Origin of the sequence: Microbacterium sp. WCS2018Hpa-9, from assembly GCF_031843745.1 — a bacterium.
GTDB lineage: Bacteria > Actinomycetota > Actinomycetes > Actinomycetales > Microbacteriaceae > Microbacterium.
On sequence record NZ_JAVTIY010000008.1, the window covers coordinates 1 to 106,644 of the forward strand.

General features: G+C 64.7%; 136 protein-coding genes (1 of these 136 only partly in view). 100 read left to right on the forward strand and 36 right to left on the reverse strand.

Features of this window, described 5'->3' with window-relative positions:
• Positions 1-641: 641 nt before the first annotated feature.
• The 3 genes from RQG82_RS15940 to RQG82_RS15950 all read right to left on the reverse strand — a co-directional run bounded on the left by RQG82_RS15940 (position 642) and on the right by RQG82_RS15950 (position 6,121).
• Complete coding sequence (locus tag RQG82_RS15940) at positions 642-3,755, reverse strand: putative Ig domain-containing protein (RefSeq protein ID WP_311245455.1); 3,114 nt, start codon at positions 3,753-3,755, stop codon at positions 642-644.
• A 113-nt stretch (positions 3,756-3,868) separates the two neighbouring features.
• On the reverse strand, positions 3,869-4,411 hold the full coding sequence (locus tag RQG82_RS15945) for a hypothetical protein (protein ID WP_311245454.1): 543 nt from the start codon (positions 4,409-4,411) through the stop codon (positions 3,869-3,871).
• Positions 4,412-4,438: 27 nt separating this feature from the next.
• Positions 4,439-6,121, reverse strand: a complete 1,683-nt coding sequence (locus RQG82_RS15950) for a phage/plasmid primase, P4 family (protein WP_311245453.1) — start codon at positions 6,119-6,121, stop codon at positions 4,439-4,441.
• Positions 6,122-7,080: 959 nt separating this feature from the next.
• Between RQG82_RS15950 and RQG82_RS15955 the strand changes: the two genes are divergently transcribed.
• Together RQG82_RS15955 and RQG82_RS15960 are read left to right on the forward strand one after the other, a co-directional pair.
• Positions 7,081-7,575, forward strand: coding sequence for a hypothetical protein (locus RQG82_RS15955; protein ID WP_311245452.1), 495 nt, complete (start codon positions 7,081-7,083; stop codon positions 7,573-7,575).
• 191 nt (positions 7,576-7,766) lie between these two features.
• Entirely contained in the window at positions 7,767-9,710 is a 1,944-nt protein-coding gene (locus tag RQG82_RS15960) for a hypothetical protein (protein WP_311259979.1), read from the forward strand.
• A 17-nt stretch (positions 9,711-9,727) separates the two neighbouring features.
• Here RQG82_RS15960 and RQG82_RS15965 read toward each other — a convergent pair whose 3' ends face one another.
• Together RQG82_RS15965 and RQG82_RS15970 are read right to left on the reverse strand one after the other, a co-directional pair.
• A complete protein-coding gene (locus tag RQG82_RS15965; protein ID WP_311245450.1) occupies positions 9,728-10,063 on the reverse strand; it encodes a hypothetical protein in 336 nt (111 codons plus the stop codon).
• Positions 10,064-10,248: 185 nt separating this feature from the next.
• Positions 10,249-11,169: a ParA family protein gene (locus RQG82_RS15970; RefSeq protein ID WP_311245449.1), complete on the reverse strand. Its 921-nt coding sequence runs from the start codon at positions 11,167-11,169 to the stop codon at positions 10,249-10,251.
• 503 nt (positions 11,170-11,672) lie between these two features.
• On the opposite strand from RQG82_RS15970, the gene RQG82_RS15975 reads away from it, so the two are divergent.
• Positions 11,673-12,536 (forward strand): replication protein RepA, encoded by an 864-nt coding sequence (locus tag RQG82_RS15975; RefSeq protein ID WP_311245448.1) that lies wholly within the window; start codon positions 11,673-11,675, stop codon positions 12,534-12,536.
• Positions 12,537-13,142: 606 nt separating this feature from the next.
• On the opposite strand, the gene RQG82_RS15980 is transcribed toward RQG82_RS15975, so the two are convergent.
• The 3 genes from RQG82_RS15980 to RQG82_RS15990 are packed head-to-tail and all read right to left on the reverse strand — an operon-like array spanning position 13,143 to position 14,810.
• Entirely contained in the window at positions 13,143-13,400 is a 258-nt protein-coding gene (locus RQG82_RS15980) for a hypothetical protein (RefSeq protein WP_311245447.1), read from the reverse strand.
• Complete coding sequence (locus RQG82_RS15985) at positions 13,397-14,374, reverse strand: hypothetical protein (protein ID WP_311245446.1); 978 nt, start codon at positions 14,372-14,374, stop codon at positions 13,397-13,399. The genes RQG82_RS15980 and RQG82_RS15985 overlap by 4 nt, the downstream gene beginning before the upstream one ends.
• Positions 14,375-14,432: 58 nt before the next feature.
• Entirely contained in the window at positions 14,433-14,810 is a 378-nt protein-coding gene (locus tag RQG82_RS15990; protein WP_311245445.1) for a hypothetical protein, read from the reverse strand.
• A 218-nt stretch (positions 14,811-15,028) separates the two neighbouring features.
• On the opposite strand from RQG82_RS15990, the gene RQG82_RS15995 reads away from it, so the two are divergent.
• From RQG82_RS15995 to RQG82_RS16020, 6 genes are read left to right on the forward strand one after another with little or no spacing between them, the layout of a single operon-like run.
• The gene (locus RQG82_RS15995; protein WP_311245444.1) at positions 15,029-16,066 is read left to right on the forward strand and encodes an ATP-grasp domain-containing protein; all 1,038 of its coding nucleotides are present in this window, start codon (positions 15,029-15,031) and stop codon (positions 16,064-16,066) included.
• Positions 16,067-16,089: 23 nt separating this feature from the next.
• On the forward strand, positions 16,090-16,260 hold the full coding sequence (locus RQG82_RS16000) for a hypothetical protein (RefSeq protein WP_311245443.1): 171 nt from the start codon (positions 16,090-16,092) through the stop codon (positions 16,258-16,260).
• A 31-nt stretch (positions 16,261-16,291) separates the two neighbouring features.
• Positions 16,292-16,714: a hypothetical protein gene (locus RQG82_RS16005; RefSeq protein ID WP_311245442.1), complete on the forward strand. Its 423-nt coding sequence runs from the start codon at positions 16,292-16,294 to the stop codon at positions 16,712-16,714.
• On the forward strand, positions 16,711-17,169 hold the full coding sequence (locus tag RQG82_RS16010) for a hypothetical protein (RefSeq protein ID WP_311245441.1): 459 nt from the start codon (positions 16,711-16,713) through the stop codon (positions 17,167-17,169). Before RQG82_RS16005 ends, RQG82_RS16010 begins: the two co-directional genes overlap by 4 nt.
• On the forward strand, positions 17,166-17,615 hold the full coding sequence (locus tag RQG82_RS16015) for a hypothetical protein (RefSeq protein ID WP_311245440.1): 450 nt from the start codon (positions 17,166-17,168) through the stop codon (positions 17,613-17,615). Before RQG82_RS16010 ends, RQG82_RS16015 begins: the two co-directional genes overlap by 4 nt.
• Positions 17,612-18,172: an SLOG family protein gene (locus RQG82_RS16020; RefSeq protein WP_311245439.1), complete on the forward strand. Its 561-nt coding sequence runs from the start codon at positions 17,612-17,614 to the stop codon at positions 18,170-18,172. The genes RQG82_RS16015 and RQG82_RS16020 overlap by 4 nt, the downstream gene beginning before the upstream one ends.
• A gap of 62 nt (positions 18,173-18,234) precedes the next feature.
• On the opposite strand, the gene RQG82_RS16025 is transcribed toward RQG82_RS16020, so the two are convergent.
• Together RQG82_RS16025 and RQG82_RS16030 are read right to left on the reverse strand one after the other, a co-directional pair.
• Positions 18,235-18,693, reverse strand: coding sequence for a hypothetical protein (locus RQG82_RS16025; protein ID WP_311245438.1), 459 nt, complete (start codon positions 18,691-18,693; stop codon positions 18,235-18,237).
• 14 nt (positions 18,694-18,707) lie between these two features.
• Positions 18,708-19,013 (reverse strand): hypothetical protein, encoded by a 306-nt coding sequence (locus RQG82_RS16030; RefSeq protein WP_311259980.1) that lies wholly within the window; start codon positions 19,011-19,013, stop codon positions 18,708-18,710.
• Between the two features lie 145 nt (positions 19,014-19,158).
• Between RQG82_RS16030 and RQG82_RS16035 the strand changes: the two genes are divergently transcribed.
• Positions 19,159-19,656: a hypothetical protein gene (locus tag RQG82_RS16035; protein WP_311245436.1), complete on the forward strand. Its 498-nt coding sequence runs from the start codon at positions 19,159-19,161 to the stop codon at positions 19,654-19,656.
• A 3-nt stretch (positions 19,657-19,659) separates the two neighbouring features.
• Here the strand turns inward: RQG82_RS16035 and RQG82_RS16040 are convergent, their stop codons facing one another.
• Positions 19,660-20,427, reverse strand: coding sequence for a DUF4238 domain-containing protein (locus RQG82_RS16040; RefSeq protein ID WP_311245435.1), 768 nt, complete (start codon positions 20,425-20,427; stop codon positions 19,660-19,662).
• Between the two features lie 208 nt (positions 20,428-20,635).
• Entirely contained in the window at positions 20,636-21,208 is a 573-nt protein-coding gene (locus RQG82_RS16045; protein WP_311245434.1) for a hypothetical protein, read from the reverse strand.
• A gap of 154 nt (positions 21,209-21,362) precedes the next feature.
• Between RQG82_RS16045 and RQG82_RS16050 the strand changes: the two genes are divergently transcribed.
• From RQG82_RS16050 to RQG82_RS16070, 5 genes are read left to right on the forward strand one after another with little or no spacing between them, the layout of a single operon-like run.
• Positions 21,363-22,067, forward strand: a complete 705-nt coding sequence (locus tag RQG82_RS16050) for a hypothetical protein (protein ID WP_311245433.1) — start codon at positions 21,363-21,365, stop codon at positions 22,065-22,067.
• The gene (locus RQG82_RS16055; protein WP_311245432.1) at positions 22,055-22,396 is read left to right on the forward strand and encodes a type II toxin-antitoxin system antitoxin SocA domain-containing protein; all 342 of its coding nucleotides are present in this window, start codon (positions 22,055-22,057) and stop codon (positions 22,394-22,396) included. The genes RQG82_RS16050 and RQG82_RS16055 overlap by 13 nt, the downstream gene beginning before the upstream one ends.
• Before the next feature lie 16 nt (positions 22,397-22,412).
• Positions 22,413-23,027, forward strand: coding sequence for an oligoribonuclease (gene orn, locus RQG82_RS16060; RefSeq protein ID WP_311245431.1), 615 nt, complete (start codon positions 22,413-22,415; stop codon positions 23,025-23,027).
• Positions 23,024-23,671, forward strand: coding sequence for a thermonuclease family protein (locus RQG82_RS16065; RefSeq protein WP_311245430.1), 648 nt, complete (start codon positions 23,024-23,026; stop codon positions 23,669-23,671). Before orn ends, RQG82_RS16065 begins: the two co-directional genes overlap by 4 nt.
• Positions 23,668-24,231: a hypothetical protein gene (locus RQG82_RS16070; RefSeq protein WP_311245429.1), complete on the forward strand. Its 564-nt coding sequence runs from the start codon at positions 23,668-23,670 to the stop codon at positions 24,229-24,231. Before RQG82_RS16065 ends, RQG82_RS16070 begins: the two co-directional genes overlap by 4 nt.
• A gap of 104 nt (positions 24,232-24,335) precedes the next feature.
• Here RQG82_RS16070 and RQG82_RS16075 read toward each other — a convergent pair whose 3' ends face one another.
• The 9 genes from RQG82_RS16075 to RQG82_RS16115 all read right to left on the reverse strand — a co-directional run bounded on the left by RQG82_RS16075 (position 24,336) and on the right by RQG82_RS16115 (position 36,397).
• On the reverse strand, positions 24,336-24,938 hold the full coding sequence (locus RQG82_RS16075; RefSeq protein WP_311245428.1) for a hypothetical protein: 603 nt from the start codon (positions 24,936-24,938) through the stop codon (positions 24,336-24,338).
• Positions 24,935-28,699 (reverse strand): hypothetical protein, encoded by a 3,765-nt coding sequence (locus RQG82_RS16080; RefSeq protein ID WP_311245427.1) that lies wholly within the window; start codon positions 28,697-28,699, stop codon positions 24,935-24,937. Before RQG82_RS16080 ends, RQG82_RS16075 begins: the two co-directional genes overlap by 4 nt.
• Positions 28,700-28,794: 95 nt before the next feature.
• The gene (locus RQG82_RS16085) at positions 28,795-30,351 is read right to left on the reverse strand and encodes a hypothetical protein (protein WP_311245426.1); all 1,557 of its coding nucleotides are present in this window, start codon (positions 30,349-30,351) and stop codon (positions 28,795-28,797) included.
• The gene (locus RQG82_RS16090) at positions 30,348-31,091 is read right to left on the reverse strand and encodes a hypothetical protein (protein WP_311245425.1); all 744 of its coding nucleotides are present in this window, start codon (positions 31,089-31,091) and stop codon (positions 30,348-30,350) included. The genes RQG82_RS16085 and RQG82_RS16090 overlap by 4 nt, the downstream gene beginning before the upstream one ends.
• Before the next feature lie 166 nt (positions 31,092-31,257).
• Positions 31,258-31,764, reverse strand: a complete 507-nt coding sequence (locus RQG82_RS16095; RefSeq protein ID WP_311245424.1) for a hypothetical protein — start codon at positions 31,762-31,764, stop codon at positions 31,258-31,260.
• A 174-nt stretch (positions 31,765-31,938) separates the two neighbouring features.
• Positions 31,939-32,439 (reverse strand): prepilin peptidase, encoded by a 501-nt coding sequence (locus RQG82_RS16100; protein WP_311245423.1) that lies wholly within the window; start codon positions 32,437-32,439, stop codon positions 31,939-31,941.
• On the reverse strand, positions 32,439-33,869 hold the full coding sequence (locus tag RQG82_RS16105) for a type II secretion system F family protein (protein WP_311245422.1): 1,431 nt from the start codon (positions 33,867-33,869) through the stop codon (positions 32,439-32,441). The genes RQG82_RS16100 and RQG82_RS16105 overlap by 1 nt, the downstream gene beginning before the upstream one ends.
• 43 nt (positions 33,870-33,912) lie before the next feature.
• Positions 33,913-35,034 (reverse strand): ATPase, T2SS/T4P/T4SS family, encoded by a 1,122-nt coding sequence (locus RQG82_RS16110; RefSeq protein ID WP_311245421.1) that lies wholly within the window; start codon positions 35,032-35,034, stop codon positions 33,913-33,915.
• Complete coding sequence (locus tag RQG82_RS16115; protein ID WP_311245420.1) at positions 35,027-36,397, reverse strand: ATPase, T2SS/T4P/T4SS family; 1,371 nt, start codon at positions 36,395-36,397, stop codon at positions 35,027-35,029. The genes RQG82_RS16110 and RQG82_RS16115 overlap by 8 nt, the downstream gene beginning before the upstream one ends.
• A 177-nt stretch (positions 36,398-36,574) precedes the next feature.
• Between RQG82_RS16115 and RQG82_RS16120 the strand changes: the two genes are divergently transcribed.
• Complete coding sequence (locus tag RQG82_RS16120) at positions 36,575-37,387, forward strand: hypothetical protein (protein WP_311245419.1); 813 nt, start codon at positions 36,575-36,577, stop codon at positions 37,385-37,387.
• A 9-nt stretch (positions 37,388-37,396) separates the two neighbouring features.
• Here the strand turns inward: RQG82_RS16120 and RQG82_RS16125 are convergent, their stop codons facing one another.
• Entirely contained in the window at positions 37,397-37,756 is a 360-nt protein-coding gene (locus RQG82_RS16125) for a hypothetical protein (RefSeq protein WP_311245418.1), read from the reverse strand.
• A 279-nt stretch (positions 37,757-38,035) separates the two neighbouring features.
• Between RQG82_RS16125 and RQG82_RS16130 the strand changes: the two genes are divergently transcribed.
• Both RQG82_RS16130 and RQG82_RS16135 read left to right on the forward strand, forming a co-directional pair.
• Entirely contained in the window at positions 38,036-38,425 is a 390-nt protein-coding gene (locus RQG82_RS16130) for a hypothetical protein (RefSeq protein WP_311245417.1), read from the forward strand.
• The gene (locus tag RQG82_RS16135) at positions 38,422-38,835 is read left to right on the forward strand and encodes a hypothetical protein (RefSeq protein WP_311245416.1); all 414 of its coding nucleotides are present in this window, start codon (positions 38,422-38,424) and stop codon (positions 38,833-38,835) included. The genes RQG82_RS16130 and RQG82_RS16135 overlap by 4 nt, the downstream gene beginning before the upstream one ends.
• 78 nt (positions 38,836-38,913) lie before the next feature.
• On the opposite strand, the gene RQG82_RS16140 is transcribed toward RQG82_RS16135, so the two are convergent.
• On the reverse strand, positions 38,914-39,417 hold the full coding sequence (locus tag RQG82_RS16140; protein WP_311245415.1) for a single-stranded DNA-binding protein: 504 nt from the start codon (positions 39,415-39,417) through the stop codon (positions 38,914-38,916).
• 115 nt (positions 39,418-39,532) lie between these two features.
• Here RQG82_RS16140 and RQG82_RS16145 point away from each other — a divergent pair, with 115 nt between their 5' ends.
• The 22 genes from RQG82_RS16145 (at position 39,533) to RQG82_RS16250 (ending at position 53,291) form a co-directional block, all read left to right on the forward strand.
• Positions 39,533-40,195 carry a helix-turn-helix domain-containing protein gene (locus RQG82_RS16145; protein ID WP_311259981.1) on the forward strand — a complete coding sequence of 221 codons (663 nt, stop codon included), beginning with the start codon at positions 39,533-39,535 and terminating at the stop codon, positions 40,193-40,195.
• On the forward strand, positions 40,192-40,920 hold the full coding sequence (locus tag RQG82_RS16150; protein ID WP_311245413.1) for a hypothetical protein: 729 nt from the start codon (positions 40,192-40,194) through the stop codon (positions 40,918-40,920). Before RQG82_RS16145 ends, RQG82_RS16150 begins: the two co-directional genes overlap by 4 nt.
• A gap of 53 nt (positions 40,921-40,973) precedes the next feature.
• Positions 40,974-41,774, forward strand: a complete 801-nt coding sequence (locus tag RQG82_RS16155; protein ID WP_311245412.1) for a DNA polymerase beta superfamily protein — start codon at positions 40,974-40,976, stop codon at positions 41,772-41,774.
• A gap of 102 nt (positions 41,775-41,876) precedes the next feature.
• Positions 41,877-42,563, forward strand: coding sequence for a hypothetical protein (locus tag RQG82_RS16160; protein WP_311245411.1), 687 nt, complete (start codon positions 41,877-41,879; stop codon positions 42,561-42,563).
• A 564-nt stretch (positions 42,564-43,127) separates the two neighbouring features.
• Positions 43,128-43,676: a hypothetical protein gene (locus RQG82_RS16165; RefSeq protein WP_311245410.1), complete on the forward strand. Its 549-nt coding sequence runs from the start codon at positions 43,128-43,130 to the stop codon at positions 43,674-43,676.
• A complete protein-coding gene (locus RQG82_RS16170) occupies positions 43,673-44,017 on the forward strand; it encodes a hypothetical protein (protein ID WP_311245409.1) in 345 nt (114 codons plus the stop codon). The genes RQG82_RS16165 and RQG82_RS16170 overlap by 4 nt, the downstream gene beginning before the upstream one ends.
• 75 nt (positions 44,018-44,092) lie before the next feature.
• Complete coding sequence (locus RQG82_RS16175) at positions 44,093-44,671, forward strand: hypothetical protein (protein ID WP_311245408.1); 579 nt, start codon at positions 44,093-44,095, stop codon at positions 44,669-44,671.
• A gap of 28 nt (positions 44,672-44,699) precedes the next feature.
• Positions 44,700-45,041, forward strand: a complete 342-nt coding sequence (locus RQG82_RS16180; RefSeq protein WP_311245407.1) for a hypothetical protein — start codon at positions 44,700-44,702, stop codon at positions 45,039-45,041.
• Between the two features lie 700 nt (positions 45,042-45,741).
• A complete protein-coding gene (locus RQG82_RS16185; protein WP_311245406.1) occupies positions 45,742-46,263 on the forward strand; it encodes a hypothetical protein in 522 nt (173 codons plus the stop codon).
• Between the two features lie 368 nt (positions 46,264-46,631).
• Positions 46,632-46,868, forward strand: a complete 237-nt coding sequence (locus RQG82_RS16190; RefSeq protein ID WP_311245405.1) for a hypothetical protein — start codon at positions 46,632-46,634, stop codon at positions 46,866-46,868.
• A gap of 65 nt (positions 46,869-46,933) precedes the next feature.
• On the forward strand, positions 46,934-47,452 hold the full coding sequence (locus RQG82_RS16195; RefSeq protein ID WP_311245404.1) for a hypothetical protein: 519 nt from the start codon (positions 46,934-46,936) through the stop codon (positions 47,450-47,452).
• A gap of 96 nt (positions 47,453-47,548) precedes the next feature.
• Entirely contained in the window at positions 47,549-48,028 is a 480-nt protein-coding gene (locus RQG82_RS16200) for a hypothetical protein (protein ID WP_311245403.1), read from the forward strand.
• A gap of 116 nt (positions 48,029-48,144) precedes the next feature.
• Complete coding sequence (locus tag RQG82_RS16205) at positions 48,145-48,498, forward strand: hypothetical protein (RefSeq protein ID WP_311245402.1); 354 nt, start codon at positions 48,145-48,147, stop codon at positions 48,496-48,498.
• Positions 48,495-48,860: a hypothetical protein gene (locus tag RQG82_RS16210; protein ID WP_311245401.1), complete on the forward strand. Its 366-nt coding sequence runs from the start codon at positions 48,495-48,497 to the stop codon at positions 48,858-48,860. The genes RQG82_RS16205 and RQG82_RS16210 overlap by 4 nt, the downstream gene beginning before the upstream one ends.
• A 94-nt stretch (positions 48,861-48,954) precedes the next feature.
• Complete coding sequence (locus RQG82_RS16215) at positions 48,955-49,353, forward strand: hypothetical protein (RefSeq protein ID WP_311245400.1); 399 nt, start codon at positions 48,955-48,957, stop codon at positions 49,351-49,353.
• Entirely contained in the window at positions 49,350-49,685 is a 336-nt protein-coding gene (locus tag RQG82_RS16220) for a hypothetical protein (RefSeq protein ID WP_311245399.1), read from the forward strand. The genes RQG82_RS16215 and RQG82_RS16220 overlap by 4 nt, the downstream gene beginning before the upstream one ends.
• 159 nt (positions 49,686-49,844) lie before the next feature.
• Positions 49,845-50,279, forward strand: a complete 435-nt coding sequence (locus tag RQG82_RS16225; RefSeq protein ID WP_311245398.1) for a hypothetical protein — start codon at positions 49,845-49,847, stop codon at positions 50,277-50,279.
• Between the two features lie 31 nt (positions 50,280-50,310).
• A complete protein-coding gene (locus tag RQG82_RS16230) occupies positions 50,311-51,003 on the forward strand; it encodes a hypothetical protein (protein ID WP_311245397.1) in 693 nt (230 codons plus the stop codon).
• A 9-nt stretch (positions 51,004-51,012) separates the two neighbouring features.
• A complete protein-coding gene (locus tag RQG82_RS16235) occupies positions 51,013-51,525 on the forward strand; it encodes a hypothetical protein (protein ID WP_311245396.1) in 513 nt (170 codons plus the stop codon).
• A gap of 24 nt (positions 51,526-51,549) precedes the next feature.
• Positions 51,550-51,978 carry a hypothetical protein gene (locus tag RQG82_RS16240; RefSeq protein ID WP_311245395.1) on the forward strand — a complete coding sequence of 143 codons (429 nt, stop codon included), beginning with the start codon at positions 51,550-51,552 and terminating at the stop codon, positions 51,976-51,978.
• A 343-nt stretch (positions 51,979-52,321) separates the two neighbouring features.
• Positions 52,322-52,924, forward strand: coding sequence for a hypothetical protein (locus RQG82_RS16245; RefSeq protein WP_311245394.1), 603 nt, complete (start codon positions 52,322-52,324; stop codon positions 52,922-52,924).
• Between the two features lie 16 nt (positions 52,925-52,940).
• Entirely contained in the window at positions 52,941-53,291 is a 351-nt protein-coding gene (locus tag RQG82_RS16250) for a hypothetical protein (protein WP_311245393.1), read from the forward strand.
• A 253-nt stretch (positions 53,292-53,544) separates the two neighbouring features.
• Here the strand turns inward: RQG82_RS16250 and RQG82_RS16255 are convergent, their stop codons facing one another.
• Positions 53,545-53,985 carry a hypothetical protein gene (locus RQG82_RS16255; protein WP_311245392.1) on the reverse strand — a complete coding sequence of 147 codons (441 nt, stop codon included), beginning with the start codon at positions 53,983-53,985 and terminating at the stop codon, positions 53,545-53,547.
• A gap of 158 nt (positions 53,986-54,143) precedes the next feature.
• On the opposite strand from RQG82_RS16255, the gene RQG82_RS16260 reads away from it, so the two are divergent.
• Entirely contained in the window at positions 54,144-54,500 is a 357-nt protein-coding gene (locus RQG82_RS16260) for an Lsr2 family protein (RefSeq protein ID WP_311259982.1), read from the forward strand.
• Between the two features lie 62 nt (positions 54,501-54,562).
• On the opposite strand, the gene RQG82_RS16265 is transcribed toward RQG82_RS16260, so the two are convergent.
• From RQG82_RS16265 to RQG82_RS16290, 6 genes are read right to left on the reverse strand one after another with little or no spacing between them, the layout of a single operon-like run.
• Positions 54,563-55,036, reverse strand: a complete 474-nt coding sequence (locus RQG82_RS16265) for a hypothetical protein (RefSeq protein ID WP_311259983.1) — start codon at positions 55,034-55,036, stop codon at positions 54,563-54,565.
• Between the two features lie 44 nt (positions 55,037-55,080).
• On the reverse strand, positions 55,081-55,929 hold the full coding sequence (locus tag RQG82_RS16270) for a class F sortase (RefSeq protein WP_311245389.1): 849 nt from the start codon (positions 55,927-55,929) through the stop codon (positions 55,081-55,083).
• Positions 55,930-55,975: 46 nt separating this feature from the next.
• On the reverse strand, positions 55,976-56,452 hold the full coding sequence (locus tag RQG82_RS16275) for a hypothetical protein (protein WP_311245388.1): 477 nt from the start codon (positions 56,450-56,452) through the stop codon (positions 55,976-55,978).
• A complete protein-coding gene (locus RQG82_RS16280) occupies positions 56,449-57,276 on the reverse strand; it encodes a hypothetical protein (RefSeq protein WP_311245387.1) in 828 nt (275 codons plus the stop codon). Before RQG82_RS16280 ends, RQG82_RS16275 begins: the two co-directional genes overlap by 4 nt.
• Positions 57,277-57,324: 48 nt before the next feature.
• Complete coding sequence (locus tag RQG82_RS16285; RefSeq protein WP_311245386.1) at positions 57,325-58,584, reverse strand: ParM/StbA family protein; 1,260 nt, start codon at positions 58,582-58,584, stop codon at positions 57,325-57,327.
• Between the two features lie 49 nt (positions 58,585-58,633).
• On the reverse strand, positions 58,634-59,065 hold the full coding sequence (locus tag RQG82_RS16290; protein WP_311245385.1) for a hypothetical protein: 432 nt from the start codon (positions 59,063-59,065) through the stop codon (positions 58,634-58,636).
• Between the two features lie 283 nt (positions 59,066-59,348).
• On the opposite strand from RQG82_RS16290, the gene RQG82_RS16295 reads away from it, so the two are divergent.
• The 3 genes from RQG82_RS16295 to RQG82_RS16305 all read left to right on the forward strand — a co-directional run bounded on the left by RQG82_RS16295 (position 59,349) and on the right by RQG82_RS16305 (position 60,859).
• Positions 59,349-59,963, forward strand: a complete 615-nt coding sequence (locus tag RQG82_RS16295; protein WP_311245384.1) for a hypothetical protein — start codon at positions 59,349-59,351, stop codon at positions 59,961-59,963.
• Positions 59,964-60,092: 129 nt separating this feature from the next.
• Entirely contained in the window at positions 60,093-60,344 is a 252-nt protein-coding gene (locus RQG82_RS16300) for a hypothetical protein (RefSeq protein WP_311245383.1), read from the forward strand.
• A gap of 29 nt (positions 60,345-60,373) precedes the next feature.
• Positions 60,374-60,859, forward strand: a complete 486-nt coding sequence (locus RQG82_RS16305) for an NADAR family protein (RefSeq protein WP_311259984.1) — start codon at positions 60,374-60,376, stop codon at positions 60,857-60,859.
• A 1-nt stretch (position 60,860) separates the two neighbouring features.
• Here RQG82_RS16305 and RQG82_RS16310 read toward each other — a convergent pair whose 3' ends face one another.
• Positions 60,861-61,400 carry a hypothetical protein gene (locus RQG82_RS16310; RefSeq protein ID WP_311245381.1) on the reverse strand — a complete coding sequence of 180 codons (540 nt, stop codon included), beginning with the start codon at positions 61,398-61,400 and terminating at the stop codon, positions 60,861-60,863.
• 35 nt (positions 61,401-61,435) lie between these two features.
• On the opposite strand from RQG82_RS16310, the gene RQG82_RS16315 reads away from it, so the two are divergent.
• The 6 genes from RQG82_RS16315 to RQG82_RS16340 all read left to right on the forward strand — a co-directional run bounded on the left by RQG82_RS16315 (position 61,436) and on the right by RQG82_RS16340 (position 66,703).
• Positions 61,436-61,744: a DUF3039 domain-containing protein gene (locus RQG82_RS16315; RefSeq protein ID WP_396653418.1), complete on the forward strand. Its 309-nt coding sequence runs from the start codon at positions 61,436-61,438 to the stop codon at positions 61,742-61,744.
• Positions 61,745-61,773: 29 nt separating this feature from the next.
• Entirely contained in the window at positions 61,774-62,400 is a 627-nt protein-coding gene (locus RQG82_RS16320; protein WP_311245380.1) for a hypothetical protein, read from the forward strand.
• 169 nt (positions 62,401-62,569) lie between these two features.
• The gene (locus RQG82_RS16325; protein WP_311245379.1) at positions 62,570-64,804 is read left to right on the forward strand and encodes a hypothetical protein; all 2,235 of its coding nucleotides are present in this window, start codon (positions 62,570-62,572) and stop codon (positions 64,802-64,804) included.
• A 143-nt stretch (positions 64,805-64,947) separates the two neighbouring features.
• Entirely contained in the window at positions 64,948-65,283 is a 336-nt protein-coding gene (locus RQG82_RS16330; RefSeq protein WP_311245378.1) for a hypothetical protein, read from the forward strand.
• Positions 65,284-65,381: 98 nt separating this feature from the next.
• Positions 65,382-66,038 carry a hypothetical protein gene (locus tag RQG82_RS16335; RefSeq protein WP_311245377.1) on the forward strand — a complete coding sequence of 219 codons (657 nt, stop codon included), beginning with the start codon at positions 65,382-65,384 and terminating at the stop codon, positions 66,036-66,038.
• Between the two features lie 89 nt (positions 66,039-66,127).
• On the forward strand, positions 66,128-66,703 hold the full coding sequence (locus RQG82_RS16340; RefSeq protein ID WP_311245376.1) for an RES family NAD+ phosphorylase: 576 nt from the start codon (positions 66,128-66,130) through the stop codon (positions 66,701-66,703).
• Positions 66,704-66,776: 73 nt separating this feature from the next.
• Here RQG82_RS16340 and RQG82_RS16345 read toward each other — a convergent pair whose 3' ends face one another.
• Positions 66,777-73,112, reverse strand: a complete 6,336-nt coding sequence (locus RQG82_RS16345) for an LPXTG cell wall anchor domain-containing protein (protein ID WP_311245375.1) — start codon at positions 73,110-73,112, stop codon at positions 66,777-66,779.
• A 385-nt stretch (positions 73,113-73,497) separates the two neighbouring features.
• Here RQG82_RS16345 and RQG82_RS16350 point away from each other — a divergent pair, with 385 nt between their 5' ends.
• From RQG82_RS16350 to RQG82_RS16435, 18 genes are all read left to right on the forward strand, one after another.
• The gene (locus RQG82_RS16350) at positions 73,498-73,746 is read left to right on the forward strand and encodes a DUF732 domain-containing protein (protein ID WP_311259985.1); all 249 of its coding nucleotides are present in this window, start codon (positions 73,498-73,500) and stop codon (positions 73,744-73,746) included.
• Positions 73,747-73,931: 185 nt separating this feature from the next.
• Complete coding sequence (locus RQG82_RS16355) at positions 73,932-74,144, forward strand: hypothetical protein (protein WP_311245373.1); 213 nt, start codon at positions 73,932-73,934, stop codon at positions 74,142-74,144.
• Entirely contained in the window at positions 74,141-74,386 is a 246-nt protein-coding gene (locus RQG82_RS16360; protein ID WP_311245372.1) for a hypothetical protein, read from the forward strand. Before RQG82_RS16355 ends, RQG82_RS16360 begins: the two co-directional genes overlap by 4 nt.
• Before the next feature lie 31 nt (positions 74,387-74,417).
• Positions 74,418-74,843, forward strand: coding sequence for a hypothetical protein (locus RQG82_RS16365; RefSeq protein ID WP_311245371.1), 426 nt, complete (start codon positions 74,418-74,420; stop codon positions 74,841-74,843).
• A 12-nt stretch (positions 74,844-74,855) separates the two neighbouring features.
• Positions 74,856-75,341, forward strand: a complete 486-nt coding sequence (locus RQG82_RS16370) for a hypothetical protein (protein WP_311245370.1) — start codon at positions 74,856-74,858, stop codon at positions 75,339-75,341.
• Between the two features lie 92 nt (positions 75,342-75,433).
• Positions 75,434-75,640, forward strand: a complete 207-nt coding sequence (locus RQG82_RS16375) for a hypothetical protein (RefSeq protein WP_311245369.1) — start codon at positions 75,434-75,436, stop codon at positions 75,638-75,640.
• A gap of 161 nt (positions 75,641-75,801) precedes the next feature.
• On the forward strand, positions 75,802-76,074 hold the full coding sequence (locus RQG82_RS16380) for a hypothetical protein (RefSeq protein WP_311245368.1): 273 nt from the start codon (positions 75,802-75,804) through the stop codon (positions 76,072-76,074).
• A gap of 174 nt (positions 76,075-76,248) precedes the next feature.
• Entirely contained in the window at positions 76,249-76,530 is a 282-nt protein-coding gene (locus RQG82_RS16385; protein WP_311245367.1) for a hypothetical protein, read from the forward strand.
• Complete coding sequence (locus RQG82_RS16390) at positions 76,527-76,793, forward strand: hypothetical protein (RefSeq protein WP_311245366.1); 267 nt, start codon at positions 76,527-76,529, stop codon at positions 76,791-76,793. Before RQG82_RS16385 ends, RQG82_RS16390 begins: the two co-directional genes overlap by 4 nt.
• 11 nt (positions 76,794-76,804) lie before the next feature.
• Complete coding sequence (locus RQG82_RS16395) at positions 76,805-77,233, forward strand: hypothetical protein (RefSeq protein WP_311245365.1); 429 nt, start codon at positions 76,805-76,807, stop codon at positions 77,231-77,233.
• The gene (locus RQG82_RS16400; protein WP_311245364.1) at positions 77,230-77,565 is read left to right on the forward strand and encodes a hypothetical protein; all 336 of its coding nucleotides are present in this window, start codon (positions 77,230-77,232) and stop codon (positions 77,563-77,565) included. The genes RQG82_RS16395 and RQG82_RS16400 overlap by 4 nt, the downstream gene beginning before the upstream one ends.
• Positions 77,562-77,897 (forward strand): hypothetical protein, encoded by a 336-nt coding sequence (locus tag RQG82_RS16405; protein ID WP_311245363.1) that lies wholly within the window; start codon positions 77,562-77,564, stop codon positions 77,895-77,897. Before RQG82_RS16400 ends, RQG82_RS16405 begins: the two co-directional genes overlap by 4 nt.
• Positions 77,898-78,065: 168 nt before the next feature.
• The gene (locus RQG82_RS16410; RefSeq protein WP_311245362.1) at positions 78,066-78,560 is read left to right on the forward strand and encodes a hypothetical protein; all 495 of its coding nucleotides are present in this window, start codon (positions 78,066-78,068) and stop codon (positions 78,558-78,560) included.
• Positions 78,557-79,114, forward strand: coding sequence for a hypothetical protein (locus RQG82_RS16415; RefSeq protein WP_311245361.1), 558 nt, complete (start codon positions 78,557-78,559; stop codon positions 79,112-79,114). Before RQG82_RS16410 ends, RQG82_RS16415 begins: the two co-directional genes overlap by 4 nt.
• 22 nt (positions 79,115-79,136) lie before the next feature.
• Positions 79,137-79,901, forward strand: a complete 765-nt coding sequence (locus RQG82_RS16420) for a radical SAM protein (RefSeq protein WP_311245360.1) — start codon at positions 79,137-79,139, stop codon at positions 79,899-79,901.
• A 130-nt stretch (positions 79,902-80,031) separates the two neighbouring features.
• Positions 80,032-80,271: a hypothetical protein gene (locus tag RQG82_RS16425; protein WP_311245359.1), complete on the forward strand. Its 240-nt coding sequence runs from the start codon at positions 80,032-80,034 to the stop codon at positions 80,269-80,271.
• A 167-nt stretch (positions 80,272-80,438) separates the two neighbouring features.
• A complete protein-coding gene (locus RQG82_RS16430; protein WP_311245358.1) occupies positions 80,439-80,891 on the forward strand; it encodes a S24 family peptidase in 453 nt (150 codons plus the stop codon).
• Between the two features lie 11 nt (positions 80,892-80,902).
• Positions 80,903-82,171 carry a DUF4113 domain-containing protein gene (locus RQG82_RS16435; protein WP_311245357.1) on the forward strand — a complete coding sequence of 423 codons (1,269 nt, stop codon included), beginning with the start codon at positions 80,903-80,905 and terminating at the stop codon, positions 82,169-82,171.
• A 9-nt stretch (positions 82,172-82,180) separates the two neighbouring features.
• On the opposite strand, the gene RQG82_RS16440 is transcribed toward RQG82_RS16435, so the two are convergent.
• Positions 82,181-82,774, reverse strand: coding sequence for a hypothetical protein (locus tag RQG82_RS16440; RefSeq protein WP_311245356.1), 594 nt, complete (start codon positions 82,772-82,774; stop codon positions 82,181-82,183).
• 98 nt (positions 82,775-82,872) lie between these two features.
• On the opposite strand from RQG82_RS16440, the gene RQG82_RS16445 reads away from it, so the two are divergent.
• From RQG82_RS16445 to RQG82_RS16460, 4 genes are all read left to right on the forward strand, one after another.
• Positions 82,873-83,277, forward strand: a complete 405-nt coding sequence (locus tag RQG82_RS16445; protein WP_311245355.1) for a hypothetical protein — start codon at positions 82,873-82,875, stop codon at positions 83,275-83,277.
• 14 nt (positions 83,278-83,291) lie between these two features.
• Positions 83,292-83,639, forward strand: coding sequence for a hypothetical protein (locus RQG82_RS16450; protein ID WP_311245354.1), 348 nt, complete (start codon positions 83,292-83,294; stop codon positions 83,637-83,639).
• Between the two features lie 240 nt (positions 83,640-83,879).
• Positions 83,880-84,656: a hypothetical protein gene (locus RQG82_RS16455; protein WP_311245353.1), complete on the forward strand. Its 777-nt coding sequence runs from the start codon at positions 83,880-83,882 to the stop codon at positions 84,654-84,656.
• 78 nt (positions 84,657-84,734) lie between these two features.
• The gene (locus tag RQG82_RS16460) at positions 84,735-85,394 is read left to right on the forward strand and encodes a hypothetical protein (protein ID WP_311245352.1); all 660 of its coding nucleotides are present in this window, start codon (positions 84,735-84,737) and stop codon (positions 85,392-85,394) included.
• Between the two features lie 239 nt (positions 85,395-85,633).
• Here RQG82_RS16460 and RQG82_RS16465 read toward each other — a convergent pair whose 3' ends face one another.
• Positions 85,634-85,837 (reverse strand): hypothetical protein, encoded by a 204-nt coding sequence (locus RQG82_RS16465; RefSeq protein WP_311245351.1) that lies wholly within the window; start codon positions 85,835-85,837, stop codon positions 85,634-85,636.
• A 593-nt stretch (positions 85,838-86,430) separates the two neighbouring features.
• Here RQG82_RS16465 and RQG82_RS16470 point away from each other — a divergent pair.
• From RQG82_RS16470 to RQG82_RS16480, 3 genes are all read left to right on the forward strand, one after another.
• The gene (locus RQG82_RS16470; protein WP_311245350.1) at positions 86,431-87,105 is read left to right on the forward strand and encodes a hypothetical protein; all 675 of its coding nucleotides are present in this window, start codon (positions 86,431-86,433) and stop codon (positions 87,103-87,105) included.
• A gap of 152 nt (positions 87,106-87,257) precedes the next feature.
• Positions 87,258-87,518 carry a hypothetical protein gene (locus RQG82_RS16475; protein WP_311245349.1) on the forward strand — a complete coding sequence of 87 codons (261 nt, stop codon included), beginning with the start codon at positions 87,258-87,260 and terminating at the stop codon, positions 87,516-87,518.
• Between the two features lie 126 nt (positions 87,519-87,644).
• Entirely contained in the window at positions 87,645-88,310 is a 666-nt protein-coding gene (locus RQG82_RS16480) for a GNAT family N-acetyltransferase (protein ID WP_311245348.1), read from the forward strand.
• Between the two features lie 86 nt (positions 88,311-88,396).
• On the opposite strand, the gene RQG82_RS16485 is transcribed toward RQG82_RS16480, so the two are convergent.
• Positions 88,397-89,182: a hypothetical protein gene (locus RQG82_RS16485; protein ID WP_311245347.1), complete on the reverse strand. Its 786-nt coding sequence runs from the start codon at positions 89,180-89,182 to the stop codon at positions 88,397-88,399.
• A 2,346-nt stretch (positions 89,183-91,528) separates the two neighbouring features.
• Between RQG82_RS16485 and RQG82_RS16490 the strand changes: the two genes are divergently transcribed.
• The 16 genes from RQG82_RS16490 to RQG82_RS16565 all read left to right on the forward strand — a co-directional run bounded on the left by RQG82_RS16490 (position 91,529) and on the right by RQG82_RS16565 (position 98,634).
• Complete coding sequence (locus tag RQG82_RS16490) at positions 91,529-91,927, forward strand: hypothetical protein (protein ID WP_311259986.1); 399 nt, start codon at positions 91,529-91,531, stop codon at positions 91,925-91,927.
• A 2-nt stretch (positions 91,928-91,929) separates the two neighbouring features.
• The gene (locus RQG82_RS16495) at positions 91,930-92,223 is read left to right on the forward strand and encodes a hypothetical protein (protein WP_311245345.1); all 294 of its coding nucleotides are present in this window, start codon (positions 91,930-91,932) and stop codon (positions 92,221-92,223) included.
• On the forward strand, positions 92,223-92,405 hold the full coding sequence (locus RQG82_RS16500; RefSeq protein ID WP_311245344.1) for a hypothetical protein: 183 nt from the start codon (positions 92,223-92,225) through the stop codon (positions 92,403-92,405). The genes RQG82_RS16495 and RQG82_RS16500 overlap by 1 nt, the downstream gene beginning before the upstream one ends.
• A gap of 18 nt (positions 92,406-92,423) precedes the next feature.
• A complete protein-coding gene (locus RQG82_RS16505; RefSeq protein ID WP_311245343.1) occupies positions 92,424-92,903 on the forward strand; it encodes a hypothetical protein in 480 nt (159 codons plus the stop codon).
• A 2-nt stretch (positions 92,904-92,905) separates the two neighbouring features.
• Positions 92,906-93,484 (forward strand): DUF3846 domain-containing protein, encoded by a 579-nt coding sequence (locus RQG82_RS16510; RefSeq protein WP_311245342.1) that lies wholly within the window; start codon positions 92,906-92,908, stop codon positions 93,482-93,484.
• 22 nt (positions 93,485-93,506) lie between these two features.
• Positions 93,507-93,923 (forward strand): DUF6283 family protein, encoded by a 417-nt coding sequence (locus RQG82_RS16515; protein WP_311245341.1) that lies wholly within the window; start codon positions 93,507-93,509, stop codon positions 93,921-93,923.
• Positions 93,924-94,021: 98 nt separating this feature from the next.
• On the forward strand, positions 94,022-94,993 hold the full coding sequence (locus RQG82_RS16520; protein WP_311245340.1) for a DNA-processing protein DprA: 972 nt from the start codon (positions 94,022-94,024) through the stop codon (positions 94,991-94,993).
• A 70-nt stretch (positions 94,994-95,063) separates the two neighbouring features.
• Positions 95,064-95,225 carry a hypothetical protein gene (locus tag RQG82_RS16525; RefSeq protein WP_311245339.1) on the forward strand — a complete coding sequence of 54 codons (162 nt, stop codon included), beginning with the start codon at positions 95,064-95,066 and terminating at the stop codon, positions 95,223-95,225.
• A 73-nt stretch (positions 95,226-95,298) separates the two neighbouring features.
• Positions 95,299-95,775 carry a hypothetical protein gene (locus RQG82_RS16530; RefSeq protein WP_311245338.1) on the forward strand — a complete coding sequence of 159 codons (477 nt, stop codon included), beginning with the start codon at positions 95,299-95,301 and terminating at the stop codon, positions 95,773-95,775.
• Complete coding sequence (locus RQG82_RS16535) at positions 95,772-96,215, forward strand: hypothetical protein (protein WP_311245337.1); 444 nt, start codon at positions 95,772-95,774, stop codon at positions 96,213-96,215. The genes RQG82_RS16530 and RQG82_RS16535 overlap by 4 nt, the downstream gene beginning before the upstream one ends.
• 40 nt (positions 96,216-96,255) lie before the next feature.
• Positions 96,256-96,426 (forward strand): hypothetical protein, encoded by a 171-nt coding sequence (locus tag RQG82_RS16540; protein ID WP_311245336.1) that lies wholly within the window; start codon positions 96,256-96,258, stop codon positions 96,424-96,426.
• Positions 96,423-96,695 carry a hypothetical protein gene (locus RQG82_RS16545; protein WP_311245335.1) on the forward strand — a complete coding sequence of 91 codons (273 nt, stop codon included), beginning with the start codon at positions 96,423-96,425 and terminating at the stop codon, positions 96,693-96,695. Before RQG82_RS16540 ends, RQG82_RS16545 begins: the two co-directional genes overlap by 4 nt.
• Positions 96,696-96,722: 27 nt before the next feature.
• Positions 96,723-97,145: a hypothetical protein gene (locus RQG82_RS16550; RefSeq protein ID WP_311245334.1), complete on the forward strand. Its 423-nt coding sequence runs from the start codon at positions 96,723-96,725 to the stop codon at positions 97,143-97,145.
• A gap of 37 nt (positions 97,146-97,182) precedes the next feature.
• Positions 97,183-97,500 (forward strand): hypothetical protein, encoded by a 318-nt coding sequence (locus RQG82_RS16555; RefSeq protein ID WP_311245333.1) that lies wholly within the window; start codon positions 97,183-97,185, stop codon positions 97,498-97,500.
• A 41-nt stretch (positions 97,501-97,541) separates the two neighbouring features.
• Positions 97,542-97,979, forward strand: coding sequence for a hypothetical protein (locus tag RQG82_RS16560; RefSeq protein WP_311245332.1), 438 nt, complete (start codon positions 97,542-97,544; stop codon positions 97,977-97,979).
• 19 nt (positions 97,980-97,998) lie between these two features.
• A complete protein-coding gene (locus RQG82_RS16565; RefSeq protein WP_311245331.1) occupies positions 97,999-98,634 on the forward strand; it encodes a hypothetical protein in 636 nt (211 codons plus the stop codon).
• Here RQG82_RS16565 and RQG82_RS20175 read toward each other — a convergent pair.
• Positions 98,631-99,329, reverse strand: a complete 699-nt coding sequence (locus tag RQG82_RS20175; protein WP_396653632.1) for a nuclease-related domain-containing protein — start codon at positions 99,327-99,329, stop codon at positions 98,631-98,633. The genes RQG82_RS16565 and RQG82_RS20175 overlap by 4 nt on opposite strands.
• Before the next feature lie 54 nt (positions 99,330-99,383).
• On the opposite strand from RQG82_RS20175, the gene RQG82_RS16575 reads away from it, so the two are divergent.
• The 9 genes from RQG82_RS16575 to RQG82_RS16615 form a co-directional block, all read left to right on the forward strand.
• A complete protein-coding gene (locus RQG82_RS16575; protein ID WP_311245329.1) occupies positions 99,384-100,667 on the forward strand; it encodes a replication-associated recombination protein A in 1,284 nt (427 codons plus the stop codon).
• Between the two features lie 2 nt (positions 100,668-100,669).
• Complete coding sequence (locus RQG82_RS16580) at positions 100,670-101,098, forward strand: hypothetical protein (RefSeq protein WP_311245328.1); 429 nt, start codon at positions 100,670-100,672, stop codon at positions 101,096-101,098.
• A complete protein-coding gene (locus RQG82_RS16585) occupies positions 101,095-101,799 on the forward strand; it encodes a hypothetical protein (RefSeq protein WP_311245327.1) in 705 nt (234 codons plus the stop codon). Before RQG82_RS16580 ends, RQG82_RS16585 begins: the two co-directional genes overlap by 4 nt.
• A 97-nt stretch (positions 101,800-101,896) precedes the next feature.
• A complete protein-coding gene (locus RQG82_RS16590) occupies positions 101,897-103,840 on the forward strand; it encodes a DHH family phosphoesterase (protein ID WP_311245326.1) in 1,944 nt (647 codons plus the stop codon).
• Between the two features lie 7 nt (positions 103,841-103,847).
• Entirely contained in the window at positions 103,848-104,651 is an 804-nt protein-coding gene (locus RQG82_RS16595) for a type II CAAX endopeptidase family protein (RefSeq protein ID WP_311245325.1), read from the forward strand.
• A 262-nt stretch (positions 104,652-104,913) separates the two neighbouring features.
• A complete protein-coding gene (locus tag RQG82_RS16600) occupies positions 104,914-105,276 on the forward strand; it encodes a hypothetical protein (protein ID WP_311245324.1) in 363 nt (120 codons plus the stop codon).
• 140 nt (positions 105,277-105,416) lie between these two features.
• Positions 105,417-105,884 (forward strand): hypothetical protein, encoded by a 468-nt coding sequence (locus RQG82_RS16605; protein ID WP_311245323.1) that lies wholly within the window; start codon positions 105,417-105,419, stop codon positions 105,882-105,884.
• A 78-nt stretch (positions 105,885-105,962) separates the two neighbouring features.
• A complete protein-coding gene (locus RQG82_RS16610; protein WP_311245322.1) occupies positions 105,963-106,517 on the forward strand; it encodes a hypothetical protein in 555 nt (184 codons plus the stop codon).
• A gap of 52 nt (positions 106,518-106,569) precedes the next feature.
• Positions 106,570-106,644 carry the beginning of a hypothetical protein gene (locus RQG82_RS16615; protein WP_311245321.1) on the forward strand. It continues 855 nt past the right edge of the window, so 75 of the gene's 930 nt are visible here — the first part of the coding sequence; it begins with the start codon at positions 106,570-106,572; its stop codon lies beyond the right edge, outside the window.

Sequence of the window (106,644 nt, forward strand, 5' to 3'; positions counted from 1 at the left end):
GTGTGGGAGCAGGCGTCGGTGTGGGAGCAGGCGTCGGTGTGGGAGCAGGCGTCGGAACAGGTTCTGGGCCAGGTGTTGGCTCGACCGAAGGTGCAGGATCCGGTGTGGGGGTCACCGGGGTCGTGGGGGTGACGGCAGCCTCATCCTCAGCCGGCGACTGGGTCAGCGGCGAAGAGGGAGACGGGCGCAGCGTCGCACCTGGCCACATGGGCTCCACCACAAACGCCTCGTCGTCCGTAACGGCGTCCAGCAGCGAGTGCGGTGCGGGCGCCTTTGATGAGTCAAGAGTCGTCTCCTCGAGGCCGCCGGGACGAATATGCGCCTCGTCTCCCTGGTCCACCTGGTCGGATGCCGTGATAGGCGCAACGTCGTCGGCTCCCTGCGTAGCCGCCACGATCCCCACAGAGCTTGCAACCAGGACTGGCACGCCGATGAAGGCCAGAGCGAGGAGTCGGCGTTTGCGCTTCTTCTGATCGTCGTCGACAGTCTCGGACATGCATCATCTCCCTATCGATGGGGCGCGCCATCGGGTATGACACATCATGACTTTATCAGTCGAAAGTGCCGTTTTCGCGCGTATATGAGTGAAAACGGACACGGCCCCGGATGGAGATCCGGGGCCGTGTCCTATACCGCCTCGATCAGTTCTCCGCGGAGGTGAACTTGAAGACGCTCGTCGAGCCGGAGCCAGAGGTCACGAAGACAGTCCGACCGTCAGCCGAGATGACTACTCGCGACGAGCTTCCCGAGGCCATCGGGATCCGGACGAGTTCCTCGCCTTCCTGCGTGTCGAACACGATGAGTTCCGTGTTCCCCGATACGTACAGCCAGCGGCCGTCGGGCGAGACCGTCATTGAGTACGCCTGCACCTTGCTGAGGGTGTGAGACTCAATCACCTCGCCGGTTGCAATGTCGATGCGACGGACAGTCGAACCGTTCACCGTCCAAACCGTGTTGTCAGGTCCGATAGCCAGCGACGTCACAGTCGTCCCTTCGTGAAAGACCTTCGCAAGACCGGATTCAGGGTCAACCTCGAAGCTCTGGTTCGTTCCTACGCTCGATGCGAGCACGCGCCCATCAGCGAGGACAGTCAGCTTCCAGTAGTTCGCCGTCTTGCCGAAGGTCACTGCTCCAAGGCTGGTGCCAGTCGAGACGTCGTACGTGATCATCTCGACGGAGGCGGCCGTCTTCGTGCGGACGAGATGGATCTTCGTCCCGTCTGGCGACCACACCGCGTCCTTGATTGAACTGACCTTGATCTCGGACACCTTGGCCAGACTCTCCGTGTCGAAGATCTGTACCACCGCGTCGGACTGGACCAGGTATCGCGTGCCATCAGGGCTGAGCTGTCCCCCACGCGGAGTCACGCTGAGCGCCGTCTGCCTGACCACTGTGTTCGTGGCGGCGTCGACGACAGAGAGCCTGCCGACACTCACGACGAAGAGGTGCGTGCCGTCGGGCGAGATTGACCCGCCGACTGGCCCACTGGTCGTGTCGAACGATCCTGCAGGTGTGATGGCCGGGTTCGCCTTGACGGTGAACGTGACCTCATCACGCGCGGTCAGACCCTCCTTGTCCTTCACCTCGATCGTGACCTTATAGGACCCTGTCGAGGGCGCCGCTCCGCTCAGGGAGCCGGTGCTGTCCAGCTTCACGCCGGCGGGGAGCGCTCCGTCGACGATTCGGTACTGGTAGCCGCCCCAACCGCCCGTCGCGTTGAAGCTGTCGTCGAACCGGACGTACTGCGTGAGTGCGAACGGCCCTGCGGAGAACTCGATCGGACGAGGTGAGACCTCTACGTTCACCGTGAACGTGTTCCGACTGATCTTCGGCGCGTTGGCGTCCTCGACCATGAACTGGATCCGGTACGACCCTGCGACGGGGTACCTCGCGGTGAGCGTCGCGCCGTCGAGCGTGACGGTGCCCCCATCCGCGTTGACCAGCGTGTAGATCATGTTCGCGTTGCTGGCACCATTGGATGCCAGCAGTTCGATCGACTGGGTCTCGTCGGCGTCGAGTTCCAGAGTCTCGGTGGACATCTCCAGCAGGTTCGGGTTCACGTAGATCGCGGAGCTCTTGGTCGACGTGTTCTTCTCGTTGCTCGCTGTCAGCTGGATGGTGAAGCTGCCCGAGATGGTCGGCACGGTCCCGCGCAGGTGTCCGTCGACGAATGTCAGCCAGCTGGGGAGTCCGTTCGCGGTGTACGAAATCGCGAGCCCCGTCGACGACGTTGCTGCGAGGTCGACGTCGATCTCAGTGCCCACCTGGAAGTCCAGGGAGGTCGGAACGGTGAACTCGAGCTTGTCGATCTTGATGCCGCCCTCACCAGGATTGATCGTGGGATCCTCAGGCTCGACCTCGGTGCCGTCGCCCGGCTGCGGGTCGGTCGGGTCGGTCGGGTCCACGGGCTCGACGGGTTCGGTCCCCTCCCCTGGCTCGCCAGTACCGGGATCTGTGGGGTCCGTGCCCTCACCAGGCTCCACAGGATCAACGGGGTCAGTCCCTTCGCCAGGGTCAGTCGGGTTCGTGGGGTCCACCGGCTCTGTAGGCGTCTCGGGGTCTCCCGGCTCGACGGGATCCGTACCTTCACCAGGAGTCCCACCCTCATCGCCGTCGTCGCCCGGGTTCGGGTTGGGGATGACGGTGCCCCCGTCCTCCCCTCCGGTTCCAGGGTTCGTACCCGGCTCATCCGGGTCGCCAGGCTCGCCCGGCGTCTCCGGAGCGATCTCCTTGAACACCATGAGTGTGAACCAGCCGCGCAGGACGCTCTTGCCGTTGTCAACCTCGAGCTGGAAGAGATAGCTGCCCGTGGCCGAAGTCGGCGTCCCCGCGATCGTGCCCGTGACGGGATCGATGTCGATGCCCGTGGGGAACTCTCCCTGGGTCAGCCGCCAAGTGGCGCCTTCCATGTCGAACTCGCCCGTCACATGCATGAGCGCCTTGTACGCCTCGAGGCGGACTGCCACGGCCAGGAGCTGCGACTTCTCGCTGTTCTCGCCACCGGTCGTCGGCTTCTCGCCATCCTCCGGCGTGGGCGTCGGCGTGACTTCGGGGACACCCGGTGTGGGCTCGGGGGTCGGCTCAGGCTCCCCCGGGGTGGGATCCGGGCTGGGCTCCGGAGTCGGGCCACCGGTACCGGGCGTCGGGTCAGGTGTGGGCGCCGGCGTGGGATCAGTGGATGGCTCCGGCTTCGGAGTGGGCGTGGGATCCGGAGTCGGGTCCGGGGACGGCAGCGGGTCGGGAGTCGGTTGGGGAGTGGGATCCGGAGTCGGGTGGGGCGTGGGCTTCGGGTCCGGAGTGGGGTCCGTCGGGTCGGGGTTGGTGCTCGGAGCGCTCGGGTCGCCAGGGACGGTGGGCGCTACCGGGTCAGTTCCCCCGCCATCGGGCGTGGCGGTCGGTTTCTCGTCCACGATCGCACTGGGCCATGTCGGCGCCACGGGCAACGCCACATCCTCCGACGGGGGCTGCTCGCTCGTGATGAGGTCGATGAGGCTCTTGTTCGACGGGTCGGCAGTGCCCAGTTCCGCGGGATCCTCGAGAGCGCCGGGACGAATCTGAGGCTCGCGCTCGGAGTTGATCTCCGCCTCGACAGACGTTGCGGGCGCGGTGTCAGTCGCACCCTGCGTGACAGCCACGAAGCCGATGGAGCTCGCGAGAACGACCGGGGCACCGATGAAGGCGAACAGCAGCAGCCTTCGCTTTCGCTTCTGCTCGTCGTCGTTCTCGGGGACCTCTGGTTCGGGGGTCTCGGACATGGGGGTCTCCGTCTCGCAGTTGAGGGGGCGACCGGCGGGCACCCGGCGCCCCCTCAATCTATCAGCCGAAACGATCGTTTCCGCGCGTATATCAAGGAAAACGAGTGTCAAATTCAGCTCCGTCGGAGCGCAATCCCCATGCGCGTTCGATACGCGAACATCACCTTGAACAGAGTGGCGAGAGCATCGGGGTGCGCTGTCCCTTCCTCGAGCTCACGGATCCTGATCGGTCGCACGCCGGCCACCTCGGCCACCTGCTTGAGAGTCGCGTGGCCGCGGAGCTTGATCAGGAGCGTTGCGAGGTCCTCTGGAGACTGCAGCATCCGGAACTGCTCGGAGTCCAGCTTGATCCGGCTGTGACCGATATGCAGGGAGCCGCAGTGGTTGGAGCACCAGTAGTGGTCGACGGATGCGTCATCCCGGATGCGCTCGGGGATCTCCCCCACGCTGCGGTAGCGACGCTTGAACTCCCACCGCCCGTTGCGTTCGGTCTTGCACTCGCGTGGCGCCTGCGACGGGTCCTTCTGCGGCTCGGCTATGCCCGCACATCGAGGGGTGTCGAAGAGGCCCAGGTAGACCGGCGCCCCGTTGGCGCCCAGACCCTTCCCGCACTTCTTGCAACGCTGACGCTCGGGGAACAGCTTCTCAGTGGCCACAGGCCCTCCTTCTGGGTTCGGTGTCGATCAGGCGCGAACGACGCCGAGGTAGTTGGTCTTCAGGGGGAAGGGCACGCAGAGCCGGTCGACGTCTCGGCCGGAGTAGCTCTGGTTGGTCCAGTCCGTGAGATTCCACTCCGCGATGAGCGGTTCGGGCGTCGACAGCTTCTGGCCTGGCCGATGCTTCTTCTGCGGGTCGGTGTAGATCCAGCGATCGCTCTGGGCGAGGATCTCCACGAGCTGGGAGGCAAAGTCATTTCGGTTGCTGGGAACGCCAGATGGGTGAGTCTTCCGATGCCAAGTCACAAAGAGCTCGTACAGGAACGCCGTGGGGAGCAGCTGCCAGACGAACTCGTCCTCGAACTCCAGCCAGAAATCGCGCACCGGAGAGTTCTCGCGCTGGAACTGCGCGAGCAGCTCCTGGCACGCCGGCGGGTTCGAGAACTCGGTGTGTGTCATCGACAGGGCGCGTCGAAGCACGTACTGGAGCACGTCGGTGCGCTTGAGGTAGTCCTGCTTGATGTACTGCCGCTCCACCCCGGTGAAGGATTTCCGGAACGGGATGAACGCCTGCCTCCGTGAGTATGACGCGCTCTTGTCACGGCTCTTCGGGAAGTCGTTCACGCACTGAATGACCATCCCTGAGAAGCTCACGCTCACCGGATCTTTGTACTTTCGGTCCAGCACGAAGTTATCGCCGGTGACGATACTTTTGAAGTCGCCGAGGTCCTTCGCGAACGCTCCGACGCTGTTCTCGTCCGTGATGATCGCTCGCGCGTGGACGAGCTCGGCGAGGGCGAAGGGCTTGCCGAAGTTCGCGATCGGGATGGAAGCGTGTCCGCCCGGGCCCACGAGGTTGCGCATGAGCTCACAGAGGGTCCCCTTGCCGTTGTTCCCTCGAGTCGAGTGGAAGAACGCGGCCTTGTTCCAACGCACGCCCGGGCGGAGTACGGCGCTGATGATCTCCCAGAGCAGCTCCGGCACACCTTCATCGTCCGAGAGCTCCTCGATCCAGCTCTCCACATCCCACTGATCACCATGGGGGGTGTCGATGACCGGGTTCGGCGCCGAAGGGTCGAAAGCGATCGGGCTCTTCTTGAGAAAGACCCAATCGGCTGAGAACGGGAGCAGTTCCTGCTTCGCGTGATCGAAGACACCGTTGGCGACGGGGATCAGGTGCGCATCCGTCGTCTTCGTCACGACCTCGGCGTGCATGCGGAGTCTCTTGAGCAGCGACTCGATCGCGCTGGCGGTGAACGAGGGGCGCACCTGGCTGGCCAGTTGGGCGATCGGGGAGTCGGAGAGCGCGTACAAACCCTCGTCAGGGCCGACCTCCTGGTAGAGGCCGAGCACGCAGTCATCTGGAGATCGAGATCCCGACAGGCTGATCGCCACGATGCGATACCGGGCGAGGAGAACGCGCACAACGGTCATCTCGTCCAGGGCCTGGATCTTGGTTAGGGGAGGCGAGCTGGAGAACGCGTTCTTGCGCTGCTTGTTCTCGAGCCCAAGCCCGGCGTTGATGCGCTGAAGAAGCTCGTCGCGGATATCACCCAGGCTGACGGAGCGATCGTCGCGAATGGACATGAGGTACTTGGTCACCGTGCGCTCGATGAGCGTCTCGGCCGACGTCGGCTGGAACCCCGACAGCAGGGAGCTGGTGCCGGCTGCTGTTACTGACTGGTCTGAATCGTCGCGTACTGATCCCATGGCGGGTCCCTTCGGTGGCTTTGCTCGCTACCCGAGGCGCACGACCTAAGTCGAGTGGTATCACCTCGTGAAGCTCACCAACCGTAGCACGCGGAAACGACGTTTTCCCTCATGTATGAGCAGAAAAGAGTGCACAGGCGGTTGTAACTGCCTTGTTCCTGCCGATTCGCTACCTGCAGTGACAGCTCCAGGTACACCGACCTTCGTTGGTTTTCCGGGGCTTCGAGCCACATCGGAGGGGTCTGTACCTGCTGTACCTGATTGATCAATAGAAAGAGATAGACACGACCCTCTTCACCCTCGCCTCCCCTCTGTGCACCAGCGGCCAGTCGCGTACCACTCCCCCATATAAGGTTTCGCGCTGAGCGCAGGTCCACCAGGTACACGCGGAAATAGTCCAGATGAGAGGGTATAAGCCTGGGATCGCGCCTGATCCACTGACGCATCGTTGTTCTGTCCGTCTCAACTGGCCTTTCTCTGAATCCCGGCCGTACCTGCTCGGGCTCCAGGTGCGGCCAGGTACAGAGTGCGGTCCGGCCCCTCGTTGCCTCTTCGCCCTCTGGGGAGATGCCCGCGGCCGCTCGATCTGGTGCATGTCCCACGCGCATGAGAGGGTCTAACGGGTGCAGGCGCGCAGTGTCCGCTCCCTGACCGCTGGGTGACCGCGTCATGCCCACCTGGCGCCCACGCCCTCATCTCGAGGCGCATACGCAACAGATTTCTCGGTTTCTGACCGTGAAACGGTCACGCGCTGGCCACTTCACGCCCACCACAGGGGCAACACGCGCAACACGCATTCACTCGTAAACGTGCGAATACGACGAACTGCTGGTAGCGTCACGCGAGTGCCCGATGAAACCGCTGCTGCCGCAGGAGCGCCTTTTCCCATTTCCGGAAAATACGCACCGGCAGTGTGTCGCAACCGGCTCCAGGCCGTTAACGACCCTAGTTTCAGAGTCATGACCACCGCGATCGCGCACTCCCAGAACCCTGGTGCCGACGACAGCGCACCCCACACGACCAAGGCCGGACGCGGACGCCCCAGCAAGGGCGAGCGAACCGCCATCGTCTGCAAGGTCGATCCCGAGATGACTTCCGACATCGTTCTCTTCGCACGAGTCGCCCATCTCACGCCTGGGGAATACATGGTCAAGCTCGCCGCTGAGCAGCTGGGGATGATCTGGTACACACCCGAGCCCACCATGCGCCTGGACGGCGACAAGCCTTTCGAGTTCACCTCGCCGAAGATCTGGGACGACGGATTCTGCCGGATCAAGGCGCTGCCGCTGAGCGAGTTCGGCGACGTCATCAAGGGCCGCGCCCGCCAGGAGGGCCTGGGATTCGGCGAGTACATGGTCTACCTGGCCGCGAGGGCACTTGAGATGCCCGCCAACGGCCCTCAGATCCCTGAGCAGCTCGAAATCGTGAAGGAGGCCGTCCAGACAGCCGCCTAAAAGACTGAGGCCCCCATACTCCGAAGAGCTGGGGGCCATCAAATCTAAGTGTTCACGTTCTGCCACGTCGGCAAACAAGTCAGATCGTGAAGTTGATTCGGGAACCGGTTGGCGCCGGATCCTTAGTCGTACCACCAGGTGAACCGGGAGGTATCGCCATCGTAACCCATCAGCGCGCCCTTTTCACCTCATTGCTCGAGTTCGACACGCCGTCGAAGACCGATGCGATCGAGGCAGCATGGTCGATCACGCGCGCCATGGTGAAGCGACGTTACGTCAACAAGATGCGTGCTGACGCCGACGGCACACTCACTTCCCACCGCTATCCGGACTTTCACAGCGCCATCGGCCCTGTGGCCCCGTCGACGCCGTGGACCATCAACCTCACCGACGACATCGACCGGCTGTTCTGGTACGCCTGCTTCGACCTCGACGCAAAGACGCCCGAGGCCTACCAGGATGCGACCGAGGACCTCGGAGTCCTCGTCAGGCTCCTGCAGCGCGCGGGCCTCCCCCACGTCGTATGCCGTTCCAGCCGCAACGGTGGCTTCCACGTCTGGCTCCCCCTCGCCGGCATTCCGGTGGAGATCATGCGGGAGCTCGCTGACGCCGCCGGCGCCGTGCTCTCCTCACTCGACAAGGCGATGCTCGTCAACAATGTGACCGGAGCGGTGCGGCCCCCGGGATCACCCCACCGCGACGGCAGCTTCTCCACCGTCATGGAGGGCGAAGACACCTACCCCGTGGACGTCCTTTTCACACCCAGCGTCGTCGAGAGCGACATGCGGCGCGTCATCGACTCCTTCCGTGAGCTACGACCGGCTATCGACTCCGAGAAGGACGTCGTGGCCGGGCCCACCGATAGCCGTCACCAGACTCACCGACCTCTTCCCCCGCACGCGGTCAAGCTCATGCAGGCTGTTGGAGGCGGGTATGACCCCTCCAACAACGGATACAGATGCCTTCTCGCGGCCGCCCTTGCGGGCTGGAGCTTCGCCGACGTCGAGGAAGCCGCCAAGACAGCCCCAGGCATGGAGCACTACCGCACCGAGAACTCAGCAGAGGGCGGCCGCCGCGTACCTCGCCGCCCCAAGGAGGCTCGCGCTCGACTCGAGCGCCAGTGGGCAGCGGCACTGCGGTGGGCCGGGACTCGAGTGAAGTACACCGAGAAGCGCGCACCACGTGACCTCACCGAACTGACTGGAATCGTCGACAGCGCTGAGGCGATGCTGAATGCCTTCCGGGTCTCTCCTGGCCGCTGGGCCCGTGCGGAGTCCGATCTCCACGACAGCAGCGTCCTGGCGGCCCTGGTGTGGATGGCTGTGCGGTCGGGGCAGCGCAACGTCACCGCATCGATCCGCACGATCGCCATTGTCACCGGCATCCCTTCGACCACCGTCGATCGCTCTCTGCGTCGCCTCAGCGCGGGCGAATGGATCTCGAGAGTTCGCTACGCAGAGGGTGCTGAAGCTGCGGTCTGGAGGGTCGCAGAGAAGTTCTCCACAGCACACCTACATGTCGGGCCACATCACACTTCGAACGCCCGCCCCCCAGAGCAGCTCTTCGACGTCAGAGCCGCTGTTCTGCGTTCACTTGAGGATCTCCTCAATGCAGGCAGGAGCGACGTCTTCACCCGAGCAGGTCTCGGACCCACCGCACGGCGCGCATATGAGGCGCTTCAGACGGCGGCCGCGCATCCAGACAGCATCGCAGAACGCTCGGGTCTCCCCCGCGGCCGTCTCCTCGCTGCACTCACGCGACTCAAGAGACACTCGCTCGTGGTGAGTACTGCAGAGGGATGGCGCCGCCGTCTCAAGGACTTCCGACACCGAGTGGCTATGAAGCTCGGAGTGAGCGGCATCCTCGCTCAGCGCGAGCAGAACTACGCTGACGAACGCACCCTGTGGGCATGGTGGCTCGCCGAAACGACCTTCCGTGCTGGTCGGTCACCGAAGCAGCGTCGTAGACCAGACACCGGTCAGGTCAGGTTCCGACTCAGCGATGAGCGAGGTGATACCGATGCGTGGCCGGCCTACCCTCGAAACGCCGACGATCGAGCTGACCATCAGATGGCGATGCGCTACGTGAAGGCCGGCGCACTGCAGCTGCTACGCGACGAAGAGCTCGCCGCGTAGTCCCACATCGGGTTCGATCAGATTGATCGACCAGGACGAAGCGGCGACGCGCTCCCCTGGTACGGATGCCCGCCGTTGTGGAGCTGCTCCCGTCGAGCAATTTCACGCAGGATTGCAATGTCGACGAAATGCCCGAAGGACTCGTCGCCCTCCTGATAGTTCGTCACGCGGTATGCCTCACGTGCGCGATTACGGGTCCCTGTCCGGATTCTCACCGTGACCGGGATAATCACCTCGTCGGCGGCCTGTTGAGCCTCCTCGAGCGTCTGCGTGGTCGGCTGAGTACGAGGTGGCGCGTCGAACGAAGGTCGAGACGGCTGCGCGGCCGCCGTGGTAACCGGCGCGGCCGGCATTGCTGCAGACTCCACCTGCGGACTGACGTCTTCGGGCTCGGGGATCACAGAAGGGGGCATGCTTGGCCGCCGCCCAAGAGTGAGTGTCCTATCCCCTGACTCGGCGGATTCAGCGTCCTCCGGCGCAGGAGACATCGCGGGTCGATTCTTCTTCTGGAGGAAGGCTAGGTTCGCACGTGGTTCGGTCATGCGCCCACCAGTTCCGCTTCCTTCTCTGCGAGACGTTCGATCATCTCTTTGCCAACTGCGTGAAGATCCGCAGCCAGCTTGTCAACCGATGCAGGCATAGCCGCCGTGGCATCGGCCTCGCCGCGTCTGATCTGCCACCAAGATGGTCCGGTCTTTGCCTGCGCCTCGAGCTCGAACGCGAGCTTCCCCTCTTGACGCGCTCTCACCGCCGATGGCGTCGAATGACGAATGATGTTCTCGAAGATCGCACTTCCGTCGCCGCCGAAGGCCTTCATAACGTCTTCGCGTGCGTCGCGACGAACCTTGGTCGCCTGCTTCTCGATATCGACGATGACGCATCCCAGCAGGTCGATATCGGGGTTGATGTCCATGACAGACTCGAACCGATCCGTGATGTCGTAGAGGCCCTTCTGACTCGACTTGTCCGGCTTGTACGGCACGAGGACGTACCGGGCTGCTGCGACTGCGTTCGTCTGCAAGACGTGCTCCCCCGGCGGGCAATCGATCAGGATCATGTCGTAGTCGTTCGCGACCTTCTCTAGCACTCGTGCCAACGACAGCCGCCAGTCACGCCCCTTCGGCTGCTGGACGTGTGACGCGAGACCTGATGCCGCCATGTGCAGCTGCCGTCCCCCCTGGAGAACGTCGAGGTTCTCTCGCACACCACGAAGTAGCTTCGGATCCGCATCGAACATCAACGACTGAGCGAGGCTCAGGCCTGCGTCCTGTTCAGGGTTCGTGTCGTAGCCCAGGTCATCAGCACAGTTGCCCTGCGGGTCCATGTCCACGACCAGGACTCTGTACCCGCTGGCCGCCAGCATCCCGGCGACGTTGCAGGTGAGCGTGGTCTTCAACACCCCGCCCTTCCCGTTCATGACGGCGATCACTCGATTGAGGACAGATCGGTCAACAGCCATTGGAAATCCTTCGGTGCGATGTGCAGGTATCCCCCAGTGTCACAGCCGAACCAGCTTCAACGTCGCGGCCACGCTGAGTATGAAGCAATCATTGCTTCGTAAGCAATGTACGTGTTCAACGCTTCGAGTGCTTCGAAAGCATCGATTGCAACGTACGCATACATCGTAAACATAGTACACAGCAGTGAAACAGGCGAAGTTGGGCGCCCGAATCACGATGTAAGCAATGTATGCACACGATGTGTACATATGAACCGTTGTAATCAATCGTGTCTGAGCCCGGACACGCCGCCTTTGGAGCGACTTGGTGGCTCGAGCACGCGAGAGAATGAACTACAGCAGGGGAGACGGGGACTGACGAGATGGCTACATCATCAAACGGCTCAACGCCATCGAATGGACGGCCACGCGCGCGCTCCAGCGCCGCCTCGAACGATGCTGGCCACCCTGCGGAGGTCGCGAAGCCCGCTGACGCCCCGAAGACGAGCCTGATCCTGCCTGGGATGACCGGTGGAAGCGTCGGTTACTCGACTCGCCTGTTCGCTCAGGTATCTCTTCCGCAGCGGAACCCAGGGGACAAGCCCTTCATCGAGCGCACCGATGGGAACATCACTCTCACGATGCGGCCTGGTCTCTTCCAGTTGCCCGGTCAGCCCGAGAAGGTGGAGCGATACCCGTACGGCGTCTACCCGCGTCTCGCGCTCACGTATGTCTCGACGGAGGCGTTCCTCTCCAGGAGCCCCGTCATCGATCTCGGCAACAGCATGCGCTCGTTCCTTTCGAAGCTCGGCGTCGAGTACAGCGGGCGAACGAACCGTGTCGTCAAGGAGCAGCTCGCTGCGCTCTTCAGTGCCCATCTCTCGGTCCACATGAGAGACAAGACGGGTTCGGGGGAGGGGACGGCCGCCGAGTTCCACACCGTGGCAGACGGCTACACGCTCTGGTGGGCGAACGACGAATCTGAAGGTGACGATGGCCTCTGGGGCTCTGTAGTCCGCCTGTCGCCTGGCTTCTACGACTCGATCATGAAAGAGCCTGTCCCGGTCGACCTGAAGGCGCTGCGCACCCTCGGCGGCAGCCCGCTCCGAATCGATGTCTACCTCTGGGCGGCATACAAGATGCACAGTCTCGAGGCGCCTACGAAGCTCACTTGGGACGATCTCTACTCGCAGTTCGGCTCCCAGTACGGTCGCGCTCGTGCCTTCAAGGCACCATTCACCAAGGCGTTGAAGGAGGTGGCTGCGGTCTACCCGCAGCTCGACGTCGACTTCGTCGATGACGGAATCATCATGCGTCCCGCACTCAAGCATGTGCAGTCTGGGCGGCCGGCGAAGGCGATCGCCCCGAAGCCAGACGCTGCCGCGTAGCTCAGAGCCTCAATTTCCGCGGAATTCCGTGGGGTCATCTGGTGGCACCCCTCGCGTCGAGACACCGCGAAAGTGGGATCATCTGGTGGCGCTTCCCCCGGGTTCCACGGGAAATCGCGGGGTCATCTGGTGGCGGGTGTCTCATCGGTCACCGATAATCCGTGGGGTCATCTGGTGGCGCGGGCGGCAATGAGGCTCGATGACGCCCTGGGGTCATCTGGTGGCGCTTGCCAGGACGAACCTCGGAATCACGCGGATACTCACGCCTGGTCAGGGTCAAGCACCCGCGGAATCGCGGGGCTGAGCGCCGGTCGTTTACGACTGATGGCCGCTATCGGGCGGGTGGGGTCATCTGGTGGCGCGGTCTCGGATTCTGCAGTGTTGGGCGCTGTGGGGTCATCTGGTGGCGCTGGGGTCATCTGGTGGCGCTTCAGCCTTGGTGCGACCGGGCGAGGGGAAACAGGCGGTCACGCTGTCAAGGGTTTCCGGTAGACTGGGCACACCCTTTCGTGACTGGCTTTGCGAGAAGGATCCGCTCGTTTTCGAACGGAAATGAAAACCCCCCGGTTGGTATCCGGGGGGTTTTCGCTGTGGTGGGGGAGCGGGCTACACGTCACCGTTCTCGAGCGCACTCTCGAAGGCCTCGGCCGCATCGAGATCGCGGCGCGCATCTTCCAGCCGCTGCTCCTGCTCGACCGTTCGCACGCCGCGTGAGCGATCCTCCGCGAGGTGCCTAGCCTCGATGAGGATGTTGGCACTGACGAGCTCCGCAGCCTCTGTTGCGCGGAGGACATCCGCCAGTGGGGCACCAGGCGCTCCGGGTGCCGCCCCGGTGATCTGCTTGTCGATCTGCTGAGTGGTCATGCCCTGCTCCGTTCGTTGCGTTCCTGCTCGATCTTGCGCTGCGAGGCGCTCTGCTCGCGGATACGGCTCCGCGTTGAGAGCACCTTCTTCTGGGTCACGTTGACGTTCGTCTCGTCGATGTCCGGCGTCGTCAGATGAGCCACGCGGTCAGCGATGAGGTACGACATCGAGAAGTCGAGGACGTCGACGGTCTTGCCCGTCTCCGCTGCCCGTTTGAGGGACTGGTGGGTCGCGTGAGCGAGCTGGTCGATGTGCTGGAGCACCTGATCGACCTTCTCCTCGACTGCTGAGACTCTCTGGTCCGTCGACCGGAACGCCTCCATCGCTGCCTGCGTGTTCTCATCCAACTCGAAGTCCATGCCGGCCTTCGCGGCGATGAACGCCGTCATGAGGGCCGGAGCGGAGATCTGAGCCGCGAAGTCGCCGCCGGTAACGTCAGCGAGAAGCATGCGAAGGCGATCGACGGTAGCGGCGGGGATGCGCTTCACGGTCGTGAGCTTGGCGTCCTTCCCGTAGAAGGCGCCTCCAGGTAGCTTCTTGAACTCCAGCGGCGACGAGCCCGTCACCTCGTGGAGCTGCAGCGGAGTGGACCGGACAGGTTCGGGCTCTTCCACGAATTCTTCATCGGCATCGATTGCGTCATCGTCTGCTGCAGCCGCCTCCGGCTCCTCCTCTGGCAGCGAGGCTTTCTGTTCCTGCCTGCGTGCGACCTGCTCGGAAGTGGAATCGGTGTGCTCGCCCTCGTCGGGCTCGTCACGCTGAGGCTGAGGTTCGCTGTTTGCGCCGGCGGGGGAGTCGGAGTGAGTGTCGCTGCCGGCGGGCGAGCCTTCCGCAGCGCCGCCATGCTGGCCTCCGTCACGCTGCTGCGCGGCACTCTCGGCCGCCGAGGGCTCTCGGCGCGGGGGCAGAGTGATCGCCACGTCCTCGACGGAGGGAACGTGATGCCTCTCCATAGCCAGGTCCATGAAGCTCATTGGTCGATCATCCGTTCATAGAGGTTCGGGTGGTGTGAATGGTGGGGGAGAGGTGGGCCTAGCCGCCGGCTACCTGGGATGCGGTGTCCGCGAAGCTCAGCTCACCGTCCTCGGCGTCGGTGAGGTAGCTGTCGCCGCGGGTCAGACCAAGTAGCGAGTCGAAGCCACTGACGACAACGCGCTCCAGATTGGCGTTGCTCGTCGCGAAGGCAAGCAGCGCGTCGAGGATCTGATTCTGTCGCTGCACGAGAAGGTCGGGGACATCGAAGTCGCCGTTCTCCCTGGCGATCTTCTCTTCGACGGCGAGCTCGAGGTACTCCTGCTCGGTCATCTCGCGCTTGTTGCGCCAGTACTCGACGTTCTTCACGGTGTCGGCGTGAAGGCGCATCCACTTGCGGATGCGTTCCGGAGCCTTCGTCGTTGCTGCAACAGCCATGTAGTCGGTTCCCGTCAAAAATTCGATATTCCCTCAGATATGAGGATAATCGTACCAGTGGAACCACGGTTGTGCCATGTGTGTGCGGCTGAACTCCCGCTCCACCAGTGGGGAGAACAGGGTCTTCGTACTCTGCACGGCACAGCCGTGTCGGGGGAGAGGGTGAGGCTCGCGCGATCCGCGCGGGAGACACGACGACTTCACGCAGGAGCAGACTCATGAACGCAGTGACCGCGCGCAACATCCAGCTCTTCTCCGGACGCCTGCGACCGAACCCCGGCATCCCGGAAGACTGGTCAGAGCTGAAGAAGGCTCGAGCTCGGGAGATCCACGCCGACGTCGAATCCGCATTCCCCGGCTTGCTCGGCGATGCTGACCCGTCTTCTGACGTGGAGGACCACTATGAGGACGCGAGTCGCATCTCGGCCGCCTATCGCGCGACTGGCGGCGACCTCGAGCTGAAGGAGCCTGGCACCGACAGCGCGCCGTGGACTGCGGCTGAGATGGCTCGGCGCCTCGGCAGCGTCACCATTCAGGAGCAGGGTGGACACCACGCCAGTGACCCCCTCGCCGGACACCCACTCGTGGTGGAGCACGGCGGTCGCGGAATCAAGGTCGGTGGTCTCAACGTCGCCTCGATCGAGGATGACGTGATCCACTGGCTCGCCAGCCGTCACCGTCACCACGGCGTCAAGACCGGGATCGTCAAGGCGATGGGGCACAAGAACGGTATCTGGGCGATCGAGCTCGACCGCGACCCGAACGTCATTCGCGAGCGGCTTCTGGAGACGATGGACTGGACGTTCATCCGCCTCGAGGGTGTGCAGGATGCCGTCATGGCGCAGGACGTCATTCCCATGGAGTTCGAGTACCGCCTCTTCATCGTCGACGGACAGGTCGTCTCCGGCGCCGGCTGCGTCGAGGAGTTCACGCCTCTCGATCGAGTGGAAGGACAGCCTTTCGACACTCGTGTCCGTCGTGTCCGAGGTCACCTGGGACAGTACGGACCCGGGGAGGTGGAAGACCGCCCCGACGTCGTCTCTCGTCTGCTCGACTTCGGCCGGACCGTCGCGAAGCAGTACGGAGGCACCGTCGTCATCGATGTCGCCATGAACGCGGCCACCGATTCTCCGGTGATCGTCGAAATGAACTCGATCCCCAACTCCGGGCTGTACGCGTCTGACCCGTGGCTCGTCACATCCGCCCTCGTCTGGGCTATGGATCGCGGGTACGTGGACCTTTGCCCCGCAGCCTGACCTCGAACCGAAGGAGTACGACCATGGCCCATTCCGATCGCGACCAGCGTGGTCGCCCCCGTTCCGGGAAGCACCCGAAGAACTGCGGCGCCCACGGTGGCTGCCCGAGCTGCGGGCAGGGCGAGTACAAGCCCATGCATCGACGCCTGGTGAGACACCAGCAGCGTGCCCGCATCGCAGAGCAGCTCGCATGAGCGTCACCGTCACCATCCAGGAGCGTGCATCATGACCACCGATAAGACTCCGGCGAAACTCTTCGTCGTCCAGGAGAACTTCGATCACGAGGGATGCCAGAACGTGGTGGCTTCGTTCGACGAGAGCGTCGCTGACAGCATCGCGAAGACGCTGAACGCCTTCGGAGCTCCCGGCGCCTACGCCGTCGAGACCGTCCCGATCGCTGCCGACCTCGACTCGATCAGGCGCACGCGTCTGTCGATCACTCAGCAGATCGGTCGAGATGGAGTACTCGGCGACCACTCCGAGCGTCGAGAGACGGTCTGGACGTTCGCACCGGACGTCCGCATCGTCGACGCGGAGGACAACTCCACGGACCACGCGGTGATCGTGTGGGGAATGGACCACGAGAAGGTCATGGACCTGTACCGAACCAAGCTCGCTGCCCGCCTGGAGCATGTGAGCACCCGATGACCGACAGCACCACGAAGGAGACCACCGTGCCCGACACCCTCACGTTCGCGGACGATCCCGAAACACTGCGGATCACCGATGTCGTCCAGCATGCTGCCGACGTCGCGTACCGCGCTCGCGCAGGAGCCGCTGAGCAGCGGTTCTACGAGCACTTCAGCATCGAACAGCTGTGGAAGAAGCGCGAGGCGGCAGGCTTCACCGCCCAGCGATGGGGCGAGCTGCTTCTGTCCACCCGCAACGCGGCCTCGCCCGAAGAGTTCCAGCGATTCGCCGACGTCCTGAACGTCTCACCTCGCTGGCTGGCGGTCGGCAGCGGCGGGATCTTCGAGGCGCCGGAAGGGTGGTCCCACTTCGGGAGCCACATCGACACCCCAGGGCGGCTCGTGTTCTCGAAGCTCCGCGACGACGGAGGCATGCCCGTATGGGAACGACTGAAGGAACAGGAGGCCGCGTGAGCGACGCAGAGCAGCTGAAGAGCTACAACCTCCTGGCCGACCCCGATGCGCTGCGACAGGCCGTCTCAGCGATCCAGGTGAACCTCCGAGAAGCCGGCGACGACGTGTCGCTGCATTGGGCATCGATCATCGAGCACACGCTCGCGCAGCCCGCCACGGACATCTCTCTGAAGAAGTGGATGCGGTCTCATCACGATGAGCCGATCGACACGATGAGGGCGCTCCTCGCCATTCACCGTTCCGACACCACCATCAGCGTGGAGCTGCGCGAGATCAGCGGCATGGGTCGACGCGTGGATGCCGAGCGGAAGAAGCGCTCGGTCTTCCTCGGAGAGACACGTCTCTGGTACGCCGGCTTCACGCCCGTCGTCACGACCGAGTATGAAGCGATCTGTGTCGCGCCGTATGGCGACGACCTCCTGAGCGTCTGGGTGTTCGATCGATGAGCGCCGTCACGATCCTGATGACAGGAAGCCGTGACTGGTCCGATGCTCAGGCATCCACGGATGCACTGAACGCTGGACTCGCCCTGATCGGCAACGGGCCGGCTCGACTTCGGCACGGAGCGGCTCGAGGTGCAGATACCCTCGTGGCGGCCGCGGCTGCGGAACTCGGATTCGACATCGAAGCAGTCCCCGCTCAGTGGAACGTCCACACCGAGAAGTGCCCTGAGTGGGATCGCCGGAACGCCACCTGCAAGCTCGCCGGTCATCGTCGGAACTCCGCCATGATCGCGGCGGGCGCTGATCTGTGTCTGGCCTTCCCCACGCACGGCATCCAGCTGGCGCCGGGGGAGGACCCGAAGAACACCTCTCGCGGCACCTGGGACTGTGCGACGAAGGCCAAGGAGGCAGGCATCCCGACACTCGTCGTGTGGGGTCGTCAGTTCTTCCCCTTCGGAGATCGAGGTGCTGAGCTACTGCAGCGCGACGCTGCACAGAAGCGGATCACTCTCGGTCCTGCAGGATCGATGATGATGACGGACGCGTGGCTGCCATTCTGAGGTCAGCATCCGCAACGAAGAAGAGACCCCCACTGCCTCGCGGCGGTGGGGGTCTCTTCTTCTCAGTGCCTGAGGGAGTCTGCTGCGGCGCGGAGGGCGGCAGCAGAGACGGAAGGCTGAAGCGCGCTCGGCTTCCATCCGGTCGCCTCCTGCAGGAACCCGCCCTTGGTCGTCTCCGTTTCACGCCACACGCCATCGGCAACCGGAAGGGTCAGCCAGTTGATCGGCTCGCCTGTGTCCGCGTCGACTGGGTCAGACCACTCGTCGAGGAACGTGTGGTCACGCATAAGCGGGTGATTCTGGAACGGTGCCGGCTCACCAGCCTCGGCGACCTGCCAGAAGATGGGCAGGAGAGCATCGGCCTGGCCGTACTTGCGCATCCACTCGTCGAACAGTTCATGAGCCGTGCGATCGAATGCGTCGTACTGGTCGCTCATCGAGACCCCGTCGAGATACCAGGCGAGAGTCAGCGAAGTCGTCCTGGTGACGCCGTACGGGCTCGTGTAGGTCCAGTTCTGCATCGTCTTCTCCTGTCTCAGAGGTTCGAGTCGAACATCACGCCGCGGCGCATGTTGTCGAGTGGGATGTTCCACTCCGGTCGCACGGGGACGGGTCCGCCCAACGCGAAGCCGATCCGAGGTCGAGGACCACCGTTGGTCTGGTAGGTCTCATCGGTTGCGTAGGCGTCGAGTACAGGCCACGCCATCAGCGGCTGTCCCGCGTAGACAGCGACCAGATGGTCCATTCGCTGCCCGGTTGCGAGGGTGATCGGCCATGCTCGATGAGCCACGGTGGCGAGCTGATCAGCCGTCATGCCGTCCTCGTCATAGGACTGGTTCACGGACACGAAGATAACGCTCATCATCATTCCATTCCGTCCGCCTAGATGCGGACGCGTCGTGGGTTCTCGCCTAGTGCGTGAGCCCGATGGGTTGAGAGTACACCATCTGGTGTTTCCGTCCAGCAACCCCCGCTAGAGTCTGGCCATGGGGTATGAAACTGGGGACGTGGGCGGGAGCCTACGCCGATGGGCCGAAAGCGGCGGTGACCACCAGGTCGCGGCCGCCGTCGAGCTCGTGATCCGATACAGACTTGCCGATCCGGTGTACCCGTGGATTCACCGCGGCGTTCCTGGATCGCGTTGGGTAGACGACTCTGTCGACTTCCGCACGCTGGCGACCGTTGCACGGCAGACGCCGGGGGAGGACGGGCTGGTGATGCGCCTCGCTGCTGACCTGGGACTGGGCGTCGAGATCCCGCCGGCGGCTCTGGGGCAGGTCGACGACGACAGGCGCGCCTACCTGCTCGCGGCGATCGCCCAGCTCCCTGCGGGGGAGTGGCCGCCCGAACGGCAGGCGCCCCCGGCGATACCGAGCGACGTCATCCTCGAGGTCATCGCGCGCGAGCGACGGGGTCTGGACCGGCTGCTGCGTGACATCGATCTCGATCGACTCCAAGACACGGAGACCGACGGCCAAACCTGACCCTCATTTCGCTCTGGGGGAGCGCTGCGGCTTGAGCTTCTTCATCGCTTCGATGGGGAGCGTTCCTCGCTGACCAACGATCCAGCGACGACAGTTGTTGACGATCGAGCGATTCACGTCGACGTCCACCGGGATGCCTTCGCCGATCACGAGGATCTCCGTCGGGGACAGTGGGAACGTGATCGTGGATAGATCGTGGTCAGCATCCGGGCGCCACAACAACACCGCCCCGTCGCCCGTGTAGAGGCCGCTGGTCGAGAAGACCTGCCACGTCCACGTCTCGAGCCCGAGATCGGTCAGCCGCAGCGTATCGGTGTGGTCGTGGGCGAGGGAGAGGAGGTCGCCGTAGTTCAACTCCTTGTCCTGGACGGTGCCGTCATCCATCAGAAGCCTCGCTGGTTGGCGGGCGCCGACGCGATCGGCATATCGACCGCGATGAAGGTGCATGTCGAGGAACTCGATCATCGATTGCGTCTCGTCCCGCGTCAGACCGTGTCCTGTGCGGAGCCTCGTGATGGCAGAGACCCCTCTGGTTTCGAGGTCCGCGAATTGACCCTCGAGATCGTGGGTCATGACCAACGGGTCATAGACGTAGCTCACGACCGTGGCGTTCTCGATCGACGACGGATACCCGCGCCCCTCATGTACGTCGAGGACGTCCACGACGTTCCGATCGTCGGCCCACGCGGCCATGTAGCCCCTGGTGACCATGTGGCCGCGACGTGTACCCGATGCGGATGCGCGTCTGAAGCTGGCGCCCGGGGAGCTCATGACAGCAACCTAGCGCGTGATCGCGAAACGCTTGCGACAGCCGAAAACTTCGCCACGATGGGGGATTACCTAAAGCCCAGATCAGGTGGCAAAAAGCGCTGAAACTGTCATAATCGTTGTTATCAGCTAAAACCCCAGGTCAGAGTGGCTTTCCTAGAGTGTTGATGGGAGCACTCTACAGAGTCACTGTGAACCGGGCAAGAGCGAGTCAGAGGCAGGTCGTGACGTCGACCTGGACCGCGTCGCTGAACTCGGTCACCAGTGACTGCTTCGCGTCGAGATCCGTCAGCCCGGCCGGGTCGTTCATCATCGCGGCGTAGTCCTGAAAGATCTTCTGGTTCGGGCTGTCCACAGCAGCCAGGTCGTTCAGGGCCGCGAGCAGCTCGGGGGTCGTCTCGAGGATGGCATCGTCATCCGAGCCGGCCGCCATGTACGCGTCGATTGCCGTGCAGAGTTCTCCACTGACGATGTGGCCCGGGATCGCCCCGCCGCCTTCCGCGATCGCCGCCTCAGCTGCAGCGACTTCTTCGGGGCTGAGGCTGAGCTCCGGTGCCGGCGTCTGAGCGTTCGATCCGCCGGACAGTGAGTTGATGATGACGATGCCCGCGATCACCAGGATCGGCAAACCAAGCGCGACAGCGGCGATCGTACGGATTCGAAGTCCCGAACCCACCCGCCGGCTCGTTGCGTCGGCAGAGGTGTCGGTCCGCTCTTTCAGGTCAGTGGACCCGCTCTCTCGCTTCGGCAAGCCACCGAAGATCGACGTCTCTTCCTGATCCATCGTGCAGTCTCCTGATCTGTGCGGTACCTGTCCAGGCTACCTGAAACTCCTCGCCGACGAGGTATGATTTCCCTCATAAATGAGGAGAAAATGAGGCAGCCGGAGGCCGCCCGGGGGAACGTTGAGACACCATTCCCCACCTGAAGGGCACACCATGAGCAACGACACCGATCGATCCTCCGCTGCTGTCACCGCATCGACGGGGCCAGACCGCTCCGTACCCCAGTTCCTCATCGACATCGCGCTTCGCGCACTGCGTCGCGGATCCGAGAAGGTCTTCCTGGGCCACGAGAGCATGGGCTACGACTCTGGGTTCAGGGCTCCCATCGGCTGGATCATGTGGGTGCGGACGCCCGGCGCCAGCGATGGCCACTCCGAACTGATCACCCACCAGGTCGACTGCGCCTTCTCTGAGGATGAACTCCCCGAGTGGTTGCGCTCCGGCGCCGAGTCGGATGCGGCTGAGCCGGCCCTGGTCGCATCTCTCCTCGAGCTGTTCGAGGTATCCGTGAAGAACGGATGGGATGTCCGTTACGAGCGGTTCCCCGACGAGCACCAGATCTTCCTCGACTTCCTCGGCGACCGCCCCGACACCCTCGGAATGCGTCACACCCTCGACGCCAGTGCGTCGAACTGGGGCTACGACCAGGCAGCCAGCGACCGAGGCGAAAGGGTCTCCGACAACGTGCACGTCTCCCTTCGGGAGATCGACCGTACCAGCGCCAACGTCTTCTCTGACGACGGCGGCACCCACCGACAGGTCGACCTCGCTCACGCCGAAGCGCTGCTGCGCGCACAGGCGCCGTATTTCCAGAGGGTCGGCTACTTCGATGAGGAGACCGACACGTGGGTGCGGTGACGGAGCCCGCAACGTCAGCGGTCGCAGATACCGTCGATGCGGCGCCGTCAGGATCCATTTACGACTGCGCGGCGTACATCCTGCAGCGCTTCGAGACCCCGGTCTCGACGATGAAGCTGCAGAAGCTGCTCTACCTCGCCCAGGGGTGGAGTCTCGCCATCACCGGTCGGCCACTCTTCGACGCGGAGTTCGAAGCGTGGCCGTCCGGTCCCGTCAACCGAGAGATCTTCGAGCTCCTGAAGGGCGAGTACACCGTTGACCCGGAGAGTTTCGCCGCCAAGCTGCAGCTCCTGGCTGCATCACAATCCACCATGGCGCCCAACGCCTGACAGAGAGAACATCACCATGGAAAAGATCCCCACCGGTATTGATCTGGAGATGACCGGCCTTGATCCGAAAGTCGATTGCATCCTGGAGTTCGCCCAGGTGCTCCTCACGCGCGACCTCGAACCGATCGATGACTTCGGCAGCCGCGTCCTGCACGCCTCCGAAGAGCAGTTGGCCGTGATGAGCGACTACGTCAGAGAGATGCACACCCAGACGGGGCTGCTCGACGAGGTCCGCGCGTCCACTCTCACCGTCGAGGCGCTCGAGGATGAGGTAATCGAGTTCCTGGCCGGCCACGGACATGTCCAACATGACGACCCGCGCGATCGCACGGTAATCACGCTCGGTGCGAGCCTGCGCGCAGACATGGCCTTCATCGACGAGTACATGCCTCGCCTGGCCAAGGTGGTGCACTACCGAATCGTCGACGTCTCGGGCTTCCGGGAAACCCTCGAGATGATCCTCCCTGGATTCAAGGCGCCGCAGCCGTTTCAGGTCGCGGCGGAAGACGGCTACGCCGTGCATAGGGCCGCCAGCGACATCCGGTGGTCCATCGCTGAACTCCGCGAGATCCGCGACGTCCTCCGTCCGCTCTGGGACCAGTCCCTGCACAACGAGGGAGCCGCAGCGTGAGTATCGCCCGATCCATCCGCCGCCGCCTCATCCGCGGCGCGATCGCCCTCGTCGGGGCCGCCGCGGGTGGCCTTCTCCTGTTCACCATGGTCACGACGGGCTTTGACAATCTCCTCGGCTCGATCAGGGAGACCTTCGAGGAGAATCACCCCTCCACCGCTGAGCCGATGGCGGAAGTACCAGCGCAGCTCATTCGAGTCGTCGACGGCGACACCATCGCCGTCGTCCCGAATGACCAGCTGCCGGCCACCAACGACGCCGGGACAGAGCACGTCGTCCGGCTCCTCGGCATCGACGCCCCAGAGATGAACAAGATGAGCGCGGATCCCGCCGAGTGCGGGGCGCAGGAGGCCACCGATCATCTGGTTGCGATCCTCGGTGACGGCGCACAGCTGTCACTGACCTTCGACGGCGTAAGCGATCACTCCGACCGCTATGGTCGATCCCTCGCCTACGTGGAGACCCTCGGGGGTGCACAGGTGGTGGATGCGGGTGCCGCGATGATCCGCGACGGTTTCGCTGAGGCGTGGTATCCGAAGTCGGAACCGGCGCCGGAGCGGTTCGATGCGTATGCCGCGCTGCAGATCGAGGCGGCATCAGCCGGCGTCGGCTCGCACGCGACCTGTGCCACGATCGGACGGTGAGCATGACAACACTGTCAACCGACGACCTAAAGGTCATCAGCTGGACGATGGAGTCGGAGGGGCCGCGGGTAGAGGTACACCCAGGCGTATCCGTACCCACCCGCGTCCGCGCATCTGGCCCGTGTGGGAACATTCCCATCCTCCGCTCAGCGAAAGCAGAAGGTATCGATGACGTCGACCTCTCGATCACAGCCGTGTTCGACCCAACGCTCGCGCAATACCGGCTCGCCTCTCTCGCCGTCGAGGCGATCGACGGGCGGGAGGTGAATGGCCAGATCCTCCGCGGTATCCCTCCCTACGGGATCATGCGGTGGCTGTTGCCAAGAGCTTTCCACGTTGAACCCGGTAGCTACACGGAGGCGATACGTCGATACGCGCTCGGCTTCGAGGGCCTCACTCCCATACTGGCGCCCGATCTGAGTGACGTGGCGACGGTGTACAGACTCGCCTCCGTTGTCCGAGACCCGCCCTCGAAGGCCGTGGCCCAAATGTTCGGGTTTCAGCCCCGCACCGCAACCAACTGGATCAAGAGGGCGAGAGAGTCTGGATACGCCCTTTGAGTCGACCATGAGCGGATCCCAAGACATGGCCGGCTGATGGTCACCAACGAAAGAACCCCCGCGCTCTTCGGAGCTGCGGGGGTTCTGTCTTTCGAACCTGGACGTCAGTCAGGGAGTACTGCCGTGGCCAGAAGCTGCGCCTCGCCGTCGGTGGTGCGCACGGCGGCGAAGGCGACCTTTGTGCTCGTCGCTTCCGCGATGATCGCGCGCATCCCGTCGGGCGCTGTGTCCTCGAGCGAGCCGTAAACGAGCACCTTGCTGTCCGACCCTGCAGGACCTGCGAGCACAGCCGTGGGGCGATCGCAGATGTCGATCACCTGGTACGCACCGGATGCCGCGAGCTCGGCGATGTTCGCCTTCGCCCACTCGGTCAGACACTCGTCATCGGTGGCGACTTCGAGCATGGTGGCGGAGTCGTCCTGCACCCTGCTGCGCGCGTCGATCACGTCACCACCGAAGCCGCTGACCAGGTCGTCGGAGATGACTTCGACCGCCGTCAGGTCCGCATCCTCCGGAGCTGCGACCACTGGCTCGTTCGCTGCGACCTGTTGCGGCTGGGGAGTGATCTCCACGGACTGTGGATCCACCCGCTCAGGACCGAGCACGTTCGCGAGGACGATCCCGCCGACCAGGGCGGCCGTCGCGATGACGGCCGCCCCGATCAGAATCGGACGCCGGCGGGAGGTCGTTCCCTCTCCCCCGCTCACGGCTGACGCACCTGGACGATGACGTTGTTGCCCGGATCGCTCTGCGGGCTGGTGCGCCACGGAGTCGAGCAGCTGTACTTCGCGTTGTGGTAGGTCACGTTGCGAACCAGCGGCGGGGTCAGGTGCCAGTTGTCCTGCCACCCGAACGCGTGGTTGTAAGTCATCGGGTTCCAGTCAGTCGAGCTGAAGTTCGACCACCCGACGACGGACCCAGCCGAGCAGTACGTCTTGTAGTCGATCGTCATGGACGGGCAACCACCGGCGAAGCACGTGCTGTACGTCCAGTTCGTACCGCGCACCCAGTCACGGTAGTTGTACGCGTCCCAGACGGGCTTGGCGGGCTTCACCATCGGCATCACGAAGGTCGGGGACTGCACCTTCTGCGTGGTGCTCTCGAAACCGGTGACATCCGACAGGCACTTCGAGTCCACGCCCATGGCGTAGGCGTACCCGTTCAGAGCGTAGGAGGCCTTCCAGGCGTAGCTGGTCGGTTCCGTCGCCCACGCGGAGCTCGCCCGAACCGTGTTCGAGAACGTGCCATTCGACTGACCCGTGCGGTTCTCGTGCTGCTGTCCCTTCAGGGTTGTACCTGCGGGGCAGCTCCAGTCGTAGCTCCACTTCAAGGTCCCAGTGTTGCCGGTGCCCTGAGTCCACGCGATGCTCTGCGCCTTCGGCACGCGCGGCCAGTCGGCCACGTACGTCTTCTTGTCGCTGGTTGCGGTCTTCCCGTTCACGGTCGCAGTAATGCTGTACGTGTGGGTGTTGCCGTAACTCGTTCCCGGTGTGTACGACAGGATCCGCGTCAGGGTGCTCAGAGCGGTTGTGTTCTCGTTCTCTCGTCCGGACTGAGCGGACTTGTTCGTGTCGAAGGACGTGGGCAGGCTGCTCACCGCCGTCCAGTCCAGCTGGTGGCGGTCGGCGGTGAAGGACATCCCCACCTCGAGGACAGGCTTCGGAACCGGCTGGTTGTAGCTGTTCGCCGAGGCGGCAGTACCGGAGACTCCGGCCTCACATGTCGCGACCGTGCGGAACGTTCCGGAGGCACCGTTGGCGATCCCCGCGATGTTGAACGAGCCGCCCGAAGCGGGAACGGTCGCGGCCGGGGTCGTGGCCGTTCGCGAAGGCTGGTTCGTCGGGCTCGTGCCGGTCCACGTGGTCGTCACAATGCTCGGTCCGCCGTTCCAGCACCGTGCACCGGTGTACGACACGAGCGCGCCTTCGCGAGCTCCCGAGTACGCGGTTCCGGACACCGTCGAGCGCGCCACTGTCACCTTGGGGGTTTCGGGCATGTAGAACGCGACCTGCGGGGAAGCCGGCGAGTTCGCCGAGACGGCGCCGCTCTCGTTGGCCACGCAGCGAGCGATCACGGTGTAGACCGTACGTCCGTATCCAGGCGTCGTCACCGTCGCCTTACGAGACGTCGACCACTCGCTCCAAGCCGACCAGCTCACGGTGGTAACCGTGCCCGTCTGCTGGTAGTGGCGCTCAGAGTACTCCGCAGTCGTGTACGCGGGGCACGTGACCGCAGTCCAGGTTGCGCCTCCCGTCGTGGGGGTGACGGTCGGAGTTCCCGGCGCCGCAAGAGGCGTCGTGATGTTGGTGCTTCCCGGCTGGGAACGAACCGAGTTCACGATCGCCACGACGTCGTACGTCGTCTTCTGACCGATGCCCAGCCCCTTGGTGTTGTACGTCAGGGTGAGCTTGTCGGTCGTGCCGGCGAGGTTGGCTGCGGTCTGAGCGACCTTGGTGACGGATCCGAAGTCGCGGTAGACCTCGAACGTCGTCGGAAGGCTCGACACCTTCGTCCACGACACCACGTGCGCTCCGACGGTGGCGTGGAGAGTCGCGCTGACGGTCGGGGCGGGCACAGGCTGCTTGTACTGCACAGCCGAGCTGATCGATCCGGACACTCCTGCGGTGCAGGTGACGGTCGTCGTGACATTACCCGTCGCGCCGTTTGCGATGCCAGCCATGTTGAGCTGTCCACCAGAGGCCGGAACTGGCGCGGCCGCCGCCGATGCCGTGACATCCGCCTGGTTGCTGGGAGACGTGCCGCTCCAGCTGGTCGAGACCTTGCTCGAGGTGCCGTTCCAGCAACGTGCGCCGGTGTACGAGACGAGAGCGCCCTCGCGGGCTCCCGAGAACGCGGTCCCGGAGGTAGTCGACCGCGTCACCGTCACCTTGGGGGTCTCGGGCATGTAGAACGACCGAACCGCCGATGCAGGCGAGTTCGGCGAGATCGCGCCGCTGGCGGTCGCCGCGCAACGGGCGACCACGCTGTAGACGGTGCGTCCGTACTCCGGCGTCTTCAGCGTCACCTTCGTCGACGTCGACCAGGCCGTGTAAGCCGACCAGGTCACGGTCGTGTCCGTACCGGTCTGCTGGTAGTGGCGCTCGGCATACTGAGCCGTCGTGTACGCAGGGCACTCGACAGCAGTCCACGTCGCACCCGCCTGGGAGGTGGTCACGACAGGTGCTGAGGGTGCCTCAAGAGGCGTCGTGATGGTGGTGCTACCAGGCTCCGAACGAACCGTGTCGACGGTCGCGACGACGACGTAGGTCGTCTCTCGACCGATGCCGAGGCCCTTGGTGTCCGAGAGGTAGACGAGCTTGTCCGTGGTCGTGGCCAGCTTGTCCGCGCTCTGGGGCAGCTCGCTGAGCTTTCCGTAGTCGCGGAAGACCTCGAACGAGGTCGGAAGGCTGGAGACCTTCGTCCACGAGACATCGTGAGCGCCGTACGTCGAGGCGTTCAGCTTCGCCGTGACCTGGGGTGCGGGGACCGCCTGCGTGTACACGAGGGCGTCCTTGACGACCGCCCCGTCCTTGACGCAAGACGCTGCGACCTCGACGGCGCCGGTGGAGCCGTTCGGAACAGATCCGAGGTGCACCGTCGTTGCGGCCTCCGTGAGCTCCGCAGCGTAAATCGTGTTCACACGGGGTGCGGAGCCCGGGCTCTGACGCTCGTACGAGACATCGACCGTGGTCGGACCGGACTCGCAGACACCGCCGGTGAACGTCACAGCCGCACCCTCACGTGCGCCGGAGTAGACCGTTCCCGTGGTGGTCGATCGCTCGATGCTCGCGATGATGATCGGCCCCGGGACGTTGTCGTCGGGGTTCGGGACGTAGCGAACCTCGTCGGGGGTCGGTGTGAGGTTCAGCACGTTCGTGTACCCGGTGGCCACGGCCTCCTTGGTAGCCGCCGAGTTGTCCTTGTCGAGAGCCTTCAGCGTCAGCGTGACCTTGTACGGGCGCACATCGTCGAAGTCGCTCTGCTTCACGTCAGCGGGCTTGGCAGCCGTCGCGAGGGTCGGGGCAGCCGATGCGTTGAAGGTGATCGTGCGACCCCCGCGGTTCGTGTACTCGAACAGCGGCGCAGCGATGTCGGACAGCAGCGTCATGCCAGCAGTGGTCGACCCCGCCGCAGGCAGCGGAGTCGTGACCGAGCACTCCCCCGCGACCGTCGTGCGGTCAACAACGAGGGTCTTCTTGCCGTCGCTGGTTCCCGACTGCCACGCCTCGATCTCGCACTTGTCACCGGCGACGTTGCGGAGGAGACCGACGCGATCGGTCTCGAGCCCCACGACGATGTCCGACGAGTGCACCGCCTTCTCGAAAGCAACGTTGGCGTTCTGGTATCCGGCTGATGCGTCGGCGGTGGCCGTGGTCACCGCGAGGAACGCGACTCCTGCTGCGACCACTCCGCCGACGATGGTGATGATCACCGCTTTCAGCCCGATGCCCGCGAGTGCTTCGGGCATGCTGGCGCTGATGCCGCTCTTGTCTCGCAGGACCCCGCGAAGGTTACGTCTTTCCAGGCGCATTTTGGCCCCCTCTCTTCCTTCGATCATAGTCGTTATTTCCACGTATACGAGGAAAAACCGTCAGGTAGCGGCATGCGCGTGGGGGTGTTCGCTGACCCCTTCGCCGTCGACGGCCAGAGGCCGACAGTCGTGTTGCCGAACCCGTAAAGATGCTTCATGGCATCCAGCAGAGCCACCGCGGTGGAGCTGGAATCTGCAGCGATGGCGTGGAAGCTGTTCGACGCGAGCAGGGGTGCCAGCGTGTTGACGACCGGGAGCGCGTCACCGGTCACGCCGGCCGCGGCCGCGTTGCCCGAGTACCAGAGCTTGCCGTTCGCATCGAGTGCGATCAGGCTCGACTTGCCCATCACGACCGACACGAACTTCTTCGTGGGCACAGGCGAGGTCGGAACGAACTGCGTGAGCGTCGTCTTCTGCGCGAGCTCGCCCGCGGGCCCCTTGCCCCAGGTGTAGAGCTTCCCGTCGGAGGTCAGACCCGCTGCGGCCGTCGGACCGACCGAAACCGAGACGAACACCTCAGGCTGCGTGGGTGCCTGCAGCGTGTAGGAGACCCCGTACATGGCGACGGTTCCTGCCGAGCTGACGAGCGCGACGGCGCCGCTCGAAGCGCTGGCAGAGACAGCCTTGTACTTGGTGCCCTTGTTGACGATGCCGTCGGCATTCGGGGTCGGCAGTCCCGCGATCGCGGCACCCTGGACCCACAGCTCGCCCGTGCTCGTGATGGCCAAGGTCGTTGCCTTGGCGGTGGTGATCGAAACCACTCGGACGGGGAGCTTCGTCGGCTCCATGATCACGGAGCCTCCCGCGCCGAGCTGCTTCTGGTCGTTCTTCCCCCACACCCATGCGAACCCGTCCGAGTCGATGGCGAACCCGCGGTCGGCGACGGTCGTCACCGAGCGGAACTTCGTCTTTCCGACTTCGATACGGGTGGGCGCGACGGGGTCTGCAGACGCCTTTCCGACGCCGGCCTGACCGGTCTTGTTCGGGCCCCAGACCCAGAGGCCGCCCGCGCTGTCGACGCCGGCGCGGTCTGCGATCGCCGCCCAACTGAGGGTCTCCTGGTTGAGCTCCTCGGCGGTCAGCACCGATGGCTCGCCGGACGCGACGCCCCAGGTGCGGTATCGCAGACCCTCTTCAGGTGCGATTCCCCAGATGTTGTTCCCGTCGGCGTCGATACCGGTGACGTGGCTGACTTCGACGGAGTCGAGAACGACGTCCTTCGTCACGCTCTCGCCGAGCGGCGCCAGCGTGTCACCCTGGATGCGCAGGGTCATCGTCTTGCCTTCGCCGCCGGGCGTCACCTGGAGGATCTGCGTGCACACCTCTGTGGCCGTCGAGCATTCGCGTGCGAGAGACGGCACCTCCGGGTTGACCAGGTCGCTGTTCATCGCGGAGGCGTACACCTCTGCCCTGTTCGTGATCTCCTGCGAGACGGTGGTGACCAGCTCGGCCTTCTTCGAGTGGATCGCGTAGTTCCCGACGAGCACGCCGACGGTCACGATCAGCCCGAGGCCGAGCGTGAGGGCGCCGAGTGCGTCTACGACTCCGCCCTTCTTCTCTGCGAGGATCTTGCGGATGGCCAGGATCATGACGTGCTCCCTGCGCGGTAGATGAAGACGGTCTTGACGATCGCCGAGCCCTGAGAGACCGTGACGAGGATCGGATCTTCCGACGGGGCGACGAACGTGCCGAAGTAGTTGCTGGCCGTGGCTACGAGGGGGAACACGGACAGCGTCTTGGGGCCCTGCGTAATGCGGATCTCCCCAACGGATCCGGTCATGTGTGCATCGATCAGGTATCGCCACACGACATCCTGCGGACCGGTCGCCTGCGCGAAGGTGGTGCCCTGCGGGATCGGAGTCTCCGTGCTGACGCGCTCATCGACCGTCCCGACCGGAGCCTGCGCGGTGCTCGGGTCCTTGCGGATGAGCGGCTCGGGCTGCAGCGACTCGAGATCGTCGGCGTGTGTACGCGTCGCGTAGAGGCATCCCTTCTTGGCAATGTCCATGGGGCTGGAGCACTCGACCGCGTCAGTTGCCGAGCTGATGGGCGACACCGCGGTGAGGGTGGTACTCGTGGGGGTGTCTTCACGCCACGTGGTCACCTCGACCTCATGGCCATTCGGCAGAGTCTTCGTCTCCGTGTGAGGACTCTCAGGTGTCCCCCATGTCGCCATTGCTGGCTGGTCTCCGACGAGGGAGACGATGTACGCGTGGCGCTCGGCCTTCGTCGCCACCCCGGCGATCGCCGACGTGTTCGTCACCATCGCCGCAGAGAGGGAAGCTACGGCGATGAGTGCCAACGCCACGCCGGCCAGGGAATCGGCCATGTTCCCCTTCTTGTCCTGGAGGACGTCGAGAACTGCGCGTCCCTTCGAAAGTCCGTGAAGCACCGTGACCCCTTAGTGATCGATCCGTGTCGTCTGCAGATACTGAAAGACGCGCCAGGGCCGCCTGATGAGAGATCTCAAAAGGCGGCCCTGTCGCGTCACGGTCCTACTTCTGCGGCGCAGGGCACAGCACGCCGCCGTCGGAGGGCGGGGTGTCCGGGATGACCTTGCCGCTCTTTGCGGTCATCCAGTAGGACGGTGCGAACATCGACGCCGAGGTCGAGACCGCACAGTAGTTCGTCAGGTCGTCGGACAGGACGATGGCGACCTTGTCGGGCAGGGTCGTCAGGGCTGCAGCCGAGGTGTCGGTCGCCGTGGTCAGCTGCTCGAGCGTGCCGAACGAGCCGTGCGTCGACTGGTAGAGGACCTGAGCCGACTTGATCGACTCGAGTTCGGTCTGGGCCGACGAGTTCTGTCCGAACGTGATGGCGGCTCCAACGCCGACCGTGGCGAGGGCGAGGACGGCGACGCTGATGCCGACGGCACCAAGCACCTCCGAAAGGCTCGCGGACAGGCCCCGCTTGTTGGAGACGGCGGCTCGGGTGCGGCTGAGGAAGCCGACCGGAGCCTCGGAGAAGTCCTCGATCATCAGATCCGTGGGTGCGGTGCTCATTCCACTCCTTCTAGGTGAGTGCTCGGTGCGTGGAGTGACTCGGGGCCCCGAGTCGGAGGTCTCTCTCGCTGAGCGGGTCGTGGGGGCAGGTTGCTGAAGCATTAGTTCGTGCGTGAGTCTATACCTAAAAAGACTCGTAAACCAGTAAAAATGACTCTGAGCATTGATATCCGCTCAGATTGGGAAAATCGACACGGCGATGACCATTCCTGCAGTCATTGCCGGGACGTGGGGCATCACGACGGTTACATTCCGGGTGTCGCCGGCAGTGCGGCGAACGCTCAATCGCGCGGCTGTGAAGAAGAGCTGCTGGATGAGCAGAGAGACGCCGACCCACCAGGCGCCGAGCACGGGATTGATGGTGGCGAGCACGAAGGCGGGAACGGCCGCCAGCTTCACGTCCCCGCCGCCCATCACTCCCCGGATGCCGAGCGCGAGGTACACAGTGAAGGCCAGCGCTGCAGAGATGAGTCCAGCGACCCACTGCTGTGCGGAGATCCCCTCGAGCGTGACACCCGCAGCGGCAACACCGGCGAGGATGATCGTTGCGTATCCCTCGACTTCATGGCGCCAGATGTCGAGTCCTGCCAGGACGAACATCCCCACGATCACCACTAGAGCGGTGATCGTGGGGATGGTGACGACTCCCGAAGGCGTGGCCAGGGCTTCCAGCATCAGCTCACGGTCTCGATGAGGGTCGGAATGAACGTGAGGATCGGGGTGACGATGAGGAGAACCACGGCGACGATCGTGATGACGACCACACCTTCGGTGATCGGGCCGATCCGCTCTGCGAAGCGGTTCAGACGGTCCTGCGCCTTGGTGTGGAATGTGCCAGCGAGCTCACGAAGGATCTCGATCCGGCGCACCATCGACGTGGTCGTCTCAATGCGGTTGCGGAAGTTCCAGGGCAGAAGATCGGTCTTGGACACGTCGCCGAACGCGACGACACCGTGTGCCTGACGTGCGCGGTGCTCATCGACCCACTGCTGAAGTGCCTTGTTGCCGCTGGCGCGCCCTGCGACTTCGAGCGCCTCGAGTTCGGACATGCTCACCGAGAGGCACGCGCTCAGCACGTCGCAGAACCGTGCGGCGACCGACATGCGCATGATGTCGCCGAACAGCGGCGCCTTGAGTGCAATCTCATCAGACTTGAGCGCGATCTTCGGGTTGCGCTTGAGGATGACCTGCCACAGCAGCGCCACGATCAGACCGATGAGGATGATGGCCCCGAAGATCCACTTCAGCGCCTCGCCGACAGCGATGATGATGACGGTGGTCGGCGGCGCCTCCGCACCGATCCCCGTGAACATCTGCGTGGTCATCGGGAGCAGGAACTGCACCGCGGCGATGATGAAGATCATCAGGAACACCATCATGGAGCCGGGCTTGAAGAGCGCACTCTTCACCTGCGTCTTGATGCTGTCGGCTTCGATGATGATGATCGAGGCCTGGCGGAGGTTCCGATGCAGGTCCTTTGCCATGTTCGCTGCGGCGATCAGCTCACGGACGACCGGCGGGAAGGCGTCGGTCTGATCGGCCATTGCCTTCTCGAGCGTGACGCCGCGGTCCAGGAGGCGGACCACCCGCCCGTAGGCCTCACCGATGTCGTACGCCGAGTACTGCTGAGCCAGGGCGTCCACCGCCGCTCGCTCGGACTCGCCGTTCTCCAGCATCGATGCGAGGTCAGAGAGGGTCTCCGCGACCTCATCCGGACGTGCACGCTTCCCGCTGAACAGGGTGAGCCACGGCTTCTTCGGGATCTCTCCCTCACCGTCGATACCGTTCAGTCGGATCGCCGCAAGATCGGCTTCCTTCTCGCGAGCTGCGTCGAGCTTGGCAGCCTTCCGCTGCGCCTTCTTGGACAGCTTCTTCCCCTCGCCTTCGACGGGGAGGGGCTTGTACGGCAGCGGCTCAATCGCCGAGCCTCGCTTGCCCTTCCGGGCGCGCGGTTCCTTCGAGGCCTTCACCGCGGACTTCTTCGCCTTGGGCTTCGCGGTGGCGCTGGGCGCTCCGAACGCCTTCACGCCCTGCTCCGGCGCCCAGGGGGCGGGCTCTGCGGGAGTGTTGGCCTGCTCGTCTTCCACTGCGACGGTGTTGCTCATGATGATCTCCTCTGCACGATGAGGTGCGGCATGGGGCTGAAAGTCAGGCCGCGCGGGATGCGGCCTGGACGTCGAACTGCGTCAGCTTCTCTTCGAGGGCCTTGTGATCGCGCGCGTTGTAGCGAGCGACCTCGAGGGAGACGCTTCCGGACTTCACGAGGCGGGCCAGAGACTGTTCCATCGCCACCATTCCGTCCTTCGTCCCCGCGCCGAGGAGGAGCTGCTGGATGAACTTGGTGTCGTTGGTTCGGTCGCCGCTCCCCCGCAGCAGCTCCGCCATCGACGGGGTGTTCAGCGCGATCTCCATCGCGAGAGCGAGACCACCGCGCACCTTCGGGATCAGCTTCTGGGCGACGATCGCCAACAGAGACTGCGCGAGCTGCGTCCGCACGAGACCCTGCTCCTCAGGCGTGAACATGGAGGTGAACGAGTCGACAGCCTCTGCGGCGGTACCGGCGTGCATCGTGCTGATCACCAGGTGGCCAGATGCCGCAGCCAGGAGCGCGGAGCGCGCGGTGGCGACGTTCAGGATCTCGCCGACGACGATGATGCGCGGGTGAGATCGCTTGGCATCCTCGATGCCCTCGGCGAAGGTGTTCACGTGCGTGCCGACCTCGCGCTGGATCACGAGGCTCTTCCCGAGGGGGTAGAGGTACTCGATGGGCGACTCGAGCGTGTAGATACCGGTCGACTGCGTCTGCGCCACTTCGTTCACCTGAGCGGCGATCGTCGTGGACTTACCCGAGCCCGTCTGTCCCACGTAGAGGACGAGGCCGGAGGGGCGGGTGATCAGCGAGGTGACGGTCTGGGGCAGCTCGAGCGTGCTGATGCTGGGAATGTCGCGCGAGATGATGCGGATGGTGCAGGAGAGCCCACCCTCTTCGCGGCGGAACGCGACTCGTCCTCGGTACTCACCTCCGGTGTCAAACGACGCGCTGGCTTGACCCTTGGTCTTCATCAGCGTTTCCGCGTCGTCGAGAAGCCCTCCCATGAGGCCGCGGAGAGTGCGATCGTCTGATGAGAACTGGTTGCTCGGGATCGGGCGCGTCTGCTTGTCCTTCACGTAGAAGGCGCCACGGTTCGACGTCAGGTGCAGGTCGGATGCCTCCTGTCGACCGAGGGCGTCGATCAGCTGTGAGACGGTGGCAAGGGTCTGGTCAGTCAAGGGAGACCACCTTCTGCGCCTCGGCGCGAGTCGTGACGCCGGCGGCGATGAGCTCGCGGACGTTCTCCGCGAACGACGTCGATGTGTGGGCGGCCACCGCGGCGATCTCCCGGCGTGAGACGTTGCGGATGAGGGTGTCGGTCAGGTCGGAGGTGTTGTGGGTGACCTCGTGGATCGGATACCGGCCAGAGAGGCGGTCCGTACCGGGAACCAGGCGCCGAACGAGACGCTGGGAGATGACGCCGTTCAGCGACTCCAGAACCGACAGCGGCGGGGCATCTGCCATCTCCATAAGGCGGAGCATCGCGCTGATGTTGTTCGTGGCGTGGATCGTTGCAAGCACGCGTATACCGGACTTCGCGATCTCGACCGCAGCGGTCGCCGTCTTGACATCACGGATCTCGCCGATGAAGAGCACGTTCGGGTCGGCGCGGACGATGTACTTCATCATGTCGCCGAACCCGGCGCCCTGGATCTCCTCTTTGACCTCGATCTGAGCGATCCCGGGGATCACTCGCTCTACGGGATCCTCGAGGCTGATGAAGACGCCGCTCTCCTTCTCGCGCAGGTACTTCAGGGAACTGAGCGCCGTGGTGCTCTTCCCCTCACCTGTCGGGCCGGCGACGAGGGTCATGCCGCCGGGGAGGTTCAGGAGATCCTTCGTGAACTCCATGTTGCGAGGGGTGAATCCCAGCTGGTCGAGCGGTCGCAGCTCTCCGATCTGCGGCAGTCGGAAGACGATACGCTCCCCGCCATCGAACAGCGGCAGCACCACGGCACGAGCGCGGTAGGGGTATCCGTCGATCGGCAGCTTGTAACTTCCGTCCTCCGGGACCAGGTTGACACCCGAGGACATCTCGGAATCCGTCTTGATCAGGGTGTGGATCGTCTGGCCCAGAACCCCCTCGTAGACGTGCACCTCCTGTGGGGTGCCGTCGACGCGAGCCTCGACTGTGAACGTGTTGCCGAGCTTCGACCGGGTCATGTGGACATCGGAGACGCCCTGGCGGACGAGGTCGATGAACAGCTCCCGGAAATCCGCAGCCGAGCGCCGCGGCAACTCGCTGAGCGGCTTGGTCAGCTCCTCGTACATGGCAGCGACCGGTACGAGGCTGTTCGCCTCGGTAGATGCGACGCGAGGAGTCGCATGCGTCCGCGCGGTCGGCGGCGCCGGGTCAAGAGACACGGTCCGCGTGGGCGGAACGGCCTCGCGCACGGGCGCAGGAGCCGGTCGCGTCTCGACGAATGCAGGCGCAACGGGTGCGACTGCCGCAGCGGGTTCGCGAGGCGTCTCCTTCAGACGCACGGGTGGCGCACCGAGGGTGAGGGTCCTCTTCGGCTGTCGGGCTTCGGTGTGACTCATGGGCACCATTCGGTCTGAGGGTGGGTCGTGGGGCATTCCATCGTATCCGTTTTTACTCGTAAATGGTTGAATTCGTCGTTTCCGCTCGTAGGCGTTGATGGTCGTCAGCTATGCTCCAAAGTCAGTGGATGTGCACTCCGGCAGGAACGTCGGGACTTGGCATCGAGGGGGGCGGCTGTGAAAGCTCGAAACGGATTCTGGGGCGCGGCGGGGGCTGTTGTGCTTGTGCTGACGCTGACGCTGACCGGGTGCGCCGGCCCAGACACGGCGGCTGAAGCAACGCCGACGCCGTCCGAATCCAACTCGAGCAGGTCGACCGCCACCCCGAGACCGAGCGCAACGCCGACCGCCACGCCAAAACCGCCAACCCTCAAGACGGTCACGATTGAGTGCCGCTGGCAAGAGCCCTCGTCCACTATCGGTGAGCCTGCCGAGTACAAGATGGCGACGTACACCGATGTTCATGACGCGTGGGCGAGGGGTATCGCCTTCTCTGGGTGCGATGCGGCCATGAGCTCTTCCGGCGTGTACTCGACCGACGAGATAGCTGCAGTCACAGTTGCATACCCCGAAGAACCGCTCCCGGAGAAGGTGAAGACACTCTGGGGTATCTGCGCTGAGACCTCGAACTTCTACCAGACGAATGGGCCCATCAACCAGAACCAGAGCATCGAGGCCGCGGGCGCACTCATGCTCTGCCCCGACCACCCATCTGCCGCCATCATGGCAAACGGATCGCAGGAGCAGCAGGAACGGAACAACGGCCTGCGTTTCGGATCAGGTGTCTTCGAGGTGAACACGAAGATCCAGCCCGGGACCTACCGCGCCTCCGGCGACATCCAGAATTGCTACTGGGAACGCCTGGACTCCGCCGGCGAGATCATCGCCAACAACTTCGTCTCTGCAGCGACACAAGTCGAAGTCACTGTTCAGGCCTCAGACTTCTCCGTGCACTTCACCGGATGCGGCGAGTTCGTGAAGGTCGGCTGACCCGAGACTCTACTCCGGCGCAGTCTCCACCTGCCTGTCGTCGTCTGATGATGCGCGTTCAAGAATGCGTTCCGTCCATGAATCCAGAAAATCACCGATGGCGCCATCATGTCCGGGCTGAAAACGGAAGTCGCCTCTTGGGAAGCCGACGAACTTGAAGGTCACCCCGTATTCGCTGCTTTGATATTCAGCGACAACCCACGTGGAACTCACGCTCACCCCTGCCGCCACGTGGCCTGTGAGGGTAGGACGCCCACCAGACCGCGTCGCATGGCGATCGTCGACGAAGTAGGGCAGACGATGCTCCGTCGATATCCTCTCCAGCTCGAGCACGATGTGATCGATGAACGCGAGCTTCTTCGTGGCCATACCTGAACGGTACTAGGCGTCGACTGCTCGCCCTAGGAGCCACGGAGTGACGTTCATCCGCTGCGCGCATGAACGTGTGTGCGCCGGCACCTGTCGGTGCGGCAACTGCGACAGGACTGGCTGCGACCAAGTCGCAGCCGGGAAGAACAGTGAGGAGCAGATCTCCTCACCCCACGCCCTCCGAGACACAGGACTTCGAGACCCCCTCTGCAGTTGCAGCGGGGGTCTTCGTCTCGTGACGGGCGTCACATGCACTGACCGATCCAGGAGGAACGCATCGTGTTCAAGAACTACTTCGAAGCGCCCGAAGTCGAGGTCGCACGACTGGCCACGGCCCCCGTCGGGTCCAAGGCTCACACGCTGTCGACTCTCCCGGTGAACATCCGCGGTCCGGTAGAGGATCTGATGATCGAGCTGCCGTTCGCCGCGCAGAGCGGATACACCGTGGTCGTCGTGCCGTTCGACTCCTACGAGCTGACTGCAGAGGAGAAGGCCGAGAAGCCTCCGATCCGTCGTTACCGCACCTGGTGGCGCTGTCTCGTGATCGCGTCCAACCATCCGAGCTACCCCGTCGGCGGGAATCGTCTCGCCATCGGTGAGGACGAGATCGTCCGCGGCACGCTCCGAACGCTCGAGGTCCCCGCTGCGCCCGCGAACGCTGACGCATGAGTGCCACCGCAAAGCCGACGCGTCGCAAGCGCAAGGTCGACCTCTCCCCCGCCGTACCGGCTGAGGCTGACATCAGTCAGTTCCACGTTGGCTGGCCGAACACGAAGCGCGTCGCCAAGCTGATCGGGTACATCGTTCTCCGCATCCCCGTCTGGTGGCGGAGACCCGGTTTCCACACGGAGCCGTTCCGTGCGACCCCTCCGAAGTGGCACCTTCTGCGCGCCCGAATCCACAGCGGTCAGAAAGGCGACTGGGGTGTCCTGTGGGTCGCACAGTGCGGCTACGAGTACAGCAACGACGAGATTCTCGGATGGTTCCTCGACTTCCGGAAGACGGCGCCGAAGAAGGCGGAGCGCTGCATCAAGTGCGAAGACGCTTTCGCTGAGGTCAAGCGCAACGCCGGCGCCTGAGCGTGCCAGTCCCGACCGAACGCAGAAGACCCCGCCCACGAGCATGTGCTCACGGCGGGGTCTTCTGTACGAGATGGGTCAGAACGGGGTGTCGTCACCCATGGGCGTCCACGCATCCGCTCCGCCGGGAACCGCAGTCTCCCAGCCTGCTCCCGCCTCTGCGCTGGGACCCGAAGGTGCGCCGCCGGCGAACGAGCCCGCACTGGCTCCGCCACTCGACGCGGCACGCGTGACCTGGGCGGTCGCATAGCGGAGCGACGGGCCGATCTCGTCGACCTCGAGCTCGATCGCAGTGCGCTGGTTGCCCTCGCGGTCCTGATACGAGCGCTGACGCAGGCGGCCCTGCGCCATGACGCGCATGCCCTTGGTCAGCGAACCGGCGACGTGCTCGGCGAACTCGCGCCAGACCGATGCCCGGAGGAACAGGGCCTCGCCGTCCTTCCACTCGTTCGCTGCGCGATCGAAGTTGCGCGGAGTGGACGCGATCGTGAAGTTCGCGACCGGGAGCCCGTTCTGGGTGTACCTCAGCTCGGGATCCGCCGTGAGATTCCCTACGACTGTGATGACCGTTTCGCCTGCCATGTCTGCCTACTTTCCTCGGTGAGAGCCTGTGTCAGCGCCCGCACCTCGTGCCGGCACCCTTCATTTTCAAGCGTATACCAGCCAAAACGTAGAAAGTAACGGAGTACCAATGTTTATGAACAGCGTGGGCCTCGCTGAGGCGGCTGGTGCATACCTAAGGCGTTGTCGCCGCGAGAACGGTCTCACGCTCGAGGCGATCGCCAGAACCGCTCGCAAGCACGGAGCCAGCTGGAGTCTGTCCAGCGTCCGTGCCTTCGAGAACGGCAACGCGGCTCCTACGCTGCCCACACTGCTGATCGTTGCCCTGACGGTGAGCGAACTGACCGGCAACGACGTCCGACTTGCCGATCTCTTCAGCGACAGCGACACCTTCGACTTCCCGAAACACACGTCCCGCGCCTCGATCAGTCGCGATTGGCTCGAAGCCGTTCTGGCAGGTGGCCCCGTCCGTCCAGGCCCTGGGACACCCGGTGGACCCTTGACCGCGCAGAGCAACATAGACGACCTCCCCGCGCTCGCGCTGAAACGTGCTGCCGAAAAGCTCGAGATCTCGACCGAGGCACTCGAACACTGGGCGGTCGCGCTCTGGGGAGTCGGATTTCAGGACGAAATGCGCCGGCGAGCAGACCTCCGAAGTAGTCCACAGGCCCGCGGACATATCACTCGGTCTCTTGTCACAGAGATCCGCGAGGCGATGGCATCCGAGTCATCCCCTGCATCTGCCCTGCCCGCGCCCGAGAGCGCGCCGAACCATCGACCAAGGAGCTTCACCTCATGAGCACACCCACCACCCGACTCGTCACCAAGGCCGAGGTCACCGATCTGATCACCTTCCTCGGCGCCAACGTCGATGTCGCCGTCGCTGACGGACGACCCGACAAGGCGGACAAGTATCGCCAGTTCCAGGGCACGGTCAGCGGCCTCGTCGACCTCGTCGGTGAGCTTCCGGCCGCGCTGCCGTCGCCGACCGCACCCTCGGCGACCGACCGCCGCGATGTCCCTGTCGCTTCAGATGACGCCGACGTCCACATCTACTTCGACATCTCGGGTAGCGCCAACATCGATGCGATCTTCGCTGCGATCGCGTCTGAGGTCGATCGAGTCAAGCATTCATCGGCCATCGCTCGGCGCCCGATCATGGTGTCGTTCACGCCGTTCACACACGAGGTGCTCCCCGGCGATCACACGATGAAGGTCTGGCCGGCGTTCCCCGACAGCCGCGAGCTCAAGGAGCACCTTTCGGAGATCCCACTCCGCAGCGGCGGAACTGATTTCCACCGGGTGTGGCACGAGATCAACGGAAGCCAGATGCGCAGCGAGCGTCGCAACGTGATCGTCTCCGACCTCGAATGGCTCACGACCCCCGACGTCCTCGCCCGAGAGCAGCCGATCAACATCGTGTACGCCGTGACTCGCGGAGCCAAAGGCGTCACCGTGAACCGCTTCGTCGAGATGTTGCGCGCAGCAGGCCGACACGAATCCACACCCATCCGGTTCTACTGAGCCGACGGGCGCCCCGCACCCGAATGGAGGGCCGCCCGCACCGAAGGAGCAGCATGTCATCACACACGACCATCGACGGCGCCGTGCGCTCCACCGGGCTGAACGTTGCCATGCTCGTCGAGTACGGCTCGCGGGCATACGGCACCGCCGGCGATGCTTCCGACCGCGACCTTCTCGGTGTCTACGTCGAGCATGACCACGAGGTCTATGGCCTGCTGTCGGCTGAGACCCAGATCTTCCGCTTCGGCGCCGGCGGCACGATGACGCAGATGGTCTCAGAGAAAGACCCCCGCAGCAGTGAGGGCGACGTAGAGATGATCTTCCATCCTCTGCGAAAGTTCGTCTCACTTGCGGCGGCCGGGAACCCATCGGTCCTTGGAACGCTCTGGAGCGGGCCCGAGCACTACCTGATGCGGTCCGCTGCGGCACGGCTTCTCGCCGACCACCGCCACCTGTTCCTGTCAAAGCACGCATGCTTTCGGCACGCCGGCTACGCGCGCGCCCAGCGTGACGCGCTGCTCGGTCGCACGAACCGCCGCACCAACCGTCCAGAGCTGATCCTCGAGCACGGGTACGACTCGAAGTATGCAGGCCACCTGATCCGACTTCTCCTTGCTGGACTGACTCTGGTTCGAGAGCGGACGTTCCATCTGCCGATGAAGCCGGAGCACGTCGAACAGCTACTCGAGATCCGCCGCGGTGAGGTCAACTTCGACGATGTCATCGCGTGGTCCGAGAAGCTCGAGCAGGAGCTGTCAGATGAGACCGAAGACTCGGATCTACCCGACAAGGTCGACTACGACGCGATCAACGACCTCCTTCGCGATATCCGTCGCGCTCATCTCCTCCGCTGATCTCAACCACCACCGATGGCACAGCGCGGACGAAGTCCGTGCCCGGCAGCCAGCAAGCGCAGCGCGCAGTACCACTCGACATCGATCATCCGAAGGAACGCCATGATGAAGACCCTCCAACGACGCAAGCTCGAAGCGCGAGCTCACCGTGACTCCGAACTGAAACGCCAGGCCGAGGAGGCCCGCAAGGCTGCAGAAGCCGCGGCACTGAAGAAGAGCGCCCGACGGTCTCTGATTCGTTCGATTCTCGGATGGTCGACTGCAGTGGCTGTTGTCGCTGGGATGGTCGTCCTCACGAACTGGGCGAATGATCTCGGCGAGCGGAATCGCCAGGCCTATCGCGAGGAGATCGCGAACACGGAGTTCTCGCTGGTCACCGATTCGACCGACTCTCTCCTTCGGCGCGTCGATGGCTCGTACTACTCAGTGTCCACCGATGACATCGGGGTCGTTTCGTACGCGTACTCGACCGTCGATGAGCGTGGCGGCGTCGTCGAGCGATCGGTGTCATCCCGAGAGATCACCGGTGAACGATTCCTGTGGATCAAGGAAATGCAGCCTGTAGACGTGACGGTGAAGGTCATCGACCCTGAGGCTGTCTCGCAAGAGCCCCGAGTCGTCGGCGAAATCTGCACGGCCGAACCGATCGACTCGTCCAAGCCGAGCTACACAGATGACCCGCGCTCTGCATTCGGCCCCGACGGACACCCCGCAGATGATCTCTACGGGCCACGGCTGTGCGTCAACCGCGTCACCCTCTGGGTGCCCGACGGCGCCATTCAGCCCTGACCGCACCTCCTGAGCCGCGGCGCATTCCAGAACGACACCAACCTGAGAGAGGCCGTCATGGCTACCGCCGAATTGCACGAGGGGCCAGCATGCGACTGCGAGTACAACTCGCGACATCTGCTGATCGTCCCCGAGGGTGCCCCGGAACTGACGCGGCTGATAGCCGCTCCGATGGCGCCACGGCCCGGTGACACCATCATCAGACCGTTGACCCGTCGCGGAGTTCTGAGAGCTGAGTACAGCTCAAAGATCGAGGGGCATCCGCCCCGCTTCGCGAGGACTCCGCTGGGGTATCGAGCGAACCCGGACTACTTCGAATGGGCATCGCGGGCCGATGCGTGGGCCGACTGTCAGCCCGCACGAGAGCCGAGCGAGCGCCGGTAGGGCCCGCGTTCTCACCCCTCATCCATCCTCCACTTCATTCCCGGCTCTGCATCCCGATCAGGCTCCTCGCCCCCACACCCATCCATCTCCCTCATCGATGGCACAGCGCGGACGCAGTCCGTGCCCGGCAGCCCCGCAAGCGCAGCGCGCAGCCCCATCCCGTTCCCGGAAGGACGCACCATGATCGACCACACCACAGAGAAAGACAGCGCCGAGCTCGCCAGCGAGCAGGGCTTCACGGGTACGTTCGCCGGCTTCATCTCCTGGCTCGAGGACGCACTCGTCTACGGCGCCATCCAAGTGGAGGAGCCGTCGCAAGACGACCTCGGGCGCACCGTCACCCGCGTGCGCACGGCGACGGGAGGGTTCTCGTCCGATGAGCGGCTCCTGGGCCGGATCCGTCGCAACTATCGGCTGACCATGTTCTGGGTGAGCAGTCACCGGGGCGGAGGCACCGTATGGGAGTTCCCGGAGCGCGTGACGACCAGTGACGAGCGGCGAGTCTGGCTGGAGCCCGACGACGGCGTCTTCGAACGCCTCATGCGTGCACGCCGCGTCCGTGTCTATTCCACGGACGGCAGCTACCTCGAGCACGCCTACGAGCACGGAGTCGAGTTCGCGTTCGAAGAACCCGACCGAGACATCATGGAGCCCGACGGCATCGTGATGGTCAGGCCCGCCCCTTCACTGGACGAGCTGTACGGGCCAGCGACCGGAGAGGCGGAATGAGTAACTCGATCCCGGGCGCCGCCCGCGTTCGCGCATGGCTCACGTCTCGGTTGAGCAAGCTCCTCGTCCCGGCCCAGCTCCGGGAGGACATCTTTCATCTTGTCGCCGCGGCCGAATCCACACCCGTCGTGCCGCCCCTGGTGAAGCGCCCCGGTGTCGGAGCGACCGTCACACTGGCCCGCTTCGATCCGTACATGCACCGCGCTCACGCGGCAGTGCCCGGATCCATCGGAGTCGTCACGCGTCACTCTCGATGCACGTCGGATGACGACGGCGTGCTCGTCGACTGGGGCACCGGCGGGGAAGTCCGCTGCGACCTGAGCGAGCTCACCTACCCCTGAGCCTCACACCGAGAGCAACCGCCTGGTCGCACGCACCCCGCGCCGCTTCTCAGAACCATCCAGAAGGAGAGCACCATGCTCATCACCATCGCCAAGAACGTCACGGTGTCGTTCAACCGTCGCTCGTACACGGGTGACCTCCAGTTCGACTCCGAAGCCCACCTGCTGAACATGCTCTATCCCACCGGCGACGAGGACGTCCTCACGCACTCCGCCGATCGCTACGGCCTCGAGACCGCCGCCGACACCGTCTGGATTCAGGACTGGAGTCACCACCAGGGCGTCGCAGGCTCGCTGGTGCGCGCCGGCGTTACGGACGTCGTCCGCTCAGTCCAGATCGCCCTCAACCAGCACCTCATCGAACTGCGGGTGCGGGCGGCCGCCGTTCCCCTGGGATCCACGCTCGATCGGGTCACGACGTCATCGGGATCGGTCTACGAGTTCTCCTGGGATGCCCCCGGATGGCCGGAGAGAGGACCCCGTTCCGGCCACGCCCGCAAGGCCGGAGGCGAATGGCGGCACATCCGCATGGTCAGCGTCGGCTTCGAGTACGGCACGCGCATGTACTTCCACTACGACGACGACTCGAGCGTCACCACCACCCGCATCGTCTCGGCCGAGACGATCACCGTCGACGCGGCACGAGCCGCATGACCCATCAGCCACGAGGAGCACACCACCCATGACCACCACCACGACGACGTCGCGAGTACTCGACCCGCACCTGGAGATCGAACTCGCAGACGGCACGATCCACGTCGGACGGCTGGAATACTTCCCCGACGGGAAGAGCCTGACGCTGTTCGACGACGAGGTCACCGATCCGGTGCTGCTCACCGTCCCGGTCACAGAAGCCCCCATCGAGACCGCAGCGCTCCCTGACGACCATGTGTTGCTGCGCAACTGGACCGAACACCGAGGCGTCCCCGAGCAGCTCGCGAGCAACGGTCTCATCGGTCTCACCGATGAGCAGGTCGCTGTCGGGATGTTCCGCCTGCAGGGCCTCGTCGCCAAGGTCCTGTAGTCGGGTCTCCGGCGCCGCGACGCCGGAAGCACGCACACGAAGAGCAGGTCTCACCAGAGGTTGAGACCGGGAACCGCGTGAGAGCGAAGCCCTCCGCGAGTGAAGGGGGTATCTGCCCACCTGCTGTCACCCAGGCCAGACCTGGGCTGGCGAGATCCGACCGGCAGACCGACCTTCCGCACAAACAGCACGAGCGGGCCAGGACAACAAGTCGTGGCCCGCTCTGCGCTGCAGCAACACCACCAATCCGTGCGCACAGCGCCCGTTCCGCGATCAGCACAAGCGAGTCCCGCGGAGCGACCAGACCGACATAGGCCCCATCACGATAAGGCGGGCGGCTCGCCCTGCAGGACGCTAGTCGGTCACTTCAAGACCACCGCAGCAGTAGCTGCGAGAAACCTCAGATCCCAAGACGAGCAGAGCTGTCTACGGGGGAAGAGATGACGGAGAGTCAGGGCCGGCGACCAAGCCGCCTCATGTGCGCGAGGACGCTTTCGCACGGTGTGAAGCAGTCGCTGACCGCTCCCGACCACAACTGAACAGACTTCCGCAACCTCGGTTGCGATCACGCAGGAACCCCAGGACGGCACAGCCGTCTACGGGGGAACAGGTGACGGAGGAACAGGTCCTCTGCACCAGGAAATCAGACACCGATCACGGCACGGAGCCGTGGTCACATCCCTCGATCAAGGAGATCATCATGGCGAACCCCACCAACAACGGAAGCATCACCGGCCGCGTCGCACAGGACATCCAGTCCTTCACGAACCGTGATGGCAGCAAGAGCCTGCTCATCACCATCGCCGCACGCGACAACTTCCTCTCGGGCACCGGCGAGGACCGCAAGGCCGCGTCGCAGTTCATCGACCTGCGCGCCTTCGTGCCGAGCAACGTCGAGGGCAACGGCTCCTGGGATCGCGTCGGCAACGGCGACCTGATCTCCGTGAACTACAGCCTCTCGCGTCGTCCGTACACGGACAAGGATGGCGAGACCGTGTTCCCGCCCGTCACGGTCGAGGTCGACGGCTACCCCGTCTTCCTCGAGTCGAGCAAGGTCACCCAGGAGCGCGCCGCGCGCAAGGCTGTCGCCGCCGAGGCGCCGGCTCCGGAGTCGACCCTCAGCGAGACCGACGCTCAGGAGCTCGCGCGTCTGCGCGCGCAGCAGGAGCAGCTCGCCGCCGAGGCCACCACGCCCTTCGCAGGTGTGCCGGCCGCAGCCTGAGCGACCTCACAGGCCGACCGTGATGGTGTCCCCCGGCCGGGATGCCATCACGGTCAACCAACCGGATCCCCTCCGCGAGCAACCCCGAGACCCTGCAATCCACTGACTCGACCGACATAGGGCCGACGCGAAGCACCAGGAACTCGCTCAGATGAGCAACGCCGCACTACAGGCTGATCCAACTTCCCCACAGGAAGCGCACAACCCACAACTTCACACCGAGAACCCCACCCCATCAGCGGGTGGGGTTCTTCTTTTCTCCCGGCAGGTAGGAGACCCCTGGTGAAAGAGCAACACGGCAGAGCCGTGTCGGAAGAACACATGACAGAGAAGAGATCCCTGTCCACGTTCCGAGGCAGGAGTTCGCCATGCACATGACCACCTACCAGAGCTGGCAGACGCTGCTCGTCTTCCTCGTCATCGCGATCGCGATCGTCGCGCTCGTCATCCAGCTGGAGCGGCGACGCCGCTGGCGAGCCGAGCAGGTCGCCGCCGGCGAAACCGCTGACACCACCGGCGATGGACAGAAGCCCGTACGCCACCTCCACCTCGTTCCCAAGCCCGCTCCCCAGCCGATCTACGACTGGGAGAAGCAGGGGATCTGACGCCCTTACCAAGCGCCCCTGCCACCACCGACGACATCGCAAAGCCATCACCCGGAGAAGAAGACATGACCATCACGCTCGACCGCACTGAATCCCGTACCGCGTACGTCCGCCCGCTGCTCCCCCGCACCGGACAGTACGTCGTGTCGACGCTGACCCTCGGCGCCTACGTCGCCAACCAGATCGTTCGCGAACAGATGGACCACTCCGTCATGCAGACGGTCGAGTGGACCCTCGCCATGCACAACGTGGTGCCTGTGGCAGGCGGCTCGCTCCCGCGACCGCTCGCCGATATCGCCGGTGAGATCGACGACCTGATCGAAGACCGCGTCGGAGACGAGGACATCGAGCTCCACGACGCCCAGGACATCGTGACGAAGGCCCTCACCTCCGTCTACGGGCGCCAGGCGAAGATCAGCGGCTGGATGCCCGGACATCGCGTCGCCGAAGGTCGCACGGTGCTCGAGCTCAGTGGTGACACGTGCCCGAGCTGCGTCCAGAACCCGACGGGCTTCCGCGTCGGGGACTACACCAACACCGCTCGCTGCCTGAACAGCGAGGACTGCGGATGGACCAACGCCTAAGGCGGGTCCGCTGCAGCTGAGGGGTCGCGCAGAGCGCATCGTCGCGCGACCCCTCACAGACCACCACCGACATCACACCGCGACCAAGGAGAAGCCGTGACGGCATCCACCAGCATCCACATCGAGATCACCCACCCCACCCACGTGCCGGTTCGCCGCCACGTCACGATCCCGAGGTCTGACCAGCTCACGCAGGACTGGTTCGACAGCCAGACCGACCAGTCCGCATCGGTGCGACTGCTCATCCGCGACGAGATCCTCGAGCACGGCATGGGCGACCGCGTCACGCGAGAGAAGTTCGGATCCACCTCCGCTCAGCTCGCGGCTCGCTCAGGCGGCTCCGCCTTCACCGCACCTACCCCCGCCACGCCAACTTCGGCCGCATCCTCGACTGCACCCACTCCGTGGAGTGTCCCGCTGCTCGATCCGCGGGACGAGGAGATCGCCCGGCTGAAGGAACAGCTCGAGCAGAAAGGCGCAGAGCTCACGAGCCTCCGCAACCTCGTCGGCCCGTACATCGAGTTCGCATCGGAGCTCGAGCGCATCGGACTCACCAAGGACGGGCTCCTCATCTGAGCGCCTACCACCGCCGGCGGCCCACACTTCGGGCCGCCGGCAGTCCCCGCCATCAAGCACCCGTGCGGATCGATCCGCGCTACGTCTGACCCGCTGGGTCGAGAAGGAGACCCACCGTGTCCACCGCCGTCCTCGAATCCCCTGTTCGTCAGCTCGTCGTCGGCGACAAGGTGACGATCCTCCGCAACCTCGACAACCCCGCATGGTGCCAGCCGATATACGGCACACCCCGCGACGTTAACACCCAGTGGGTGCGTCAGGAAGGCTGGGCGGCCGAGATCGGCGTCGGCGAGGTCACCGACGTTCGCGATCGCACCCAGTACACCGTCGTCGACGGCGAGCTGGCCAAGATCGTCCGTCGTGAGATCCGCATCTCCCACCAGACCTGGTACGACGCCGAGACCCTCCAGCAGGTCGGACCTCGAGCGACGTACATCACCCCCATCAGCTTCGACCAGGAGACCCTGTGAGCTCGCAGACCACCACGACCAACATCAGCATTCGAGTGACCCAACGCACGAGCGAGGAGTCCGTGCGGAGGCGGGTGTCTATACCGCCCTCGGACTCCGTTGTTCTGGACTGGTGGGACACCCAGGTAGATCCCGGGCTGTCAGTGCGCCTTCTCATCCACGAGGAGGTTCAGGCTCACGGGCTGGTGGACCGTATGAACCGGATCGGAGCTTCTGCCGCTCCGCAGACAGCGCCCGCCGCGACGGCGGCTGCGGGCACCACCATCCCTGATCACGTCGCCGCCGCGATTGCGCAGATCCGTAGCCTCAACGACCACTGGGGTCCGCTGTTCGACGATCTCGTTCGCGAAGCGCGCGCCTGAGTTCCCGAGCGAACCGGCGAGCCGATGGGGCCAACTCTCCTGTCGGATCGCCGGTTTCGGCTACCGCCACGACCACAAGCACGGAGGTGCCATCATGCGTTACTCCCTGACCGACCTCTACAACGCCGACCTTCGGGTGAAGGACGCAACCGCGCGCCGGCTGGCCGCCGGCGGACTCATCCCGCACCCACTGATCAACGTCCAGTACGCCGACGCGATCAGCACCTGCACCCACGCGAAGCGGCACCGCCCTGGACAGTTCTGCCCGGGACGGGTGAGGTTGCCCGACGGCACGTTCGCGCCCCGGCGGCAGGAGATCACTGCGGACGATCCGCTCCCCTCTGGCGCAGACATCGAGCGCCGCGTCATGGACCGCGTCTACCGCCGCAGCAGCACTCCCACAGGCAGGTACGCGCAGAACCTCGGGGCTGTCCGCGTGCGCACCGTCCTTCAGAACCTTCGAACCCAGACCACAGAGGAGGTTGCTCGATGAGCGACACCAGCTACGCCCCCGTGACCGTCATCGGGGCCTCCGAGCCCTTCGTCACCCCCGTCGAGCTGTCTGCGGAGGCCGTGAACGCTGCGCGCCACACGCCCGAGGCGATTCAGGCATCGATCGATGAAGTCGACGCGATCCTCGTCGAGTCCCTGCACGCCGCCTGGCTCAGCGCACATGTGGCTCGCATGGAGTCCGGGAATCGCGCCATGCGCTCGATCCCGGCCTACCAGCGCGCGAACGCGGCCAAGCACCAGCTCGAGGCCGTCTGGATCACGCTCGGCCTCCCCGGGAAGATCCACGACGTACCGCAGCGCATCGCCAGCTGACACGTCGTGCACGAGCAGCGGGGTCCCGGGTGACGACACCTCGGGGCCCCGCTCGCCAACGATCGCCACTCGGCTGCGGATGCGGGACGATGGACACCACTCTCCCGCTTGCAACGGGATTCGGATATCCTGGTAAATGAGAAGAAACGAAGGTGCGCCATGCCTGCCGAGAAGATCTACTACGAGGACCAGACCAACTGGGACACCTCTGACTTCCGCGCGCTGTGGCGGTACTTCGATCACCTCTTCGGTTTCGTTGGCCCGACGGCACCGCTGCGTGAAGCTCTTGCTCAGTTCGACTCACTCTCCGAGCTGGATCAGCGACGCGTGACTCGCGCGGCCGCGCACCAGGATCGTCGCACCGGCAAGAAGGACGACGAGCTCTCTGCCCTCGACCTCGCGCGCATGAGCCCCGAGACCCGCTACCTGATGAAGCACATGCTCATCCACAAGCAGCTCTTCGACACCGCCCTCGAGCGGTTCCCCAACCTGCGCGGCCTCGCCGACGTCGGAGACCTCGGTCGCACCCTCGTCCTCGAGGAGAAGCCCAGTGGCTCCTTCCCGTACTACGCCTCCGTGGGCATCCAGCTCTGACCCACGCCCCCCTCAGAGAGAGCAGCGCACCATGAGCGATTCAGGCAACCGGAAGACGGCCGCCGAGCTGGACGACGCGCTGCGCCTACTCGATCACGAGCTCAACGGACTTCACCTCGAGCAGCCCATGCAGATCAGAGCGATCGGTGGCTACGCGCTCCTCAAGCACGGCGTGCGCAAGGGTGACATGGCCTACACCGTCGACATCGACACGGTCACCAAGGACTACAGTGCCGAGGTCATCGCGGCCATCGAAACAGTGGCCGAGCGACTGGGTCTCGACTCCGACTTCATCAACAACTACAACCTGATGGACGAGCCGGAGCACGTCGAGCAGATGCTCGACGCCGAGTGGCTCCCCCAGCCGATGGGTCTGCGCAACATCGCCGTGTCTATCGCCTCGATCGAGACGCTCACCCGAGCGAAGATCATCGCGGCCGACACCGCCTCCCTGTCGGGACGGGACCGCGACACCATCGACCTCCAGGCGCTGCTCGATCACCAGGGCATCACGACGATGCGACAGTTCAATGCGTCGTACCCCGACCCGTATGGCGAGTACCCCGAAGCGCAGGAGATCGTTGCTGCGCACTTCCCAGGAGGAGCGCGCTCCGTGCCCTCGCTTGCTGGCATGTTCCCCGAGCTCCAAGATGTCGAACTCGACCCGTATGGTCTTGGTGAAGACGTAGACGACTACGTAGACGACACCAGCTTCTACAGATAGGACTGAGCCATGGATCTGCAATCCATCCTGATGGTCGTGGTTCTGGCGATCGCCACGGTGACCGTTCTCACCTGGATCATCAACGTCTGGCGCCGTCGCAACAGGCGCATCGGAGACTCGCTCACTCCGGAAGAGATCGACCGGGTAATCGAACTTCGCGATCGTCGTTACCAGTCGATGCAGGACGACAAGGATCGCCTCGTGATTCGCGCCGTCGCGATCGTCCTTGTGATGGCCGGCGCTCTCGGTATCGCGTGGGTCAGCTCGCAGATCCCCGCACTCCTTGGAGGCGCCCCTCGATCGACCGATGTTGCCCAGGCCGCCATCTGGTGGGTCGGTGCCACCATCCTCGCCGGGTGCGTCATCGCCTTCCTCGTCCTCCTCCTTCGACCGCTCTACCTGCTAATACTGATCACGGGTGCTGACCAGAAGGTCACCGAAGAGATGCGCACTGCTGCATCCAAGCGGCGTCTCGCACAGGCACCTCGGTCTCGCGGTCGACGACTGCGTCGAGCACGCTGAGCCCCTCCCCTCCGAAAGAACTCCATGAACGACAGCTCATCCACCGCACTCACCGCGACGGTGCTGTTCGCTGCCATCCCCCTCACGATCGTCATCGTCTCGATGATCCAGGTCGCGATCATCCACCGCCGAACCGCTGTGCGCACGACGCCGCTCGAGCGCCCCGCCCTCGTCGCGATCGCGCAGGGGCGTGCCCGGTACGAGGCGCTCTACGCGGGATACCTCGGAGCGACGCGTCTGAAGTACGGAATCCTCATCGTCGCCATACTGCTCATCGCAGTCGGTCTTGCGCTCACATCTCTCGACGAGGAGGTCGGCGTCGCCGTCATCAGCGTGAGCTTCCCCCTGCTCGCCGTGCTCGGCCTCTACCCGGTGTGGCTGAAGCTCCGCCTCGAGTCCTACGCCGGACGCCTCACACCTGCTGAGCGCGAGATCTCTCGCCATTCGCTCTGAAAGCACCGAGCGCATAGAACCGCTTGCGCGGTTCGGGTGTCCGTGGCAGAGCCACGCACGGGGTGATCCGTGACGCAGTAGTTCAACCGTTCGGTCCCAGGTGCGGGTGGTGCAGCCCCCTGGAGAGACCCACGGCCCGCCGATCGTTTCCTGTCAACGACGATCCGCTGAGAAGAACCCCGGCCCCTAACCGGCGATGGAGTGCAAGGCTCCCACGCGTCCCTCTTCCCGTCGGCCTCTGATTCCTACACTCGTTGGCCGGCGGGAAGCACCACCACTCAGACCCCGCAGTCCTCACCGACTGCGGGGTTTCTTCGTACCACGATCACAGCTGAGGAGCACCATGAACATGTCCGAGATCACCATTCCGATCGTCCTCGAAACCGAGCTCGAGGAGCTGCTCAAGCTCGCCGAGGCCGCCCGTGACGAGCAGGGCAACGAGGACTCGATGGCTGCCCGACGCCGCTTCGACCGGAAGATCACCCCGGCGATCGTCATCGACCTGATCGCACAGTTGAAGCGCGCGGAAGAGGAGCGCCGTGAGAGCCGGTCGGTCGAGGCCGACTACGCCAGCATCCTCGCGCGCGGCAGCGAGCTGCTCACCGGCGTGGCGAACGCCCTGAAGGGGGAACCGCTCTCAGGTCGCACCTGGTCTCACCACGACCTTCCCGAGCTCGTCACGGCTCTCGTAGAGGCGTCACGTCAACGCTCCGTCGCCCTGCCCGAACTGTTCAGCCCGCACACATCGAAGCTGTCTCCGGCGTCCATGCTGCGAGAGATCCTCGCCGAGGATGGCCCTCTCACGCACCGGAAGGCTCTGATCCTGCTTCGCAGGCGCCTGAACCAGCTCGACGCGGTCGAAGAGATCCCGACTGAGATCCAGGGTGATCTTGAGTTCCTGCTCGCTCAGGCGATCGACCTCCCCCTCCCCGCCATCGGCCGCTGAAAGGAAGGAGCGCACCATGACGCGACTGAGCGCACACGAGATCGACGAGGAGCTCAGCAATCACGACCCCGAGGACATGTTCATCAATGGGTCCGTCGATCTACTCAGTGGACAGCTCGAGCACATCTACGAGTCTGAGCGCTGCGTCTTCTGCGACACCAACGTCTACGACGTCGGGCTGCCCGGAGTTCCGGCGCACTGCTCTCGCGAGCCGATCACCTACTCGACCGACACCGGAGGGGCGCACCCTGGAATGTCGACATGCGCCGCCTGCAACGGCGCCGGACATCGCGCCGATCAGATGTGCACGCACTGCTCGGGTCGTGGCGAGGTCCCAATCCGTGAGACCTGGGACGAAGACTGGTGACCCGCTTTCTCCCCCTGCCAGCTCCGCTGGTGCGCGGTGTCGATCGCCTCGCACAATCCGCGACCTGCCTCCTGCTCGGCCACGACTGGACCCTCTGGTCCAGCTCGACGGAGCTGCTCACGGTGTGCGATCGCTGCGAGGCGGAACGATCCACACCAGTCCCCTTCGAGGTCTGAGCGGCAACGTCCAGACCCGGACCCACATCGACGAACCCCCGCAGCCTTGCCGGCTGCGGGGGTTCTTTCGTTCGGTCTCAGCCGAGTCCCGGGCTGTCCCGCTTGACGCTGTCCCATTCGGAGGGCAGGTAGCGTGCGCCGCCTTCGGCGTGGATCTGCGCGCTACCGTCACGGCCCCGCTCCGGCCACATCCGCACTCCCCCGACCTCGAGGCTAGGGATCTGCCGCTTGATGCACTCGATGCTGCCGCGTACGAGAACGTGCGCTGCCTCTTCCGGAGCGCGTGCCGCGCCGACCACCGAATCCTCGTGCGCGACCAACATGGCCTCCCAGATCTGACCGACGCCCTCTGGGTCCAGCGTGTAGTGGATCAGCCCCTGCGGCGCCGCCTCCACCTGTATGACGATGGAACCGTCCACCATGTCTTCAGCCCCCTGAAAGCCAGCCATCTTCGATTCCCCTGCGTCGAGCGACCCCACGCCGCTTTCGGTCAGGATACTGGGCTGGCGATCGAACATGATGACGATTGCATCACGTACAGATCTGTGGGTGCCCGAGGACGAACGTGTATCCTGCTCCGACTCTTCACTCCGATACGGCTCGTCCGCCGGACAGAATGCATCTCGAATACCCCATCGAGTTGTCGCCTATCTGCACGCGCTGTATTGTCCGAGGCATGGCTAGACGAATTGTGCACCAGCTGGTTGACGACATCGACGGAACCGAGCTCGACGAAGGCGAAGGTGAGACCGTACATTTCTCGCTGAATGGCACGGCCTACGAGATCGACCTCACGTCAGAGCACGCCGATGAACTGCGTTCCGCACTGGCGCCGTATATCGAATCGGGCCGAAAGGTCACCTCGTCAGCAGCGCGGTCAACGAGTTCCCGCGGCACGTCCGTCCGCAAGCGCCCCGCCCGAAACCCTGAGGTGGCCGCTATTCGCGCATGGGCGAGAGACAACGGTCACGAACTCTCGGAGCGGGGCCGCATTCCGCAGCCGATCGTCGACGCTTACAACGACGCCCACTGATCGTACGAAAGGGGCGCTTCCCGAGGGAGGCGCCCCTTTTGCGTGGGTGAAAATTCCGACGGTCAGCTGCTCAGCACAGCGGAAGGGCTCTTCGGGTGGAGTTCGTTGGGCGTCGAAACGAACGGCTCGATGAGCCTGCGTACATCTTCATCGGCATGACTCAGCCGGCGCGACGTTGTCCAGCCGATGTGCTTCGCTCCTCGACGTCCCTCTTCGCCGTAGAAGTGGAGGACCCTATTGCTGCTTCGCACCCCCAACTCGGCGACGGAGATGGAGCGCACCTGGTCCATATCGACCGACTGGGTCACCCGGCGTCCGGTGATCGTGTTCCAGGAGAGATCCAGCACTGAACCGTTGATCCTGATGGTGGAGCGAGCGCGTTTCGCTTCGTTCGCGAACTCGACAAGGGCTGTGACGATTGTCGCGAGCACGAGGATTACGATTGCCGATCCAGCGCCAATCAGTGCGCCGAAGACGCCTCCCTGCAGGCCTCCGATCTGCACACCGATGTGGAATCCGACCAGCGAAAGGATCATGCCTCCGACCAGCATTAGTGGCGCCGCGAGTTGTCCAAGGGGCATCAGCTTTCCTCCGTGCTTTCTGTGACATCCGACTGTGTGTCGTCGGCGGGTTCGGGATCCGCGTCAACCGGTGTGGCGATAGCGAAGATGTTCTTCAGGAAGTGGCGGTCCTTCGTCATCGGGCCGCCGCACGTGGTCACGACGAGCTGTCGCTCCCCTTCGTTCGACCAGTACTCCTGCGGGAAGTCGGTGTGCTGCTCGACACGCATCTTCGTCAGCTGCCACTCCTGCACCTGACCCTCGGCATCCTTCGTGTAGATCAGCTCCCCACCCGTGAGCGTGTACAGGTATCGAAGCGAGCCCCATCCGCTGCCGGTGCTGACGTGAGCTGCCACGAGAGTCGTACCCGCGTCTCCGCCCACGAGCGGCGCACCGCCCGCGTAGTGCGCGGCACGTCGCGGGTTGCTCGGCACCTTGAGGGTGTCGAAGTCGGAGTATCTGCTCGAGACGAACGTCGAATCGGCCTGGACGGGCATGTACACGCCGAGAGCCGGGATGAACATCGTGTTCGGCTCCATATCCGCGACCGTCATCTGCGACCCGTCATCCATGGGGACAGGTGAGTCGCCGGCCGCACCGACCGGATCCTGCAGCGGCACCTCGAACTCGCTCTCCGGAATCGGAGCGCTGGAGTCGGCCGGTGTGAACGCCTGCCAGACGAGGATGCCCGCTCCGATGAGGAGCACCACGACGAGCATGCTGAGGGCGATGTTGACGATCCGACCCTTCTTCGTCGAACCCTTCGTAGAAGTGGACTTCCCCGGCCTCACGGGTTCGGTGGTGGATGCGGGCGGTGGTGTGAAGGAGTTCGTACCGGATCCCGGTGCCCAGGGCTGTGACGTGCTCATGATGCTGCCTTCGATTCGGTGCTGCGGTAAGTGTGTGTGAGGTGAGTCAGGCGAGCCGCAGCTCGCGCCATGCCCGATCCATCAGAGAGGTTGTGTCGGCGGCCGCGGTGGTCGTGATGAGACCCTCCCGCCGGAGATGCGCGACAGCCTGGCCGCCGGCGAGTGTGAGAGAGATGCCGACGATGGTGACGAAGTAGAAGTCGTCCTGGAGTGCGGAGCAGACTTCGCGGCCGTCGTAGTCGTGGAAGATGCGCACGAGCTCGCGAGAATGTTGTTCGGTCTCGTGCTTGAAGAACGGCTGCAGCGCAAGGTCGACCGTCTCGATCCGTGTCAGAGTGGCGCCCTCGTGCTTCTCGGCGAACTCGGCGACACGAACGAGGTCCTGGCTCCCCAGGTGCAGTCTCTGTGACGGTTTCACCTCTCCGAATGCCGTGGGCAGGATGCGCAGTTCCGATCCTTGCTCGGTCACGTGGATCATCAGCTGCCCCTCGACAGCAGTCCCGGATGCGATCACGGTGCTCACGCGGCCTCCTGCGATTCGACGCTGTCTTCAGGGCGATCAGGGCGGGCGAGGTGCTGCAGACGGGTCAGTGACCAGTTGGCGCCGTCTGCGAACCACTGGCGTACGCGGGTCTTCTTCGCCACATCGGGTTCGAACGGCTCCGTCACGATCTGCGCGACCAGGCGATCGATCTCGGCCGCGACCCGGACCTTCATGCCGCGCTCAGTCACCATCAGCGGGAGCATTTCGATCACGCGGTCCAGGAGAGCGGCCTCGGACGTCGGGAGTCCCTCGAGCTGACGGAACTCGCGGAGTGGGTCGATGAGCGCCAGCACTTCCGTGTCCAGGTCATCGACGAGACGCAGAGCTGCGCGGTCGACGAATCTCAGTGGCGATCCGTCGTCGAAGCGGACCAGAAGCTCTTCGCCGCCGCGGTCGGCCACCACTCGTCCGTACCAGCCGCGCTGATGACGGACGCGGTCGCCGGTCTTGAGTCGAGGCAGAGGGGTGGATGCGACCGCAGAATCGTCATCCGCGGGGGTGAGTTCGCGGAGCCAGTACACGCCCCACCGCTCACCGTTCTCGCGCAGGATGACGTCGTGCTGGATGTCGTCAGTGTTGTCGATCGTGAAGATCGAGCTCGCGCCGCCGTCTGGCATCCGAAGAGGCTCGGGCATGGTGAAGTCGCCAGGCCCCTTGGGTGACATGCCGATCAGCGCCTCATCGGTGAACCGAACGCGGGTCCCATCCGGCCATCTCTGGTGTTCGAGCTTGTTCATGTGGATGCCGTCCTGGTGCTCAGCGGGGTGAAGCGTGATGTCGAGACGAGTGGCTGTCGTACCCAAGCGCGGCCGCCGCTGGAATCGAATCTCAGCGGCGGCCGCGCGTGATGGTCAGGCTGCGGTGGCGAGCTTCTTCTTGCCCGTCGCCGACGCCTTGGCGTCCTCGATCATCTGAGCGGCGATGAGCAGACCTTCGCGGTTCAGGTGACGCGAGTAGCGCACGTCCAGGAACAGCACCGGCGTGCCCTCCGGCGCGACTGCCAGGAGCTTCGCCTCCAGCGAGGCGCGGACGGAGCCGCTGCCGCCACCGAAGACGTAGACGACCTCGGTGGAGCGGCCGACCTCGGCGAGCACCTTGCGGAACTCCTCGGCGACCTGCTCGCTGAACAGCTCGGCCTGCTCGGCGACGATCGCGGAGACCTTGGCGTGCTCGGCGCGCTTGAGCGGCCCCGGGGTCGACAGCAAGTAGTCCGCGAGTGCCTTGCGCGAGTTGAAGGGGAGCTTCGCGCGCTTGAGCGGGATGAGGGAGTTGTTCAGGACCGTGCCGTAGCCCTTGTCGAAGGTCCGCGACGCGTCGCCGTTGAACTTCGCACCGGTGTAGACGGGGAAGTTCACCGTGCCCTCGCCGATGTCGATGCCGACGGTGTTGGTGGCGTCGTTGATGTCCTTGCCCGAGATCCCCGCGAGGGCTTCTGCCTGGGCAGGACTCTTCTGGCGGACGTCGGCGAGCATGGCATCGGCCAGCTCCACACCCAGCTGACGGATCGCGAACTGCGCCGAAGCGCCCTCGGCCGCGACCTCGACGTGGCTGAACTCGATGCGGACGCTCACCGGCGTCTCGAAGTTGTTCACGGTGACGAGGTGGGCGGAGCGCTTGAACTCATCGGCGAAGGTCTGGCGGTGCTCGCGGAACTCGTCGATCGGCAGAGCGAGAGCGACACGAGCCTCCACCTCGAGCTGCGACGTGGGAAGAACGCCGTGCTCGGCCACGTAGTCGCGGACGGCCTTGCCAGCGAACAGTCCCAGCACGAGAACCTTGCTCAGCGTCTGCTCGGCCTTGCTGATGCCCGACGACACCAGGAACTCTTCGAAGCGCGAGGTCTGCGCATTCAGCGCACGCGTGCCGAAGATGTGGCGGTGGGTCACGTGCACGAGCGGCGACGTGAACGTCATGTCCAGCTCGTTGAAGAAGTCACCACCGGCGACCTCCACTGCAGCAGTATCCGGCGTTGCCAGATCGACCGCGCTGGTGACGAGTGCGACACCCGAGGGGATATCGAACTTGTCGAGCTTGTTCGTGCCACCACGGAGTGCGGCCTTCGTGTAACCGTTGCCGACGTCGAGTCCGCCGGTGATCTTGATCTTGCTCATGTGGGTGATTCTCCTGATCTAGGGATGTCGTGAGGTCGGCGAGGGAGGGCTAAGCGCCCAGGCCCATCAGCGATGCGATCGGATCCGGCTCGTTCACCGAATACGGGGACTCGTCATCGCGCGGCACAGAGCGCCCCGAGCGAGCAGGTCCGACGAGGATCGTCCGCTCGGACGCCGCGTCCGGCGTGACTACTGCATCAGCGGCGGCGACGGCGGGCTCAGCCTGTGCTGAGGGGGCACTCGCTCCTGCGTCCTGAACGTCGTCGTTGGAGGGGCGTCCGCGACGAGGCAGCTGCGTCGCCTTGCCGAAGGCAACGTCCGTGTACCCATTGCGCTCAACCTCGGCGCGGATGAGCATTCGAATCGAGAGGCCGGGGTCATGCTGCTTCTCCCACCAGTCGAGCGTGGTCGTGTCGACCTTCGGGATCGTCACGCGCCTGCGCACGCTCGTCTCTTCCTTCTCTTCGCGAGTCTCGGCCATGTGGCTCCGCTCCGTTTCGGTTCGTTAGTCGTTGAAAAACACGTTTCTGCGCATAAACCAGCATAATCGACGTTTCGGACGTTTGCAAGAATAGTGACCGCTACGTGACCGCGATTGGGCCACGTAGCGGTCACACCAAGGCCCAATCGCGGTCTGAGCGCGCCAGAACCCACTCGTACAGCGGGATCCACGGCCTCGGGGTGGCCGCGAATTGGTCACCCCGCGGACACGGTCTTGCTGTCCGAGTCGTGTGGCAGACTCCAAGGACCAACGAAGGGCAGATATGGGTACCAGCGCATTCATCGGACTCACGCATGGCGGACAGACGATCACCGCATCCAGAACGCAAGACGGCTATCCAACCGCTCTCGGCGTCAGCACCATGACGATGGTCCGAGACGAGCGCGACAACCTCGCCGCGCTCGGGGATGCCCTGATGGCCCTCCCTCGTCTCCCGTGGATATGGCTCGATGCGAGTTCAACGGATGCGGACGTAGAAGCGGCAGCTCGCTTCGATGACGTCGAGCTGGGTGCCAAGGGAGACCTGCGTCACTTCGTCCGCGAGGGAGCCTTCCCGCTGTACAGCGATCGGTCCCCCGACGCGCTGTCACAGGCAGACCTGAGCGACAGCTACGGCAACTTCGAGTACGGCTACCTGATCGACCTCGACGAAGCTGCTCTACGTATCTACGGCGCCTCGCTCGCAGATGACATCGGCCTACGCAAGACCACGATCCCCTTCGACGAACTCCGCAGACTCGCTGACGACGACATTGAAGCCCTCTGCAAGGTCCTCGAATGGCGTTTGAACGACCCTGAAGACCCTGAGTTTGCGGCGGCCGGCAGACGATCCATCGCGCGAGCAATCCGAATGTGGAGAAATCAGCAGAGCCGCTGAACCACTGATCTGCCTGAGGGCGGGACCCGGCCTAACGGCTGGCCCCGCCCTTTCCCTTGCATGGCGGCAGGGCCGCCCCGGGAGTCTGGGGACAACCCCTGCGCTGAGAGAGAGCATCGAGGAGACATGATGACCACCACCGCACCCGCTGCCCCCGCCCCGACTCACACCGGCACCGTCAAGACGCTTCCGGATGCGATCGATCCCGTCGGGTGCCTCTGCCCGCAATGCGGGACCGGACGTCACGTCCCTCTCGATGAGACCGACAGCACCGAACGCCTCGCGATGACGCTCGGACACGTCCGAGACAACACCGGACTCAGCTTCGCCCAGCTCTACGCGTGGGAGCAGGCGAACTGCCCCGACGAGAACGACATCTGACCCGCATGACTGACCCGAAGGAGACCATCGTGTCCGACCACCCGTACGCCTCGCTGCCCTCGCCGAAGCCGGCGGCCGCACCCATCAGGCAGTTCAGCGATCAGCACCGCTTCCTCTCCAACTTCTGGGGCGTTCCCGACGGCATCCAGTTCGACGGCCACCGCGTGAAGACGGTCGAGGCCGCCTTCCAGCTCGCGAAGACCTTCGACCCCGCAGAGCGCGCCGCCATTCTCGCTGCGAAGCGACCCGGCGAAGCGAAGATCATCGGGCGCACCGTGACGCTGCGCCCTGACTGGGAGCAGGTGAAGATCGGGGTGATGACCCTCCTGCAGGCGCAGAAGTACCGCGACCCGCTGCTGCGGGACTCTCTGCTCGCCACCGGTGACGCCGAGCTCATCGAGGGCAACCACTGGGGAGACCGATTCTGGGGAGTCGATTCCCGAACGGGCGAGGGCGAGAACTGGCTCGGCCGGATCCTCATGATCCAGCGAAGCGTGCTGCGACTGGCAGTCTGAGCTACCGATCGAGGCTGGCGTCGGCGATGGCCATCTGCTCTGAGAGCTTGATGGCCTCCGCCGCCCACTTCTTCTCCCACTTCCCCGTCACGGCGAACTCCGACGCCCGCTCGACGAGCATCTTCAGGTGATCCCAACGCGCCTCACGTGCGGCTGACGACGCTGTCGTGTTGTCGTCGATCTCGCCCAGCTCGGCGTGCCACTCATAGAGCACCGAGTACCCGCTCGTGTTCTCGATATCGAGCGAGAGGTACTTCGCGAACTCGCGGTTGTGGATGAGCAGAGCCGTGTCGGCCGCCTCGAGCACGAGCGGGTAGGAGATGGCCCGGCCCTCTCTGTTCGCCTCAACATGATCGACTCGCAGCTTCCGCAGCCGTTCGACGACACCCTCCACCACCGCCGTCTGCTCGGCCCTCCGGTTGTACCGGCGCTGCAGAAGGCTGATCCAGTAGTCGAGCACCGGCTTCAGGAGCGTGATCGCCCCTGTCACGACGGCACCGATGACCGTGCCGGTGAGCAGTGCGGGCAGGAGCTGTTCCATGCCATCACCGTAGCGGCAGCAGCAGGAGGCGGCAGATGCCGCCTCGGGAGATCCCCGACAGGAAGACCATCACGACACCAGGAGACCTCATGGCGCCGACCCTCATCGAAGAACCCACGACCACGCTCGAGGAGACCACGACGGTCCTCGACCAGAACCAGATCGAGCCCGGAGATCACGAGCGCTTCTCGCACTACGTGAAGAAGGACAAGATCCTCGAGTCCGCGATCACCGGCAAGCCCGTGAAGGCGCTCTGCGGCAAGAAGTGGACCCCGGGGCGCGACCCCGAAAAGTTCCCCATCTGCCCCGACTGCAAGGGCATCTACGAGGGAATGCTGAACTGATCTCGTCGCAACGGACAGGAGGTCTCAGCGTGACGCACATCGACGCACGAACGTACCTCGACGAAGCGATCAGAGATGCCAAGCAACTGCCCGAGGATCTCGCATGGAGCACCGACGAGGTCCTGGAGACGCTGCAGGAGCTTCGCAGTCTGCTCGGCGCGCCAGGCACCGAGGCAGAGGCGTCGCTCGGATGCCGAGACTGCAGCGAACCAGTCGACGATTGTCGCTGTGAACGCACCTGCGCTCTCTGCGGTAGAACCGACATCGTGGCGAAGGACATGCCCTTCGACGACAACGGAACCGCATGGGTCGCCGGCGACGGATCCGTGATCTGCACGCGATGCGACCCCATCAAGGGGCGCTCTCGTGAGCTGCCGATCAGACCGGCCAGGCGCCAGGATCTGACCCCCTGCGGCAACATCGTCTGCACTGGATGCCGCGTGTGCGGATGTCCGTCCCTCGGAATCGAGCCGCAGGTCGAACCATCCGACAGGGCGTCGGATGCAGCGCAGATCGCCTTCCACGAGCACACCTTCGGGCCTGACCCGGACTTCCTGACGCCTCGCCGACTCGAAGCCGGTCGGGCCGCGTGGAAGGTCGCTCTACGGGCCGCTGCTGCCGCCAGCGAGCCGGAGGAGGCGGCTAACCAGGAGTGACAAGACCCCGCCACGGAGCATCGCGCTCTGTGGCGGGGTCTTCGCTTTCCGACAGCACAGCTGTCGCGGGTGAGCACGGAGCAGGCCCGCCTGCCAGGCCCCGCACACCCGCGGGAGGAAGCCACCCTCCGGTCCGACACACCCGTCCGACCACAGCGAAAGGTCCACCATGAAACTCCCCACCACTGCGCGAGCAGTCCCCGACGGCTCGCATCGCGACCACCCTGAGCTGTTCGGCTCTGAGGACGGCTTCGAGCTCTCCACGATCCGCGATGAGGATGCCTCTGTCGCTATGGAGCTGCTCGTCGGCGGGTACGCCTCTCCGATCGAAGCTGTCATCCGTGAGCTGTACATCAACGCCGCTGACTCTCACCGCGAAGCCGGCCAGACCCGGCCCGTCATGATCACCATGCCCACCGAGGAGCTGCCGTTCTTCATCGTGAGCGACCAGGGGCTCGGTCTCGACCCTGAAGGCTTGGTCGGGACGTTCGCCCGCCCTGTGGCGTCGACGAAGCGAAACGAGAACCTCTCCGCCGGCGGCCTCGGGATCGGCGCGAAGTCTCCCTACACCGTCACCGATCGATTCACCGTTCACGGCTTCAAGAACGGCTTCTCCGCCACCCTCTCCATGGCGCGCATCGACGGTCAGCTGAAGCACCGCCTGCATGACGTCGCGGAGGTCGAGCCGGGCACTCCGAACGGCGTCACGGTCGTCGTGCCCGTCGAGGCCGCGAAGATCCTCGACTGGTGGCGCGCGCTGGCACGCGTCCACTTCTGGTGGAACACGGGCGGCTTCGAGATCACGAACGCCTACCTCTCCCCCGTCAAGCTCCCGCGGTGGACCAAGCGTCTTCTCGGCAAGGGCGAGCCGGTGCCCGAGGCGCCGTCGATCATCCGTGGTCATCGCCCTGATCTCATCAAGTCGCCGCAGTTCGTCCACACGACCACCGTCCTGGACGAGTCCAAGGTCCTCATGGGCCAGATCGCCTACGCCATCCCGAAGGGTGCCGCCGCGCCCACGAATGAGCCCATGGTGTTCCACCTGCCCATCGGTGGCGTCTCCGTCGGGAACACCCGCGAAGCCATCATCGACACCGTGGAGAACCGAAAGGTCCTCACCGATCTGTTCCACGCCTGGCAGCACCAGCAGGTCGCTGCGTTCGCGCGCCGGATGCGGGATCCTGAGACGACCTACCTCGAGCTGATCCGCATCAAGAAGGAGATGACCGCCAGGGGGCTCCTGAGCCACTTCGATCAGTGGTCTCACCGCGTCCACGCGGACAAGATCACCTCAGGGAAGCTGCCAGGCAGTGCCTACCGGTTCCTCGATGACCTCGCGTTCCGTCCGGAGCCGAAGTTCTCGGCATACGGAGCGCACGGAGGTTCGGTCCTCCAGCACTGGTCGGTCAGCGAACTCGGTGAGCGCATGACGAACCACCGAGTGGTGTTCGTGGACGAGGGCACCCTCCCAGAGGCTCGTCGGAAGATCCTCACCCGGTGGGCGAACGACGAGAACATCGTCGCCGTCGTGACCAACCGGACCGTGTTCGAGAAACTGCGGTTCTCCCGTCGTTGGCCCGAGCAAGCGCGTCGCCGGGGGTGGCAGGAAGAGGCTGAGCGGGAAGTCGTTCGGCCATTCGCGCGTCCCGAGAAGATCGAGTGGGTCGATCCGAGCGACATCAAGGTGTCGCGGCCCACGAGGGAACGGGAGCCAGTTCCGGATGGCGCTTCGGCTGTCACTGTGAGGTGGAATCTGCTCTCTCCGACTGTCGATCAGGTGACCACCGTCGACGAGGTCGTGGAAAAGGTCAAGGCGAGCAGGCACGGGTGGGCGATCATCGACACCCGCGCGAAGCTGATGGAGGTGATGAGGTACCTCCCCGGCCGAATCGTGACGATCGCCACCGGACAGCGCCCAGCACTCCTGGTGCGTGAGCGACTCGGCAAGAAGGCGCTGACCGTGATGGAGTACATGGATCGGCGCGAAGAGATCCTCGGTGCTGCGATCACGCAGGTCCAGCGGCGACGATTCGCCGATGAGCAGCTCTTCACCTTGACCGGCGTGAAACGGTACTTCCGCAGTCGCACCGAGTGGATCGAGGAGACCCCCGATCCGGAGGTGCGCGCAGTCGCCCAGGAGATCGCGCGAGCAGTCGGCTCATACGTCCACCTCGACCCTTCGGGGATGTCCAGCCATAGATGGAACGAGTTCGTCCGTCTGCGTCGCTCGCTCAGCGGTATCCGGTGGAGCGAGGAGTGGTTCCTCCAGAACTCCTCCCTCGGTAAGTACGCGCCGGCGGTGTTCGCGGCGCAATCGGAGGGCGTCGCCCTCTGGTACGAGGACGGCTACTCCCCCTCCACAGTCGCGCTGATCCGCAGCGCGATCGCTTCGCAGCTCGTCTGATCGACGACACTGCACCGGTGAGACCCCCGCACGGCGTTCGCGTCGCGCGGGGGTCTTCTCTTTCGTGGCTTCGCCGGCCAGCACAGCCGGCGCGGGATCCCCGTGAGATCAACTCGATCTGAACCATGCCCCGAGGAGGCACCATGTCGACCCTGACCACTCCCCCTGCCCGCGCCGTCCTGGCGACGGGCGTGGACTTCAACACCGACGCCGACCGCATCAATGCCTCGATGAGGCTGACTGTGACGAGTGAGCACGCTCCCCAGCTGCGGCGCGCTGCCGCCGACGCACGTCTGGATTACGTCGCAGCTGTGATGGCGATGGACGCTGCCGAGAGCATCCCCGGTCGCCACAACCTGCAGGAGCAGGCGGATGTCGAGACTGCGTTGCGCGCTCTGGGCCAGGCCTTGGCCGACTACGCACGCGGCGAGGCTGCTGAGATCACCCCGTGCGCGCACGCAGAATCGAGCGTAGAATGAGCGTGCGCACACTGACCCGACCGAAAGGAGACCCCATGTCCGCCAACATGGTGCACGGTCTGCAAGCGGCACCGGCAAGCACGTCTATGGACCCAACGATGCCCGCCGACGAACGTCTCAGCAAGATGCGTGAGATGCTCACGAAGCAGCTGGATGACATCAGCGCGATGGTCTCGAACTTCACGCTTCAGCACCTCGAGACGGCCACCGCTGTTCTCAGCGAGGCCGAGTCGATGATCGAGGCTCAGAGCCCGGACGACGGACTCACCGCTGCCGAACGTGAGTACATGGTGTCCTCTGGCGCGTTCACCCCCGAGAAGCTCGCCGAGATCGATCGCAACCTCGCGGCCGGCCAGCTCGAGCGCGTCGAGGCACGTACTCGTACCGGCGCTGTTCTGCGCACTCTCAGCTCATCCGACGTGTCGGAGCTGCTGGGTATCGATGACTCTCGAGTGCGTCATCGCGTGTCGAAGGGGCTGCTGTACGGATTCATGACCGGAACTAAGCGCCGCTACCCCCAGTGGCAGTTCGACGATGGTGGCCCGATTCCGCACCTCGCTGCAATCATCCGTGCGTTCCCTGCTGACTGGCCCCCGGCCAAGATCGAGGCGTTCATGACCGTGCCGAAGTCCTCGCTGCGTGGCGAGCTCCTCGGTCACCCAGAGATTGAGCGCATGTCACCGACGCAGTGGCTGGTTGAAGGTGGAGAGCCTGACGTCGTGATCGGCATCATCGAGAGCTTCCTGCTCTCGTGACGGCTGCGACGACACCAGGGAGGAAGCCGACTCCCCCGAAGGTTCCCGCTCCCCCCTCGACGCCTCTAATCTTCGATGCGTCTAGGGATGTGGTCACACTGCAGGATCCCCTGTGGCGGATCTACCGAAGTGAAGGCGAGCACGCCCTGGGATGGAACCAGCTGAGGCACTGGGGTCCGGCGCCGGATATGCGGTACGACCCGCACCACCTTCCGACGCAGGACTGGCCTGACACCGGCGTCATGTACACCGCGCTGGAGCCGGACACAGCCTTCGCAGAGGTGTACCAGGAAGACCGGGTCATCACTCTCTCTGCTGGAGCGCCGAGACTGGCATCGTGGAAGCCATCACGACCGCTGCAACTGCTGAATCTGACGAAGAACTGGCCGATCCTCAATGGCGCGGCCTCCGCGATCATGATGGACGACAAGACGCACACCCAGGAGTGGGCGCGCGTCATCAACGACCAGATCGGCAACGACATCGACGGTCTCTTCCACAGTTCATCGATGCTCAACACCCCCATGGTGACCCTGTTCAGCCGCACCGAGAGAGACCCCGCCTTCCCCAAGGACCCGTCCTTCAACAGGCTCCTGTCCGACCGTGCAGCACGGCGGTACATATCGTCCGCGCAGACGACGACCGGGTATGGTGTCCTGTCCTGAGATCGACAGCAAGACGAAACCCCCGCAGCCAGACGGCCGCGGGGGTTTCGTTTTCGCACGTCGGAGGCGCCGGCTACCAGCCGCGACGCGCCTTCTGCCGCCGTCGCATGATCTCCGCGACCATCGCCGCGGCGATCGTCATCAGAGCGGCTGCGCCGAGGAGGCTCGACCGGGTGTCATCCGAGTTCAGTCCCTCACCCGTCACGGCGCCCTTCGGGCCATCGACAGCGGCTCCGGACCGCGGCTGCAGCGGGAAGCGGGCATTCCAGGGGTCGTCGTCCGAGACCGCGGTGCCCGAGTACGTGCCCGACGCGGTGACGGTGACCTCGTTGCGGTGCGCCGAGTCCTCCTTCACGTCGACGAGGGTGCCGAGCAACAGGGCGCTCGCTCCCACCTCGAGATCGGTGAGCTCCTCGAGCGACCGCTGCACGTACTGCTTGCCGTTCAGCTCGACCGTCTCAGGCGCCGGCGCGGGCTCCTCGACGGGTGTCTCCCCCTCTGAGGGCTGATCCTCTGCCGGGCCCTCACCGTCGGCGGGCGCCTCGTCCTCGCTGTAGGCCTCGAGCTCCGGAGCGGTCTCGCCGGCCCCCTCCTCCGGCTTCGGGTCGGTGTCGGGCAGCGTCTCTTCGACCAGGTCGTACCAGGTGATGCCCTTGACCGATCCCTCGAAGCCGTCGTTCGTCTCGGAGAGGATCTCCAGAGCGCTCAGCGGTTCGTCACCGGTGTTGGTGACGTCGACGCCCACGAACACGCCGTTGGCGGCCTGTGCGGGGGTGAGGACGAACGCATCAGCGGCCTTGTTCCGGTCGCCCTTCTCGCGACCCTCCTCGAAGGTGTACTCGACGATCTCGATGCCAGGCGTCGAGAGGGCCTTGGCGTACCAGGTGTCGTGGGCCTTGACGACCGTGTCGGTGAAGATCGACTTTCCGGTGACCACCGCAGTGTCGCCGTGAGTCATGCCCTTCTTCATGCCGCGGAGTGTCCCGCGGCAGTCAACCACCTGCCCCACAGAGAGTTCAGTGATCGATTCCGGGCGTACCCATACCGAACCGTTCTCATCGGGGGTGATGACGGTGTCGCCAATGATGGCTCCGGGTGCGGTGGGGTCAGCGGGGACCGCGCAGACGAGGCCTTCCAGGTCTCCGTATCGGCCGTCGTGGGTGACGTCGGTCAGGGTGACCTCCTTCAGCGGGACGTCTCCGGTGTTCTCGAAGCGGATGCCCACGTCGACGCCCTTCTGGATGTTCGCCACGGACAGGCCGGTTGCGGCGTCCTCGTCGAGCTCGGCGTCTGCGAGCTGCTCCTCGCTGAGGATGTAGGCACCCTCGGCGTTGCGGTGCACGCCGTCTTCGCGTCCCTCGTCCTGCGTGAACTTCTCCAGCGCCAGGTCGGGGTACTCGATCGTGTACGTGTCCACCTCGTTCGTCACACGGTCGAAGCCGTTGTAGGCCTCGGTCGCCTGGTTCACGATGTTCTCGCCGGGAGCGACGCGCACCATCTTCGTGTAGACGCTGAACGCGTTCGCGAGGTCGGGACGGGATCCTACGAGGTCGAGGTACTTCTTCGTCGCCGTGGCGGTGAAGGTGTACGTGTCCTCATCGAACTTCACGTCGAACAGGTCTGCCCACGGAACGCTCTCGTGTCCTGCAGAGTCCTGCAGCAGCGCGCCCTTCTTGAACAGGTGCTCGTCGCCGTTGTAGACGTCGATGTTCGCGTAGATCGCCCACACGCCCGTGTACTGGTCGTGTGCACGGTCGAAGGTGTCGCTGATCTTCCAGCTCTTCGCCGCGTACGCACGGTCGGCCGGAATCTCGGAGCTGTTGAGGCGGTAGTTGAACACGGTGTTCATCCGCACCTCGGTGCCCTCGATGGAGTCGTCCTTCGTCTCTTCCGAGATGACGGCGTCCTTGGACGGGTCGATGTCCTTGATGGGGTTCGACACGATGCGGGTCGTCGTCTGGACGTTCTGAATGTTCTGACGCGCCTGGTTCTCGATGACGTGACCGTCCTGCTCCTTGCTCACCGTGGCCCGGAGGTTCACGTTGTAGAGCTGACCCAGCAGCGCCTGATCGATGATCGGGTCCTCCAGAGGCCGGATCGCTGCCGCGTCGAACGCTGCGAGGTCCGCAGCCTGCGGGTCACCGGGGATGATGCCGCCGTACACGCCCTCGGTGTCGACCGTCTTGGCGAACACGTACGCCACGCCATCCTTGATCTGCACGTTGAACTTGCTGGTGACGTCGTTGCCCGTCGCCTTCTCGGTGACCGTGATGTCGCTCTCCTCGAGGTCGAGGAACTCCTCGTCGAAGTCATCGACGATGCCGAGCTTGTGCACGTTGTACGCCAGCTTGTCGCGAGCGGGGCCGGCGTCGAGCGTGAGGCGGTAGAGCACCACGTCGCCCTGCACGAGCGTCTTGCCGTCGATGTCGACCTCGTCCGTGGAGAGGCTGTCCTTGTCGGGCTTGACCGTGGGGATCTCGATGGTCGGGATCTCCGTCGCAGTGCGGTTGCCGTTGATGATCTGGAACGCCTGGTTCACCACGGTGTTGCCCGCCGGAATCGCCTTGGAGACCATGCCCGTGACGCGCATCGTGAGCCAGCCCTGGCTGAGCCAGCGATCGTTCGCTCCCTCGCCGCTGACGTTCTTCGCGATCCACTCATCCGTGAACGTCGCCGTGAAGGTGTGAGCGGCCTCATCGAAGCGCAGCTCGTACGCCGAGCGGGGCACCGGCTTCGGGCCCATCGCGTCACGGGAATCCCAGAACTCGACCGAGCTCTTGTCCACCATGAAGAACGGGTCGTACACGTCCTCGATCGCGAGAGTCTTCACACCGCGAGCAGTGCCTGCGGGGACACGGAGGTCCACGCCGACGCGGTACTCGAGCTTCTGGCCGGGCCACACGGATGCGCCGTTGATGTTGTCGTGCGCCTTGTCGCCGGACTCTTCAGCCGACCCCAGCACCTGCTTGTTCGGGTTCGGGGACCAGGCGAACACAGCCGGCGAGTTGGTGGCGTCGGTGCGGTTGTTCCAGGTCTCCGAGCCGGAGTTGGTCAGGCTGACGATCTTGCCGTCGGTGTCGAAGTCGTCGCGGAACTGACCCGAGACGACCAGCTTCACCGCTCCGGGCTTCGCCAGTCCCTTCGTGGCCGCCAGGAACGGAGCCTTGGCGACCGCGGTCGTCTTCGTGCCCTCGACGTTGATGTCGAAGCCCGAGGTGACGTCCTTGCCGTCGTAGAACACCTTCGCCTTCGTCGCGTCGGAGAAGTCCACGTAGGTGGCGGCCTTCGTCCAGTCGTCGACGATCGAGTAGTGGTAGAGCGGCGAGCCGAGGTTCGCGGGAATCGATCCGTTGACAACTGCCGAGATGGCGTCGTTGCCCAGGAAGATCTTCCCGTCCGCTCCGACGTTGTTCGCCCAGTCCTTGTCCGACGTGCTCAGCGCGCCGTCCTCGTCCAGCACCCACACCTTGTCGGGCGTCGGGGTGACCGCGTAGATCGCCGGGCTGTTCGTGGCGACATCCTTGCCGTTCCAGCTCTCGGAACCGGAGTTGATGACCCGCTCGATCTTGCCGTCGGTGTCGTAGTCGTTGCGGAACGATCCGGTGATGAACAGCTTCACCTCGCCGATGGTCTTGCGATCGATCGTGCGGTCCAGGAAGGCCTGCTTCGCGGTCGCGATCGTGCGGTTGCCCGAGACGGCGACCGTGAACTCGTTCGTCACGTTGCGACCGTCGAGGAACACCTTCGCCTGGCTGGCGTCGGAGAAGTCGACGTACCGAGCCGAGGCCGTCCAGTCGTCGGTGATGACGTACGACTGCAGCTTCTCAGCGAGGTTCGTCGGCAGCGAGCCGTTCACCACTGCGGAGATCCCGGCGCCGGGTGCGAACGTCTTTCCGTCCACGCCCTCGTCATTCGCCTTGTCCTTATCGGTCGAGGTCAGCGCGCCGTCCTCGTCCAGCACCCACACCTTGTTGGGGTCGGGGGTCACCGTGTAGATCGCCGGAGTGTTCGTCGTGACGACCTTGCCGTTCCAGCTCTCCGAGCCGCTGTTGGTGAGGCTGCGGGGAACGCCGGCGGTGTCGTAGTCGCTGCGGAACTTCCCTGCGATGAAGAGCTTGACGACCGCGTCTGCGGCGCGCCCCTTCGTCGCGGTGAGGAACGCCGCCTTGGCCGTGGCCACCGTCTTGTTGCCCGAGATGGTGATGTCGAACTGACTGGTGACGTCCGTGCCGTTGAGGAAGACCCTCGCCTTGCTCGCATCCGAGAAGTCGATGTAGCGCGCGGCGGCGCTCCAGTCATCGGTGATCGAGTACGAGGTCAGCGCCGAGCCGAGGTTCGCGGGGATCGACCCGTTCACCACGGCGGAGATGCGAGCGTTCGGTGCGAATGCCTTGCCGTCGACGTCGTCGTTCGTGAGTGCGCCGTTCTGGTCCAGAACCCAGTGCTTGTCGGGGTCAGGGGTCACCGTGAAGATCGACGGCGTGTTCGTCTCGATCGTCTCGTTGTTCCAGGTTTCCGCACCCGCGTTCGTCAGCTGCTCGGTCTTGCCGTCTGTGTCGTAGTCGCTGCGGAAGGTGCCTCCGATGTAGAGCTTGACCGGCTTCGCCGCGCTCAGCCCCTTCGTGTTGTTGAGGAAGGCGGGCTTCGCCGTGGCGATGGTCTTGTTCCCCGAGATCGTGATGGTGAACTGGTTGGTCACGTTCGTGCCGTCGAGGAAGACGCGCACCTTGCTCGTGTCCGAGAAGTCGATGTAGCGAGCGGCGCCCGACCAGTCATCGGTGATCGAGTACTGGCTGAGGTTCTCAGCCAGCTTCGCCGGGATCGAGCCGTTCACCACTGCGCCGATCGCGGAGTTAGGTGCGAACACCTTGCCGTCGACGGCTGCGTTCGTGAGCGCACCGTTGGCGTTCAGCACCCAGGACTTGTCAGGGGCGGGAGTGACCTTGCGGGTCTGCGCTGCGTTGCCGTCGAGGCAGTTCGTCAGAGCTGCTGTGTAGCAGACGCGCGACGTGTCCCGGATCGTGTAGTCGACCTCCGTCGGACGCATGTACGTCGGGACGACGAGGGTGTACTCCTGCGCCTGGAACGCATTTGGCATGTTCGTCACGGTGCCCGTGACCGTGACTGCAGAACCCGTGCGATCGATGCGCACAGTGGCGCCGGTGACCCGCGCACCGCTGGGGTCACGGACGTACGCTGCAGAGGCCACGTCGCCGGTCTGCGATCCGATCCACACCTTGTCCGTGCCGATCGTGTCCGTAATCGTCATGGAGCTGGCGTAGCCGTTCGTGCGTGCAGAGATCTCAGCGTTGTAGAACTGTCCGGACGCGAGCACCTCGTCGGCAGCCATCGGGTCGGCAGAGGTGCCCGAGGTGAGGACCTTTCGAGGTGCCGTCATGCCGGCGGTCCAGTTCTCACGAGGGTCGTTGACACCGTCGTGCGAGACGGCGGCCTTCATGCGCCCCTGCTTGGGGACTGCGACGTTGAACCAGAACTTGCCCGCGGGCCAGCTCGCCCATCCGAACTCGGCGGGAGTGAACGCCGGGGAGTTGGTCACGCCGTAGTTCGGTACCGTGACGGACTTCGCCACCGTGCGAGGGTTGCCCTCGAGTCCGCCCCAGGTGAGGGAGATGTTCGCGGTGATGTTCTCGCTGATGTTCGAACCCGCGCGGCTGGTGTTGATGCGGTCGCTGACCGCCGCCGTGGAGCCCGCCAGCGAGAAGACCGTGTTCTTGTCGGTCGAGAGCTCGAGCGTGTAGTTGGCGACCTCGGAGTCGTTGAGAGCCACGCACACGACGCGCGGCGTCTGGCCGATCGCACCGTAGAAGGTGTCGTAGATGCCGCTGAGCAGCGTCGCCGGGTAGTTCGGCAGCATCGGCTGCCAGTAGTTCGCGTTGGTCTGCTGGGTGTACCAGTTCCGCATGTCGGTCTGAGTGCCACCCCAGCCCATGTACCAGTTGCCGTTCTGCGTGTCGACGGAGACGCCGACCTGGACGACGCGAGCACGGTTCGAGACACCGTTGCTTCGAGCGATCGCCTGGTTCATCGCGGCGTTGCACGCGGTGTTGATACCGGTGCGGCCCTGCATCGCCGTCGCCCACTGCATGCTCTGTTCCATCGCGGAGGCGAAGGCATCAGTGGATGCCTGACCCCAGAGAGTGGGCGTCCCTGAGGCATCGAGGAAGTCACCGGTGAACAGCGAGAAGTAGTCGGCCGGGCCAGAGTTACCGCCACCGCCGCCGACACCTCCTCCGCCGATGTTCGCCATCGCAGGCGTGGCACCGGTGGCGACCAGGCCCGCAACGATTGCACCAGCGACGAAGCTCTTCACTCCACGGATCAGTCCGGGACGCTTGGTCCCAGCGTATTTTCGGTCTCGGTAGGTGACGGTCGAATCCCGATCACTCATCTACTTCCCCTTTCATCGTGGTGCGAGTCCAGTCCTCAACGGGGCATGTTGGGGACTGGACTCGCTCTTGGAGTCTACCCGAAGAAACGCGTTTTTCGCCCATAAATGAGGCGAAATCACGATTCACCTCATCTCTCACGAGATACGTGTCGCGATGAGTGAACGCACCCCGGCACAGCTCATCGAGACACGCGTCAGAACCATCGATACGCTCGCGACATGTCGATGGTCGAACCAACTCGCTGGGCTCGCTGATCGGCGAAGAACCGCACGCGGAGTCGGTGCGAGAGTGAAGGGCTTCTGGCGATTGCGCGGCAGTCGGTACGCTGGCCCCATGACACGGACTCGCATCCCAGCTGCGGCCCTCGCCGCGGTCACCCTCGCGTTGAGCCTGGCCGCCTGTGCGCCCCAGTCTCCCGAGGACGCGTTCCTGTCCGCCGTGAAAGCCGACGATCGCATCACGATCGCTGAAAGCGACGACGATCTCCTTGGGATCGGACAATCGTTCTGCGACCTCAAGGACATGGTGGATGAGGATCAGGTGCAAGGGATCATCGACGCCACCGCCGAGGAAGTCCCCGAGGCTGGCCTGGTGGCAGAGCACGCGAACGAGAAGCTCTGTCCCGATGAGTGACCTCCACTCCTGAGAGCTGAAGAAGCCCCCACCTGCGACGGAGCCGGTGGGGGCTTCTTCATGCCCGGGGACCGGATCTGTTCGCAGCGTAAAGCACCTGCAGGACGGGAGCCGGCGAAGCCGCCTCCGGGGACTGCTGCGACAGAGGAGACCTACTCCTGCGCATCTGATCCGAGGAGCGGACCATGGCCAAACACATCACCGTCAAGGGCGTCCGCCTCCAGGTGACCAACGACATCGACGAGAGCAACCCCGAGCACATGGAAGCCCTCGAGGGCTGGGCCGAATACCTCGCCTCGCGGGCGCCGCGCATCGCCGAGGACCAGGCAGAGCGCCAGGACGCATCACGCGAGCGCATTCACGCACGCAACGAGCGACTTCGGGGAGTGACCGCATGAGCACCCTGACCGCACCCTCGCGCCGCTTCCAGCTCGGCGATCGAGTCCGAGTGAAGGACTCCTCGCTCTTCGACGGCCGCGTCGGAGAGATCATCCCCACAAGCGGTCACCCCGACGATCCATGGGATCACTACGTGACCCTCGAAGCCGAGGGGCTCTACGGCCCCCAGCGCATCGGCGTCACCATCGACCAGATCGAGCCGCTCGAAGACGAGGCCACCGAGCCTGCCGAACAGCTCTGACCCCTTCACATTCGACTCCTGGAGGAGCACCATGTCCACCATCAACACATCCGCCCTCGACGGCGCCAAGGCCGCCATCGCGATCGCCACCGGCGCCGCAACGAGTGAGCCCATCGTGCTCCGCGCCCACGAGTTCGCCGATGTCGACTCGGCGGTGAAGGCCGCGCTCTTCGCGACGGAAGTCCCCGGGATCGAGTACCTCACCATCGACGTGCCTGCGAGCTACGGCGTCCACGGCGTACACGCGGAGATCGGCGACGACACGTTCAACGGCACAGGGAACTACCTCACCGCCGTCATCCGCATCGCGAGCGACCACCCGATCAGCGACCTCACTCTGATTCCCGTGCTCAGCTCCATCCGCCGCGAGATCGAAGGAGCGGCCGAAGAGGTCGACATCTTCATCTGCCGACACGTCTACATCATCGACGAGCCCGCGCCGGCGACCCTGACCTGAGAGGATCACACCATGACGCATCGCACTGAGATCGCCATCGAGCCTGGCGCGACCTTCCAGATCGAAGGCATGTGGTTCGCCTACCTGCTGCGCATCAACCAGAAGGCGTACGACCGCTTCGAGCTCGTGTTCGACGACTACGAGACGGCGATGCTCGTCGAGGTCGACACCCGCGGCTTCAACCGCACGCCGCTCGAGGGCGCGCACCGGAACATCGATAGCCTGGTGCTGACGGAGGGTGACATCGTGACAGTCCCAGGGCTGCACGAACGCACCGCTCACGCGATCTCCGAGGTCCGGGAGGGGCGCTTCCGGTTCAGGCTCGAGAAGAAGTACGCCGCAGCTGTGAACGTCGACGTCGTTACCTCGCGTGACATCGAGCGTCGCAACGAGGCCACGGTTCGGATCGCGGACCCGGAGCGGCCGAGTTCGGAAGTTCTCGATGGTCTCCTCTATCCGAGGTCCGCGCGCGGAGCATTCCTCAACAACTCCGACTGACCTCAACCACTCCAGAGCCGCGTCGTCCATAGGTGGCTGGACCAGGATGACCGCCCGTCGAGAATGTCGGACTCACAGTAGAAGGTAGAAGCATGGACAGAACCACAAGCGCCGAGGGATCAATCGCACGATATGCGGTCATCTGGGTGGCAGCCGTCGCCGGCGGCATGCTGGCCTTCGGGATCATCTCGCTGCTCATGAACTTCGGGGCTGAGATGATCCCGCACATCGCGATCGGCCTCGGCCTCATTGCGCTCATCGGCATCGCGGTCGCCATGATGATGCGCATGTTCCGGTAGGCCAGGCGCGCACCTCGCCAGACCCCCGTTGCCCTCGCCGGCGACGGGGGTCTTTCGTTTCTCCGCGGCGGCCGCCGGATCTCTACGTGGAAGGGAGTCGGCAAAGCCGCCTCCGGGGGAAGTGGTGACAGAGGAACATCTCTCGCCTGAGGAGGCACCCCATGAGCAACATCATCGCTGGTCACTTCCCGGCCGAGGTCAAGGTCCAGGCGCTCAGCCTCCAGGTCGGCGACACCCTCATGAACGGCGACGTCGTCGCCGAGGTGCGCCCCATCGACCTGTTCCCCGGTGCCGTCCTCGTCCGCTTCGAGGTCGACGGCATGAGCACATCCCAGCGCGTCCACGAGACGAGCCAGTACCGCGTTCGCCGCCAGGTGGCCGTCGCTGCTGACTGGTCGATCGTCGAGGAGCCGGCCCTGGCCATCGCTGCCTGACCCCAGACTCACACCCGAGCCCGCGCCGATCGCAGGCTGTGTGCACACCCAGACCCCTGTCGCCCATCGCGGGCGACAGGGGTCTCTTCTTTCCGGTTCCGGTGCGCATCTGCACAGGCGGGATCGGCGCGGCCGATCCGGGATCCCGTTCGACACGAGCCTGAGGAGGCCACCATGACAGACCGTCCCGAGATGCACACTCCCGCCCACAGCGAGTGGGATCAGGGTGGCTACTGCAACGAGCTGGTCCTGGACCACGACGGCGAGACCGCGACCACCTGCGGCTACCGCGCGCCACGCGAGACCCCGACGCCAAGCGCCGAAGACATTGCCCTCGCCGACCTGATCGCAGAGGCGCGCCGGTGGCCCGCCGGCCTACCCGATGACCCCGCCCCGGCTGCGTCGCCGCACGACATCATCAGGCGTCTGGTCGACGAACTCGAGGCGCGAGCATGAGCGCTCCGGCCTCCGTCGTCGACGAGCCGAAGACTGCCGTCCGCTGGCTCACCGAACGGCTCGTCGAGTCTGCGAACGCACGGATCGATCGGACCATTGAGCGTCGCGCTCAGGAGGCGATCGATCGCCTCTACCGCATGCACTCCGGTCCGAGCGGTGTCTGTCAGTGCGGCAGCTCATCCTTCAACCACCCGACCATCGACGACCACGCGGCCGCCGACATCCCCATCGACAAGGCCTGGGCCGTCGAGACCCCCGCCTGAGGAGGCACCCCATGCACAACATCGACGACTACGCCGCAGCGGCGGCGTTCATCGCGCTCGAGATCGCCGCTGGTGATCGCTTCACCACCCCGATCATCATCCACCACGAGGACTTCACCGCCGACGTCGATCCGACGGACTCACTGCGTGCAGCCCTCGACGCACACGACCTCGTCCGACCCAAAGGGCTGCGTCACACCCGCGTCGACATCGATGCTCGCTGGGACCTCGACGGGCTGACGTTCGACACGGAGAGCCTTGCGCTCCCCGAGGACAGCTTCATCACCGTCGTCGTCTCACTGTCCAGTCCGTTCCACCTCGACATCGTGAACAACACCTCGGTGTTCACCGATATCCGCCACGGAATCGACGATCGCGAAGAGGTCACCGGGACGTACGTGAACCGGATCATCTTCTTCGTCGAGCAGGAGGGACGATGACTCTCAGCCCGCTACAGCCCCAGCCATTCGGTGAGCACGCCGTCACCTTCGCCGACCACGAGCTGCGTGTCTCGCTGATGATCAACCCGTGGACGATCGCAGCATCCGCCGTGCTCTTCGACGCCGACGCCAAGCTCGTCGCCGAGTACAGCTGGGAGTACCAGGGGTACTGCGCCACGGAGATCGTCGCACTCGTCGCTCGAGCGATCTTCGAAGAGCTGCCCGTCTTCGACGTCGATGCGATCGATGAGCTAGTCGCCGAGCAGATGGTGGCGTGCACGTGTGACGACGAGGACGAGGACGAGGAGCTCGAGGAGGCGATCGCCGCATGACCCACGAACCGGAGTTCCGACTCGGAGGCGTGCTGAGGCACGTTGCCGCGCACGACCTGAAGCCGGGCGATGCGTTCGAATCAGGTGGTGTCCGCGTGATCGCGGTCGAGCACGACGAAGCATCAGCCCAGGTCGTGTACACCTACGAGGGGTACGACTACGGCCAGTACTTCACCAACTCGCTGAACACCGAGGCCGAGGGCTTGCACCTGGTCCGCCGGCGCCCGGGACCGTGGTCTCCGCTGATCGTTCTGAGCCTCGCTGCTCGGGCAGGTCTGCACCTCGATCGCCTGTTCCAGCGCTATCGCGTGTTCGCACGAGCCGATCAGTAGCGATGCCGCCGACTCGCTCGCCCACCTGCAGACCCCTGTCGCCCATCACGGGCGGCGGGGGTTTCTGCTTCTCAGCGGCGGCCGCCGGATCCCCGCGAAGACGGGATCGGCAAGGCCGATCCGGGACCGGTCGTGACAGAGAGACATCTGCTGCCTGAGGAGGCCCCCATGAGCACGAACACCACTGACCAGGTCTACATCGACATGACCGTCGCCAACGAAGACCTCCTGCCCGGAGACCGTCTGCTCGAGAGCGACGGCTCCTGGGGTGACGACGAGAGCGTCGTCGTGTCCGCCACCGATATCGCCGGAGACCCCGATTCGGTCTACCTGATCATGACCGTGTTCGCAGGCGAGTTCACCGCCGGATACCGCGTACCGCGCACCTCAACGACCAACATCCAGCGCGCCGCTGAGGGGCGATCTGTCCTCCTGGGTATCACCTCTCGCGATCTGCTTCCCGGAGACGTGCTCGAGCGCACCAACGAGGTCGTCACGGCCGTCGAGAAGATCGAGAACGATCCCGAGGGTGTCCGCGTCTTCATCGCTACCGACGACCGCCAGCCGATGGCCTACGTCCGCCGGATCTCCACCCCCGCACTCATCCGCCGCCGCATCGACGCCGGCCACATCCTTCCTGACCTGATCGGAGCAGCAGCATGACCACCACCGCCGAGGCGAACCTCACCTTCCTCACTGTTCCCGTCTACGACCTGCGCGAGGACGACGTCTTCGTCGGCACCGGTGGCACCATCATCAAGATCGATGCGCCGACTCCGTGGAAGCGGATCATCACCGAGCGTCGTGACGGTCTCGCACCAACGCAGTCCCAGCTCGAGTGCGCGGACGAGGTCAACATCTACCGCCGCATCGATCCCAACGAGCTCCTCGACGAGAAGATCGCGGCTCAGATCCCGAAGCCGACGACGAACACCCAGCGCCTCGCGGGCATCCGCTGCCCGCAGTGCTCCCACGAGAGCGCGTTCGTGGTCCAGATCACCCTCAACGTCGTCATGCTCGACGAAGGTCACGACATCTTCGGATGCGAAGAGCCGCCGGCGGACCACTTCCCCGGTCGTGTCATCGACTCCGAGGACGGATTCTTCGACGACGACCCCATCCAGTGCTACCAGCGCCGAGGCGGCTGCGGCCACCGCGGCACCGTCTCCGAGTTCCGCATCACCGAAGAGGCATCGGCCGCTTCCATCGGCGCCTGAGCGCCTGCGAAAGGAGTTCCCCATGCGCGGCGAACTGTTCATGTCCGGCAACTGCAACTTCCGGTGCTTCTTCTGCCTCCGCGAGGAGATCGGCGCGCGCCTCACGCGAAGCTCCTACGAGCGTCTCGACGAGTGGATCGCGCTGCTGCACGAGCACGGGATCACCGGCGTCACCGTCAGCTCCTTCAACGCCGAGCCGACGATCCAGCGCGAGTTCCTCTCGCTGGTGAGCCGCCTCGCCGACGAGGGCTTCGATCTCGAGCTGCGCACCAACGGCGCGTTCGACTACGACGACGCGGAGCTGATCGCAGCGCTCAACCGCTTCGAGACCGTGTGGCTGTCGGTGCAGTCGCTCACCTCGGACACCCTCTACGCGATCAGCCACGTGCGTCAGGTGCCCGACTTCGTCCGGCTCGCTGAGCTGCTGATCGAACCGGAGCTTCGCGCATCGGTCGTGGTCAACCGCTTCAACGCACCGGAGCTGATGGCCATGCTCGCCTCCCTCGAGGCGTTGCCCGTCACGGTGACGCAGGTGCGCCGGCCGTACGAGGAGAGGCTCAACAAGCTCGACGAGGACACCGCGGCGTTCGACGAGGTGCTGCCGAGCCTGAAGGCGCTGCCCGTGATCGCCGAGAGCCACTTCGAAGAGCACCAGCTCGGCCGCATGCGCGTCAGCATCTGGCGCGATGTCCTCATGGAGGAGACCGGGCTGAAGTACTTCCCGGCCACCGAGCAGATCACCGACGTCGGTCGCATCATCCCGCCGCTGCGCGCCGAGCTCGCGTAGTTCACTCCACGATCAGACCCCTGTCGCCTCACGGCGGCGGGGGTCTTCTCATTCGCCGCGACACGCCGCCGTGAGCCCCAAACCGGCCTCTCAGACGCGTTCTGCGCCGCCGACAGGCATCATGGGTGCCATGGCTAACTCGCACGCATTCCGATACCGCAGCTTCGACGACTTCGCAGTGGGCAAGGAGGTGCACCTCCGCCTGACGGAGGAGGATGAGACCGACGAACCGACGTTCCGCAACGCGAAGAAGGCCAGCGAAGCGAGCGGCAAGACCGGCGAGATGCACGCCGACTTCTACCTCGACGGGAATCCCTACCGCACCGAGATCAGCGAGAAGGTCTACGCCGCGTGGAGCCTCCACGAGTAGGCGCACCGAGCACGAAGCCCCCGATCTGCGTCGCCGGAGCCGGGGGCTTCGTCATTCCCGGCGCGCGCGGGACGCGCACTCGGCTTCACGCTGTCCGCCCTCCTGACGTACACTCGACAGATCGAACATCGGTTCGAACGTGTGACGGCAGTGAGTGGGGCGGTGAGATGAGCGTTCTCGAGGTCCTCGGTAGGATCGATCCGCTCGCGCCGCCCGCTGGAATCCGGACCCCAGTCGGCGCCGCGGTGTCCGCAGGATTCCCGTCGCCGGCCCTTGACCACTACTTCGGCGACCTGGATCTCAACGATCACCTCATCCAGGATCGGACCTCCACCTTCGTGCTCAACGTGAGCGGCGAGAGCATGTCCGGCGTCGGGATCTTCGACGGCGACTACATTATCGTCGACCGCTCTCTCACCCCCGAGCTCGAGAACGTTGTCGTCGCGATCGTCGACGATGAACTGGTCCTAAAGACACTCGCGCGTTCGGGTGGCCGGCTGATCCTGCGGGCCGAGAATCCGCTCTTTCCATCGATCGCTCTGGAAGGCGAGATGGAGATGACGATCTGGGGAGTCGTCACATTCTCGATTCACCCAGCTCGACACCAAAAGCGCACCTGAACAGGCATAACATGACCTACCTGCTCTGTGATGCCAACAGCTACTATGCGTCAGCCGAAGCGGTCTTCGACCCATCGCTACGCGACGCAGAATGCTACGTCCTCTCGAATAACGACGGTTGCGTCGTGGCGATGTCGGCCAAAGCGAAGGCCACCGGCATCAAGATGGGCACGCCCTGGTTTCAGATCAAGCGTGAAGTCGAAGCGCGTGGCGGAGTCGCCCGCTCATCGAATTATGAACTCTACGGATCGCTCTCAGAGCGCATGCACGAGGTCGTCGGACGCCACGTTGCCGAGGTCGAGCGCTACAGTATTGATGAGTGCTTCGGGGTTGTGAACGAGCGTCGCGTCGACCTGATAGAGCTCGGCCGTGACATACGTCGCGCAGTGCGGCGCAACGTCGGCCTTCCGGTCTCGATCGGCATCGGACCCACCAAGGTGCTGGCGAAGCTGGCGAATCATGGGGCGAAGAGAACTCCGAAACTCAACGGTGTGTGCGACTGGTCGTCCTACACGCCCGAGCAGCAGGAGAACATCCTCGCGCACTACCCCACCAGCGAGACCTGGGGCATCGCCGGACGCCTCGAAAAGCGCCTCGCCGCTCGGGGTATCAAGACGATGCTCGACCTCCGGAACGCCGAGCCATCCGAGATCCGCAAGGGGTTCAGCGTCGTCGAGGAGCGTCTGGTCTACGAACTGCGCGGTATCAGCTGCATCGAACTCGAGCCGGTGCGCAAGACCAAGCAGCAGATCCTGGCCAGCCGGATGTTCTCGCAGCCACTCCGAGATCCGAAGAAGGTCGAGCAGGCTCTCTCCGTCTTCGCCCAGCGCGCCACCGCGCGCATGCGATCCGAGGGCTCGGTTGCAGGCCTCGTCAGCGCCTTCGCCGCCTCCTCCCCCTACGCCGACGGCTACACCTCTGCCTGGGGGCAGGCGGTGTTCGCGATGCCGACTGATGATCCCGTCGCGATCACCAAGGCGGTGGCCCGGGCACTGCACGACAAGCTGCAGCCTGGCGTGAAGTACGTCCGCGCCGGCGTCATGCTCAACAAGCTCTCCCCCGCCGAGTCGCACGCGTTCCTGCCGATGTTCCAGCCAGAGTACGATCACCGCGGCGTCGGCGAGCTCCTGGACAAGATGCACAAGCGCCACGGCGAGAAGGTCATCGGTCTCGGCCTCGCGGGCATGAAGACCGGGCCCGCATTCGAGATGCGCCGAGAGATGCTCTCCCTCCGCGCCACGACCCACTGGAACGAGCTCGCGACGGCCTACGCCCGCTGAGCAAGTGGATCAGAGGTCGGAGGGCAGGTGATGGATCGGACTTCGAACGATCTCAGGGATCAACTGGTCCAGCGGCATCAGGAGATCACCCCTATCGGTCTCGAGCACAGCGCCTGAGTACACGTCGAGACCTCCGATGCGGTGAAGCAAGTCCACCGCCTCGAGTTCCATGTTTCGATCGGTCACCTGGATCACTTTCATGCGCGGCTGCAGTCCAGGGAACGGCTTACCGAAGACGTCCTCGAAGTTGCGCTGAGGTCGCGCTGAATCGACCCTGTCGAAGCCACCAATGTCGATGTTCGACGGATTTTCCAACTCCTTCATCGCCAGCGTCAGATCGACGACCATCTTCTCGTCGACAGGCGCACGGGTGATGTTGATCAGGTAGAGCATTGCGTCCGCATCTAGCGCCAACACGCTGGCATCGCCCGACAAGAGCCCAGGCTCAATGCCGATCGGAACCATCTCCGGGCCGAAAAGTGCCACTCCCCGGTTGAGCAGGTGGAAGAGTGCCCGACCTACGTGAACATCGCTCCGGGTCAGATAGACGTCCTGACCGTCTATCTCCCACCAGCCGATGTCGTGCTCCTCAGCGTCGTGCATGGGTTGATCATCCCACGCTCTCGCTGAGCAGCACCGGCAGAGCCGGCGCCGGGGATCCCCTCGAGAACGAGACATCCCCGACAGAGACGGAGCCTCCCATGGCCACCACCATCCAGCCTTCCAACACCCTCGTCTTCACGCGCCCCGGTCGCGGCGCGATCGCGCAGCTTCGCGAGCAGCTCGTCGAGCGCGGTAGTCGCTTCGCGATCCTGAACGGCGCCGTCAAGGACTTCGTCGGCCTTCGCTACGACGCGAGCGGCCACGGCGCCGACGGCCCCGAGTTTCTCATCGACGTCGACACGATCGTCATCGACGAGGCGCTGCGGCTCAACCCGGAGATCCGCCCGCTCGTTCAGGAGCTGCTCCTCGAGCGCAGCCTTCACGGTCACACGCTGCCTCACCTGAAGAATGTCGTCCTCGTCTACTCGTTCATCGACAAGCGCGAAGCGATCGAGCCGTTCGACATGGGCACGACCTACCCGACCGCGACCCTCGACATCTGACCAAGGAGACTCCGATGCCTGCACCCCAGCACCTTCACATCCAGCCCGCCGTCAACGACAGCCCGGGCAGCGTCCTTGTCGAGTTCGCGATCGTCCGGCCGCATGACTCTGTTCCGCTCCCGGGACGCACTGAGGTCATACGCTCCGGAGACCGCGTCTGGGTCGAGACGACCGTCAACGGACAGACGCTCTTCAGCAACAAGCTCGATCCGAACGACGGCATGAACAACTTCGACGTCCTGCGCGCCGAGCTCGCGCACATCGAGGAAGCCTTCGTGATTCCACTCACCAGTCGCTCGACGGATGGAGCCGCTGCCATCGCGCACGCGTACGTCTCCGGCGGCCGCCCCGAGTGGGGCTGAGCCTCGCCGTCCAGACCCCTGTCACCTTCGGGTGGCGGGGGTCCTCTTCTTACGGAGGTTCAACCGAGGTGGCGCTCGACATACGTGTCCAGCGCTTCTTTCACGATGGCGTGTGCTTCGATCACAGACTCCGCGAGCTGCGAATCGCGTCGCCGCAAGACGGAGACGGCGACGCCGTCTCGGGGATGCCCTCGACAGGACTCAGGCACTTCTGCCGAGACGACGCCGAGGAGGCAGACCATGATGACCCCCGTCTTTCCCCAGATCCCGCTCAAAGACATGAATGCCGCTCAGCTCGTGTTCGAGCTGACCCGCGAAGCAGAGGCGCTCGTCTACGACGAGGACCGCCTCATCGTGAACGCGGCGATGATCGCCACGCACCTGCACCGCAACCAGACCCGCAGCGTCCGAGGCGACCTGCCCCGCGTGCCCTACATCGAGCACCCGATCCGCAACGCGCTTCGCGCCCTCCGCTTCGGGAAGGGATCCCCTCAGCTGATCGCAGCGAACCTGCTCCACGACACCCTTGAGGACTGCCTGGACGAGATCGTGCGGATGTTCGTGAACGTCGACGAGCTTCCCGCGCACGTCAACCTCGAGACCATCAGGGGTCGCCGCGTTGCCGCCTTCCTGTGGATGGCGGGTGCGTTCGGACAGCACATCGCCGACATCGTGCTCGAGGTCTCCAACAAGGTCGGTGGCACACGTCAGGACTACTGGATGAAGCTGGCCACGCTGGCTGAGCGCGCTGGAGGCACGGTCCCCGACCCGGTGGCCGTCGACGCACTCATCGTGAAGGCGATGGACCTGCTCGACAACGCCGGCTCGCTCCGTCATCAGCTCGCCGCGGGCGAGGACCCGCACGTGATCCTCCGCCGCGCCGAGAAGTACCGCCCTGCAGTGGTGCTCGTCAGCACCGCGCTTCGCGCCATCGGCGAGATCGCGATCTCCGACGCACTCGACGAGCTCGAGGGTCACCTCAGCAAGATCATCACCGACCTGACGGTCTGCGGCTGATCAGACCCATGAGACCCCGCCACCGTCATCGGTGGCGGGGTCTCATCTTGATACCCTGCACTCGACCGAAGGAAGGCCATGCGTGTCCAGAAGACGGATGTGATCGCCGGGCTCCCCGCACCCCTCGCTCGTGAGGTGCTGCGCAAGGGTGTGCGCCGCGAGATCTATCACGCCCACGTCGCGAAGCTCTTCGACGGCCTCGACATCGACCCCGCGGCAGCGCTTCAGGCTCTCGCCGATGCGGGACTGTTCGAGTTCGTCCAGAAGGACCAAGACGGCGACACGTGGTGGAGACCGACGGTCAACGGCAATGCCCTCGCCATGGCCAGCTTCGGAAAGCCGATCACGCGCGCGACCGCAGACCGGTTGCTCGCCGGCGTCATCGAGCGAGCCGAGGGTATCAACGCGGATCCCGCGAAGATCTTCTTCGTCGAACGTCTCCGTGTCTTCGGTAGTTACCTCGACCCAGAGGTGGATCCACTGGGCGATCTCGACATCGAGCTGGTGCTCGGTCAATACAGGGTGCCCAACGAGGTCGTCGAAGCGTACGTGAAGTCCAGCGGCCGCCGCTTCAGCTCCTACATCGACAAGCTGTTCTGGCCGGAGCGCGAGGTGGTGCAGATCCTGAAGAATCGCTCCGGATCGATCAACATCACCCGCGAGGACATCGGTGAACTCACCGATCGCGTGCGCACCGTCTACGAGTTCGCTCCTACTCGCGGACCTGTCGTTCTCTGACTCGTGGTGCGACAGACCCCGCACCCTCCCCAGGGGCGGGGTCTGCTGCTTCGAACAGTATCGAATCGGCTCATAAATGAGGTAATCCTCGTTTTTCGACACGCCGCGCGCTGATTTGTAAAGACCCCCGCCGTCATGAAACGGTAGGGGAAGACGGTTCCCCAGCCGTCTTCCCCTATGGGCCCCTGCTGACTCCCCCACGTTGCAGGGGCCTCTTCCTTTCCCAGGGGGGGGGCAGGTCACTCGCCGCGCATGCGACGGACGTGATCTTCGCCCTTCGTGCGAGCGATCCACTCCTCCACGTTCTGCTGGTTCTGAGCGCGTTGCGCACGACTGGGCCCGCGCCTCGAGAGCATGATGATCGCCATCACGATCACGCCGAGCACCACGGTGCCGACGATGGCGATGCCCCCAAGAGTGAGGACGAGCGAGAGCACGGTCATACGGAGATCATGGCAGACGGCTTCGCCGCCTGGCTCAGAGCCAGCGGAGCTGTCTCCGGGGTGGTGGGTGACAGAGCCTCCTCTCTCGGTCGTGCATGTTGTCTCCTTCCTCCGCGAGAACCCTCGTTGCCTTCTGGCAGCGGGGGTTCTCGTTTTCGAGCGTCCAGCTCGGGCGCGGGAGCCAGCGGAGCTGCCTCCGGGTGGATGGGTGACAGGAGCAGGCCCGGGTGTACCGGGGACTCCGAACGGGATCTGCGCGTCGCGCGGGACCGGATCCGTCGTCATGCAGCCGAAAGGCACGGGCGACGGATCACGCAGCGAGAAGAGCTCGGACGAGATCCGAGAGCTGGCCGTCAACCAGCCGACTGTGGGCGAAAGGACTGATCATCCCTCGTCGAGAAGAGCGTAGGCACGCGGCAACGCGGGGCGCTCGATCCTCTCTCTTCACCTCACGTCCGGATGCGCACCTGGACATCGTTGAACCCCTGCTGCCCTAACGGGCCGCGGGGGTTCTTCTCTTGCAGACCGAAGGGCCTCTTCGAGTGAGGCCGACGATACGATGCCGCTGCGAGCGGTGAACCGAAGGAGACCCCATGACCAGGAAGCCAGTCGTTCGAGAAGCGCTGCTCGACCTCGCCGACGTCGACTGCGACGTTCGGATCCTTCGATCGCTCGTCGGTGCACCAGATGACCTCTCGTGGACGACTGTGCCGAGCTGCATCTCGCGCGTGGAAGCCACAGCGACACTGACGAGCTACGACGACACGGGCGATGGCGAGCGATCTGTGATCGCCGGCGCCTCGGCGTACGTCGTCGCTCTCGACCGCACGGACGATCCGGTGGACGCACTCGATCACCTCGACCAGGAGATCTTCTCTGTCGTCGAGGAGATCTACCGTCCCAGCGACAGCCTCTTCGACATGCTCGAGCAGAAGGACGAGTTCCTGGGGTCTCTGGTGACTCAGCTGGTACTCGTCGACAACGTCACCGTCGAGGAGGCATACCGCGGCCAGAGGCTCGGGCCGCGCCTGCTCACCACGCTCATCGATGTCGTCGACGGAACTGGCCACTCGACACTGATTGTTCTACGTGCGCAGCCACTGCAGTGGAGTGAGCTGTCGGAGCTCAAGCTGCGCCGCGCGCGCAAGAAGGTCGCCGCATCCTACGAAGCCGTCGGCTTCGCTCACTTCCGCGACAACGTCTACTGGCGGCACAACGCCTTCATAGGAGCGGAGAGCATGGAATCCCCCGATGTGATCGCGCGCTGACTTCACCGCCCGCCACCTCACACCCTCGTTGCTCTCGGGCAGCGGGGGTGTTTCTTTCTCCGGCCGTGTCCTCCGTTCGGGGGACAGACGAATTGCCCGGTGCTTGCCTACTCTCGAGAAGGAAGTCATACGGAACCGAAGGGATATAGAACATGAAGAAGTCACTCAGAATCGTCGGAGCTGCGGCGGTCTCGTTGGCCCTCGTCCTCGGAGGCACCACCGCGGCATCCGCCGCGACGAGCGTCACCGCAGATGCGAAGCCGTACCGCACGCTCATGACCTACGGCAGCATGGCTGACTGCCTTCGGGACATGCCCTTCATGTACTTCTCGGGATGGGATCCCGTCACCGGCTGCGAAGCCAAGGGTGGGCAGTGGACCTCGCTCTGGCAGAAGAACAACACCTGGTGGTGACTCCTCGCTGCTGAGAGTCTCACGCTCACACCCTCGTCGCCCTCACGGGCGGCGGGGGTTCTTCATTCTCGGGATGCAAGCCCTGAGATACGATGCGGCTGTCGCCTACAGAAGAGAGTCACGACGATGAGCACGAAGAAAGCAGTCCGGCGCGAGAAGGTCGACCTCTCCGAGATCATGTGTGAGGTCGCTCTCAGTGCGCAGCCCTTCGGCGCTGGGGAGTACTCGACGTGGACGAGCTACGCCGCCATGACGACCCCTGTCACCCTGACAGCGTCGCGCGTCAGCTTCAGCGAGGCCACCCCAGGCGAACTTTCGGCCCGGCCGCTCGGTCGCATCAACGGATTCGTCATCGACTTCGATGCCGACGGCGGGAGCAACCAGGACCCCGCGACCGGCCTCAAGCACAACAATCCGACGGCGCATGCCATCGTGCAAGAGCTGTTCACCCCACCGACGATTGATGAGGCCATCAACCTGGACTCAGTCTTCGGGGAAGACATGACACGGCTCATCGTCATTGACGAGATCTTCATCGAGCCGGAATACCGCGGGCAGAAGCTCGGCCCCCGTCTCCTTGCTACGCTCGCCAACGCGGTGGCCGGTAGCAGCTTCACCTCGGTGGTCGCGCTGAGCACTGTGCCACGCGAGGGTGACCTCGACGGCGCCGACCCGCTGATGGCTCAGCTGAAGATCTCAGCTGCATTCGAGGCGGCCGGTTTCTCCCACTTCCGAGACGGCATCTTCTTTCACCACACCGCATACGAAGGCCCGGAGAAGCTGGACGTCTGATCAAGTCGTCCCGCCACATGCCCTCGTCACCCTCACCGGGTGGCGGGGGTTCTTCTTTTCCGCCGGCACGGTAGTGGGTTCGCGAGCTAATTCCGCCAGCCGGTACGGGCGACCATCTCGTTGTCGATTCCGAGGATCGCACCATTCACGATGATGTGGAGATGGCTGTGCATGATGTCGCGAGCGAATCGCGCCGCCCCCATCTGGGTGAGAGCCTTGGTCGCCGCGGGTCGAAGCTCTTCTGCGACGACGCCCTCGTTCAAGAAGGCGTTGATGTGGCCATCGTGCGAGATGAGAAGGAACCCGAGATGAACGTGATGCTCGGAGTGGTCGACCTCGAACACATCGAAGTACCGTGACTCCTCCGTGTCGAGTTCCTCGACTTCGTTGAGGTGGATCGTCACTCCCGCTGTGACCCACTCAGGGACTGGGACGCGAAAGTCCGGAGCGTAGAGCCGAGGCTGCCCGGGCTCAGGAAGAGGCTCCGTACCTGCCGCCAGCGCGTCGTTCTTCTCATGCGCGACCCTGTTGAGGTCAGCGGCGAACTCCCAGTAACGCGCGTGGACTTTGCGCAGCCAGTAATCCAGATCGGTATGACGGTCGACGCCCGGAACCGTGAGATCCCCTCCGGGCTGACCCACGACCTCGACTTCATACTCCTCGTTGTAGATGTGGACACGGCCCGTCTCCTCGTCGCCATCGATGGTGACGTGCGGACCGAAGACGTGGGTGAACGGCGACGATTCGGGCAACGGCTTCGGGGCGCGGTCAACGGCGAACGGTCGCCACCGGGACGACGTCGCGCGCTCGAGCTCAGGTCGGATGTAGAGCGTGCGATCCAGGATGCTGTCGATCTCGTCTTCGATGTTCATCGTGCGCCTTTCGAGCCGCTGCCGTCCAGAACATCATCGCGCAGGTGGCTCTCCCGATCCACTGCATCGCGGCTGTTGGGTCGCCCCGGCAGTAGTGACCGCCTCCTGGCCGCCTGGTGGTCATGGCGCGGTCGCTTTGCGCCCACAAAACGACTCGAGAGCGCAGTCCGACGCCAGTTTCGACGGTAATGGCCGCCCAGTGACCGTGATCTGGCCGCAGAGAGGTCACCGCGCGGTCACGGGCGCGTTTCGAGGACAGTCTCCCTCGGACGGAGCCTCGGTCCTGGTGATGGGGGCGTCAGGCGGTCACCTGACGGTCACGATGCGGTCACCATACGCCCGGTAGTGGGCGTGAAGTGACCGTGGCATGGCCGAGAAGTGACCGCCGAGCGGTCACGGTTTCCGATGCGATGCATCGGATTCTGAGGCGATGTAGGTGCGATAGGTGGGCGGGGCCGTGGAGCGATTAAGTCTCGCGAAGGGACTCGAGCTCTACCGTCCCAGGAGCCTTACCAGCTTCCTTCGTCGCCCGCTTCCGTGACTGCGTCACTCGGCGTTCTCCTCCTCGCTGGACGGCACCTACGCCGTTAGAGCGACCACCTGGCGGGTGGGCAAACCGAGTCCCAATACTGCACAGAGGATCCACGGCTGACGGGCCGCTCCCCGCCCCCGCCGATGAGATCTCCTCGAGGAGAGTGAGCCCTCGGCCGACGTCCGAGGGATGCTGCGAACGGGATCTTCGGCGGCGGAGCCTGATCCTGCACAGGCCGTCCCCGGGGCTTCCGCCCCGGAGGCATACAGCACCCGCGCGCTGCCGACTTCGTCCCCAGCTCAACCCCAGAACCCGATCCTGCGATGGCGTACTGATCCCTTAATTTCGAACTGCTCGACAAGGTGTGACAGGGGCCGATGAGGCCTTGTCGAGCAGTTCGAAATGACATGCTCCAACGGGTCCGAACCGATGCGGTTGGATACCGAAAGCCGTGTGAGGTGACAACGCCTCCGGGGCGGAATCTGAGACGGTTCTGCAGCGGATTCTGTGACTCGGCGCAACGGCGATGAAGCGCTGCGCGCGCCGGCTCAGAGACGGACGAAGCACCGGTCTTCCGACCGGCGATCGCATCTGATTCTGAGGCCACCTCAGCGTCGCAGAGGTGGCGCCCTGGTCACTCCATAGTCGTGACCGATCCTTCAACGGAAGTGACTACAGGTGTCGCTGCGCTCCGTGTCGACGGTGTTCCGATGACGGCTCCTACGTCGCCCCCATCGATGCTGTGACGGCCGTCACAAAGGAGGTCTCCGCTGCGCTTCGACCTGCGCTGCTGCGATGCAAGGGCGGCCACCTCCGGGCGGCCGCGGCGGGTTCACAACGGCTCGCTGCGCTCCCCTGACGTCGCTGCGCTCCACCATGGGCCCACGGTGCCACTTCGTTCTAAACCGTGGTCCCATGGGAACCCGCCTGACCAGGGAAAAAGTATGGCCGCGGTCCCACGACCCCCTGCGGGCCCTTCGGGTTCGGTCGTGGTCCCATGACTCATGGGCCCATACTTTTTCCCAGATGCAGCAGCAATTCCAAAGGCGTTTCCTCGCTGAAGCTCGTAAAGCGCCAAGAAAGAGAAAAAGAGCATAAGGGGAGGTGGCACCGCGCGTCGTTTCCTTCCTCGCTTCGCTCGTTGAAATCTCGCTTGGTGGTCGGCACAGCCGACACCTCTTCGGTCACCCGTTCGATCATCGCTTCGCTCCATCTCTCGGCCTCCCTCACCCTCTTCGCTGCGCTTCGAGGGCCCACACTGCGGAGCTGCGCTCCTTGCCCTCCAACGCCCCGTCGGGGGCCTTGTCGGGTGCTCCCGTCGATGCCGCGATTCCGCTTCGCTTCATCCCGGACATCACCGGTTGACCCCCGCCCTTCACGGGCGCGGTGCACGAGCGCGGCAAGCCGCGGGAGCATCCATCAGGAACCAGCGGCGCGGTGCATCGCGACCCTTCGGGATCGATGAAGCGAAGGCGTTGCGCGCCAGTGTCAGGAGGTCGGCGGGTGCCGACCCGGGGGTTGGTTCGATGTCCGTCACAGGCCTGGTGTCTGTGACGTATCGAAGACCGTGATGACCGATATGCCGAGGAGGATTTCCGACCATGGCGAAGAGCAAGGACAGGGGTCATCGCGAGACGAGAAAGCCCCCTCACGAGGTTCCCGAGATCCCGGATCTCGGACGGCTCTCGATGCCCCGAAAGACGAACCGTCGTGCTGCGTACCGCATCGCTGAGGGAGGTCTCCTCTGGGACCGCCGGCGAGTGGCTCGCGCTGCGGAGCGGAAGGCGCGACGACGATATCGCTTCGACCCGCCAGTGCATCTGGACAAGGGGCAGCGTCAACAGATGCTGACGACCATGGTGAACTGGGGATTCGATCGGACGGCACAGCACTTCGTGACGGATGACGTGTCGGCGGAGCGACTGCAAGAACTCATCCACGCCGTGATCGCCCTCGGACCGATCTCGATCCGTCTGAGTATCTCGCACCTCACGCGAGCCCAGTTCGTCGAGGTCTTCGAGCACCTGCATCCGGGGTCTGAGCTCACGCTCACGACCCTGGACCCCACACCTCATCCTTTGCGCCCAACGCACGCGGAATCGACGGAAATCGTTCCGTCGTATTTTCCCCGTAATTCAGCGCGCAGAATTTCCCCGCGATTGCGGCGCACACGGCACGCCTCTCCGCGTGCCCCGATCACTCCGAAGGACTGACCATGGAGACCCCGACGAAGGCTGCTCCCGTCTCGTGCGAGCCGTCAGACGCCCGCACTGTGGAGCTCACGACCGATCAGATATCGCTCGTCATCGGCGCGCTGTACGACAAGCTCGTCGAGACCGAAGGCTACCTGCGCGGATCGCGTACGCCGGCCACACCTCGCCCCGAGCACAAGTGCTGCCCTCACCATCTGGCTCAGTACGAGGCGCAGGTCGACATCTATCGGGCCATGAAGGCGCGACGGAAAGCGGTGAAGCGAACGATCCGTCTCTTCGAGCGGAGTGGCCACTGATGGCGCGCGCGTACACCGCGATTCGCAAGGACTACATCAACGCCCGTCAGGACACTCTCCTGCTCGAGGCGCGCGGGCGCATCAATCGCCGTGACGCCAAGGAGCTCGCCTGTCGCGAGTTCGACGAACTCATCCATCAAGAACGCGAAGCCGCCGTCGCCAAGGCGCTGGCTGGCCGCTGACACAGAAGGGCGATCTTCATGACCGCACCCGACGCACCGATCTTCCACGGCACTCCCGACCAGTGGTGGGAGCAGGCCGAGGTCATCACCTATGCCGAGGCAGCCGATCGCACTCTCGGCAGCTGGTACATCATGCAGGACACCAACCGAGGTGAACCGACGGGGGCTTTCCGCGTCGCCCAGCCGTCGCCGCACAGCAACCACACCCGCAAGGACGAGCTGAACAGACTCGCCCACCTCGGCCAGCGTGACCCTCAGGCGGTCGCCCCACACGTGCGTGCCCTCATTCGCGTTCCCGCGGCGCGTGACGACTGGATGGACGCTGACCTCGTCATCGCGGACGCTGCGGTGGGAAGCGACGAGCGCGTCGCATGGCGTCGCGCGAAGGGTCAGTGGCGCCAGGTGTTCGCCGGCGGCAAGTCGATCAGCGAACGCCGCATGGCCGAGCTGAACCCGATCATCGCCAACATCTCCGAACTCACCTCGAAGGAAGGATGACCATGGCCGTCCGCAGCATCATCATCCCCGCTGACCCGTCCGACGTTGTCGAGATCATCGACATCCTTCCCGGACGGTTCGACGCACGCGTCAACGAGATCGTCCTGGGCACCTACCTGTGCGTGGACCTGAACGAGAACGTCTCGCTCTGGCTCAACGACGAGGGCAAGCACCTCGAGCTCATGTTCAACCAGCGTGCCCAATCGCTCTGGACGCAGCGGCACGGCTCGAACACCGACGTGATCGTCGGACCCGCTGTTCTCACTGGACCTGCGGACTCGAACGGGGCCACTCTCGGTCTGTCGGATGATCAGCTCGCCGCAGTAGAAGCTCGACTCGGAGCCGTGCGCGTCGAGGTCGAGAACACCTACGAGGATGGCCACTCATCGAAGCGCCTGTTCCTCCTCCCGGCGCCCGTCGACATCGAAGACCCCGATGAGATCGAGGGGTGGCTGGAAGACGAGGTCTTCACATGCCTCGGCGACGGGCACGGCGTCGAAAACCCGAAGCTCGGGTCCCTCCACGAAGTGAAGGTTCTCACCGGGCCGGAAGCCCTCGTAGGGAAGACTTACGAGTTCTGAGAAGCGAGAGAGGTGGCGCACAGTGAGCGAGCAGATTCGTCCACGCAAGACTCCGTGCGCCACCTGCCCCTTCCGCCGCGGCAGCTCCCAAGCTGTCTGGGATCGTTCCGAGTACGAGAAGCTCGAGCGATACGACGGTGACATCGCCGACCAGACAGCTACCGGCGTCTTCCTCTGCCACCTCCAGGACGGATGCGCCTGCAGCGGCTGGCTCGGACACCGTGATCCAGCCGAGATGTTGGCTGTGCGGCTTGCGATTGTCAGCGGCCATCTCGCGCCGGAGTCGCTCGACTACTCCACTGACGTGCCACTGTTCTCCTCTGGCCGCGAGGCCGCCGAGCACGGCATGACGAACTACACAACACCCGGCCCTGAGGCCGTCGCATCCATCGAGAAGCTGCTCCGCCTGGGGAAGCTGCGAGAACGCGCTTCGGACTGACCCTTCCCTGCTCTCCCACGACCCCTTCGGCTGACAAGTCGAGGGGGTCTTCTGCTGGTCGCCCCCGGCATAGCCGCGACCCTGACGAACGGAACATCATGCTCGACGACATCATCAGCCAGAAGAACGTTCGCGACGCTCTCGAGATTCTGCGCCCAGGGCGCGACGACAACGAAGACGCCGTCGCCCGGGTTGCTTGGTCGATGATCGCCGATGCAAACGACGCACAGGTCGGTGCGCTGATCGCCGAGCGCGGCGCCGCAGAAGCTCTCCGGGCCGTGCTGCAGCCTGGCGTGCGCACTCCCGGCGCTCGTGACTCCCGTGAGCTGATCGAGAAGATCCCGCGTTGGCGTAGCAACGCCGTAACGGCAGAGGTCGCGGCCGCGATAGTGAAGTCCTCCCACCTGATCGGTGTCCGTCTCATCCTCCCCGGTGATGCAGGGTGGTCGACTGGAATGGATGCTCTCGGCAACCACCGACCGCTGCTGCTGTGGACGCTCGGTGCCGCAGAGCTCCTGAACGCACCTCGACGCATCGCGGTCATCGGCGCGAGGGCTGCGACATTGGACGGTGAGCGGCGCGCCCACCACTTCGTCACCGACCTCGCCGCAAGTGGTGTGGTGGTGAACCATTCCGGTCAGTACGGGATCGACGCCGCCGTTGCGCGAGCCGCCCTGGCCGTCGACGCACCGTCAGTCGCATTCCTCGCCGGCGGACTCGACCGTCTGACCCCGTACGGACACGAGGCGCTGTTCAGCCGACTGGCGGAGACAGGACTCATCGTCACCGAACAGTCGCCGGGCTCCACCGCTACCCGGTGGAAACTCCTCGCCCGGAACAGGCTGCTCGCAGCCAACTCGCACGCGATCGTCATCGTGGAGGCGGGCATGCGGTCGTCGAACCTGAACGTAGTTGGTCACGCCGCCCTCCTGGATATCCCCGTCGCTGCCGTAGAAGGTCCCGACGATGCCCCCGCATCGGCCGGCTGCAACTTCCTCGTGCGAGAGCAGGGTGCGATCAGCGTCGCCTCGCGCGCCGACGTGCGCGCACTGCTTGAACCAACACCCTGACCCGGACCGACCGGGTTCCTTCGGCCGCGCGCTGAGGGGACCCGGTGTCCTCGATCGAAGGAGATCACCCATGGCCCATGACGATCGCGACCAGCGCGGCGGGCACAGGCGGCGCAAGAGCGACTGGCTCAGTTGCGGTTGCTGCCCGAACCTCACCAAGAACTCCCGTGGCCGACGACGCCGCAACCGCGAGCTCGACCGGTTCGAGCGCCGAGCCAACGGAACCGACTGACCATCACGAACCACTCCCCTGCGCCGAACGTCGGCGCGAACATCCACCGCGTCATCGTCCGAAGGAGGACCAGATGTCCAGCCCCACCATCACCGCACCATCCCTGCTGAGCCTCAGCGTGAAGGGTACTGCCGAACGGCCAGCCCTCTCGTTCCGTCTCAGCCATGACGTGAAGTCCGGCGTCTACACCACCATCCACTTCACCGCTGAGCACCCCGATGTGCCGATCACCCCGACACGTCTCGCGAAGATGCGGATCGGAAGCGTCCGGCGCGATGCGCTTCGCAGCGCGCTCAGCGAGAAGAACGCCGAGCTCACCGGACGCGCCGCGGTCAAGAGCTACTTCCGCGGATCTGCGGGCCGGGCCGTGGGCGAGAAGATTCGCCTCGAGCCGAGTGACGAGCACCTCGAAACCGCCGGGGTCATCTACCGACTCGCTCGCCTCGTCGGGGACTTCCCGGTACAGGCTGTCGCACGCAGCTTCGGCCTGGAGCGAGACGACGCCCAGCGCTGGGTCGCCCTGACCAAGAAGAAGGGACACCTCGCGTGAGCACCCCCACCTTCATCGCGCCCCCGACTCTGAGCGACGTCGCGATCCGCGGCGCCGCGATGATCGCCGCTGCCGCGGAGGCCGAGGCGCCCCATCTGACGCGAGTGGCCATCGAATCTCCGTACTCGACCGGATCCTCGACGGGAGCGAAGTACAACCAGCTCTACGGTCGAGCCGCCCTTCGCGACTCGCTTCTGCGAGGCGAGGCCCCAATGGCCAGCCACCTGCTGTACACGCAGACCTTCGTTCTCGACGAAGCCGACGCGACCGAGCAGGCCCTCGGGGTCGCTGCGGGCCAGAGCTGGTTCCCGCTGGTGGAGTCCATCGTGGTCTACACCGATCGAGGCATCACCCCCGCGATGCAGCAGAGCATCGACAGGGCCAAGGCTCTCGGGATCCCCGTCGAAGAGCGATCGCTGCCTGAGTGGCAGCGAGGCTAAACGCCCGCACATCACCACGAACACGAAGGGAGGCCCGGCGATGGGCTCCAAGAACCGCAACCCCCATCGCTGGGCCAACCCCGAGTGGAACCGGACGCAGCACGCGATCGGCAGCTCGAACACCACCCAGCCTCACGTGCCCGCCCCCAAGAAGGGCACACGAACCGCTCACGACCGCCGAGCGATCAACGACCAGAGAGACTCCGCATGACCACGCACGCACCCGCCGAGAACCCGAACGTCTGGGTCGTGGAAGGCGATGACCACGAGGTTCGCCTCGTGGAAGCTCTCAGCGCGAACGAAGCCACGGAGATGGCCGCCTCCGAGTTCGCCGATCAGTACGGCGAGTACGACGAAGATCTCTGCCGCGTCGTCGGCGCATTCACGGGAGACAGCTTCGACACGAGCACCCTCGTGTTCATCGCTACAGCCGGCGCAGACGACGAGTCGGCGGCCCGTGAGGCGCTCGATCGCTGCTGATCCCACCCCCACCACACGAGGAGAACCATGGCGAAGACCACATTCGACCGGGCGCGAGACACGCTCGTCGCGAGCATCCGATCCGCAAGCACCCCGCTCGTCTTGGCGAGCGTGCTGAACGACACCTACGGGCTGAAGGTCGGCTCCCACACCTTCATGGACACCGTAGGCGTCGAGCCGCTGCTGGCCGTCGTGGAGCGGGTCTCAGACGGCCACCGCTACGTCAAGAGGCTCGACCCGTTCTCGCTGAGCGAGGCCGTCGGATCTTCGCTGATCCGCGAAGATCAGATCGACAGTCGCCTCTCACAGTTCACCGCGCAGGAACTGTTCTACATCGACTACAAGTGCAAGATGTCGCCCGCACTGTCCGAGGGGCGAGGCTGGCGATACCTACGGCTCGCCACTCGTGCTGACTTCGCTGACAGAACGATCGCCCACGCCCGTGGGTAACCTCCGCCGCATTCGCCGTGACGCCATCGGAATCTTCGTGAGAACCGACGGCTACGCCTTCCGTCCTGCCGAGGTGGCCGCGCGGCACTTCCCGGACCATGGTCCCGAGCAAATCATCGAACTGCTGAGATCGACACCGACGCTTCACCCGAGCGTGGAGGAGCACAAGGCGGCCGAGATCGCCCGGCTCGAGAACGAACGGGTAGCGCTCGACGCGGCGGCCAAGCGCCCCTCCTCCCACGCCGCAGGCGACATGGTGCCCGCCCGACACATCGGCGGAAGCACCCTCGCGCGCGTCGGGGCCGAACTGTGGGTCAAGTGCCCATCGGACCCTCAGAACCCATCAGACCCGTAGGCACCGCCACGCGGCCGCCTCACCGAACCTGGAGCATCGTCATGATCCGCACCCCGCACACAGTCCTCGTCCGCGACCTTGGCGAGATCGTCGCCGATCCCCAGCGCGGAATGATCAGCCTCGTCGGAGACCACGGGGGCCTGGCCCTCATCACCGGGGACGTCGAGGAGTCGCATGTCATCCGAGACACCATCGGGATCGAGACCGAGCACGGCACCGTCCATCTCGAGCCCGACCTGGAGATCACGATCAGTGAAGAGTCCGCCGTTGACTCCGAGCACGAGTACCTCATCGAATGGTCGATCAACGCCGAAGGTTTCACGCCCGAACAGGCTGCAGCAACCATCTGGGCCGACGTCTTCGGGCGTACCTCGACCACCGAGAGTGACGCATGTGTGTTCAGGGTCACCGACCTCGGGACCAAGGTCGTTCGCACCGTAGACCTGTCCGAGCACGACATACGCGCCCTCCGGGCCTGACACCACCCAGGAGCACCTCATGCCCCGCATCGAGCACCACATCCACGCAGGGGACCTCGCAGCCTTTCTTGAGAACCCCGCGCACGGAGCCCTCTCGCTCGTCGGGCGACGAGGGGGACGGTCTGCCATTCTTCGGGTCGACGTCTACGACCTGATCATCGTCATCGAAACCGAGCACGGCGATCTGAAGTACCCGCTCGACCAACCCGTGATCGTCAGCGAAACGCTGCCCGCCACGGAAGACCCGAGCCACCCATCTCTGCGCGACCGGCTCATCGGGGTGATCAGCAACGCAGAAGCCGGAGGCACCGCGCAGCTGGCCGACGCCATCGTGACGGAGCTGGTGTCCTCCAGCACCCTCCTCGTCTCCTTCGAAGTCATCACCGATCACGAGAACGGCGACTGGGAGTCAGGGATCCAGGGATGGGACTGGTCCACCCTCGGCAACCCCACGATCGTCGGACACGACATCGGAGAAGGCGAGATGGCCCGGCTCTACTTCGAGATCGAAGGCGCCGGCACCCTCAACGAGGGGGACGGCTATGCGCAGCTCGACAAGCTCATCGAGAATCTGGCGGAGCCGACGGCTACCGCCGTCCGGGAGAGAGAGGCTGAGCGCCGGCGCGGCGGTTTCGACCTCCTTCCAAGGAGCTAGGCAGACGGCAACATACGGGCCAGGCGAGCGGACGCCCAATCGACGTCGATGACTGGTTCATCGCCCTCTTGCGAGGTCAGCCGCTTCCTCAGCATCTTGGGGCTTCCCACAAAGACACCTTGAACGGTGAAGGCTCCTCCGAAGAGAGGCCAATCTGCGTCCACGAAGCAGAGCGCTGCGGAGACGGGCACTGAGTGCCCCAGCGCCGCGGTCACGAGTTGTGCTTGCCCGAGAACGCCGTCAACGAGACGGTCGCTCGCGCGGCCTGCGATCCGAAGGCGCTCGGTGCCCCCGAAGCCGAAAACACCCCCTTCGTGCGACAACCTCGGACGCTTGCCTACGTACTTCTTTGCGTCGACAACCCACACTCCGCGTGGCGAGACGAAGATGTGGTCGATGTTCGCGCGACTGCCCGGGATCTTTCGATCGTGCAAGGCCGTGCCCGTTTCTATGGAGTCGAGCATCGCCGCAACGGTTTCTTCTCCAGCGGCACCGACTGCCCACACCGTGGTCCTCGATCGGGGTGTGTCGTCGACCGTCACAGCAGCGACGAAGCGGCCAAGGAGTCCATCGCCCCAGCGCGCGTGTATGTCGGCTTTCTGCTGCAATACGCGGCGCTCATCCCGTTTCGTGCGTCGCTCATACTCTCGCCGAGCGGACTCACCGGCGACACCTCGGTCTGCGCTTCCCGTCATCCCATAAGCATGGCGTAGACCTCAGACACCTCCCCCTGACGAAAGGCGGATCGCGTGACCACCCAACCCCTCGCGGCGCGCATGCGTCCACAATCCCTCGACCAGATCGTCGGGCAAGATCATCTGACCTTCGAAGGATCGCCGCTGCAGCTGCTCACGACAGGTGACGGTGGCGCCTCCGTGCTGCTCTACGGGCCTCCCGGATGCGGCAAGACCACGATCGCCAGCGTCATCGCCAAGACCACGAACCGGAAGTTCGTCGAGCTGTCCGCCACCTCCGCCGGCGTCGCCGATGTTCGCAAGGTGCTCGCGGCTGCGGAGAAAGACCGGGCGGAAGGTGTATCTACACTTCTGTTCCTCGACGAGATCCATCGGTTCTCGAAGGCCCAGCAGGACGTGTTCCTCCCGGCTGTCGAAACCGGCCTCATCTCTCTCATCGGCGCGACGACGGAGAACCCGAGCTTCTCGGTGATTGCGGCGCTCGTATCGAGGTCGATCCTTCTCGTACTCCGACCTGTGGAGAAGGACGACATCGTCGTGCTGCTTCAGCGAGCACTGCGCGATGACCCCGAGCTCGCCGACAAGGTGACTGCCGAGGTTGAAGTCCTGGAGATCCTCGCTGACCTCTCCAGCGGAGATGTCCGCCAGGCGCTCAGTCGTCTCGAAACTGCAGCTGCGACCGCAGTCGCAAGCGGCGCCTCGAGCATCACCGTCGAGACCGTCGAACAGACCACGGGTGCCGCGATCCAGCGATACGACCGCCAAGGCGACCAGCACTACGACATCATCAGCGCGTTCATCAAGTCCATGCGCGGATCCGACCCTCAGGGTGCGATCCATTGGCTCGCGCGCATGATCGAGGCCGGCGAAGACCCGCGCTTCATTGCCCGGCGGCTGGTCGTGCATGCCAGCGAGGACGTCGGCATGGCCGATCCCACGGTTCTTCCGATCGCCGTAGCAGCGGCATCCGCCGTCCAGCTCATCGGGATGCCAGAGGCGCGCATCAACCTCGCCCAGGCGACGATCGCGATCGCCACGGCGCCGAAGTCTCCGGGAGTCATCGCCGCGATCGATTCCGCTCTCGCTGACGTCCGCAAGGGGCGGACCGGGTCCGTACCGATGCATCTGCGCGATGCGCACTACCCCGGCGCCAAGGCGCTCGGCCACGGCCAGGGATACCTCTTCCCACACGACTTCCCGCACGGGATCGTCGCCCAGCAGTACCTCCCCGACGAGATGCTCGGCACCGAGTACTACTCCCCCACCGACAACGGCTTCGAAGCCACGGTGGGACACCGAATGAGCGCCATCGCGCGCACGACCCACCAAGGAGCATGACCATGTCTGTACTCATCGAGATCCCGAACCCGTCCCTCACGGAGATCAAGATGGCGCGCAACCTCGTCGAGACCCACCTCGCCGAGACGAAGCGGGTCGCTGACCACATCCGAGTTCAGCAGGCCCGCGCCGAGCTCAACGCTGTCTTCCTGCAGCGATCCACCGCGGTGTTCATCCGAAACTGGGAGACCGACGAGTACTACCTCGGACAGCTGACTGCGGCGCAGCCGGGCGTCCAGGACCTCGACATCGCAGAGGACGGTACGCACGACCTCTCGGACGACCAGGTGCGCGCGATCGTGAACGCCCAGGAGGCAATCCAGGCGATCGGAGTCGACAACGACATCTGGGCCTTCCTCGACGCCCCCGAGGTGCAGAGCGATGGCTGGTACGAGTTCATCCTGCCCCTCACGGGCGAGGAGAGCGCATGACCGATCCAGCGCGGTTCGAGTCCGAGGCATCCGATGCTCCAGACTGGGATGCGGCCCCACACGATGAGGCCACCACGCCGAGAGAGGGAGCCGTAGTGACGGACGAACAGGAATCCACCAACGAGACGATCACCACGGAGCGAACGCTCGCGTTCTTCGCCGATCCGCGCGCGACGGACCTTCTCCTCGAGGAAACTGTCCAGAAGGTCATCGAGTCCCTCGAGATCCAGCGCGGACTCGTCGACCTGTCCAGCGTGGCGGGTATCACGGTCGCTCAGGCGTTCTACGATGCCGGCATCCCGTTCGATGCCCTCGACTACGGCCAGGATGGTGAGTTCGCCGAAGCTGCTCCCACCGTGCATGGCAGCTGGGCATCTCTCGCAGACGGCATCACGCTCAAGACGCTCACCGACAAGGCCGAGAGTCTCCGCACCCTCGCCTCGAGCGTGGTCGAGGTACCGATCGCAGAGATCGGGGCCATCGACGCCAACGTGATGCTCATCCCGGCGATGGTCGGCAGCGACGAGAAGCTCATCGACTTCAGCCCCGAGACGATCTCGGGTGTCGCGATCACCCAGCTGCAGGAGACGAACCGCGAGTTCACCGTCGTGCTCCCGCCCGAACGAGGTCTCCGCGGACTCGACGACGGATCCTACGAGCGCATCGTGATCCACGTCTCCGAGCACGGAGCATCCGTCTGACCTGACGCCACGCGCATCACGGCGCCGCATCCCACATCGGGGTGCGGCGCCGTTGTGCGTGCACCCACACCTCTACCTGTTTCCGCGAAGGAGCACCATGACAGACCCCGGAGAACCCGGAACCACCGCCGTGGCGGAACCCGACTTCGGAGGGTTCGAGGACAACTCGCTCTTCGCCATCCTGTGCAAGAACCGCGGCTGGACCACCGACTTCCTCCTCTCGATCAACGACCCCAGTCACGACGAGCTCAAGGACGTCGACCGAATGGCTGCGGAACTGCACCGCATCCGCCTCGCCGGCGAGCAGATCGTGGTGCTGCCCGACTACGACATGGACGGCATCACCTCCGGTGTGCTCGGTTGGGCCGGACTCAACGAGATGGGCTTCGACGCTCAGCTCTACGTCCCCGACTACCGCCGCGGTCACGACGTCACTGTCGAGGCTGTTCGCGAGCTGCGCGCCCAGTTCCCCGACGCCCGCGCCATCATCACCTGCGACGGTGGCATCAACAGCAACGAAGGCATCCAGGAGGCTCGTGACCTCGGGCTCATCACCCTCGTCACCGATCACCACATGGAGCTGCCGCCGGGCAGCGTGGCTGACATCGCCGTCGACCCCGTGCGCATCTCAGAGACGTACGCCCACGAGGGCATCTGCGGGGCGTTCGTGCTCCACCAGGTCCTCACGGCGTACGCCACCCACTACGCGCCGGACAAGCTCAGCAGCATCGCCAAGCTCAAGCTCTTCGCGGGAATCGGCACCGTCTCCGACGTCATGCCGCTCTTCTACGAGAACCGTAAGATGGTCCGCGACTCGCTGTCCCTGGCGCGCCTGCTCTACGTGCCCCTCCCGGAGGACGACGAGACCACGCCGTACGACGTGAACCAGAGCACGCTCCTCATGCTGCTGCGATCGCAGCAGCATCACCCGGCGTTCGTCTCGGTGTTCGAGGGCTTCGCTCTCATGATGCGCGCGTTCAAGGAACACCGGAAGCCGGTACTCGACGACAAGGGCGAACCCGTCCTCGATTACGCCGGAAACCCGACATTCAAGGCGGGGAAGCTCCAGAAGATCTCGGAGCTGGACGAGGAGTTCTACGCCTTCTACCTTGCCCCGGCGTTCAACGCGATTCGTCGCGTCGAAGGTTCGATGCACGACGCGTTCGGCGTCTTCACCGCCGCCTCGGCCTACGAGAAGTTCGAGCACGCCAAGGCAGTCATCGCGGTCAACGAGAAGCGCAAGGAGATGAGCGAGTACTACATCGACCGTCTCTGGGATGAGCCGCAGCCGCTCGAGGAGAAGGGCGTCTTCTTCACCGACGCTCCCACGGGCATGCTCGGCCTCATCGCGTCTGACGTGATGCGTGATACGGGTCGTCCGACCGTCGTCGTTCAGCGCACCATGGATCCGTCAGCGCCGTGCGGTGGCTCAGCACGATCGCCCGAGTGGTTCCCGATCATCTCCACGATGACCCCGCTGGGATTCACTGCGGTCGGGCACGAACACGCGTGCGGTGTGCGCGCGGCGAACCTCGAGGAACTGGTCACCTTCGCGGAAGTGATGAACGACACCGCGTCGTCCATCCACGCGCGGATGGTGCTCAGCGGGGAACTCAGCGAAGCCGACAAGGCCGACCTGGTGCTGGGACCCTCGCCCGACTGCGACGCGGGCCTCACCGACCTCGAAGATCTCATGGAGCTCGTCGTCGGGATCGAGACCCTCACTCCCTACGGCCACGGATTCCCGCGGCCGGAGATCGAGCTGGTCATCGATCTCACGCGATCTGCGATCGGGCTCCTCGGCAAGGACAAGAAGCACATCCGCATCATCCTGCCGATCGGGATGAAGCTGCTCTGGTGGAACTCCGCTGAGCACCTGGATGCGCTCGAATCGCTGGCGAAGAACCCCGAGCGCGGTGCGACCACGCTGCGGGTTCGTGCGAAGCTGTCCATCAACGTGTTCCGCGGTCACGAGTCCGTGCAGGCAGTCGTCGAGCGGCTGGTGGAGCCGCTGGAAACCGGAAGCACCGACGAGGAGTGATCGAGCGATGAAGGACCTCTTCGCCACCCTTCCCGCGCCCATGCGGCGCTGGGGGAAGACGCTCGCGATCCTGGGGGCGGCCCTGGCCACGTATGTGGGCACGGCCCTCCTGGGCACGCTGCTGACCGGCGACCCGATCGCCGGCGCGGCGTTATCGAGCCTCGTCGCTCTCGTGATGGCGCTCGCATACCGATGGGGTTCGACTGGTTCACTCCGGGCCGGTCGAGCGTCGCCACGAGCTAGGACCGGACAGTTCTGGCTCGCCGCCGCAGCGGGACTCGTGTCGTGCTGGCTGCTCGGCCAGACCGCCGCGGTCTGGTTGTACTCGGCCATCGGCTCGGAAGGGTTCGATGCGGTGAGCCAGACCCGCATGGACTCCCCTGTCTGGCTTGTGCTCCTCACGGGCATCCTCCTCGCACCGATCGGTGAGGAGGCGCTCATCCGCGGCATCGCATACCCGGTGCTGCGCCGTCATTGGCCTGTGATGGCTGCGGCGGTGCTCTCGGCCGTCGTGTTCGCGCTCCTTCACGGCAACCTCGTGCAGATCGCCCTCACGGTGCCGCTGGGCGTGCTTCTCGCCCTCGTCTATGAGCACAGCCAACGCCTTTGGCCGGTCATCGCGATGCACGTGCTCTTCAACGTCGCGTCGACCCTCACGCCTCCCGCGTTCGTCTCGGCGATCGCGAATCCGTTCATGATCGTCGGGTTCGCCGCGATGGTCGTTCTGAGCATGTACGCACTCGCCCGTGCCACGAGTGAGTCGGCGGCGGAGCAGGGCGATCAGGAGACCGCAGGTGCGGGTTCCCGCTGAGCGTGGGGCGCTGACGCGCCGATATTGGCCAGCAGGTGCTGGCCGACCCGCTCGGGTGCGCTGGTGCGCATTCGAGCGGGTGCATACGTGCAACACGGCGGCACCGAACGGCTGATGCCGTTCGGTGCTGTTCGCCGTGGAGGGTCTTGTGGTGACCGGGGTTGCCGGTCACCCGGGTGGGTGGGTGAGAAGAATGACCAGAGATTCTGGGTAGAGTCTTCTCACGGATCTTCCGCAAGATCAGCCTAAGGAGGTGAGTGCGATGAGGATCGGACGCACTTCCTACACGGCTGAAGGCGAGCTCATGATGCCTCGCGCCCTCGACGTGAAGCTGGCAACGAACGTCGCCAGCGACGTCACCCTCGACGTGGGCTACTACCACCTGGTTCGTCTCTCGGCGTCTAACGCCCGCGAGCTGGGCGCACTTCGGCAGCGTTTCATCAACACGCTCGCCACGGCCCCCACAGGCTCCGTCCTCAAGGTGCGAGACTACGAAGTCCGGATGGACTCGTTCCACACCGTCAACGTCGAGCTCATCTACGTCGTCGAGCCTCCGGTCTCCGAGCGCCGAACGATGACTCCTCAGGACTACCTGATGGACAGCCTGACTCAGTATCAGCGCTGACACCTAGATTCCCCGAGCCTCCCTGAGCGGAGGCTGCCCCTGGGTACCCCCGCGAGGGGCTCTCACCGAGCCCCTCGCACTCTCTCTTCCGCCACATGCCGGCGACCATCCGACCTCGCGAATCCTGGGAGGATGACCGCATGAACAACACCAAGCCCACGCGCCGACAGTTGACATTCCTCAGCCTCACGCTGGGGCTGATCCTCCTCGGCTACGTGATCGCCTTCGTGCTCACGCTCAACCGCATCGACGGCGCAGGGGTAATCGTCGCGACGCTTCCGAGTGTCGCGCTGACTGTGTTCACCCCCGCTCTCGGCGAGGCGACCCGGACGTTCAGATCATGGACGCTCGCCCTGCTGCTCCTCGTCGTCATCCTCGGACAGATCGTGATCGGCATCCAGATCGCCGGCGCATCCGAGAACCCGTGGCCATCGATCATCGTCGCGATCGTCGCCCTCATCATCACAGCCACCGTGTCCTTCTTCGACTGGACGCCCGCTGCTCCAACGAGGTTCTCTCCCGCCGACACGGTAGACGACCAGGACGAGCCGTCGCCTGCCGCAGTTCCTGCGGATGACGAGATTCATGAGGCTGCCGGAGAGCGGTAAGTTAGCTCCGTACGGGCACCCCCAGAACGCTCGTAAAGCAACCAGAACGCGCTTTTCGCAAGCGAGATCGGATTCACCATGTTCCTCGCCCGAAAGGCGCGCCTCGTCGCCGTCGGCGTCCTCGCCGCCCTCATCCTCACCGGGTGCACCTCGGCTCCTTCTGAGCCGGCCGCGCCCTCCAGCGAGCCCTCCGAGGCTGCGCAGACCCGTCCTGAGAATCGGTCGGTCACCGTCGTAGAGGTCACCGACCTCTCCACGCTCGTCGTCACGCCCTCCGAGGAGAGCGATGAGCTGTTCGGTGAAGAGTTCACCGTGCACCTCTCTGACATCGAAGGGCCCGCCGAAGGCGAGTGCGGCTTCGATGAGGCCGTCGCCCACGCCGAGGAGAACCTCTTCGGCGGTCCTCGCAAGATCATGTACGAGTCCGAGCCCGCTGGTGGCGAGTGGATCGATGCTGCCGGGGATCACTACGGATTCCTCGGAGGCGCCGGACTTCCCTACGCCCAGCGGATGATCGTCGACGGTATGGCGCTCACCACCGACGCCTGGAGCGGCTCGTACGAAGGCAACCAGTCCACTGCTCAGGCCAACAACACCGGCCTGTGGGCTCAGTGTCCTGACTTCGGCGCCTGACGTCGCCCTCTTCCCAATACCCAACGTTTCCGAGTCCCCATAGGAGATGACCATGTCTGACGAGATCAGCACACCGCCGGACGCACCGGCCGCGAAGCGCCGCTCGAAGAAGCGCGCCATCGCGATC

What these genes read in the sequence shown, in the direction of transcription:
- RQG82_RS15940 (WP_311245455.1), bottom strand. Translation starts at nt 3,755, where the DNA reads ATGTCCGAGACCCCCGAACCAGAGGTCCCCGAGAACGACGACGAGCAG.
- RQG82_RS15950 (WP_311245453.1), bottom strand. Translation starts at nt 6,121, where the DNA reads ATGGGATCAGTACGCGACGATTCAGACCAGTCAGTAACAGCAGCCGGC.
- RQG82_RS15955 (WP_311245452.1), top strand. Translation starts at nt 7,081, where the DNA reads ATGACCACCGCGATCGCGCACTCCCAGAACCCTGGTGCCGACGACAGC.
- RQG82_RS15965 (WP_311245450.1), bottom strand. Translation starts at nt 10,063, where the DNA reads ATGCCGGCCGCGCCGGTTACCACGGCGGCCGCGCAGCCGTCTCGACCT.
- RQG82_RS15970 (WP_311245449.1), bottom strand. Translation starts at nt 11,169, where the DNA reads ATGGCTGTTGACCGATCTGTCCTCAATCGAGTGATCGCCGTCATGAAC.
- RQG82_RS15975 (WP_311245448.1), top strand. Translation starts at nt 11,673, where the DNA reads ATGACCGGTGGAAGCGTCGGTTACTCGACTCGCCTGTTCGCTCAGGTA.
- RQG82_RS15980 (WP_311245447.1), bottom strand. Translation starts at nt 13,400, where the DNA reads ATGACCACTCAGCAGATCGACAAGCAGATCACCGGGGCGGCACCCGGA.
- RQG82_RS15985 (WP_311245446.1), bottom strand. Translation starts at nt 14,374, where the DNA reads ATGAGCTTCATGGACCTGGCTATGGAGAGGCATCACGTTCCCTCCGTC.
- RQG82_RS15990 (WP_311245445.1), bottom strand. Translation starts at nt 14,810, where the DNA reads ATGGCTGTTGCAGCAACGACGAAGGCTCCGGAACGCATCCGCAAGTGG.
- RQG82_RS15995 (WP_311245444.1), top strand. Translation starts at nt 15,029, where the DNA reads ATGAACGCAGTGACCGCGCGCAACATCCAGCTCTTCTCCGGACGCCTG.
- RQG82_RS16000 (WP_311245443.1), top strand. Translation starts at nt 16,090, where the DNA reads ATGGCCCATTCCGATCGCGACCAGCGTGGTCGCCCCCGTTCCGGGAAG.
- RQG82_RS16005 (WP_311245442.1), top strand. Translation starts at nt 16,292, where the DNA reads ATGACCACCGATAAGACTCCGGCGAAACTCTTCGTCGTCCAGGAGAAC.
- RQG82_RS16010 (WP_311245441.1), top strand. Translation starts at nt 16,711, where the DNA reads ATGACCGACAGCACCACGAAGGAGACCACCGTGCCCGACACCCTCACG.
- RQG82_RS16020 (WP_311245439.1), top strand. Translation starts at nt 17,612, where the DNA reads ATGAGCGCCGTCACGATCCTGATGACAGGAAGCCGTGACTGGTCCGAT.
- RQG82_RS16025 (WP_311245438.1), bottom strand. Translation starts at nt 18,693, where the DNA reads ATGCAGAACTGGACCTACACGAGCCCGTACGGCGTCACCAGGACGACT.
- RQG82_RS16035 (WP_311245436.1), top strand. Translation starts at nt 19,159, where the DNA reads ATGGGGTATGAAACTGGGGACGTGGGCGGGAGCCTACGCCGATGGGCC.
- RQG82_RS16040 (WP_311245435.1), bottom strand. Translation starts at nt 20,427, where the DNA reads ATGAGCTCCCCGGGCGCCAGCTTCAGACGCGCATCCGCATCGGGTACA.
- RQG82_RS16045 (WP_311245434.1), bottom strand. Translation starts at nt 21,208, where the DNA reads ATGGATCAGGAAGAGACGTCGATCTTCGGTGGCTTGCCGAAGCGAGAG.
- RQG82_RS16050 (WP_311245433.1), top strand. Translation starts at nt 21,363, where the DNA reads ATGAGCAACGACACCGATCGATCCTCCGCTGCTGTCACCGCATCGACG.
- orn (WP_311245431.1), top strand. Translation starts at nt 22,413, where the DNA reads ATGGAAAAGATCCCCACCGGTATTGATCTGGAGATGACCGGCCTTGAT.
- RQG82_RS16080 (WP_311245427.1), bottom strand. Translation starts at nt 28,699, where the DNA reads ATGCCCGAAGCACTCGCGGGCATCGGGCTGAAAGCGGTGATCATCACC.
- RQG82_RS16085 (WP_311245426.1), bottom strand. Translation starts at nt 30,351, where the DNA reads ATGATCCTGGCCATCCGCAAGATCCTCGCAGAGAAGAAGGGCGGAGTC.
- RQG82_RS16090 (WP_311245425.1), bottom strand. Translation starts at nt 31,091, where the DNA reads ATGGCCGATTCCCTGGCCGGCGTGGCGTTGGCACTCATCGCCGTAGCT.
- RQG82_RS16095 (WP_311245424.1), bottom strand. Translation starts at nt 31,764, where the DNA reads ATGAGCACCGCACCCACGGATCTGATGATCGAGGACTTCTCCGAGGCT.
- RQG82_RS16100 (WP_311245423.1), bottom strand. Translation starts at nt 32,439, where the DNA reads ATGCTGGAAGCCCTGGCCACGCCTTCGGGAGTCGTCACCATCCCCACG.
- RQG82_RS16105 (WP_311245422.1), bottom strand. Translation starts at nt 33,869, where the DNA reads ATGAGCAACACCGTCGCAGTGGAAGACGAGCAGGCCAACACTCCCGCA.
- RQG82_RS16115 (WP_311245420.1), bottom strand. Translation starts at nt 36,397, where the DNA reads ATGAGTCACACCGAAGCCCGACAGCCGAAGAGGACCCTCACCCTCGGT.
- RQG82_RS16125 (WP_311245418.1), bottom strand. Translation starts at nt 37,756, where the DNA reads ATGGCCACGAAGAAGCTCGCGTTCATCGATCACATCGTGCTCGAGCTG.
- RQG82_RS16135 (WP_311245416.1), top strand. Translation starts at nt 38,422, where the DNA reads ATGAGTGCCACCGCAAAGCCGACGCGTCGCAAGCGCAAGGTCGACCTC.
- RQG82_RS16140 (WP_311245415.1), bottom strand. Translation starts at nt 39,417, where the DNA reads ATGGCAGGCGAAACGGTCATCACAGTCGTAGGGAATCTCACGGCGGAT.
- RQG82_RS16145 (WP_311259981.1), top strand. Translation starts at nt 39,533, where the DNA reads ATGAACAGCGTGGGCCTCGCTGAGGCGGCTGGTGCATACCTAAGGCGT.
- RQG82_RS16150 (WP_311245413.1), top strand. Translation starts at nt 40,192, where the DNA reads ATGAGCACACCCACCACCCGACTCGTCACCAAGGCCGAGGTCACCGAT.
- RQG82_RS16155 (WP_311245412.1), top strand. Translation starts at nt 40,974, where the DNA reads ATGTCATCACACACGACCATCGACGGCGCCGTGCGCTCCACCGGGCTG.
- RQG82_RS16160 (WP_311245411.1), top strand. Translation starts at nt 41,877, where the DNA reads ATGATGAAGACCCTCCAACGACGCAAGCTCGAAGCGCGAGCTCACCGT.
- RQG82_RS16165 (WP_311245410.1), top strand. Translation starts at nt 43,128, where the DNA reads ATGATCGACCACACCACAGAGAAAGACAGCGCCGAGCTCGCCAGCGAG.
- RQG82_RS16170 (WP_311245409.1), top strand. Translation starts at nt 43,673, where the DNA reads ATGAGTAACTCGATCCCGGGCGCCGCCCGCGTTCGCGCATGGCTCACG.
- RQG82_RS16175 (WP_311245408.1), top strand. Translation starts at nt 44,093, where the DNA reads ATGCTCATCACCATCGCCAAGAACGTCACGGTGTCGTTCAACCGTCGC.
- RQG82_RS16180 (WP_311245407.1), top strand. Translation starts at nt 44,700, where the DNA reads ATGACCACCACCACGACGACGTCGCGAGTACTCGACCCGCACCTGGAG.
- RQG82_RS16185 (WP_311245406.1), top strand. Translation starts at nt 45,742, where the DNA reads ATGGCGAACCCCACCAACAACGGAAGCATCACCGGCCGCGTCGCACAG.
- RQG82_RS16190 (WP_311245405.1), top strand. Translation starts at nt 46,632, where the DNA reads ATGCACATGACCACCTACCAGAGCTGGCAGACGCTGCTCGTCTTCCTC.
- RQG82_RS16195 (WP_311245404.1), top strand. Translation starts at nt 46,934, where the DNA reads ATGACCATCACGCTCGACCGCACTGAATCCCGTACCGCGTACGTCCGC.
- RQG82_RS16215 (WP_311245400.1), top strand. Translation starts at nt 48,955, where the DNA reads ATGCGTTACTCCCTGACCGACCTCTACAACGCCGACCTTCGGGTGAAG.
- RQG82_RS16220 (WP_311245399.1), top strand. Translation starts at nt 49,350, where the DNA reads ATGAGCGACACCAGCTACGCCCCCGTGACCGTCATCGGGGCCTCCGAG.
- RQG82_RS16225 (WP_311245398.1), top strand. Translation starts at nt 49,845, where the DNA reads ATGCCTGCCGAGAAGATCTACTACGAGGACCAGACCAACTGGGACACC.
- RQG82_RS16230 (WP_311245397.1), top strand. Translation starts at nt 50,311, where the DNA reads ATGAGCGATTCAGGCAACCGGAAGACGGCCGCCGAGCTGGACGACGCG.
- RQG82_RS16235 (WP_311245396.1), top strand. Translation starts at nt 51,013, where the DNA reads ATGGATCTGCAATCCATCCTGATGGTCGTGGTTCTGGCGATCGCCACG.
- RQG82_RS16240 (WP_311245395.1), top strand. Translation starts at nt 51,550, where the DNA reads ATGAACGACAGCTCATCCACCGCACTCACCGCGACGGTGCTGTTCGCT.
- RQG82_RS16245 (WP_311245394.1), top strand. Translation starts at nt 52,322, where the DNA reads ATGAACATGTCCGAGATCACCATTCCGATCGTCCTCGAAACCGAGCTC.
- RQG82_RS16250 (WP_311245393.1), top strand. Translation starts at nt 52,941, where the DNA reads ATGACGCGACTGAGCGCACACGAGATCGACGAGGAGCTCAGCAATCAC.
- RQG82_RS16255 (WP_311245392.1), bottom strand. Translation starts at nt 53,985, where the DNA reads ATGTTCGATCGCCAGCCCAGTATCCTGACCGAAAGCGGCGTGGGGTCG.
- RQG82_RS16260 (WP_311259982.1), top strand. Translation starts at nt 54,144, where the DNA reads ATGGCTAGACGAATTGTGCACCAGCTGGTTGACGACATCGACGGAACC.
- RQG82_RS16265 (WP_311259983.1), bottom strand. Translation starts at nt 55,036, where the DNA reads ATGATCCTTTCGCTGGTCGGATTCCACATCGGTGTGCAGATCGGAGGC.
- RQG82_RS16270 (WP_311245389.1), bottom strand. Translation starts at nt 55,929, where the DNA reads ATGAGCACGTCACAGCCCTGGGCACCGGGATCCGGTACGAACTCCTTC.
- RQG82_RS16285 (WP_311245386.1), bottom strand. Translation starts at nt 58,584, where the DNA reads ATGAGCAAGATCAAGATCACCGGCGGACTCGACGTCGGCAACGGTTAC.
- RQG82_RS16290 (WP_311245385.1), bottom strand. Translation starts at nt 59,065, where the DNA reads ATGGCCGAGACTCGCGAAGAGAAGGAAGAGACGAGCGTGCGCAGGCGC.
- RQG82_RS16295 (WP_311245384.1), top strand. Translation starts at nt 59,349, where the DNA reads ATGGGTACCAGCGCATTCATCGGACTCACGCATGGCGGACAGACGATC.
- RQG82_RS16300 (WP_311245383.1), top strand. Translation starts at nt 60,093, where the DNA reads ATGACCACCACCGCACCCGCTGCCCCCGCCCCGACTCACACCGGCACC.
- RQG82_RS16310 (WP_311245381.1), bottom strand. Translation starts at nt 61,400, where the DNA reads ATGGAACAGCTCCTGCCCGCACTGCTCACCGGCACGGTCATCGGTGCC.
- RQG82_RS16315 (WP_396653418.1), top strand. Translation starts at nt 61,436, where the DNA reads ATGCCGCCTCGGGAGATCCCCGACAGGAAGACCATCACGACACCAGGA.
- RQG82_RS16325 (WP_311245379.1), top strand. Translation starts at nt 62,570, where the DNA reads ATGAAACTCCCCACCACTGCGCGAGCAGTCCCCGACGGCTCGCATCGC.
- RQG82_RS16330 (WP_311245378.1), top strand. Translation starts at nt 64,948, where the DNA reads ATGTCGACCCTGACCACTCCCCCTGCCCGCGCCGTCCTGGCGACGGGC.
- RQG82_RS16335 (WP_311245377.1), top strand. Translation starts at nt 65,382, where the DNA reads ATGCCCGCCGACGAACGTCTCAGCAAGATGCGTGAGATGCTCACGAAG.
- RQG82_RS16345 (WP_311245375.1), bottom strand. Translation starts at nt 73,112, where the DNA reads ATGAGTGATCGGGATTCGACCGTCACCTACCGAGACCGAAAATACGCT.
- RQG82_RS16355 (WP_311245373.1), top strand. Translation starts at nt 73,932, where the DNA reads ATGGCCAAACACATCACCGTCAAGGGCGTCCGCCTCCAGGTGACCAAC.
- RQG82_RS16360 (WP_311245372.1), top strand. Translation starts at nt 74,141, where the DNA reads ATGAGCACCCTGACCGCACCCTCGCGCCGCTTCCAGCTCGGCGATCGA.
- RQG82_RS16365 (WP_311245371.1), top strand. Translation starts at nt 74,418, where the DNA reads ATGTCCACCATCAACACATCCGCCCTCGACGGCGCCAAGGCCGCCATC.
- RQG82_RS16370 (WP_311245370.1), top strand. Translation starts at nt 74,856, where the DNA reads ATGACGCATCGCACTGAGATCGCCATCGAGCCTGGCGCGACCTTCCAG.
- RQG82_RS16375 (WP_311245369.1), top strand. Translation starts at nt 75,434, where the DNA reads ATGGACAGAACCACAAGCGCCGAGGGATCAATCGCACGATATGCGGTC.
- RQG82_RS16380 (WP_311245368.1), top strand. Translation starts at nt 75,802, where the DNA reads ATGAGCAACATCATCGCTGGTCACTTCCCGGCCGAGGTCAAGGTCCAG.
- RQG82_RS16385 (WP_311245367.1), top strand. Translation starts at nt 76,249, where the DNA reads ATGACAGACCGTCCCGAGATGCACACTCCCGCCCACAGCGAGTGGGAT.
- RQG82_RS16390 (WP_311245366.1), top strand. Translation starts at nt 76,527, where the DNA reads ATGAGCGCTCCGGCCTCCGTCGTCGACGAGCCGAAGACTGCCGTCCGC.
- RQG82_RS16395 (WP_311245365.1), top strand. Translation starts at nt 76,805, where the DNA reads ATGCACAACATCGACGACTACGCCGCAGCGGCGGCGTTCATCGCGCTC.
- RQG82_RS16400 (WP_311245364.1), top strand. Translation starts at nt 77,230, where the DNA reads ATGACTCTCAGCCCGCTACAGCCCCAGCCATTCGGTGAGCACGCCGTC.
- RQG82_RS16405 (WP_311245363.1), top strand. Translation starts at nt 77,562, where the DNA reads ATGACCCACGAACCGGAGTTCCGACTCGGAGGCGTGCTGAGGCACGTT.
- RQG82_RS16410 (WP_311245362.1), top strand. Translation starts at nt 78,066, where the DNA reads ATGAGCACGAACACCACTGACCAGGTCTACATCGACATGACCGTCGCC.
- RQG82_RS16415 (WP_311245361.1), top strand. Translation starts at nt 78,557, where the DNA reads ATGACCACCACCGCCGAGGCGAACCTCACCTTCCTCACTGTTCCCGTC.
- RQG82_RS16420 (WP_311245360.1), top strand. Translation starts at nt 79,137, where the DNA reads ATGCGCGGCGAACTGTTCATGTCCGGCAACTGCAACTTCCGGTGCTTC.
- RQG82_RS16425 (WP_311245359.1), top strand. Translation starts at nt 80,032, where the DNA reads ATGGCTAACTCGCACGCATTCCGATACCGCAGCTTCGACGACTTCGCA.
- RQG82_RS16430 (WP_311245358.1), top strand. Translation starts at nt 80,439, where the DNA reads ATGAGCGTTCTCGAGGTCCTCGGTAGGATCGATCCGCTCGCGCCGCCC.
- RQG82_RS16435 (WP_311245357.1), top strand. Translation starts at nt 80,903, where the DNA reads ATGACCTACCTGCTCTGTGATGCCAACAGCTACTATGCGTCAGCCGAA.
- RQG82_RS16440 (WP_311245356.1), bottom strand. Translation starts at nt 82,774, where the DNA reads ATGCACGACGCTGAGGAGCACGACATCGGCTGGTGGGAGATAGACGGT.
- RQG82_RS16445 (WP_311245355.1), top strand. Translation starts at nt 82,873, where the DNA reads ATGGCCACCACCATCCAGCCTTCCAACACCCTCGTCTTCACGCGCCCC.
- RQG82_RS16450 (WP_311245354.1), top strand. Translation starts at nt 83,292, where the DNA reads ATGCCTGCACCCCAGCACCTTCACATCCAGCCCGCCGTCAACGACAGC.
- RQG82_RS16455 (WP_311245353.1), top strand. Translation starts at nt 83,880, where the DNA reads ATGATGACCCCCGTCTTTCCCCAGATCCCGCTCAAAGACATGAATGCC.
- RQG82_RS16460 (WP_311245352.1), top strand. Translation starts at nt 84,735, where the DNA reads ATGCGTGTCCAGAAGACGGATGTGATCGCCGGGCTCCCCGCACCCCTC.
- RQG82_RS16465 (WP_311245351.1), bottom strand. Translation starts at nt 85,837, where the DNA reads ATGACCGTGCTCTCGCTCGTCCTCACTCTTGGGGGCATCGCCATCGTC.
- RQG82_RS16470 (WP_311245350.1), top strand. Translation starts at nt 86,431, where the DNA reads ATGACCAGGAAGCCAGTCGTTCGAGAAGCGCTGCTCGACCTCGCCGAC.
- RQG82_RS16475 (WP_311245349.1), top strand. Translation starts at nt 87,258, where the DNA reads ATGAAGAAGTCACTCAGAATCGTCGGAGCTGCGGCGGTCTCGTTGGCC.
- RQG82_RS16480 (WP_311245348.1), top strand. Translation starts at nt 87,645, where the DNA reads ATGAGCACGAAGAAAGCAGTCCGGCGCGAGAAGGTCGACCTCTCCGAG.
- RQG82_RS16485 (WP_311245347.1), bottom strand. Translation starts at nt 89,182, where the DNA reads ATGAACATCGAAGACGAGATCGACAGCATCCTGGATCGCACGCTCTAC.
- RQG82_RS16495 (WP_311245345.1), top strand. Translation starts at nt 91,930, where the DNA reads ATGGAGACCCCGACGAAGGCTGCTCCCGTCTCGTGCGAGCCGTCAGAC.
- RQG82_RS16500 (WP_311245344.1), top strand. Translation starts at nt 92,223, where the DNA reads ATGGCGCGCGCGTACACCGCGATTCGCAAGGACTACATCAACGCCCGT.
- RQG82_RS16505 (WP_311245343.1), top strand. Translation starts at nt 92,424, where the DNA reads ATGACCGCACCCGACGCACCGATCTTCCACGGCACTCCCGACCAGTGG.
- RQG82_RS16510 (WP_311245342.1), top strand. Translation starts at nt 92,906, where the DNA reads ATGGCCGTCCGCAGCATCATCATCCCCGCTGACCCGTCCGACGTTGTC.
- RQG82_RS16520 (WP_311245340.1), top strand. Translation starts at nt 94,022, where the DNA reads ATGCTCGACGACATCATCAGCCAGAAGAACGTTCGCGACGCTCTCGAG.
- RQG82_RS16525 (WP_311245339.1), top strand. Translation starts at nt 95,064, where the DNA reads ATGGCCCATGACGATCGCGACCAGCGCGGCGGGCACAGGCGGCGCAAG.
- RQG82_RS16530 (WP_311245338.1), top strand. Translation starts at nt 95,299, where the DNA reads ATGTCCAGCCCCACCATCACCGCACCATCCCTGCTGAGCCTCAGCGTG.
- RQG82_RS16540 (WP_311245336.1), top strand. Translation starts at nt 96,256, where the DNA reads ATGGGCTCCAAGAACCGCAACCCCCATCGCTGGGCCAACCCCGAGTGG.
- RQG82_RS16545 (WP_311245335.1), top strand. Translation starts at nt 96,423, where the DNA reads ATGACCACGCACGCACCCGCCGAGAACCCGAACGTCTGGGTCGTGGAA.
- RQG82_RS16550 (WP_311245334.1), top strand. Translation starts at nt 96,723, where the DNA reads ATGGCGAAGACCACATTCGACCGGGCGCGAGACACGCTCGTCGCGAGC.
- RQG82_RS16560 (WP_311245332.1), top strand. Translation starts at nt 97,542, where the DNA reads ATGATCCGCACCCCGCACACAGTCCTCGTCCGCGACCTTGGCGAGATC.
- RQG82_RS16565 (WP_311245331.1), top strand. Translation starts at nt 97,999, where the DNA reads ATGCCCCGCATCGAGCACCACATCCACGCAGGGGACCTCGCAGCCTTT.
- RQG82_RS20175 (WP_396653632.1), bottom strand. Translation starts at nt 99,329, where the DNA reads ATGACGGGAAGCGCAGACCGAGGTGTCGCCGGTGAGTCCGCTCGGCGA.
- RQG82_RS16580 (WP_311245328.1), top strand. Translation starts at nt 100,670, where the DNA reads ATGTCTGTACTCATCGAGATCCCGAACCCGTCCCTCACGGAGATCAAG.
- RQG82_RS16585 (WP_311245327.1), top strand. Translation starts at nt 101,095, where the DNA reads ATGACCGATCCAGCGCGGTTCGAGTCCGAGGCATCCGATGCTCCAGAC.
- RQG82_RS16590 (WP_311245326.1), top strand. Translation starts at nt 101,897, where the DNA reads ATGACAGACCCCGGAGAACCCGGAACCACCGCCGTGGCGGAACCCGAC.
- RQG82_RS16595 (WP_311245325.1), top strand. Translation starts at nt 103,848, where the DNA reads ATGAAGGACCTCTTCGCCACCCTTCCCGCGCCCATGCGGCGCTGGGGG.
- RQG82_RS16600 (WP_311245324.1), top strand. Translation starts at nt 104,914, where the DNA reads ATGAGGATCGGACGCACTTCCTACACGGCTGAAGGCGAGCTCATGATG.
- RQG82_RS16605 (WP_311245323.1), top strand. Translation starts at nt 105,417, where the DNA reads ATGAACAACACCAAGCCCACGCGCCGACAGTTGACATTCCTCAGCCTC.
- RQG82_RS16610 (WP_311245322.1), top strand. Translation starts at nt 105,963, where the DNA reads ATGTTCCTCGCCCGAAAGGCGCGCCTCGTCGCCGTCGGCGTCCTCGCC.